Source organism: Streptomyces aurantiaciflavus (genome assembly GCF_049808595.1).
GTDB lineage: Bacteria > Actinomycetota > Actinomycetes > Streptomycetales > Streptomycetaceae > Streptomyces.
On sequence record NZ_JBNCAQ010000019.1, the window covers coordinates 1 to 115,343 of the forward strand.

Here is a 115,343-nt window from a genome sequence, read left to right on the forward strand (position 1 = left end):
CCGGCGCCTGCCCTATGCGGTTGTCCTGGCCCGAGCCGTCTCCCCGAGTGGACGGCGCCGGGCGGCTCTGTGTGAGTCTCGCCCTAGCTTTCCGCCAGGATGTGCGAGAGCTCCTGATCGAGGTCGAAGTGACGGTGCTCCGTGCCGGGGGGCACGGCCGCGTCCGTCCGCTTCAGGAAGGATTCCAGGGCCCGCGCCGGGGCCTCGAGCAGAGCCTCACCCTCAGGGGAGCTCAGGGCGATGCACACGACGCCCTGACCGTGGCTGCGCGACGGCCAGACGCGGACGTCGCCGGTACCCGTGGGCCGGTGGAGGCCCTCCGCGAGGAGGTCGCGGGCGAACACCCACTCGACGGTCTCCTCGGCTCCGGTGTGGAAGGTGGCGTGCACGGCGTAGGGGTCGGCCGTGTCGTACCGCAGGCCTGCGGGGACAGGCAGGGAGGACTCGCTCGACACAACGAGGCGCAGGTGCAGCTCGCAGCTGACCGTGGTGTTCATAAGCGCCAGGGCCTTTCGCTCAGTGTGCGCTCGGGGATTCGCACGTCGGCGAAATCGACATGCCACCTACGGTGCCGTTGTAAACCCCTCTGCGTGTTTTGTGTGTGTTTACGTAACTCTTCCGGCCGAGAGAGCGTTCGTGAAGTACCACCATTACGGTGACTGGAATCTCTCGGGTAGGGTTTGGCCGTATGAATACGGGGAGTGACGAGCCGGGCGAGGTGGCCATGGCGGCGGACGACGCGGGGGCCGAAGGGGCCGCGCGGGCGGAGGAACAGGGGCTCGGCTCCCGGGCGCCGGAGTTCATCAAGGCGCGCCGCATCCTGCATCTGAGCTGGCAGGTCGGAATCTTCGTCGTCGGCCTCGCGGTCGTGGTCGCCGGCATCATCATGCTGCCGCTGCCCGGGCCCGGCTGGGTCGTGATCTTCGGTGGCATGGCGATCTGGGCGACCGAGTTCGTCTGGGCCCAGCTGGTCCTGCGCTGGACCAAGCGCAAGGTCACCGAGACGGCCGCGCGCGCCCTCGACCCCAAGGTGCGGCGCCGCAACATCATCCTCACCTCGGTCGGCCTTGTGATCATCGGGGTGATCGTGGGCATCTACCTGTGGAAGTTCGGCTTCGAGATGCCGTGGAACATCAAGGACCAGTGATCACCGGTGATCCCCGGCGGGGGCGCGGGGACCGGTCAGCCTGGTCACAGGCACCCCCTGACTTGGGGTAATGTTCTTCCTGCGCCCGGGCGATTAGCTCAGTGGGAGAGCGCTTCGTTCACACCGAAGAGGTCACTGGTTCGAACCCAGTATCGCCCACCCGGAACGGCGGCCCGTCTGCGACAGAGCAGACGGGCCGCCGTCGTATGCGCCGAACGGTTCGCGGTGGCGCACGACGGGACACCGGCCCTACACCCAGGCCGCCCGACGCTCACACCGGCCCGCTGCAACCGGTGCCCCGACGGTGGCGGATCCCCCGATCGCGGTGAAAACCGCCGATGGCGATGGCGGAAGCCGATGATGGCGGCCTACGGTGGCGGAGCCCCCGACGGCAGTGAAACCCCGAGGGCGCGGTGGAGCCGCGACGGCGGTGGAACCCCCGGAGGACGGTGGAACCCTCGACGGCGGTGTATCCGCTGGTGTCGGCGGAACCCGGTGGCCGGCATCTGGCCAGCCCCTTCATCCTCGGTGTGCGCGGCATGGCCGCCGCCGCCCGGCTCGGCATCCCGACCGTGGCCGTCCACCAGGCGGACCTGGCCGGATACGCCCGCACCTATGTGCACACGGGTGAGACGGCCGCCTGGCGCCGCAACGAGCCGTCCACACCGCCGATGACCTCACCCTCGCGCACACTGTCGAGCGTCTCCTGATGGCGCCGGATCCCGAGGGCCTGGCCCGGTGCTGGCACCCCGACGGCGGCGGATCCCCGACGACAGGGGGAAGCCCCCCGGCGCGGACCACCGCCCGGCCACGGCCCGGCAGTCACTGCCGACAGCTGCCCGGCCGCGGCCCGGCAGTCACTGCCGACAGCCGCCCGGCCGCGGCCCGGCAGTCACTGCCGACAGCCGCCCGGCCGCGGCCCGGCAGCCACCGCCGACAGCCGCCCCGGCCACAGCTCGGCAGGATCCGCTGACAGTCGGCTTCGCTGGCACACCCCACCAGCACCACGAGCACCCCCAGCCACAGACAACGCCCTTGGACGGCACCCTCCCAGACACCCCGTCACCCGCCAACCCGCCATCGCGCAGGCGGATTTCAGCCGCCCGCCATGGCCGTACGCACCCCACGCACGGTCCGGGAAATCGAACAACCGCTGCCCACCTGCGCCTTCGTCCCGCCGGAGGCGCTCCTTCCGCCTTGCGTCCCCGCATCCGCGTCCAAGTGCCCAACAAGAAATTCCTGTCCGAATCATTGACGCCCCCTCAGCCCCCTCGTACCTTGTGCCAGCAAGCGCTTTCTTGAAACGATTCATGCAAGCGGCAGCGACGCTGCGGGGAGGCCGACGGTGGGAACCAGCAGGAATGTTGAGAGGCGAACGATCCTGAAGGCGGCGGGGGCTACGGCGGCCACGCTCGGCCTGGCCGCGACCACGGCCTGCGGGGGGAACAGCGGCACCTCCTCCGACGGGACGGTGACCCTGCGTTACGCGTGGTGGGGCGGCGAGCCGCGCACCATCGCCATCAAGAAGACGATCGCGCTCTTCGAGAAGAAGTATCCGAAGATCAAGATCAAGCCCGAATTCACCGACTACGAGGCGTTCTGGGAGAAGTTCCAGACCCAGGCCTCCGGCGGGAATCCGCCGGACGTTTTCCAGAATGCGGTCGGTTTCCTGCGCAAGTACGACAAGCGCGGTGTTCTGATGGATCTCAAGACGCAGGCGGACGCCGGGAATCTGAGCCTGGACAACTTCCGCAACGGCGTTCTGGCGAACGGTCAGGTCGACGGCAAGCAGATCGGCATACCCGTCGGCGCCAACACCATGGCGCTCGTCATCGACCTCAAGGCCTTCAAGAAGGCAGGCGTCGAGGCGAAGATGGGCTGGACCTGGGACGAGTACTTCGACGCTCTCCAGACGATCCAGGACAAGGTGAAGATCGCCGGTGACACCGGCTACTGCAGCATCATGTACCTCTACGACCTGTACCTGCGCCAGAACGGCAAGGCCTTCTTCACCGACTCCGACCTCGGCTTCACCGAGGACGATCTGACGCAGTGGTGGGAGGACGGCTACAAGCGCGTCAAGTCCGGGCTCGTCGCCGATCCCAAGAAGGTCGAACAGGTCAAGCCCAAGTCCGCGCTTTCGGCGGGGCTCGCCGCGTCCGAGTTCACCTGGGACAACTTCTCCATCCGTTACGAGGGCGAGGGCGAGTCGGACTACGGGCTGGCGCCGATCCCCACCACGGACGGCAAGAACACCGGCCAGTACCTCGGTTCGCTGATGCTCAGCGCCTTCGCCGGGACCAAGCACCCCAAGGAAGCCGCGCAGTTCATCGACTTCATGGTCCACGACCCCGAGGTCGGCAAGATCATGGGCTACGACCGCGGCATCCTCGCCACGACCGAGCAGTACGACGCGTTCACGCCCACCGACGAGAACAACAAGGGCGTCAAGGCGTACGAGGAGGAGGTCGCCAAGGCCGGCGTCCTCGGGAAGATCACCCCGCACCCGTCCGGAGCCGACGTCATCGAGGCGGCCTTCCTGCGCATCGGCGGCGAGGTCACCCAGGGCAAGACCAAGCCGGCCGACGCCGCCAAGGCGCTGTTCAGCGAGGCCAAGGCCGCGTTCGCGGGCTGAGGGGACGTACCACCATGACGCTCGTCAAGGAAGCGCCCGCGCGCCCGGCCGGCAAGCGGTCCGCCGCTCCCGCCGCCGGGCGGCGCGGGCGGCGCCGCGAGAACCTCGCCGGCTATCTGTTCATGTCGCCGTGGATCGCGGGGTTCCTGCTGCTCACGGCGGGGCCGATGATCGCGTCGTTGTACTACGCGTTCACCAGCTACAACCTGTTCACGCCGCCCCAGTGGGTGGGGCTCGACAACTTCACGACGATGTTCCAGGACCCGCGCTGGCAGAAGTCGGTGCAGGTCACCCTGAAGTACGTCGTCGTGGCCACACCGCTGAAGCTGCTGCTCGCGCTCGGCGTCGCGCTGCTGCTCGCACAGAAGCGGCGCGGACAGGGCCTGTACCGGGCCGCGTTCTACATGCCCTCACTCATCGGCGCCAGCGTCTCCGTGGGTTTCGTGTGGCGGGCGCTGTTCTCGGACGACGCGGTCGTGGACCGGACGCAGAAGGTCTTCGGTCTCGACGTGGGGGGCTGGATCGGCAACCCGGACTACGTCCTCTACGCCCTGGTGGCTCTGAGCATCTGGCAGTTCGGAGCGCCGATGGTCATCTTCCTGGCCGGCCTCAAGCAGGTCCCGCAGGAGCTGTACGAGGCCGCCGAGGTGGACGGGGCCGGCCCGCTTCGGCGGTTCTGGAACATCACGCTGCCGATGATCTCCCCGGTGCTGTTCTTCAACGTGCTGCTGGAGTCCATCCACGCGTTCCAGGTGTTCGGCTCCGCGTACGTCGTCTCCGACACCCGGTGCGGTCCCGCCGACGCCACGCTCGTCTACACCTGTTACCTCTACCAGAAGGGCTTCAAGGAGGCCCAGATGGGCTTCGCCTCCGCGATGGCCTGGACGCTGGTGGTCGCGGTGGCGCTCGTCACGGCGGTCCTGTTCTGGTCGCAGAAGAAGTGGGTGCACTACGAGGAGGCCGCCAAGTGACCACCGCCACCACCAGCCCTGTCGTGCGCAGCGCGAACGAGCGGCGGCGCGCCGGATCGATCGCCTGGCACGTGGGCGCGCTCGTCATCCTCGCCGTCGTCCTGTATCCCGTGATCTGGGTGGTCGGCGCCGCGTTCAAGCCGAGCAAGGACATCATCGCCAGCCTCGACCTGCTGCCCACCAAGCCGGTCTGGGCGAACTTCTCCGGGCTCGCCGACGGTATCTCCGGGATCTCCATCAGCAGCTTCTTCGTGAACTCGCTGATGTACGCGGTCCTCGCCGTGGTCGGTGTCGTGCTGTCCAGCTCGCTGACCGCGTACGCCTTCGCCAAGATCCGGTTCGCCGGCCGGAACCTGCTGTTCACGCTGATGATCGGCACGCTGCTGCTGCCGTACCACGTCCTGCTCATCCCGCAGTACGTGATGTTCCGCAACCTCGAACTCATCGACACGCTGGTGCCGCTGGTCGCGGGCAAGTTCCTGGCCACGGAGGCGTTCTTCGTCTTCCTGATGGTGCAGTTCATGCGGGGGCTGCCCCGCGAGCTGGACGAGGCCGCCAAGCTCGACGGCTGCGGGCACCTGAGGACCTACTGGTCCATCGTGCTGCCGCTGAGCCGCCCCGCCCTCATCACCAGCGCCATCTTCACCTTCATCAACGCGTGGAACGACTTCATGGGGCCGTTGATCTACCTCAACACCCCCGAGAAGTACACCGTTTCACTCGGCCTGATGATGTTCCGCGACCAGGAGGGCATCTCCAACTACGGCAGCATGATCGCGATGTCGCTGGTGGCGCTGGTCCCGGTCATCGCCTTCTTCATGGCCTTCCAGCGCTACCTCATCGACGGTATGGCGACCTCCGGACTGAAGGGCTGAGGCGGTCACCATGGCCCAAGCGCGCGTGAAGGCCCGTTCCCCACGCAGGGCGTCCCTCCTCGGCGGTGAGAAGTTCGCCGTCTTCGCGGAATGTCTGCTCACCGGCGTGTGGATCGCGGTGGCCTGTCTCGGGGTCGTCACCTACCCCGCGGCCTTCGCCGCCGGCGCACGGCATCTGCGGCGTCGTACGGCCCACGAGGGCGGTGGCTGGCGGGAGTTCGTCGCGGACTTCCGGGCGGCCGTGCGCGGGGGGTGGGCCGTCGGGGTCGCCGGATGGGCGGCGGCCGCCGCGGTCTGGGTGGACGTCCTGGCCGCGCGGGCCGGGATCCCCGGCGGGCCGCTCGTCGGGGCCGTCGGCATCTTCGCCCTGATCGGACTGGTCGTGGCCCTGCTGCGGGCGGCGGCTGTCTGGGCGCCGGGCACGTCCTGGCGGGCGCTGCTCGGGGACGCCGCACGCCGGACCGTGCTCGATCCCGCCGGTTCCTTCCTGATCGTCGGCGGGCTGGGTGTCGTAGGCCTGTCCGCCCTGTTCATCGCGCCGCTGGCGGTTCCCGTCCTGGGGGCCGTCGCGGCGGCGGCCGTCGCCGTCGAGGAGCGTTACCGGCACCGCTGACGGGCGGTGCCCTCTCCAGGCCGGCGCCCCGGGCGCCGCGCCTCCCCCTGTCATGCCCCTGACCACCCCCTGCATCCCGCACGGAAGGAAAGGCTGCATCCCATGTCTCCCATCCCCCGCAGGTCCCTCCTCAAGGCGGCGGCCGTCGCCGGAGCCGCCGCCCAGTTCAGCTGGGCGCTAGGGGCCAAGGACGCCGAGGCCGCCCCCAGAGCCGAGGCGGCGGACGCGGATCCCGTGACCCTTGACTGGCTGGAGGACGGCGGCCTCGGCGCCGCCCCCGGTTCCACCCTCGGCGTGCCCTGGCCGATGGGCGCCTACCAGGAGGACCAGACCTTCGCGCTGACGGACGCCGACGGCAAGGCCGTCCCCGTGCAGTCCTGGCCGATCGCCTACTGGCCGGACGGCTCGCTCAAGTGGACCGCCCACGCCGTGAGCTCCGGCAACGGCAAGCTCACCCTGAGCGCCGGTACGCCCGCCGCCCCCGCCAGGAAGGTCACCGTCGACAAGCGCGGCGGCACCATCGACGTCTCCACCGGCGTCATCACCGCGAAGATCGGCAAGTCCGGCGCCACGATCGTCAAGTCGGTCACCCGCGGATCCACCGAGATCGCCAAGAACGGGCGTCTGGTCCTGATCCGGCAGCCCGAGATCGAGGACGAGGACCAGGGCACGGTCAAGACCGAGCGCTTCGAGGGAGCCATCGACGGCGTCACCGTCGAACAGGAGGGACCGGTCCGCGCCGTCGTCCGCATCGACGGCAAGCACCGCAAGGGAAGCCGCAGCTGGCTGCCGTTCTCCATCCGCCTGTACTTCTACGCGGGCGCCGACTCCTTCCGCATGGTCCACACCATCACCTACGACGGGAAGCAGGAGCCCGGCAAGGCCGGCGGCGACTTCATCCGCGGCCTCGGCGTCCGCTTCACCGTCCCCATGCGCGACGAGTCCTACGACCGCCACATCCGCATCGGCGGCGAGGGCACCGGTCTGCTCCGCGAGGCCGTCAAGGGCATCACCGGCCTGCGCCGGGACCCGGGAGCGGCCGTCCAGGCGGCCCAGTACGAGGGCAGAAAGCTGCCCGACCCGGCCACCTGGGACCAGCGGGTCACGACCCGGCTCCAGTACATCCCCGAGTGGGGCGACTACACCCTCTCCCAGCTCTCCGCCGACGGCTTCACCCTGCGCAAGCGCACCAAGAAGGGCTACGGCTGGATCGGCGCCGGCGGCGGCAAGCGGGCCTCCGGGTTCGGGTACGTCGGAGGCGTGAGCGGCGGATTCTCCTTCGGCCTCAGGGACTTCTGGGAGAAGTTCCCCGCCCAGCTCGACATCCGCGACGCCCACACCGACGAGGCCGAGGTCACCCTCTGGCTCTGGTCGCCCGAGGCGCAGCCCATGGACCTGCGCTTCTACCACGACGGCATGGGCCAGGACACCTATCCCGAGCAGCTCGAGGGCCTCAACATCACCTACGAGGACTACGAGCCCGGCTTCGGCACCCCCTACGGGATCGCCCGTACCTCCGAACTCCTCTTCTGGGCCAACGAGTCCACCCCGAGCCCCGAGAAACTCGCCGAACAGGTCGAGGCCGTCCGCGTGCTGCCCCAGCTCGCCGCCCCGCCCAAGCAACTGATCAAGGCCAAGGTCTTCGGCCCCGGCCTCTACTCCGAGCCCGACCGCTCCACCCCCGCCAAGGCCAAGATCGAGGACCACCTCGACTTCCTCTTCACCTACTACAAGGACCAGGTGGAGATGCGCCGTTGGTACGGCTTCTGGGACTACGGCGACATCATGCACACCTACGACACCGTCCGGCACCAGTGGCGCTACGACATCGGCGGCTACGCCTGGGACAACTCCGAGCTGTCGCCGGACCTCTGGCTCTGGTTCGCGTACCTGCGCAGCGGCCGCGCCGACATCTTCCGCTTCGCGGAGGCGATGACCCGGCACACCGGCGAGGTCGACGTCTACCACATCGGCCAGTGGGCGGGCCTGGGCACCCGGCACGGCGTCCAGCACTACGCCGACAGCGCCAAGCAGCAGCGCATCGCCAACACGACGTACCGCCGCTACTACTACTTCCTCACCGCGGACGAACGCGTCGGCGACCTCATGCACGCCAACGTCGACTCCGACGAGACCTTCCTCGTCCTCGACCCCATCCGCAAGATCCGCACCGAGCCGTACACGCCCGACCGGCACGCCCTGTCGATCGGCTTCGGCACGGACTGGAGCGGCCTGGTGTCGGCGTGGCTCACGGAGTGGGAGCGCAAGGGCCCCAAGTGGGAGAAGGCCAAGGCGCGCGTCCTGTCGACCATGGAGACGATCGCCGCCCAGCCCAACGGCTTCGTGCAGGGCAGCGGCCTGTACGACCTCGACACGGGCAGGTTCGCCATCGCGGACAAGCCGGTCGTCGGCGTCTCCCACCTCTCCGCGGTCTTCGGCCTCAACGAGCTGTGCGCCGAGCTCATCCACCTCGTCGACATGCCGAAGTTCAACGAGGCCTACTTCGACTACTGCCGTTACTTCAACGCCACCAAGGCCGAACAGGCGGCCCGCTACGGCTCCAACTTCGGCAGCCTGCTGCTGTTCCAGGGCCACTCGCGCCTCGACGCGTACGCGGCCGTGCAGACCGGGGACGAGAAGCTGGCCAAGCGCGCCTGGGACAAGTTCTACAACTCCGACGGCTACAAGGAGTCCGCACCCTGGAAGACGGAGGCACTGAGCGGCCCCGCCACCCTGGTGCCGGGCAGCGAGGCCACCTGGGTGTCCACCAACGACACCGCGCTCTACGGCCTCGCCGCCATCGAGAACCTGGCGCTCCTCGGCGACAGGATGCCGTAGCCAGGAGTCAGTGCATCTTCCCCAGGGCCTCCCGCACCCGCCGGACCTCCCGGATCCGCCGCTCGTACGTCGCCCCGACGGCGAGCAGCAGGAGTCCGGCGAGCGCGGGAGGCACCCAGCGGGGGAGCGCGTCGGCCGCCTGGGCCAGGTAGGGGGCCAGCTCGTGCAGCGCGTCGAGGACCAGCGCCGTGCCGCCGAGGACCAGCGGGGCCTGGAGGCGGTGCCGGGCGCCCAGCAGGGTGACCAGCAGGGCCGCCGCGCCCAGCAGCAACGGGCGCGTCCACTGCGGGTCGCCCCAGGCCGCGGCGAGGCTCGGCAGCAGTGTGGCGGCGAGTCCGGGACCGTACGCCGTCCAGGACGAGGTCAGTGGCTCGCGGTGCCGGCGCCAGGCACCGACCAGCAGCGCCGGGACGGTCACCGGGAGCGTGTACGCCTCCGGCGTGGTGACGTCCCAGGCGGCGAGCCTCACCCAGCCGGCCAGGAGGAACAGGGCGGCGGCCGCGTATCCGACGGGGCGGCGGTCGGGGCGCGCCGCCGTGCCCGCGGCGATCACCGCGGACAGGGACAGCACCAGGGCCAGCATCGGGGGGTCGGCGAGCGCGAGGCCCACGGCGAGCACTCCGGCGACCGCGCCCGTCACCTCCACCGGCACGGTCGCCGGTGACTTGCCGAGCCGGGCGGCGAGCAGGGCCGCGCCCAGGGGGACCGCGAGGACCAGCACCGCCGTGTGCGCGGGCCGCCAGTCCGCCGCCGCGCCCGTCGCGCAGGCCAGCGCGGTGGCGTGGAGCAGCGCGGCCGGGGCCATGACCGGGGTGAGGCGAGGCCGCCCCGACACGGTCACGAACAGCGCGGTCAGGGCCGACACCACGGTCAAGGTCGCGCTCTGCGAGGCGAGGGAGAGGAAGAAGAGGTTGAGCGAGGTGGCCAGTCCGAGCGTGGTGGCGGTCCACGGCGTGGGCAGGAAGACCGCCGCCGCCGTCACGGCACCCAGGAGCAGCAGCGTGAGCACGTAGGGGAGTTCGAACACGGCGGGAACGGCGATGCAGGCCGCCCAGGCCAGGCCCAGCGCGCCGGCCCGGGCCCGCGGGCGCCGGACCTCGTTCCGGACGGTCAGGACGAGCACGGCGGCGACCGCCACCAGGACGAGGAGCGCCTGTCCCGGGTACGGGGGCCAGGGAGTGTGGACGGTCACGGCGGCGCGGGCGTCCGAGGGCATGCCCGACCAGGGCCGCTCGATCCAGCCGAGCGGGCCCAGCAGCGTGACGAGGACCAGCGGCAGGGCCCACAGCACCGCCAGCGCCTGCACCGCGGCGGAAGCCTGGGTGAGGCCCCCTCGCACCGGCTCGGGGAGCCGGCCTCGTACCGCCGACAGCAGCACGATGCCGCAGGCCAGGTGGGCGGGGACCGTCCAGCCGTCGGGCAGCGCGACCCGCAGCAGACCCCCGCCCGCCGCCACCAGCAGCAGACCGCCTGCCGTCGCCGTGCCCCTCGCGACGGCCGGCTGCGGCAGCCGCCGGGCGGCGCCGAGCGCGATGGCCGCCGCGAGGGTGAGGAGCGCCGCCGCACGGGCGGCGGCGCTCGGACCGGAGGCCGTCCAGGACAGCCACCCGGCCGCCGTCACGCCCCAGCCGCCCAGGCCGTACGCGCCGACGGCGGCGGCGTTGCGCACGGAACGGGCGGTGACCCGGAGCGCGAGCACCGAGTCGAGGCCGGACGTCACCAGCAGCGCCGCCGCGACGGTGTACGGGTCCGCGCCGGCGGCGAACGCCCAGAGCGGCAAGGGGAGTTGAGCGGCGACCAGCGCGGCGGGCCGGGGCAGGCGCAGTGCGTCGAGCCCACGCCCGTACGCAGCCCAGAGTCCCGCCAGCACCGCCGCGGCGACCGCCGCGTAGCCCGTGCCGTCGGTGCCGGTGAGGGCCGCCTCGTGCAGTGCGTAGGAGTCCAGCACCGTCAGCGCCAGTCCCAGGCCGGCCACCGACTCCGCCGTCGAGCGCAGCCCACGCCTGAGCAGGGGCACCGGCGCGGCCAGCACGGCCAGGGTGACCGTGCCGAGCACCAGGGCTCGACCGGCGATTCCCAGGTGGCCCCAGCTGACCAGGGTGAACGCGATCGCCGCGATGGTGAGCAGGACACCGCCGAGCAGCAGCAGGACGTTCTGGACGCGCGGGGCGGTCGCCTCCGGGCGGGGCTCGGCGTGGGGCGCCGGCGCCGGCTGCCGCGTCCGCTGCAGCGAGGCGACCAGCCAGGCACGGCGCGTCAGCAACTGTGCCCGGCGGGCGTCCAGTTGCCACAGCTCGGCGTCGATGAGCCGCAGCTCCTCGGCCGGGGACGGAATGTGCGTCATGCATCGGAGTGTGGTCCGCGTCACCTCGTACGGCATGGGCGCGGCTACTCAGTACGTACTCGGATTCCGGCCCGGGTACCGGCACACTCGGCGCATGGACTGGACGCACTACCGCTTCCGCAGCCTGTGGCCGCTGCCCGCGCCGTCCGGGGCCGTGTACGCGGTTCTGGAGCGGCCCGAGGACTACCCCCGCTGGTGGCCCCAGGTCCGTGAGGTCACCCGGCTCGGCGACACCATCGGCGTCATCACGATCCGCTCGCTCCTGCCGTACGCCATGACCTTCACCGCGCGCGAGACACGGCGCGATCCGGCGGCCGGAGTCCTGGAGATCGCCGTGTCCGGGGACATCACGGGCTGGGCACGCTGGACGGTCACCGCGGGCGGCCCCGGCAGCCTCGCCCGCTACGACCAGGCCGTCGACGTGAACAAGCCGCTGCTCAGGCGGTTCGCCGTGCCGGGGCGGCCGTTCTTCCGCGTCAACCACCGGCTGATGATGCGGGCCGGGCGGCGCGGGCTGGCGGCGTACCTGCGAACGGTTTGAAGGAAACCCGCGGGGACCTGTATTGTTCAGTGCGTTCCCGGGCGATTAGCTCAGTGGGAGAGCGCTTCGTTCACACCGAAGAGGTCACTGGTTCGAACCCAGTATCGCCCACCGGGAAAGGCCGGTCCGCAGTACGCGGACCGGCCTTCTTCATGCCGCCGCGGGCAGCGCCGGGCGCAGGGGCCACGACTCGTCCACCGTCTCCGGCGAGCCGCTGCGCGCGAACCACGCCTGCAGTCCGCGCGCCTGCGCCGCGTGCCAGGACGTCTGCAGCGAGTGCAGCTCCGCGGGGGACAGCCGCTCCAGCCGGGCCGCGAACCGCCGGCCCAGCGCCCGGACGACCTCCAGCGCGGCCACCGCGTCCGCCGCGGCGTCGTGCGCGTCGGCCAGTTGGACGTCGTAGTGCGCGCACAGGTCGGTGAGTGTGCGCCGGCCCTTGCGGTAGCGGTCCAGGTGCTTGTCCAGCACCCGGGGATCCAGCACCCGCAGCGGCGCCGGCTCAAGCCAGTGGCCCAGCGACGAGGCGCGGTGCCTGCGCAGCTCGCGGTCGAGCAGCGTCAGGTCGAACGGCGCGTTCATCACCACCAACGGCCGTCCCGCCGCCGCCTGTTCAGCGAGCAGCTCGGCTATCTCGTACATCACCGGCGCCGGCCAGCGGCCGTTGCGGTGCAGGTGATCCTCCGTCAGCCCGTGCACCGCCGTCGCCGCCTCGGGCACCGGTACGCCCGGGTTCACCAGCCAGCGGCTCACCCGCGGCCGGGTGCCCGGCGCGTCCTGGACGACGAGCGCGGCCGACACGATCCGGTCGGTCTCGACGTCCACTCCTGTCGTCTCCGTGTCGAACGCCGCCAAAGGGCCCTCGTACCAGCACGCCATACCTACACAACCCCTCGTTCACCCACGGCAGCTGACGCACCGTCTTCTGCCCGTTTGGTGATACCCGGGCTGTTTGCGCCGTACGCCGGAAGGACACAACAGGAGTACGGGTCTTTGCAGTTCAGGGGCTCGACGCGGAATGCACACGGCCCCCGGCGCGGGGCTCCTCTTTGCCTGAAAGGCTGTCGGTCATGGCGATAGCGCAGCCCGAGCGGGGCGGGCTGCTGCCCGAGCATGCGGCCCCCCATCGCGGCACACTCGCCACCACCGCCTGCATGGAGACACTGCAGGTGGGTTACCTCCACGCGGTCGCGGCGGCCGCGGGCTGCTCGCTGTCCCAGCCCTTTCCCGACAACGGCATCGACTGGCACGTCAGCCACAGCGCGCCCGGGCACACCGTCGACGACGAGGTGACCATCAAGGTGCAGCTGAAGGCCACGTACCAGATCCCGCCGAACCCCCCGAACCGGTTCTTCTCCTTCACGCTCGACAACGACCACCTGAGAAAGCTCGCCCGCACCCCGGTCTCGGTGCACAAGATCCTCGTCGTGATGATCGTCCCCCGGTCCCAGGACCAGTGGCTGCGCGCCGGCCACGACCGGCTCGACCTGCGGCACTGCTGCTACTGGGTCAACCTCGCCGGCCACCCGATCACCGGCCGGACCCGGACCACCGTGCGGATACCGACCTCACGCATCTTCGACGACCGGGCGCTGTGCGAGATCATGACGCGGGTCGGGTCGGGAGGCAGACCATGACGCACCGCCCGCTCGACGAACCCCTGCGGCCGGTACGACCGCACCCCGTCGAGGCCGCCTGGAACCGTCCCCCCGAGCCCGCCGAGGTCGACCCGGCCGTCCTCGGCGCCCTCCTGCGCCGGCACGGCTGGCAGCGACGCGGCGGCGCCGCCGGACGCTACGGCCGCTGGACCCCGCCCGGCCCCGGCGGCAGCGGAACCAGCCTGCTGGTGCCCGAGACCCGCGCCTTCCCCGACAGCGACGACCTGCTCGGCGAGGCGCTTCAGGCCCTGGCCCGCAGCCAGACACCCGCCGCCCGCGAGGTGCTCGTGGGACTCGCCGTCCCCAGCGACGAGATCCGCTGGTGGCGGGACACCCCGGCCGGGCCTGCCGACACCGCCTCCTGGGCCGCCGAGGAACAGCTGCGCGGCGCCGCCCGGCAAATGCTCCTCGCCGGCGCCCTCGCCACACGCGCGCGTGCCGGTTACCACGGCGCCCGGCACCGCCGTACGGCCGGCGCGATGCTGGAGAGCGTCCTCGTCGGCGCCGCGGCCGGGGGGCGTCGGCTGACCGCCTTCGTGCCGGTCGAGGCGGGACGCCCGCTCGCCGTACGCCTCCACCAGGCCCTCTACGCCGTCCGCGAGGCCATCGACTACCGGCGGGCCACCGGAGGCATGGACGCCTTCGACGGAGCGGTCGAGGCCGGCGCCAGCCGCGAGCTGACCGACGCGCTCATCGCCCTCGTCCGCGGTACGGAAGGGGCGCGCATCGCCGTCGAGTGGGCGCCCGCGGCGGGGGTCCCCGAGGACTGCGCGGCCACCGCCGAGCCCGTGGAGTTCTCGCCCGGCGACCTGGCCGCGCTGCGCGAGGCCGGCGCCCGCTATCTGCGCGAGGAGCCCTCCGTGCCCGTGCGGATCACCGGCACGGTGGTGCGGATGCGCAGATCCGGGCCGCGCGGCGAGGGCAGCGTACGGCTGCGGGTGATCGCCGGGGCGGAGATCCCGCACGTTCGGCTCACCCTCGACGAGGAGGACTACCGCATCGCCGGGCAGGCCCACCTGGTCGGGCTGCCGGTGCGGGTGCAGGGGCGGCTGGAGAGCCGGGGCGGCTTCCGTCGGCTGACCGGTGCCTGCGGGGTCGTACCCGTGCAGGTGGACGAGGCCGAGCGGGACCGGCTGATGAAGTCGCTCCAGGAGCATCTGGACTTCTTCGAGGAGGCCTGCGGCGGAGAGGACTGAGCCGGGCAGCCGGGGCGTGGACCATCCGTTTCGCGGTCGGGGTGCCGGGGTCGGTACGATCCGGTATTGCGCGCGCTCCCGGTATGGCGCCGCACCCCACCTTCAGTCAGGAGAGACCGGTGTCAGACGTCCGTGTGATCATCCAACGCGATTCCGAGCGGGAAGAGCGCACGGTGACGACGGGCACCACGGCCGCCGACCTCTTCGCCGGCGAGCGCTCGATCATCGCCGCGCGCGTGGGCGGCGAGTTGAAGGACCTCACCTACGAGCTCCAGGACGGCGAGACCGTCGAGGGCGTCGAGATCTCCTCCGAGGACGGCCTCAACATCCTGCGCCACTCCACCGCCCACGTCATGGCCCAGGCCGTGCAGGAGCTCTTCCCCGAGGCCAAGCTGGGCATCGGCCCGCCGGTCAAGGACGGCTTCTACTACGACTTCGACGTCGAGAAGCCCTTCACGCCCGAGGATCTCAAGGCCATCGAGAAGAAGATGCAGGAGATCCAGAAGCGGGGGCAGAGGTTCGCCCGCCGTGTGGTCACCGACGAGGCCGCCCGTGAGGAACTCGCGAACGAGCCCTACAAGCTGGAACTGATCGGCCTCAAGGGCTCCGCGTCCTCCGACGACGGCGCGGACGTCGAGGTCGGCGCGGGCGAGCTGACGATCTACGACAACCTGGACGCCAGGACCGGCGAGCTGTGCTGGAAGGACCTCTGCCGCGGTCCCCACCTGCCCACCACCCGGAACATCCCGGCGTTCAAACTGATGCGCAACGCGGCCGCCTACTGGCGCGGCAGCGAGAAGAACCCGATGCTCCAGCGCATCTACGGCACCGCCTGGCCGTCCAAGGACGAGCTCAAGGCGCACCTCGACTTCCTCGCCGAGGCCGAGAAGCGCGACCACCGCAAGCTGGGCAGCGAGCTCGACCTGTTCTCCATCCCGGAGCAGATCGGCTCCGGCCTCGCCGTCTTCCACCCCAAGGGCGGCATCGTCCGCCGGGTCATGGAGGACTACTCGCGGCGCCGCCACGAGGAGGCGGGCTACGAGTTCGTCTACACCCCGCACGCCACGAAGGGGAAGCTCTTCGAGACGTCGGGCCACCTCGACTGGTACGCCGAGGGCATGTACCCGCCCATGCAGCTCGACGAGGGCGTGGACTACTACCTCAAGCCCATGAACTGCCCGATGCACAACCTGATCTTCGACGCGCGCGGCCGCTCGTACCGCGAACTGCCGCTGCGCCTCTTCGAGTTCGGGACCGTGTACCGGTACGAGAAGTCGGGCGTCGTGCACGGCCTCACGCGCGCGCGTGGCTTCACCCAGGACGACGCGCACATCTACTGCACCCGCGAGCAGATGTCCGACGAGCTGGACAAGCTGCTCACCTTCGTCCTCGACCTGCTGCGCGACTACGGTCTGACCGACTTCTACCTGGAGCTCTCCACCAAGGACCCGGAGAAGTTCGTCGGCTCCGACGAGGTCTGGGAGGAGGCGACCGAGACGCTGCGCCAGGTCGCCGAGAAGCAGGGCCTGCCCCTGGTTCCCGACCCGGGCGGCGCCGCCTTCTACGGGCCGAAGATCTCCGTGCAGGCCAAGGACGCCATCGGCCGGACCTGGCAGATGTCGACCATCCAGCTCGACTTCAACCTGCCGGAGCGCTTCGACCTGGAGTACACCTCCGCCGACGGCTCCAAGCAGCGCCCCGTCATGATCCACCGCGCGCTGTTCGGCTCCATCGAGCGGTTCTTCGCGGTGCTCCTGGAGCACTACGCGGGCGCCTTCCCGGCGTGGCTGGCGCCGGTGCAGGCGATCGGCATCCCGATCGGCGACGCGCACGTGGAGTACCTGGAGAAGTTCGCCGCGGCCGCCAAGAAGCAGGGGCTGCGGGTCGAGGTCGACTCCTCCTCCGACCGGATGCAGAAGAAGATCCGCAACGCCCAGAAGCAGAAGGTTCCCTTCATGGTGATCGCAGGCGACGAGGACATGTCGGGCGGTTCGGTGTCCTTCCGCTACCGCGACGGCTCGCAGGAGAACGGCATCCCCTTCGACGAGGCCATCGCGAAGATCGCGAAGGTGGTCGAGGAGCGGACGCAGGTCTGAGGCCGCCGGCGACGGGCCTTCGGGGAGTCACGTCCCCGGGGGCCCGTCCCCGTTCCGGGAGGTGTCCTCCCGCGAGAACACCTGGATCAGCCACGACGAGAACGACCCGGTGACCGCGCCCAGCAGGGCCAGCCCGCACGCCATCATGCCCACCGCGATGGTCCGGCCGAGCGGGGTGACCGGGACGACATCGCCGTAGCCGACGGTGGAGAGGGTCGCGCAGGCCCACCAGACCGCGTCCCCGAAGGTGCGCATCTCGGTGCCCGGCGCTCCGCGTTCGAGGTCGTAGACGGCGAGCGCGCCCGCGAAGCCGAGCAGCAGCGTCGACACCCCCGCGTACACGATCACGCGCGCGTACAGCGACAGACGGGGCTCCCCGCGCCGGCGCAGCACGGCATCGTAGAGCCGCACGATCCGCAGCGGGCGCAACAGGGGCAGCAGCACGAACAGGGTGTCCAGCAAGTGCCTCCGCACGAATCCCAGGCGCTGTCCGCTGAGCCGCCAGCGCACCCCGTAGTCCACGGCGAACAGCGCCCACGCGGCCAGCGTCACCGCGAGGGACACGTCCCGCCACCCGCCCGGGAGGCCCGGGGCGAGGACGTGGACGGCGTACCCGGCGAGGAAGGCCAGCGAGGCCACGGCGAGGGGCACCTCGGTGCGCTGCTCCCAGCGAAGCAGGCGGCTGTCTTCGGTCATCGGCTCAGCTTGGCCCGAGGCGCTTGTCCCACAACCCCGCCGACACGCCGCGAACGGACGAAGCCATATGCTGCCTAGCATGACGAGTGAGCCGGAGCAGCAGATCGGAGTGGGGACGCAGGACGCGTTCCAGCGCCTGTGGACGCCCCACCGGATGGCCTACATCCAGGGCGAGAACAAGCCGACCGGCCCGGGGGCCGACGACGGCTGCCCCTTCTGCTCGATCCCGGCCAAGTCCGACGAGGACGGGCTGATCGTCCGGCGCGGTGAGCACGTGTACGCCGTGCTGAACCTGTACCCGTACAACGGCGGCCACCTGATGACCGTGCCCTACCGGCACGTCGCCGACTACACCGACCTGACCGGGCCGGAGACGGCGGAGCTCGGCGAGCTGACCAAGCAGGCGATGACGGCCCTGCGCACCGCGTCCGGCGCGCAGGGCTTCAACATCGGTATGAACCAGGGTTCCGTGGCGGGCGCGGGGATCGCCGCGCACCTGCACCAGCACATCGTCCCGCGGTGGGGCGGGGACACGAACTTCATGCCGGTGGTCGGCCACACGCGCGTGCTGCCGCAACTGCTGGCGGACACACGGAAGATGCTGGCGGAGGCCTGGCCGACAGTCTGATTCTGCCGGGGCGCCTCGCAGCTGAGGCCAGGCGCATCCGGCCCGTCTCGGGGCACCCCCTCCGGGGCAGTTCGAGGACGGGGCCCGTTCACGGCCGATGCGGGGGCCTGGGGCCGCGGCCCCAGGGACGGCACCCCTACCACCAGCGCGGGAAAGCCGCCCCACCGCCGCAGGCTCACGCGTCGTACGTGTCGGCCTTCCGTGGGGACACGTCCTGGACCGTCCCGCTCAGCACCGACGACCGTGTGCTGAACTTCTCGACGTCCACGTCGTGCTCCTTGAGGACCCGCAGCGCGGCCGTGTGCACCACCCGCAGCACCGGTGCGGCGGCGCGCAGCGCGTCGTCGGCCATGAAGCGGTGCCGCCACGGCTGGTCGGCCCAGGCGTGCCGCAGGCCGAACGGCTCGGGCAGGCCGATGGAACCGCCGAGCCACTTCAGCAGCGGCGGGTACCAGCTGATCGTGGCGCGCGCGGCGAGCCGTACCACCTCGTCGGTGGTGACCAGCGGAAGCTTGATCGTCCGGGTCTCCCAGAAACGGACGGTCTTGGCGACCTCCTTGCTGGGGGCCTCGGGCTTGGTGGTGAACAGGCCGTTCACGGGACCGAGCGCGTGTCCGGTGACCTCGATGCGCAGCGTCTCGTGCAGCACGGTCACGGTGATCAGCATGGTGATGATCAACTGGCCGTCCCAGAGCGGCCACTGCACCCCGAGGTAGTGCCGGTCGCCGCCGCCGAACTGCTGCTGGTCGCAGATCTGCTCGATGGCCTTCGGCTTGACCTGGTACGCCTCCACGTCCGTGCCCTCGGGCCGGGCGACCGCCGTGGCGTTCTCGCCGACGGGCGTGACGATCCAGTGCCGTACGGTCGGGGGCGGAAAGCCACCGGTCTTCAGGCTCTGCCGGTTGAGCACGGTCAGCTGGTCGTGGATCGCCCGTATCACCGTCCAACTGCGGAACTCGTGGACGCCCTTGTTGGGGTCGGTCGGGACCAGTTCCTCCGCGAGGTGCCAGGCGCCCCAGCGGGTGCCCATGCCGAGGATGCCCTTGGGCCCGGCGTAGAAGACGGAGTTGGACTGCTGCTCGGCGCTGAGCCGGGCCAGGGACTGGCGCAGTTGCTCGGCGGCCGTCTGGTTGGGGCTGGTCGGCACCGCCTCGGGGACCTTGGCGCCGACGCTGCTGCCGGAGAGCAGGCTGTCCCAGCGCTCACGCAGATCCGTCGCCGTGTTCTCGCAGATCCGCTTGGCGAGGAACCAGCCGACCACGGGCGCGATCACCGCACCGCGCGCGTACCACCCCCAGAAGCCGCCGAAGGGCATACGGAGGACGAAGAGCACGGCGAGGGCGCCGACCGCGACGAGCAGGCCGGTGGCGAGCCCGGAGGCCCGCCTGTCGGTCAGCTTCCCCATGGTGGCCCGCAGCTGGAAGACCAGCAGCCAGACCAGGAGCCCGGGCAGGAAGAGCAGGCCGCACAGGACCATGACGCCGGTGAGCTTCTTGTCGCGCTCGCGGCGGATGCGGTTCGCCGCGAGGCAGTGCTCGACGACCACCTGCGGCTCGGTGCCGAACGACTGGATGAGCGGCTTGCGGCCGACGCCCAGCATGCGGTCGATCACCGCCTGGGAGAACGCCTCGCCCAGGTTGGGCCGGAAGATCTTCGCCCAGCTTCGGCCGGCGTTGACCGCCGACTGGTGCCACTCGTTGTCGGCCTTCTTGATGTCCTCCACGGGGTTGTCCCGGTAGGCCGCCGAGGCCAGCGCGAAGGTCGCCGTCTGCCCTCCGTCGCCCGTCTGCGGCACCTGTGGCCCGAAGATGTCCGCGTAACCGCTGTCAACGGTCATTCCCGCCCCCGATCGCAGCCGCTCTCGCTTCTGCGGCCTTCCCGACTTCCGTGCTCCGCACACCTGTTGATCAGGTCATCAGCGTATCCGCAGGCACCGACATCCGTCGGCGGACGGCCGAAGCCGCCCGCCGAATCGGAGGAACACGTTCCACACAGGCCACTTGAGAGCGGCCCTGTCCCAACCCCTACCCGTCCTGCGCCTGTTGACGGACCCGCTCGGCCACCTGAGGCGGCATCGGCTCGTGCCGGGCGTAGACGCGGTGGAAACGGGCCGTGCCGTGCGAGAGGGAACGCAGGTCGACCGCGTACCGGCCGATCTCGATCTCGGGCACCTCGGCCCGCACCAGGGTGCGCCCGCCGCCCGTCTGCTCGGTGCCGAGCACCCGGCCGCGCCGGCCCGACAGGTCGCTCATCACGGCGCCCACGTACTCGTCGCCGACCAGTACGCTCACCTCGACCACCGGCTCCAGCAGATGGATCTTCACGTCGGCCGCGGCCTCCCGCAGCGCCAGCGCGCCGGCCGTCTGGAACGCGGCGTCCGAGGAGTCCACCGAGTGCGCCTTGCCGTCGAGGAGCGTGATCCGCACGTCGACCAGCGGATACCCGGCCGCGACGCCCTTGGCCGCCTGCGCCCGTACGCCCTTCTCGACGGACGGGATGAACTGGCGCGGCACCGCGCCGCCGACGACCTTGTCCACGAACTCGATGCCCGATCCGCCCGGCAGCGGCTCCACCTCGATCTCGCAGATGGCGTACTGGCCGTGCCCGCCGGACTGCTTGACGTGCCGTCCGCGCCCCGAGGACCTGGTGGCGAACGTCTCCCGAAGGGAGACCTTGTGCGGGACGACGTCGACCTGCACGCCGTAGCGGCTGCGCAGCCGCTCCAGGGCGACGTCCGCGTGGGCCTCGCCCAGGCACCACAGGACCACCTGGTGGGTCTGCTGGTTCTGTTCCAGCCGCATCGTCGGGTCCTCGGCGACCAGCCGGGACAGGCCCTGCGAGAGCTTGTCCTCGTCGGCCTTGCTGTGCGCCTGGATGGCCAGCGGCAGCAGCGGGTCGGGCATCTGCCAGGGTTCCATCAGGAGCGGATCGTCCTTGGCGGACAGGGTGTCGCCGGTCTCCGCACGGTTCAGCTTGGCCACGCACGCGAGGTCGCCCGCGATGCAGTGCGTCAGCACGCGCTGCTGTTTGCCGAAGGGCGCGGAGAGGGCGCCGACGCGTTCGTCGACGTCGTGGTCCTCGTGGCCGCGGTCCGCCAGGCCGTGCCCGGAGACGTGGACGGTCTCGTCGGGGCGCAGGGTGCCGGAGAAGACGCGGACGAGCGAGACGCGGCCGACGTAGGGGTCGGAGGACGTCTTCACGACCTCCGCGACCAGCGGCCCGTTCGGATCGCACGACTTCAGCCCGCGCGGCTTGCCGTCGACGGTGGTGACGCCGGGCGCCTCCCGCTCCAGGGGGGTCGGGAAGCCCCGGGTGACCAGTTCGAGCAACTCGACGGTGCCGATGCCCTGCCGGGCGCCGTCGGCCGCGGGCGCGGCGGCCAGGACGGGGAAGAAGGTGCCGCGCGCCACGGCCCGTTCCAGGTCCTCCACCAGCGTCTTGAAGTCGATCTGCTCGCCGCCCAGATAGCGGTCCATGAGGGTCTCGTCCTCGCTCTCGGCGATGATCCCCTCGATCAGCCGGTTGCGGGCCTCCTCGATCAGCGGCAGCTGGTCCTCGCCCGGCTCGGACTCCTTGCGCTCGCCGGTGGAGTAGTCGAACAGCTTCTGCGACAGCAGCCCGATCAGCCCGGTCACGGGCGCGTGCCCGTCCGGCGCCTGCGGGCCGTGCAGCGGCAGGTACAGCGGGAGCACGGCGTCGGGGTCGTCACCGCCGAAGACCTCCGCGCAGACCCGGGTCATCTCCTCGAAGTCCGCGCGCGCGGACTCCAGGTGCGTGACGACGATCGCGCGCGGCATGCCGACGGCCGCGCACTCCTCCCACACCATGCGCGTCGAGCCGTCCACGCCGTCCGAGGCCGAGACGACGAAGAGGGCCGCGTCCGCGGCGCGCAGACCGGCCCTGAGCTCCCCGACGAAGTCGGCGTACCCGGGGGTGTCGAGGAGGTTGATCTTGATGCCGTCCCAGTCGACCGGCACCAGGGAGAGCTGCACCGAGCGCTGCTGGCGGTGCTCGATCTCGTCGTAGTCGGAGACGGTGCCGCCGTCCTCCACACGGCCCGCCCGGTTCACCGCTCCCGCGGTCAGCGCGAGAGCCTCCACCAGAGTCGTCTTGCCCGATCCGCTGTGGCCGACCAGCACCACATTCCGTACGGACGCGGGGTGGTCGGCCGCCGTAGCCCTGCCGGCGGCTCCGGGGTGTGCGTTCGCCTTGTCGCCCATTTCTTGCCTCCCGTGCACGGTGAGGTCATCGGGGGCGCGGACACGACGGCTCCGCGTGCGGTGGCGGCTCCGGCGACGCCCGCGGTTCTTCGAGCTTTCCACTCCCGTCACGGTGCGTCCATACGAAGGACGCGACGACGCCACGCGGTCGTGCCCGGGAGGGGCGCGAGCGGTCCGTGATCCGGGCGCCGTCGGGCCGTGACACGGGGGCCGGGTGCCCGGCAGTCGCACACGCGCGCGCGTGGCTACGATGGGCCAGCCGGTGGCCACCAGGGCCGCGCGGCCACACCGACCGTCGGGAAGGCCATGCTGAACAAGTACGCGCGTGCATTCTTCACGCGTGTCCTCACACCGTTCGCCGCGTTTCTCATCCGCCGGGGCGTGAGCCCCGACATGGTCACGCTGATCGGCACCGCCGGCGTGGTCGCGGGCGCGTTGGTCTTCTACCCCAGGGGCGAGTTCTTCTGGGGCACGGTCGTGATCACCCTCTTCGTCTTCTCCGACCTCGTCGACGGCAACATGGCCCGCCAGCTCGGCCGCTCCAGCCGCTGGGGCGCCTTCCTGGACTCCACGCTCGACCGGGTCGCCGACGGCGCGATCTTCGGCGGCTTCGCCCTCTGGTACGCGGGCCACGGCGACGACAACGTCCTGTGCGCCGTCTCGATCTTCTGCCTGGCCAGCGGGCAGGTGGTGTCGTACACCAAGGCGCGCGGTGAGTCGATCGGGCTGCCGGTAGCCGTCAACGGGCTCGTCGAACGGGCCGAGCGGCTGGTGGTCTCGCTGGTCGCGGCCGGTTTCGCGGGCCTGCACAAGTTCGGGGTGCCCGGCATCCAGTACCTGCTGCCGGTCGCCCTGTGGATCGTCGCCGTCGGCAGCCTGGTCACGCTGATCCAGCGGGTCGTCACCGTCCGGCGCGAGTCGGCGGAGGCCGAGGAGGCGGCCGCGCAGGAGACCGAGGGGCGCGAGGCGGCCAAGTGAACGCGCGGGACCAGTTGACCGACGCCCTGTACGGCCTCGGCTGGAGTACCGTCAAGAAGCTCCCCGAGCCCGTGGCGGTACGCCTCGGCCGGACCATCGCCGACCTCGCCTGGAAGCAGCGCGGCAAGGGCGTGCGGCGCCTCGAGAGCAACTACGCGCGCGTGGTGCCCGACGCGAGCCCCGAGCGCCTGGCCGAGCTCTCGCGCGCGGGGATGCGCTCCTACCTGCGCTACTGGATGGAGTCCTTCCGGCTGCCGGCCTGGAGCCCCGAGCGCGTCAAGAGCGGCTTCGACCCCAAGGACGTGCACCACCTCACCGACGGGCTCGCCGCCGGCAAGGGCGTCGTCCTCGCGCTGCCGCACCTGGCCAACTGGGACCTGGCCGGCGCCTGGGTCACCACCGAGCTGCGGACCCCGTTCACCACGGTCGCCGAGCGCCTCAGGCCGGAGAGCCTCTACGACCGTTTCGTCGCCTACCGCGAGGGTCTCGGCATGGAGGTCCTGCCGCACAGCGGCGGCTCCGCCTTCGGCACCCTGGCGCGGCGACTGCGCGACGGCGGCCTGGTCTGCCTGGTCGCCGACCGCGACCTGTCCGCGTCCGGCGTCGAGGTCGAGTTCTTCGGCGACACCGCCCGGATGCCCGCGGGTCCGGCCCTGCTCGCGCAGCAGACCGGCGCGCTGCTGCTGCCCGTCACGCTCTGGTACGACGACTCGCCCGTCATGCGGGGCCGCGTCCATCCCCCGATCGAGGTACCCGAGTCAGGTACCCGGGCCGAGAAGACGTCTGTCATGACACAGGCGCTGGCGAACGCCTTCGCCACAGGCATCGCCGATCACCCGGAGGACTGGCACATGCTGCAGCGGCTTTGGCTCGCGGACCTGGAACCCCGCCCGGCGGACGGGGACCGGGCGTGAGAATCGGCATCGTCTGCCCGTACTCCTGGGACGTGCCGGGCGGCGTCCAGTTCCACATCCGCGACCTCGCCGAGTACTTCATCCGGCTCGGCCACGAGGTGTCCGTCCTCGCCCCCGCCGACGACGACACGCCGCTGCCGCCGTACGTCGTCTCGGCCGGCCGCGCCGTCCCGGTGCCGTACAACGGCTCGGTGGCCCGGCTGAACTTCGGCTTCCTGAGCGCCGCGCGCGTGCGCCGCTGGCTGCACGAGGGCAAGTTCGACGTGATCCACATCCACGAACCGACCTCACCGTCGCTGGGCCTGCTGACCTGCTGGGCCGCGCAGGGCCCGATCGTGGCGACCTTCCACACCTCCAACCCGCGCTCGCGCGCGATGATCGCCGCGTACTCGATCCTCCAGGCCGCCCTGGAGAAGATCAGCGCGCGGATCGCGGTCAGTGAGTACGCCCGCCGGACGCTGGTGGAGCACCTCGGTGGGGACGCGGTGGTCATCCCCAACGGTGTCGACGTCGACTTCTTCGCCCAGGCCGAGCCCAGGCCCGAGTGGCAGGGCGAGACGATCGGCTTCGTCGGCCGCATCGACGAGCCCCGCAAGGGCCTGCCGGTCCTGATGCGAGCACTGCCGAAAATCTTCGCCGAGCGGCCGAACGCGCGCCTGCTGGTCGCCGGCCGCGGTGACGAGGAGGAGGCCGTCGAGAACCTGCCGAAGGAGCTGCGCCCGCGCGTGGAGTTCCTCGGCATGGTCAGCGACGAGGACAAGGCCCGCTTCCTGCGCAGCGTCGACCTGTACGTCGCCCCCAACACCGGCGGCGAGAGCTTCGGCATCATCCTGGTCGAGGCGATGTCCGCCGGAGCACCGGTCCTCGCCTCCGACCTGGACGCCTTCGCCCAGGTCCTCGACCAGGGAGCGGCGGGCGAGCTCTTCGCCAACGAGGACGCGGACGCCCTGGCGCAGGCGGCGGTGCGCCTCCTCGGGGACCCCGCACGCCGGGCCGAGCTGCGGGAACGCGGCAGCGCCCATGTGCGCCGCTTCGACTGGTCGACCGTAGGCGCGGACATCCTGTCGGTGTACGAGACGGTGACGGCGGGCGCGGCGGCGGTGGCGGCGGACGACAAGGCATCGCCGGGGCTGATGGCGCGGTTCGGCTTGGCGAGGGACTGAAGGTGCGTCCAGCGCCCCCACCTCAGGGGCGCGGGGAACTGCGCGACCAGCCACAGACCGCCCGCACCCGGCGACGAACAGCACCCCTGCGGAGTTCCCCGCCCCCCCAGCGGAGCGCGTAGCCTTGCCGCCCGTGACCGCAACCCTCATCTGGATCCTCGTCGTCCTCGTCGCCATCGGCCTGTACCTGAGCTGGACGGCGGGGCGGCTGGACCGGCTGCACGCCCGCATCGACGCCGCCCGCGCCGCGCTGGACGCGCAACTGCTGCGCAGGGCGTCCGTGGCCCAGGAACTGGCCACCTCGGGGGTGCTGGATCCGGCCGCGTCGATCGTGTTGTACGAGGCCGCGCACGCCGCCCGGCAGGCCGAGGAGGAACAGCGGGAGGTCGCCGAGAGCGAGCTCAGCCAGGCGCTGCGCGCGGTCTTCGCGGACGCGCGGCAGGTCGAGGTCGTCCGCGAGGTGCCCGGGGGAGAGGCCGCGGCCCACGAGCTGACGGAGGCGGTCCGCCGGGTCCCCATGGCGCGCCGCTTCCACAACGACGCCGTGGGCGCCGCCCGCAGGCTGCGCGAGCACCGCAAGGTGCGCTGGTTCCGGCTGGCCGGACACGCCCCCTTCCCGATGGCCTTCGAGATGGACGACGAGCCGCCGGCCGCGCTCGCCGACCGCGCGGGATAGCGCGACGGCCCGCCGCGGCGCGTCGTCCTCGGCGCGCCGACCGTCGAGGAAACGCCGGCCAGCCGCACCGGGCCGCACCGTGAGCCGAAAAGGATCCACCGGCTTCCCATTGGCCCTTGCTGTGGACTGGTCCACTCGCGTTTCCTCGGTGCTTGCAGAAAACCCTCTTTCCCTTCAGTGAGGTCAACCCGTGTCCATCACCGAGAACCAGGCTCCCGAGACCGGCACCGCGCGCGTGAAGCGTGGCATGGCCGAGCAGCTCAAGGGTGGCGTGATCATGGACGTCGTCACGCCGGAGCAGGCGAAGATCGCCGAGGACGCGGGCGCCGTGGCCGTCATGGCCCTGGAGCGGGTACCGGCCGACATCCGCAAGGACGGCGGCGTGGCCCGCATGTCCGACCCGGACATGATCGAGGGCATCATCGACGCCGTCTCGATCCCGGTCATGGCCAAGTCCCGCATCGGCCACTTCGTCGAGGCCCAGGTCCTGCAGTCCCTCGGCGTCGACTACATCGACGAGTCGGAGGTCCTCACCCCGGCCGACGAGGTCAACCACTCCGACAAGTGGGCGTTCACCACCCCGTTCGTCTGCGGCGCCACCAACCTGGGCGAGGCCCTGCGCCGTATCGCCGAGGGCGCCGCGATGATCCGCTCCAAGGGCGAGGCCGGCACCGGCAACGTCGTCGAGGCCGTCCGCCACCTGCGCCAGATCAAGAACGAGATCGCGAAGCTGCGCGGCTTCGACAACCACGAGCTGTACGCCGCCGCCAAGGAGCTGCGCGCCCCGTACGAGCTGGTCAAGGAGGTCGCCGAGCTGGGCAAGCTCCCGGTCGTGCTGTTCTCCGCCGGTGGCGTGGCCACTCCGGCCGACGCCGCGCTCATGCGCCAGCTCGGCGCCGAGGGCGTCTTCGTCGGCTCCGGCATCTTCAAGTCCGGTGACCCCGCCAAGCGCGCCGCCGCCATCGTCAAGGCGACCACCTTCTACGACGACCCCAAGATCATCGCGGACGCGTCCCGCAACCTGGGCGAGGCCATGGTCGGCATCAACTGCGACACCCTCCCGGAGACCGAGCGCTACGCCAACCGCGGCTGGTGAGGACTGCTGGTAGTCACCCCATGAACACTCCTGTCACAGGCGTCCTGGCCCTCCAGGGCGACGTACGGGAGCACCTCATCGCCCTGGCCGCGGCCGACGCCGTGGCCAGGCCGGTGCGGCGCCCCGAGGAACTCGCCGAGGTCGACGGCCTGGTCATCCCCGGCGGCGAGTCCACGACCATCTCCAAGCTGGCCATCCTGTTCGGCGTGATGGAGCCGCTCCGCGCGCGCGTGCGGGCCGGTATGCCCGTCTACGGCACCTGCGCGGGCATGATCATGCTCGCCGACAAGATCCTCGACCCGCGCTCGGGCCAGGAGACCGTCGGCGGCATCGACATGATCGTGCGCCGCAACGCCTTCGGACGGCAGAACGAGTCCTTCGAGGCGGCGGTCCACGTGCAGGGCGTCGAGGGCGATCCCGTGGAGGGCGTCTTCATCCGTGCCCCCTGGGTGGAGTCCGTCGGCGCCGGGGCCGAGGTGCTCGCCGAGCACGACGGTCACATCGTCGCGGTACGCCAGGGCAACGCGCTCGCCACGTCGTTCCACCCGGAGCTGACCGGCGACCACCGCGTGCACTCCCTGTTCGTCGACATGGTGCGCGCCAACGCCGTCGCCGAGTCCTTGTAGGATCTCTGGCGTTCGTTATGTGGATGGTTACGCGAAGGAGACAGGCAGATGTCCGGCCACTCTAAATGGGCTACGACGAAGCACAAGAAGGCCGTGATCGACGCCAAGCGCGGCAAGCTCTTCGCGAAGCTGATCAAGAACATCGAGGTCGCCGCGCGGATGGGCGGCGTCGACCTGGACGGCAACCCGACGCTCTACGACGCCGTTCAGAAGGCCAAGAAGCAGTCGGTGCCGAACAAGAACATCGACTCCGCGATCAAGCGCGGCGGCGGTCTCGAGGCCGGCGGCGCCGACTACGAGACGATCATGTACGAGGGTTACGGCCCGAACGGTGTCGCGGTGCTCATCGAGTGCCTCACCGACAACCGCAACCGCGCCGCCTCCGACGTCCGCGTCGCCATGACCCGCAACGGCGGCTCCATGGCCGACCCGGGCTCGGTGTCGTACCTCTTCAACCGCAAGGGCGTCGTCATCGTCCCCAAGGGCGAGCTCAGCGAGGACGACGTCCTCGCCGCCGTCCTGGACGCGGGCGCCGAGGAAGTCAACGACCTCGGCGAGAACTTCGAGGTGCTCAGCGAGGCCACCGACCTGGTCGCGGTCCGCACGGCCCTTCAGGACGCCGGCATCGACTACGACTCCGCGGAGGCCAACTTCGTCCCGACCATGCAGGTCGAGCTGGACGAGGAGGGCGCCAAGAAGATCTTCAAGCTGATCGACGCGCTCGAGGACAGCGACGACGTGCAGAACGTCTTCGCCAACTTCGACGTCAGCGACGAAGTCATGGAGAAGGTCGACGCCTGAGCCGCGCTCACGCTCGAACGGGCCGACGGGACACCCCCGTCGGCCCGTCGCTTTGTCAGTGGCACCCGATAGCCTGCACGAACTGGGGGTACGCCCAGCGGAGCCGGGGAGATCGAAGGGAGGGCGCGTGCGCGTACTGGGGGTGGACCCGGGACTGACACGGTGCGGTGTCGGCGTCGTCGAAGGGGTCGCGGGGCGCCCGCTCACCATGCTCGGCGTCGGTGTCGTCCGTACGCCCGCCGACGCCGAGTTGGGCCACCGCCTCGTCGCGATCGAGCAGGGCATCGAGCAGTGGCTGGACGAGCACCGGCCCGAATACGTCGCCGTGGAGCGGGTGTTCAGCCAGCACAACGTCCGTACGGTCATGGGCACCGCCCAGGCCAGCGCCGTCGCCATGCTCTGCGCCGCCCGCCGCGGCATCCCCGTCGCCCTCCACACACCCAGCGAGGTCAAGGCCGCCGTCACCGGCAGCGGCCGCGCCGACAAGGCCCAGGTCGGCGCCATGGTGACACGCCTGCTGCGGCTCAGCGCGCCCCCCAAACCCGCCGACGCCGCCGACGCGCTCGCCCTCGCCATCTGCCACATCTGGCGCGCCCCCGCGCAGAACCGACTCCAGCAGGCCGTCGCCCTGCACGCAACGAAAGGCCGTACGGCATGATCGCCTTCGTGAGCGGCACGGTCGCCGCACTCGCCCCCGACGCCGCGGTCGTCGAGGTCGGCGGTGTCGGCATGGCCGTGCAGTGCACGCCGAACACCCTGTCCACGCTCCGCATCGGCCGGCCCGCCAAGCTCGCCACGTCCCTCGTCGTCCGCGAGGACTCCCTGACCCTGTACGGCTTCGCCGACGACGACGAGCGGCAGGTCTTCGAACTGCTCCAGACGGCCAGCGGCGTCGGCCCGCGCCTGGCTCAGGCCATGCTGGCCGTGCACACCCCGGACGCCCTGCGCAGAGCCGTCGCCACCGGCGACGAGAAGGCGCTCATCGCCGTCCCCGGCATCGGCAAGAAGGGCGCCCAGAAGCTGCTGCTGGAGCTGAAGGACCGCCTGGGCGAGCCGACCGGCGCCCCCGCGATCGGCTCGCCGGTCACCCAGGGCTGGCGCGACCAGCTGCACGCGGCGCTGATCGGCCTCGGGTACGCGACCCGGGAGGCGGACGAGGCCGTCGCCGCGGTCGCCCCCCAGGCCGAGGCCGCCGAGACCACGCCCCAGGTGGGGCAGCTGCTGAGGGCCGCCCTGCAGACCCTGAACAGAGCCCGCTGAGCCGCTCACGCTCACGACCGCCCTCGCCGAACGACCCCGAGACCCCGAGGCACACTCCTTGCTGTGCCGTCCCGGAGGGCGACCCCCGGCCGATCGGCACCCGGCATCACCCAGCTAGGAGAACGTCAGTGAACTGGGACGACCCGACCGACGCCGCCCCCGAGGGGCTCGCCGGCCCCGCCGCGGAGCGGCTGGTGGGCTCTGTCGCCGACCGCGAGGACCAGGCCGTCGAGGCCGCCCTGCGCCCCAAGGACCTGGGCGAGTTCATCGGCCAGGAGAAGGTCCGCGAACAGCTCGACCTCGTCCTGCGCGCCGCACGCGCGCGGGGCGCCACCGCCGACCACGTCCTGCTCTCCGGCGCCCCCGGCCTCGGCAAGACCACCCTGTCGATGATCATCGCCGCCGAGATGGGCGCCCCGATCCGCATCACGTCCGGCCCCGCCATCCAGCACGCCGGTGACCTCGCCGCGATCCTCTCCTCCCTCCAGGAGGGCGAGGTTCTCTTCCTCGACGAGATCCACCGCATGTCGCGGCCCGCCGAGGAGATGCTCTACATGGCGATGGAGGACTTCCGTGTCGACGTCATCGTCGGCAAGGGCCCCGGCGCCACCGCCATCCCGCTCGAACTGCCCCCGTTCACCCTGGTCGGCGCCACCACGCGCGCGGGCCTGCTGCCGCCCCCGCTGCGCGACCGCTTCGGCTTCACCGCCCACATGGAGTTCTACGAGCCGGCCGAACTGCAGCGCGTCATCCACCGCTCGGCGAACCTCCTCGACGTCGAGATCGACACCGACGGCGCCGCCGAGATCGCCGGCCGCTCCCGTGGCACGCCCCGGATCGCCAACCGCCTGCTGCGCCGCGTCCGCGACTACGCGCAGGTCAAGGCCGACGGCGTCATCACGCGCGAGATCGCCTCCGCGGCCCTCGCCGTCTACGAGGTCGACGCCCGCGGCCTGGACCGCCTCGACCGCGCGGTCCTGGAGGCCCTGCTGAAGCTGTTCGGGGGCGGGCCGGTCGGCCTGTCCACGCTCGCCGTCGCGGTGGGGGAGGAGCGCGAGACCGTCGAGGAGGTCGCCGAGCCCTTCCTGGTCCGCGAGGGCCTCCTGGCCCGCACCCCGCGCGGCCGGGTCGCCACCCCCGCCGCCTGGACCCACCTCGGTCTCACCCCGCCCCGCCCCACCGGCGCGGGGAGCGGACAGCAGGACCTGTTCGGTGCTTGACGGCACGGGATGTCCCCCACGTGTCACCGGCGTCGGCCGGACAACGGCGAGGGCATTCGCGGGGTCAGGAACCCAGGTGCCATGCTGAACGTTGTTCCCTGCGCGCGGACTCGCTTAGACTCCGCCGATGCCGCCCTTGTCGGCAGCACACATACCCCCAACCATCAGGCCGCTCACCATCGCGGTCGCGTGAAGGAAGTACCGACCCGTGAGTCTCGTGACCCTCCTCCCGTTCATCGTGCTCATCGGGGCCATGTTCCTGATGACCCGGTCGGCGAAGAAGAAGCAGCAGCAGGCCGTGGACATGCGCAACCAGATGCAGCCCGGTAGCGGTGTCCGCACCATCGGGGGCATGTACGCGACGGTCAAGGAGGTCAACGAGGACACGGTCCTCGTCGACGCCGGCCCGGGGGTGGAGCTGCTCTTCGCGAAGAACGCGATCGGCGCCGTCCTGTCCGACGACGAGTACAACCGCATCGTCCACGGCATCGAGCACGACCTGAAGTCCGACTCCGACGTCGTCCCGGACGACGCCTCCTCCCTCACCGAGGCCGACGAGCCCGCCGACGCTGCCGCCGCCTCCGACGACAAGCCCGTCGACTTCGGCAAGAAGGACGAGGCCGAGGAGCAGACCGCCGAGGCCGACGAACAGCCGAAGAAGACCGACGGCGACTCCGACGCGAAGAAGTAGTCACGTCCCCGGGGCACGCGGGTGCGACCCGCGTGCCCCGGGGCGCGCGCAATCTCGCACATAGGGGATCCCGACACCATGTCATGGCCGTCGCCGCGCTGACCCGGCGCGGGGCGGCCCGAGAGGGAGTACGAGAAGGTGGCAGCACCTAAAAAGGGCCGGAACGCGAGCGCCCAGAGCAAGCCGGGGCGCTCGCTGGCCCTGATCCTGATCGCCATCGTGGCGCTCACCGGAGGCATGTTCCTCTCCGGGAACACCACTCCGCGTCTCGGCATCGACCTTGCCGGCGGTACGAGCATCACGCTCCGTGCGGTCCCCGAGGCCGGCCAGGAATCCGCGATCAACAAGACCAACATGGACACCGCGGTCGACATCATGAACCGTCGTGTCAATGGCCTTGGTGTCACGGAGGCCGAAGTTCAGACCCAGGGCGACGCGAACATCATCGTCAACATCCCCAAGGGCACGAACGCCAAGGAAGCCCGGGCACAGGTCGGCACCACCGCCAAGCTGTACTTCCGTCCGGTCCTGGCCAGCGAGCCCTCCGGCTCCGCCGCGAGCGCCTCGCCGAGCCCCTCCGCCAGCGGCTCCGCCACCGCCTCGCCGAGCCCCTCCGCGAGCGCCTCCGGCCAGAAGGCCACCTCCTCCACGCCGTCGGCCTCCGCCACCTCCCAGGGCCGCGCCGTCACCGACGGACTGAAGGCCGACTCGACCCCGTCGGCGTCGGCGAGCGCCACCGCCTCCGCCAGCCCGTCGGCCTCCGCCGGCGGCGGCGCGACCAGCGAGGCCGCGCTCCAGGCCCAGTACGCGAACCTGGACTGCTCCAAGGAGTCGGTCCGCACCAAGGCCGGCGAGGGCGCCAAGCCCACCGACTCGACCGTGGGCTGCGGCGAGGTCCAGGGGGCCTGGTACAAGTACCTGCTCGGCCCGGCCGCCGTCGACGGCACCGAGGTCGACAAGGCCCAGGCGGTCTTCGACACGCAGACCGCCGCCGGCTGGCAGGTCACGATGAAGTTCAGCTCCAAGGGCGCGAAGAAGTTCGCGGACATCACCGGCAAGCTCGCCCAGAACAGCCCCCCGCAGAACGAGTTCGGCATCGTCCTCGACGGCGAGGTCGTCTCCAGCCCGTACGTCAACTCCGCCATCACCGGCGGCCAGGCGCAGATCTCCGGCAGCTTCACGCAGGAGGAGGCGCAGAGCCTCGCCAACATGCTGTCGTACGGCGCCCTGCCGCTGACCTTCAAGGAGGACAGCGTCACCACGGTGACCGCCGCCCTCGGTGGTGAGCAGCTGCACGCCGGTCTGATCGCCGGCGCGATCGGCCTCGCCCTGGTCGTGCTCTACCTGGTCGTCTACTACCGCGGCCTGTCGCTCATCGCCATCGCCTCGCTGCTCGTCTCCGCGGCCCTGACCTACGTGATCATGTCGCTGCTCGGCCCGGCCATCGGCTTCGCGCTGAACCTGCCGGCCGTCTGCGGCGCCATCGTCGCGATCGGTATCACGGCGGACTCGTTCATCGTGTACTTCGAACGCGTCCGGGACGAGATCCGTGAGGGCCGCTCGCTGCGCCCCGCCGTCGAGCGGGCCTGGCCGCGCGCCCGGCGCACCATCCTGGTCTCCGACTTCGTGTCGTTCCTCGCCGCCGCGGTGCTGTTCGTCGTCACCGTCGGCAAGGTCCAGGGCTTCGCGTTCACGCTCGGCCTGACCACCCTGCTCGACGTGGTCGTCGTGTTCCTGTTCACCAAGCCGCTGCTGACGATCCTGGCGCGGCGGAAGTTCTTCGCGAACGGCCACAGCTGGTCCGGTCTCGACCCCAAGCGCCTCGGCGCCAAGCCCCCGCTGCGCCGGACCCGCCGCCCCGCCCCCGCTGGCCCTGTCGACCCGAAGGAGGCCTGAGATGTCGAAACTCGGCAACCTCGGCGCCCGACTGCACCGTGGCGAGGTCGGCTACGACTTCGTCGGCAACCGCAAGATCTGGTACGGCATCTCGATCCTGATCACCATCACGGCCATCGTCGGCCTGGCGGTGCGCGGCCTGAACATGGGCATCGAGTTCCAGGGCGGAGCGGTCTTCACGACCCCGAAGACCAGCGTCTCGGTCGCGCAGGCCGAGGAGTACGCGGAATCGGCGTCCGGCCACGACGCGATCGTCCAGAAGCTCGGCAACGGAAGCCTGCGCATCCAGGTCGCGGGCATCGACACCGGCGCGGCCGACAAGGTCTCGGCGGAGCTGGCCCGCGACATGCACCTCGCGGAGAAGGACGTCACCGGTGAGCTGGTCGGCCCCAGCTGGGGCGAGCAGATCGCCAACAAGGCCTGGCAGGGCCTCGCCATCTTCCTGGTCCTCGTCGTGATCTATCTGGCCATCGCCTTCGAGTGGCGGATGGCGCTCGCCGCGTTCGTCGCGCTGATCCACGACATCACCATCACGGTCGGCATCTACGCCCTGGTGGGCTTCGAGGTCACCCCCGGCACGGTGATCGGTCTGCTGACGATCCTCGGTTACTCGCTCTACGACACGGTCGTCGTCTTCGACAGCCTCAAGGAGCAGACGAAGGACATCACCAAGCAGACCCGCTGGACCTACAGCGACGTCGCCAACCGGTCGATCAACAGCACGCTGGTCCGGTCCATCAACACCACGGTGGTCGCGCTGCTGCCGGTGGCGGGTCTGCTGTTCATCGGTGGCGGTGTGCTCGGCGCCGGCATGCTCAACGACATCTCGCTGTCGCTGTTCGTCGGCCTCGCGGCCGGTGCGTACTCCTCGATCTTCATCGCCACGCCGCTCGTCGCCGACCTCAAGGAACGCGAGCCGGCGATGAAGGCCCTCAAGAAGCGCGTCCTGGCCAAGCGTGCCCAGGCCGCGACCGACGAGGAGATCACGGAGTCCCACGACACCGACGCCTACGACGACGAGCCGGAGGGCGCCGCCGCGGTCGTCGGCCCGCGCTCCCAGCCCGCCTCCCGCAGCCGGGGCCGCGGTCGACCCTCGGGGAAGCGCCGATGACGGACATCAAGGAGCTGCTGCTCAGCCGCATCCGTGACGTGGCCGACTACCCGCAGCCGGGGGTGATGTTCAAGGACATCACTCCGCTGCTCGCGGACCCGGCGGCGTTCACCGCGCTCACCGACACGTTCGCCGAGATCGCCGAGCGCGCCGGCGCCACCAAGGTCGTCGGCCTGGAGGCCCGGGGCTTCATCCTCGGCGCTCCGGTCGCCGTCCGCGCCGGCCTCGGCTTCGTCCCCGTCCGCAAGGCGGGCAAGCTCCCCGGAGCCACCCTCGCCCAGGCCTACGACCTGGAGTACGGCTCGGCCGAGATCGAGATCCACGCCGAGGACCTCACCGTCGACGACCGCATCCTGATCGTCGACGACGTCCTCGCCACCGGTGGTACCGCCGAGGCGTCGATCCAGCTCATCCATCGCGCGGGCGCCGAGGTCGCGGGCGTCGCCGTGCTGATGGAACTCGGCTTCCTGGACGGTCGCGCCCGCCTCGAGCCGGCGCTGGCCGGCGCCCCGCTGGAGGCGCTGCTCACCATCTGAGCCAGGCGGTGTCGAGAGGGCGGGCCCCGAGGATCGGGGCCCGCCCTCTCGCATGCCGGCGCGGGCGAAGGCGGCGGCGACGGAGGAGACGGCCGGGACGACTGCGTGGCCGTGGGGCCGGAATTTACTCATGTGTCGCCGCGCGCTTCTGCGTCGGCTCCATCGGCACGGCCTGAGCACCGGTCTTCCCACGGGGAGAACGACCACCGGCAACAGGTGAAGAGGCGTGGGGCGGGCCCGGAGGAATCCGGCGCCCGCCCCTTGCGTTTCTCCGGTAGACCGTCCTCACATCCGCCTGGAGGCGATCCTGTGGCCCAGGATCGCTACGATGGGTGCTCCGGAGCCTGACCGGGGGACCCGGATCGCGCACGAGGAGCCCTCTTGCCAGACGAGGCCCAGCACCTGACCGCCGCCAAGCCCGAGTCCGCCTCGGCGCCCGCGGCCACGCCCGCGTCGCAAGCGCAGAACGCCGCTCGCGGGCCGGTCGAGCACGACCGTTCCGCGCCCGTCGACAAGCCGGCAGAGCAGCCCCGCCCCAAACCGGCCCCGCCCGAGCGCCCCTCGGCCACGCCCGCCACCCGCCCGGCAGCCGCGCAGCCGCCCGCCCGCTCCGGTTCCTCCAACCGCGTCCGCGCCCGCCTCGCCCGCCTCGGCGTCCAGCGCGCGAACCCCTACAACCCGGTGCTGGAGCCGCTGCTGCGGATAGTGCGCAGCAACGACCCGAAGATCGAGACGTCGACGCTGCGGCAGATCGAGCGCGCCTACCAGGTCGCCGAGCGCTGGCACCGCGGCCAGAAGCGCAAGAGCGGCGACCCGTACATCACGCACCCCCTCGCCGTGACCACGATCCTCGCCGAGCTCGGCATGGATCCGGCCACCCTGATGGCGGGCCTGCTCCACGACACCGTCGAGGACACCGAGTACGGCCTGGACGACCTGCGCCGCGACTTCGGCGATGTGGTCGCCCTCCTCGTCGACGGCGTCACCAAGCTGGACAAGGTCAAGTTCGGCGAGGCCGCACAGGCCGAGACCGTGCGCAAGATGGTCGTCGCCATGGCCAAGGACCCGCGCGTCCTGGTCATCAAGCTCGCCGACCGCCTGCACAACATGCGCACCATGCGCTACCTCAAGCGCGAGAAGCAGGAGAAGAAAGCGCGCGAGACCCTCGAGATCTACGCGCCGCTTGCTCACCGCCTCGGCATGAACACCATCAAGTGGGAACTGGAGGACCTCGCCTTCGCGATCCTCTACCCCAAGATGTACGACGAAATCGTACGGCTGGTGGCCGAGAGAGCACCGAAGCGTGACGAGTACCTGGCCATAGTGACCGACGAGGTCCAGGCCGACCTGCGCGCCGCCCGTATCAAGGCGACCGTCACCGGCCGCCCGAAGCACTACTACAGCGTCTACCAGAAGATGATCGTCCGCGGCCGTGACTTCGCGGAGATCTACGACCTGGTGGGCATCCGCGTCCTCGTGGACACCGTCCGCGACTGCTACGCCGCCCTCGGCACCGTCCACGCGCGATGGAACCCGGTCCCCGGCCGGTTCAAGGACTACATCGCGATGCCCAAGTTCAACATGTACCAGTCGCTGCACACGACGGTCATCGGTCCCAACGGCAAACCGGTCGAACTCCAGATCCGCACGTTCGACATGCACCGCCGCGCCGAGTACGGCATCGCCGCGCACTGGAAGTACAAGCAGGAGGCCGTTGCCGGCGCCTCCAAGGTCCGCACGGACGCGCCCAAGTCGTCGGCCAAGGACAAGGACGCCATCAACGACATGGCGTGGCTGCGGCAGCTCCTCGACTGGCAGAAGGAGACCGAGGACCCCAGCGAGTTCCTGGAGTCGCTGCGCTTCGACCTCTCCCGCAACGAGGTCTTCGTCTTCACCCCGAAGGGTGATGTCATCGCGCTCCCCGCCGGCGCGACGCCGGTGGACTTCGCGTACGCGGTCCACACGGAGGTCGGCCACCGCACCATAGGGGCCCGGGTCAACGGCAGGCTCGTACCGCTCGAGTCGACCCTGGACAACGGCGACCTGGTCGAGGTCTTCACCTCCAAGGCGCCCGGCGCGGGCCCCTCCCGCGACTGGCTGGGATTCGTCAAGTCGCCGCGGGCCCGCAACAAGATCCGTGCCTGGTTCTCCAAGGAACGGCGCGACGAGGCGATCGAGCAGGGCAAGGACGCCATCGCACGCGCGATGCGCAAGCAGAACCTGCCGATCCAGCGCATCCTCACCGGCGACTCGCTGGTCACCCTGGCGCACGAGATGCGCTACCCGGACATCTCCTCGCTGTACGCGGCGATCGGCGAGGGCCATGTGGCCGCGCAGAACGTCGTACAGAAGCTGGTGCAGGCCCTCGGCGGCGAGGAGGCGGCCACCGAGGAGATCGACGAGGCGGTCCCGCCGTCCCGCACCCGCGGCCGCAAGCGGCGCAGCAACCAGGACCCCGGTGTCGTGGTCAAGGGCGTCGAGGACGTCTGGGTCAAGCTGGCCCGCTGCTGTACGCCCGTGCCCGGCGACCCGATCATCGGCTTCGTCACGCGAGGTAGTGGTGTATCGGTTCACCGCAGTGACTGCGTCAACGTGGAGTCACTGTCCCGGGAGCCCGAGCGCATCCTCGACGTCGAGTGGGCGCCGACGCAGTCCTCGGTGTTCCTGGTCGCGATCCAGGTCGAGGCCCTGGACCGCTCCCGGCTCCTGTCGGACGTCACCCGCGTCCTGTCCGACCAGCACGTCAACATCCTCTCGGCGGCCGTCCAGACCTCCCGCGACCGCGTCGCCACCTCCCGCTTCACCTTCGAGATGGGCGACCCCAAACACCTGGGCCACGTCCTGAAGGCCGTCCGCGGAGTCGAGGGCGTCTACGACGTCTACCGGGTGACGTCGGCGCGGCGGCCCTGATCGTCTGAGGTCCGACAGAGGAAAAACGGGGGGATCGATGGCCGTGGGAGCCCTATCTGTCGGCACGGAGATCGACGGGCGGTACCGCGCCGTCCGTCCGATCGGCCGTGGCGGCATGGGCGAGGTGTGGGAAGCCCGGGACGAACGTCTCGACCGGCGGGTCGCCGTCAAACTCATTCGCGCCGATCTCGCGCACGAGAGTGTCGCGGCAAGGTTCCGGCGGGAGGCGAAGGTGCTGGCCCGCATCCAGCACCCGAACATCGTCGCCGTCCACGACATCGGGATCCGGGACACCCAGCCGTACATCGTGATGGAACTGCTCGAAGGGCTCGACCTGGACAGCGTGCTCGATGAGGGCCCCCTCGACCCGGCGCTCGTCCGCGCTGTCGCCGCCGGCATGTGCGAGGGCCTGCAGGCCGCCCACGAGGCCGGTGTCCTGCACCGTGACATCAAGCCGAGCAATGTCCATCTGACCCGGCAGGGCCGGGTCGTGCTGCAGGACTTCGGCATCGCCGCCCTGCTGGTCGGCGACATCGCGGACACCGCCCTGACGGTGACCGGACAGATCGTCGGCACACCCCAGTACATGCCGCCCGAGTTGGTGCAGAGCCACGCAGTGGGCCCGCCGGCCGACCTCTATTCGGTGGGCGCGTGCATGTACGCCATGCTCACGGGCAGGGCGCCGTTGCCTGCGGACTCGGCGTTCGCGGTTCTGTACAAGGTCGTCAACGAGGGGCTGCCCGACCTGTCCGGTGAGGTTCCCGGCGTTCCCGAGGACCTGGCCCGGCTGGTCACGGACCTCGTCCGGATCGTGCCGGACCAGCGGCCGACGATCCAGGAGGTCGTCGGGAGGCTCCAGGCACCTGCCGACGCAGAGGCCCTGATCGCCGCCGCTGTCACGGGCGGCGTGCGCGACCGTGCGATACGCCGGTTCCATGAGGCCGTGACCTCCGTGGCCGACGAGGACGAGGCCTCCCGGATCGAACGGCCGGAGCCGGACACGCCGTATCCGGCCGTCGGCGACGGGCCGTCGCTCGAGCTGGGCCTCAGCCGGGTCACGCGGCAGCACATCCTGAGCGCCATGACCCCTCAGACCGCCGAAGTCCGGCTGCGTGAAGCGGTGGGGCTGGTCCTGCGCGGTGAACTCGCGGACGCGGGCGAACTGCTGGCCGCCGTGCAGGTGGTGTGCGACCGGGTGCTCGGGGCCGAGCATCCCACCACGCTGACCGCGCGCTACTGGTACGCGGTGTGCCTGGCCCGGCTGGGCGCGGCGGGAGAGGCGCTCACGGCCTTCTCGAACGTCATGGACAGAACGGTCCGCGCAGGCCTGGGCCACGCCGCACCACGGTCGCTCGAAGGGACCGGAGCAAGCGGTGCCGGAAGACGAGGCACGGAAGAATGAGCGGGGGAACGTTGACGACCATCCAGGTCACGTTAGGGACCGAGGGCGACAACGAGGAGGACCTGCGGTCGCTGTTGCGGTGGCTGACCGCGGACGAGGTAACCGGTCGGCACCTGCGCGGCGCACTCGTGGACGCGCAGCCGGCCCACCCCGAGCACATGGGCGGTCAGCTGGACGTGCTCAGCCTGGCCGTCAGCAGCCTGCTGGGCGCCGCGCAACTGGCCATGGCCGTGGTGCAGTGGCGTGCCGCCCGCCGTAGCAGCCCCACGGTGACGGTGCACCGGAACGGCACTCGCCTGGACATCCACGCGGCAGACCCGGAAACCGTGCGCCGTCTGGCCCTTCTGCTCGCCGACGACGGGGACGGCGATGCCGGGGCTGCCTGATCCTTCCGCCTCGGCCGCGGTGCTGATCGGCACGTCCGCCTACCGCAATCTCCCGCAACTGCCGGCGGTCGAGAACAACACCTCCGACCTGGCGGCCGTACTCAGAGACGCCACGGTGTGGGGGCTCCCCGAGGCGCGTTGCAGGGTGATCCGTGACCCGTCGACGCCACAGGCGTTGCTCGATCCCGTCTACGAACTCGGGGCGGAGACCACGGACACGCTGCTCGTGTACTACTGCGGCCACGGGCTCCGCGACAGCGACACGGCGGACCTCTATCTGGCACTGACGGACTCCCGCGACGGTGCCGGTCACACGGCGACCGCATATCGTTACGTCCGCTCCGCACTGCGCAGTTCGGTCGCGCGACGCAAGATCGTGATCCTGGACTGCTGCTTCAGCGGCCGGGCGACCGGCATGCTTGCCGACACCGAGGAACTGGCGGCACAAGCAGTCATCGACGGTGCCTACGTCCTGACGGCGTCACCGCGTGACCACTTCGCACTGGCCCCCGAAGGCGAACCGCACACCGCCTTCACCGGCGAACTGCTGCACGTCCTGCGCAACGGCATCCAGGACGCCCCGGAAACGCTGGACCTCGAGACGCTGTACCGCGAACTCGCCTCGAGGCTGTTGTCGAAGAACCGCCCGCGCCCGCAACGGAGCCAGGAGAACGACGTCGGACGGTTGCCCCTGGTCCGCAACCGAGCCCGGGCGACGACCACCACAGCAGCCGGACCGGTCATCGACATCGAGGTGCAGACCGCGATGATGGCGACCGGCCTCCATCTTGCCCGGTTGCTGCGTTCCGTCGGCCGCAACCGCGACGCCCTGCCGATTCTCCGGATGATCCTGCAGGCGAGGGTGCCCGAAGCCGAGGGCGACAGCGTGGCCGTGCATCTGGAGCTGGCGGAGCTGCTGACGGAGTCGGGTCAGGACAAGGAAGCCATCGAGACGCTGGAGGCGGCGTTCCGTCAGACGCACAAACGGTTCGGCCCGGAGGCTCTCGCCGTCTGCCGTCGGCTCGCCGAACTTCTCCAGGCCGCGGGAAACCACCGTCAGGCCTGCGACGTGCTCAGACACGCCCTGGACAGCCTCGACGTCAGCACGGCACGGGACGCGGAGCTCAGCCCTTGACGCACGGACGGGCCCGTGTACACCTCGGGGGTGCACACGGGCCCGTCGTCGCCGTTCCGGCGCTCGGCCGGAGAAACTCAGCCGCCGAACTCCTGCAGACCCTTCAGCGCCTGGTCCAGCAGCGCCTGACGGCCCTCGAGCTCCCGCTCCAGCTTGTCGGCCTTGGCGGTGTTGCCCTGGGCGCGCGCCTGCTCGATCTGGCCCTTCAGCTTGTCCACGGCCGCCTGGAGCTGACCGGTCAGACCCTCGGCACGCGCGCGAGCCTCCGGGTTGGTCCGGCGCCACTCGGCCTCCTCGGCCTCCTGGATCGCCCGCTCCACGGCGTGCATCCGGCCCTCGACCTTCGGCCGGGCGTCCCGCGGCACATGGCCGATGGCCTCCCAGCGCTCGTTGATCGAGCGGAACGCGGCACGCGCCGCCTTCAGGTCCTCGATCGGCAGGAGCTTCTCGGCCTCCTCGGCCAGCCCCTCCTTCAGCTTCAGGTTCTCTCCCTGCTCGGCGTCCCGCTCGGCGAAGACCGAGCTGCGGGCGGCGAAGAAGACGTCCTGGGCGCCGCGGAAGCGGTTCCACAGGTCGTCCTCGTGCTCCCGCTGGGCCCGGCCCGCGGCCTTCCACTCCGCCATCAGTTCGCGGTAGCGCGCGGCCGTCGGACCCCAGTCCGTCGACCCCGACAGCGCCTCGGCCTCGGCGACCAGCCGCTCCTTCGTCCTGCGGGCCTCCTCGCGCTGCGCGTCCAGCTGCGCGAAGTGCGCCTTGCGACGCTTGGAGAACGCCGAGCGCGCGTGCGAGAACCGGTGCCACAGCTCGTCGTCCGACTTGCGGTCGAGGCGCGGCAGGCCCTTCCAGGTGTCCACCAGGGCGCGCAGCCGCTCACCGGCCGCCCGCCACTGGTCGGACTGCGCCAGCTGCTCCGCCTCCGTGACCAGGTCCTCCTTGGCCTTACGGGCCTCGTCGGACTGTTTGGCGCGCTGCTGCTTGCGCTCCTCACGGCGCGCCTCGACGGTCGCCACCAGCTTGTCCAGCCGGGCCCGCAGCGCGTCCAGGTCGCCGACCGCGTGGTGCGCGTCCACCTGCTCGCGCAGGTGGTCGATGGCGACCTGGGCGTCCTTCGACGACAGGTCGGTGGTCTGGACTCGCTTCTCGAGGAGGCCGATCTCGACAACCAGGCCCTCGTACTTGCGCTCGAAGTAGGCCAATGCCTCCTCGGGGGAGCCGGCCTGCCAGGAACCGACGACCTGCTCGCCATCGGCCGTACGCACGTACACGGTCCCCGTCTCGTCGACGCGGCCCCACGGGTCGCTGCTCACAGCGCCTCCTCCACATGATGCCTGCGTGGGGCTTCGGCGCCCCCGGGCATCGTCCACAGTTTCGTCACGGCCAACATAGGCGACCGGCGGGGCGCCTGTCCGCATCCAGCGCGACCGAAATTGCGCTGTTGGCCGCCCTGTCGTCAGGACTTGGTGACCGTCGCCTTGTTGATCACAACCGTCGCGTTCGGAGCGCCGTCACCGGCGCCCGTGCTCTCACCCGCGGCGGCGATCTTCTTCAGCACGGTCATGCCCTCGGCCGACACCGTACCGAACGGTGTGTAGCTGGGCGGGAGCGAGCTGTCCTGGTAGACGAGGAAGAACTGGCTGCCGCCGGTGTGCGCCTGACCGGTGTTGGCCATCGCGACCGTGCCCGCCGGGTAGACGTTGGCCTTGAGGCTCTTGTCCTTCAGGTTCTCGTCCGGGATCGTGTAGCCCGGTCCGCCGCTGCCGCTGCCCGTCGGGTCGCCGCACTGCAGCACGTAGATGCCGTTCGTGGTGAGCCGGTGGCACTTGGTGTGGTCGAAGTAGCCCTTGCTCGCGAGGAAGCTGAACGAGTTCACCGTGTGCGGCGCCGCCGACGCCTTCAGCGCGACGTCTATGTCACCGCAGGTGGTCGCCAGCTTCATGGTGTACTTCGCCGACTTGTCGATCGTCATCGCCGGCTCCTTCTTCCAGCTCTGCGACTTGACCGAGCCCGCGGCGGGCTTCGCGCAGGGGTCCTTGACCGCGCTGGGGGTGGGAGCCGGGGTCGCTTCGGCGCTCGCGTTCGACTTGTCGTCGTCCTTCAGGACGCCCGTGGTGTAGAGGGTCAGGCTGCCCACCAGAATCACGCCGAGCACCGACGCGATCACCGAGTTGCGCACGCGCGCCTTGCGCCGCGCGGCCGTGCGGCGCTGCTGCTGCCGCAAGAACTTCTCCCGGGCGAGCTGACGCTTGCGCTGTTCCTGGGTGACCACCGGGTTCTCTCCTCATGCGTCTCGTCTGTCCACCGGTACGCGTGCGTCCTGTGAGCCGACCGCCTGCGTGTGCCCCGTACCGTATATGGGTTCGCTGAGGAAACGGCAGCGCCGGTAGGCTCTGACGACGGGCGTAGCCGCTCGCAAGCCCTCCCGTACCGATACAAACGAAGGACGATCGTGCTCATTGCCGGGTTCCCCGCCGGGGCCTGGGGGACGAACTGTTATCTCGTCGCCCCCGCCGCCGGTGAGGAGTGCGTGATCATCGACCCGGGCCACCAGGCGGCCCCCGGAGTCGAGGAAGCGATCAGGAAGCATCGGCTCAAGCCCGTCGCCGTCGTCCTCACCCACGGCCACATCGACCACGTGGCCTCGGTCGTCCCGGTGTGCGGCGCGCACGACGTGCCCGCCTGGATCCACCCCGAGGACCGGTACATGATGAGCGACCCCGAGAAGGCGCTCGGCCGGTCCATCGGAATGCCGCTCATGGGCGAGCTGACGGTGGGGGAGCCGGACGACGTCCGGGAGCTGACCGACGGCGTGAAACTGGATCTGGCCGGTCTGGAGTTCTCCGTCGCGCACGCGCCGGGCCATACGAAGGGGTCGGTGACCTTCCGGATGCCCGAGGCGGCGGACGTCCCGTCCGTCTTCTTCTCGGGCGATCTGCTCTTCGCCGGCTCCATCGGACGCACCGACCTGCCCGGCGGTGACATGGCCGAGATGCTCGACTCGCTGGCCCGCGTGTGCCTGCCGCTCGACGACTCGACCGTGGTGCTGTCCGGCCACGGCCCCCAGACGACCATCGGCCAGGAGCGCGCCACCAACCCGTACCTGCGGCAGGTGGCCGCCGGCCAGGGAGCCGCAGAGGCTCCCCGACGAGGAATGTGACGAGAGACTTCCCGTGAGCACCTTTCAGGCCCCCAAGGGCACGTACGACCTTCTTCCGCCCGACTCCGCCAAGTACCTCGCCGTCCGCGAGGCGATCGCCGCGCCGCTGCGCAACTCCGGCTACGGCTACATCGAGACGCCCGGCTTCGAGAGCGTCGAACTGTTCGCGCGCGGTGTGGGGGAGTCCACCGACATCGTGACGAAGGAGATGTACGCCTTCGAGACCAAGGGCGGCACCAAGCTGGCGCTGCGCCCCGAAGGCACCGCCTCCGTGCTGCGTGCGGCCCTGGAGGCCAACCTGCACAAGTCGGGCAACCTCCCGGTCAAGCTCTGGTACTCGGGCTCGTACTACCGCTACGAGCGCCCCCAGAAGGGCCGTTACCGTCACTTCTCCCAGGTCGGCGCCGAGGCGATCGGCGCCGAGGACCCGGCGCTGGACGCCGAGCTGATCATCCTGGCCGACCAGGCGTACCGCTCCCTGGGCCTGAGCAACTTCCGGATCCTGCTCAACAGCCTGGGCGACAAGGAGTGCCGTCCGGTCTACCGGGCCGCGCTGCAGGACTTCCTGCGGGGCCTGGACATCGACGAGGACACGCGCCGCCGCGCCGAGATCAACCCGCTGCGCGTGCTGGACGACAAGCGCGAGTCGGTCCAGAAGCAGCTCGGGGACGCCCCGCTGCTGCGCGACTACCTCTGTGACGCCTGCAAGGCGTACCACGAGGAGGTCCGCGAGCTGATCACGGCGGCGGGCGTGGCCTTCGAGGACGACCCCAAGCTGGTGCGCGGCCTGGACTACTACACGCGGACGACCTTCGAGTTCGTCCACGACGGTCTGGGCTCCCAGTCCGCGGTGGGCGGCGGCGGCCGCTACGACGGACTGTCGGAGATGATCGGCGGCCCCGCGCTGCCGTCCGTCGGCTGGGCCCTCGGTGTCGACCGCACCGTCCTGGCCCTGGAGGCGGAGGGCGTGGAGCTCGAACTCCCGGCGTCCACCAGCGTGTTCGCGGTCCCGCTCGGCGAAGAGGCCCGCCGCATCCTGTTCGCCAAGGTCACCGAACTGCGCAAGGTCGGCATCGCGGCGGACTTCTCCTACGGCGGCAAGGGCCTGAAGGCGGCGATGAAGGCGGCCAACCGCTCGGGCGCCCGCTTCGCCCTGGTGCTGGGCGAGCGCGACATCGCTGAGGGCGTCGTCCAGCTCAAGGACATGGAGTCCGGTGAGCAGAGGGCGGTCGGCGTCAACGAGGTCGTGGCGGAACTGGAGTCGCGGCTCGGCTAGCACCGGTCGGCAGCACGCGCGCGTGGGCGCCGGATACCCGCCAGAGGGGTCCGGCGTCCTCGTCGTGTCCGGCCGTTGTCCGAAACCGAACACACGCCCGCTGCCTCAGTCCGTCCTTATGTGGAGCGAACGGTGCGCGCACGCGCGCGTGCGGCACAATGTCCCCTGCCCGAAGATGGTCCCAAGCCTCAAGTGACGGAATCGGCGTGATGAGCAAGACGACAGTCAAAGACGTCTCCACCGACCCCGAGCCCGAGCGCGCCGCATCGGCCGTACCGGGGACGGTGGGCGGCAGCCGGGCGTTCGCCCTGCTCCTGGTGATCACCGGCGCGGCCGGTCTGCTCGCCGCGTGGGTCATCACGATCGACAAGTTCAAGCTGCTCGAGGCCAAGGTCGAGGGCAAGACCTTCACCCCCGGGTGCAGCCTGAACCCCGTCGTCTCCTGCGGCAGCGTCATGGAGAGCGACCAGGCCTCGGCCTTCGGCTTCCCCAACCCGATGCTCGGCCTCGTCGCCTACGGCATCGTCATCTGCGTCGGCATGAGCCTGCTCGCCCGCGCCCGCTTCCCGCGCTGGTACTGGCTCACCTTCAACGCGGGCACGCTCTTCGGCGTCTCGTTCTGCGCCTGGCTGATGTTCCAGTCCCTGTACCGGATCAACGCGCTGTGCCTGTGGTGCTGCCTGGCCTGGGTCACGACGATCATCATGTTCTGGTACGTGACCTCGTTCAACGTGCGCAACGGCCTCCTGCCCGCGCCGAGCTGGCTCAAGAGCTTCTTCGGCGAGTTCACCTGGGTCATGCCGGTGCTGCACATCGGCATCATCGGCATGCTGATCCTGACCCGCTGGTGGGAGTTCTGGACCAGCTGACCTTCGCACCCCGGGCCGCCGACGGCCCGGGCCGCACTGTCAGTCCCGTCCTTTAGGGTTTCAGCGTGGAGCCCGACCTGTTCACCGCCGCAGCAGAAGAACGCCAGGAGAAGGACCCCGCCGGCAGCCCGCTGGCGGTCCGGATGCGCCCGCGCACCCTCGACGAGGTCGTGGGCCAGCAGCACCTGCTCAAGCCGGGCTCACCCCTGCGTCGCCTCGTCGGTGAGGGCGCCAAGGGCCCGGCCGGTCCCTCCTCGGTGATCCTCTGGGGCCCGCCCGGCACCGGCAAGACGACCCTGGCCTACGTCGTCTCCAAGGCCACCAACAAGCGCTTCGTCGAGCTGTCCGCGATCACCGCCGGTGTGAAGGAGGTCCGCGCGGTCATCGACGGCGCCCGCCGCGCCACCGGCGGCTTCGGCCAGGAGACCGTCCTCTTCCTCGACGAGATCCACCGGTTCAGCAAGGCCCAGCAGGACTCCCTCCTCCCGGCCGTCGAGAACCGCTGGGTGACACTGATCGCGGCGACGACCGAGAACCCCTACTTCTCGGTGATCTCCCCGCTGCTGTCCCGCTCGCTGCTGCTGACCCTCGAACCCCTCACGGACGACGACCTGCGCGGCCTCGTCCGCCGCGCCCTCGCCGACGAGCGCGGACTCAAGGGCGCCGTCACCCTCCCCGAGGACACCGAGGCCCACCTGCTGCGCATCGCCGGCGGCGACGCCCGCCGCGCCCTGACCGCACTGGAGGCCGCCGCCGGCGCCGCGCTCGACAAGGGCGAGACGGAGATCGCCCTGTCGACGCTGGAGGAGACGGTCGACCGGGCCGCCGTGAAGTACGACCGCGACGGCGACCAGCACTACGACGTCGCCAGCGCCCTCATCAAATCCATCCGCGGCTCCGACGTCGACGCCGCCCTGCACTACCTGGCCCGCATGATCGAGGCCGGCGAGGACCCCCGTTTCATCGCCCGCCGCCTGATGATCTCCGCCAGCGAGGACATCGGCCTCGCCGACCCCCAGGCCCTGCCCATAGCGGTCGCCGCCGCCCAGGCCGTCGCCATGATCGGCTTCCCCGAGGCCGCCCTCACCCTCAGCCACGCCACCATCGCCCTCGCGCTGGCACCGAAGTCGAACTCCGCGACGACCGCCATCGGCGCCGCCCTGGACGACGTACGCAAGGGACTGGCCGGGCCCGTGCCGCCGCATCTGCGGGACGGGCACTACAAGGGCGCGGCCAAACTCGGGCACGCGCAGGGGTACGTGTATCCGCACGACCTGCCCGAGGGGATCGCCGCGCAGCAGTACGCGCCGGACGCCATCAAGGAGCGCGAGTACTACACGCCCTCCCGGCACGGCGCCGAGTCCCGGTACGCGGACGCCGTGGAGTGGACCCGCAAACACCTCGGTCGCAAGCGGTCCTGAGCACCCTGTAGACTCGATCGAAGTGCTGAGTCCCGTGTCCGGCCCCTCCGCGAGGAGAACCGGCACCACCAGAGCGGGGCATCCAGCCGGAGGCCTGGTTCGCCAGGATCTCCAGGAGCGTCGCGCACCGTCGAACGGTGTCGCGGGCAGCCCACCACCACCCGCAGTTCCGGGACCGGTCGGTGGGCCACTCGCGTGCTGCACGTATGTGCCCAGACCAGGGGAGCGGCTGCCCACCAGGTTCCCTGCGGACCCGGCGGGATTCCCCGGCTGCGGATGCGACCTCCCCTAACCCTGGTGAAGCCGTATTCGCATCAGAAACACGAGGTGTTCGGTTCCATGGCGAACCAGTCCCGCCCCAAGGTCAAGAAGTCGCGTGCGCTCGGTATCGCGCTGACCCCGAAGGCCGTCAAGTACTTCGAGGCCCGCCCCTACCCGCCGGGTGAGCACGGCCGTGGCCGCAAGCAGAACTCGGACTACAAGGTCCGTCTGCTGGAGAAGCAGCGTCTGCGCGCGCAGTACGACGTGTCCGAGCGCCAGCTCGTCCGCGCCTACGAGCGTGCCTCCAAGGTTCAGGGCAAGACCGGTGAGGCCCTGATCATCGAGCTCGAGCGTCGTCTCGACGCCCTGGTCCTGCGTTCGGGCATCGCCCGCACCATCTACCAGGCCCGTCAGATGGTCGTCCACGGCCACATCGAGGTCAACGGCCAGAAGGTCGACAAGCCGTCGTTCCGTGTCCGTCCCGACGACGTCGTGATGGTCCGCGAGCGCAGCCGCGAGAAGACCCTCTTCTCGATCGCCCGCGAGGGCGGCTTCGCCCCCGACGGTGAGACCCCGCGCTACCTCCAGGTGAACCTCAAGGCCCTGGCGTTCCGCCTGGACCGCGAGCCGAACCGCAAGGAGATCCCGGTGATCTGCGACGAGCAGCTCGTCGTCGAGTACTACGCCCGCTGATCCCTCGGCGGTCGTAGGACCTCTGCGCCCGAACCCGTCGTCCCCTCGCCCTTTGGGCGGGCGGGGCGGCGGGTTCACGCATGTCCGGGGGCGCGGCGGCAGCCCGGCTGCCCGCACCGGCAAATCCGGTTCGGAGCGCCGCCCCCGGCGCGATAGGCTCGGTGCACGACTTTTTCGACGTAGACCGATACAGAGGCACGTTTCAGGGAGCGGGTGCGCAGTGTCCGGTGGAGAGGTGGCCGGCATCCTGGTGGCCGTGTTCTGGGCGATCCTGGTCTCCTTCCTCGCCGTGGCGCTGGCGAGGCTGGCCCAGACGCTCAGGGCGACCACCAAGTTGGTCGCGGAGGTGACCGACCAGGCCGTCCCGCTGCTGGCCGACGCCGCCACGGCGGTGCGCTCGGCGCAGACCCAGATCGACCGGGTCGACGCGATCGCCTCCGACGTCCAGGAGGTCACGTCGAACGCCTCCGCGTTGTCCACCACGGTCGCCTCCACCTTCGGCGGCCCCCTGGTGAAGGTCGCGGCCTTCGGCTACGGCGTCCGCCGGGCCCTCGGCGGCCGCAAGGACGACGTGCCCGCCAAGGCACGGCGTACCGTCATCGTGGGCCGGACCGTCCCGGCCTCGCGGTGGGGCAAGCGGAATCCCCGTGGAAAGAGGGACTGAGACCTAGCGATGTTCCGCCGTACGTTCTGGTTCACCACGGGCGTCGCCGCCGGTGTCTGGGCCACCACCAAGGTCAACCGCAAGCTGAAGCAGCTGACCCCCGAGAGCCTCGCGGCGACCGCCGCCAACAAGGCGCTCGAGACGGGAGCACGTCTCAAGGACCGCGCGGTGGGCTTCGCGCTCGACGTCCGCGACAACATGGCCCAGCGGGAGGCCGAGCTGGGGGAGGCACTGGGGATCCACGCGGACCCCGAACTCCCCACACCCCGGCGGTACGCCGCCATCGAGAACCGCACCAACCCGAAGTACATCGAGACGACGTACTCGAACAACCGGAATGAGGACCACTGATGGAGTCGGCTGAGATCCGCCGCCGCTGGCTGAGCTTCTTCGAGGAGCGCGGGCACACCGTCGTCCCTTCGGCGTCGCTCATCGCGGACGACCCGACTCTGCTCCTGGTCCCCGCCGGCATGGTGCCCTTCAAGCCCTACTTCCTGGGTGAGGTCAAGCCGCCCTTCGCCCGCGCCACCAGCGTGCAGAAGTGCGTGCGCACGCCCGACATCGAAGAGGTCGGCAAGACCACCCGCCACGGCACGTTCTTCCAGATGTGCGGCAACTTCTCCTTCGGCGACTACTTCAAGGAAGGCGCCATCAAGTACGCCTGGGAGCTGCTCACCAGCCCCCAGGACAAGGGCGGTTACGGCCTGGAGCCGGAGAAGCTCTGGATCACCGTCTACAAGGACGACGACGAGGCCGAGCGCATCTGGCACGAGGTCGTCGGCGTGCCCAAGGAGCGCATCCAGCGCCTCGGCATGAAGGACAACTACTGGTCCATGGGCGTCCCCGGCCCCTGCGGCCCCTGTTCCGAGATCAACTACGACCGCGGCCCCGAGTTCGGCGTCGAGGGCGGCCCCGCCGTCAACGACGAGCGGTACGTGGAGATCTGGAACCTCGTCTTCATGCAGTACGAGCGCGGCGAGGGCATCGGCAAGGACAACTTCGAGATCCTCGGCGAGCTGCCGAGCAAGAACATCGACACGGGCCTCGGCCTGGAGCGCCTCGCCATGATTCTGCAGGGCGTGCAGAACATGTACGAGATCGACACCTCCATGGCCGTCATCAAGAAGGCCACCGAGCTGACCGGCGTGGCCTACGGCGACGCCCACGACTCGGACGTCTCCCTGCGCGTGGTCACCGACCACATGCGTACGTCCGTCATGCTCATCGGCGACGGCGTCACCCCCGGCAACGAGGGCCGCGGCTACGTCCTGCGCCGCATCATGCGCCGCGCCATCCGCAACATGCGTCTCCTCGGCGCCACCGGTCCGGTCGTCAAGGACCTCATCGACACCGTCATCGAGATGATGGGCCAGCAGTACCCCGAGCTGGTCACCGACCGCGAGCGCATCGAGAACGTCGCCCTCGCCGAGGAGGCCCGCTTCCTCAAGACCCTCAACGCCGGCACGAACGTCCTGGACGGCGCCGTCAGCGAGACCAAGGCCGCCGGCTCCACCGTGCTGCCCGGAGACAAGGCCTTCCTGCTCCACGACACCTGGGGCTTCCCGATCGACCTCACCCTCGAGATGGCCGCCGAGCAGGGCCTGAGCGTGGACGAGGAGGGCTTCCGCCGCCTGATGAAGGAGCAGCGGGAGCGCGCCAAGGCCGATGCCCAGGCCAAGAAGACCGGCCACGTCGGCGCCGGCGCCTACCGCGAGATCGCCGACAAGGCCGGCGAGACCGACTTCATCGGCTACACGGACACCGAGGGCGAGTCCACGATCGTCGGCATCCTCGTCGACGGCGTGTCCTCGCCGGCCGCCACCGAGGGCGACGAGGTCGAGATCGTCCTCGACCGCACCCCGTTCTACGCCGAGGGCGGCGGTCAGATCGGCGACACCGGCCGGATCAAGGTCGCCTCCGGCGCCGTCGTCGAGGTCCGCGACTGCCAGAAGCCGGTCCCGGGCGTCTACGTCCACAAGGGCGTCGTCCAGGTCGGCGAGGTGACCGTCGGCGACCTCGTCCACGCTTCGATCGACGACCGCCGCCGCAAGGCCATCGCCCGCGCCCACTCGGCCACGCACCTCACGCACCAGGCCCTGCGCGACGCCCTCGGCCCCACGGCCGCCCAGGCCGGTTCCGAGAACCAGCCCGGCCGCTTCCGCTTCGACTTCGGCTCCCCGTCCGCCGTGCCGACGGCCGTGATGACCGACGTCGAGCAGAAGATCAACGAGGTGCTCGCCCGTGACCTCGACGTCCGCGCCGACGTCATGGGCATCGACGAGGCCAAGAAGCAGGGCGCCATCGCCGAGTTCGGCGAGAAGTACGGTGAGCGCGTCCGCGTCGTGACCATCGGCGACTTCTCCAAGGAGCTGTGCGGCGGCACGCACGTCCACAACACCGCCCAGCTGGGTCTGGTGAAGCTGCTCGGCGAGTCGTCGATCGGTTCGGGTGTGCGCCGTATCGAGGCTCTGGTCGGCGTCGACGCCTACAACTTCCTGGCCCGTGAGCACACGGTCGTCGCCCAGCTCCAGGAGCTGATCAAGGGCCGCCCGGAGGAGCTCCCGGAGAAGGTCTCGGCCATGCTCGGCAAGCTGAAGGACGCCGAGAAGGAGATCGAGAAGTTCCGCGCCGAGAAGGTCCTGCAGGCCGCCGCCGGTCTCGCCGAGTCCGCCAAGGACGTCCGCGGCGTTGCTCTTGTGACCGGTCAGGTCCCGGACGGCACGACCGCCGACGACCTGCGCAAGCTCGTCCTCGACGTGCGCGGTCGTATCCAGGGCGGCAGGGCCGCCGTGGTCGCCCTGTTTGCTGTCGCGAACGGCAAGCCGCTGACGGTCATCGCCACCAACGAGGCCGCCCGCGAGCGCGGCCTCAAGGCCGGCGAGCTCGTTCGTACGGCCGCCAAGACCCTCGGCGGCGGCGGTGGCGGCAAGCCCGACGTCGCCCAGGGCGGTGGCCAGAACCCGGCTGCCGTCGGCGAGGCCGTCGACGCCGTCGAGCGTCTCGTGGCGGAAACGGCCAAGTGATGCGCCGCGGTCGTCGCCTCGCGATCGACGTCGGGGACGCCCGCATCGGGGTCGCCTCGTGCGACCCCGACGGGATCCTCGCCACTCCCGTGGAGACGGTCCCCGGCCGGGACGTTCCCGCAGCTCACCGACGGTTGAAGCAACTGGTCGAGGAGTACGAGCCGATCGAGGTCGTGGTCGGTCTCCCTCGCTCCCTCAAGGGGGGCGAGGGCCCGGCCGCGGCCAAGGTCCGCGGGTTCGCCCAGGAGCTGGCCAAGGGCATCGCGCCCGTCCCGGTCCGGCTCGTCGACGAGCGGATGACGACCGTGACGGCCAGTCAGGGACTGCGTGCCTCGGGCGTGAAGTCCAAAAAAGGACGGTCGGTCATCGACCAGGCAGCCGCTGTGATCATCCTCCAGCAGGCCCTGGAATCCGAACGGGTGTCAGGTACAGCACCGGGAGAGGGCGTCGAAGTGGTCATCTGATCGCGATACGGTAACGTTCCGCGCGATGCGGCGGTGTTCGAACAGCTGCCGCACAAAGAGAGGCGGAACGGGAGCCGGGCCCACAAGCCGCGCGACCGCCGCCTCGCGGCTCTAGGGGATCGATGACTGAGTATGGCCGGGGCCCAGGCTCCGAACCGTGGCATCCGGAGGACCCGTTGTACGGGGACGGCGGATGGGAAGGGCAGCAGGCCCAGGGCCATCAGCCTGCCTACGGCGGCCAGCCGCAGCACCACTACCCGCAGCAGCCGCAGCAGCCGGGATACGGCGACTGGGGCAACGGACAGGCGCAGCAGTACGACCCACAGCAGTACCAGCAGCCCTACGACCAGCAGCAGTACCAGCAGCCCTACGACCAGCAGCAGTACGAGCAGTACGCCCACCAGGGCCAGCAGCAGGCGTACCACGAGGGCGGCTGGGACGGCACCGGCACCCATGCGCACGTCCCGTACGCCGCCGACCCCGGCGACCCGTACGGCCAGCAGCCGGCTGCCTACGGTGCCGAGCAGCCCGACTTCTACGGCACCCCGGACGCCTATCCGCCGCCGGAGCCGCCCGCCCGGCGGCGCCCGGACCCGGAACCGCAGCCGGAGGCGGAGCAGCAGCAGCCCGACTGGGACCCGGGCCCCGACCAGGGCGAGCAGGCCTTCTTCGCGGGCGGCGGAGGCGACGACGAGGACGACGACGAGCCGGAGGGCCGCGGCGACCGGCGTGGCCGGGGCGGCAAGGGAAGCAAGGGCGACAAGAGCAAGAAGCGCCGCAACGGATGCGCCTGCCTGGTCGTCGTCCTCGTCTTCGGCGGCGGTATCGGCGGCGTCGGCTACTACGGCTACCAGTTCTACCAGAATCGTTACGGCCCGGCCCCGGACTACGCGGGCGACGGCACCAGCGAGACCGTGAGCATCGAAGTGCCCAAGGGCGCGGGCGGCGTCGACATCGGTCGCCGGCTGAAGGCGGCCGGCGTCGTCAAGAGCGTCGACGCCTTCGTGTCCGCGTTCACGAACAATCCCGAAGGGGACAGGATCCAGGCGGGCGCGTACATCCTGAAGAAGGAGATGTCCGCGGCGAGCGCCGTCGAGATGATGCTGGATCCGAAGAGCCAGGCCAATGTGATGGTCAAGCCCGGCCAGCGCAACATTCAGGTCTACAAGGCGATCGATGCGAAACTCGGCCTTTCCGGGGGCACCACCAGGACTTTCGCAGAAAAGAACTTCAAGAGCCTCGGACTGCCCGGCTGGGCGAACAGCGACAGCGACATCAAGGACCCGCTGGAAGGCTTCCTCTACCCGGGCACCTATGCCGCGGCCAAGGGCATGAAGCCCGCGGCGGTGCTCAAGGAGATGGTGCAGCGGGCCAACGAGGCCTATGGCAAGTACGACCTCGAGGCCAAGGCCAAGGCGCTCGACCTCGAGAGTCCGCTGCAGGTCATCACGGTCGCCAGCCTCGTCCAGGCGGAGGGCAAGACGGACGACGACTTCCGCAAGATGGCGGAGGTCGTCTACAACCGCCTGAAGCCGACGAACACCGAGACCAACCAGTTGCTGCAGTTCGACTCGACGTTCAACTACCTGAAGAACGAGAGCAAGATCAATATCAGCGAGTCCGAGATCAACAGCAACAAGGACCCGTACAACACCTACACGCGGAAGGGTCTTCCGCCGGGACCGATCGGAAACCCGGGTGCCGACGCACTCGCTGCGGCGCTGGACCCCACGAGCGACGGCTGGATCTATTTCGTCGCGACCGACGGTGAGAAAACGACGGAATTCGCAAAGACCTACGAGGAGTTCCAGAAACTCCGGGACAAGTTCAACGAGAGCACCGGTAACTGAGGAAATGAGCGACACAGTCAGCACGGAGCACGTCCACCGTCACCGGGCGGCGGTCCTGGGCAGCCCCATCGCCCACTCCCTGTCCCCGGTGCTGCACCGCGCCGCGTACCAGGCGCTGGAGCTCACGGACTGGACGTACGAGCGCTTCGACGTCGACGAGGCGGCGCTGCCGGGGTTCGTCGAGGGGCTCGGCGCCGAGTGGGCGGGGCTCTCGCTGACCATGCCGCTCAAGCGCGCCGTCATCCCGCTGCTCGACGAGATCAGTGAGACGGCGGCCTCCGTCGAGGCGGTCAACACCCTGGTGTTCACCGAGGACGGCCGCCGCGTCGGCGACAACACCGACATCCCCGGCATGGTGGCCGCCCTGCGCGAGCACGGCGTCGAGGAGGTCGACTCGGCCGCGATCCTCGGCGCCGGCGCCACCGCCTCCTCCGCGCTGGCCGCCCTGGCCCGGGTCTGCGCCGGCGAGGTCGTCGTCTACGTACGCAGCCAGGCTCGCGCGGACGAGATGCGCGGATGGGGCGAGCGCCTCGACCTCGAGGTCCGTACGGCGGACTGGGCGGACGCGGCCGAGGCGCTGCGCCACCCGCTGGTCGTCGCGACCACCCCCGCCGGGGCGACGGACGCCCTCGCCGCCTCGGTGCCGGAGCGGCCCGCCACCCTCTTCGACGTGCTGTACGAGCCCTGGCCGACCGAGCTGGCCGCTCGCTGGTCCATGTTCGGCGGCGCCGTCGTCAGCGGGCTCGACCTGCTGGTGCACCAGGCGGTGCTCCAGGTGGAGCAGATGACCGGCCGTGCCCCGGCTCCCGTGGACGCCATGCGAAAAGCGGGCGAACACGCGCTCGCCTCCCGCTAGGATCCGCTGAGATCCGCAGGGGGCGGAGCACAGTGTGGGGGGAGTCAGGTACATGTCCAACGCGTCCGTCGAGGTGCCGCTGGCGTCCGGCAAGAGCGAGATCTTCGAGGTCGTCCTGCGGTTCATGCCCGACTGGGTGCAGATCGCGGTGCTCTCGCTGATCGTGCTCGCCGTCGTCACCTCGTGGATCCTGAAGCTCAAGCGCAAGATCGAACACCGGCGGGCCGTGCGGGCCGGCGCACCCGTGCACGCGGCGGCGCAGTACGGGCAGGGGCGCGGCGCGGACTACCTGGGCGCCTACGCGCCGCAGCGGAACCAGCAGGCTCAGCAGACGGCCGCGGCGACCCAGCCCAGCGGCGCCGACTTCCTGGGCGCGTACGCCCCGCAGAACCAGCAGCCTCAGACGCAGCAGACGGCCGCGGCGACCCAGCCCAGCGGCGCCGACTTCCTGGGCGCCTACGCCCCGCAGCAGAGGCGGGACGACACGCGGTGAGCCCGGCGCCGGTCCTGCTGCCGTCCGCCTGATGGACCGGCGGCCGGTTCCGGCCCCCGGACGTGGGAGGATCGTAGGTGGCGGACCTGGGTCGCGCACCCGGTCACGTCGTTGCCGTACGCGAGGACGCGCGTACGCAGGGCAGTACCAGGCGCGAGCACTGAGGAGCACCGTTGAGCAGGTTGCGCTGGCTGACCGCGGGGGAGTCCCACGGTCCCGCACTCGTGGCGACGCTGGAGGGCCTTCCCGCCGGCGTGCCGATCACCACGGAGATGGTGGCGGACCATCTGGCGAGGCGCCGGCTCGGCTATGGGCGCGGTGCGCGGATGAAGTTCGAGCGGGACGAGGTCACCTTCATCGGCGGCGTCCGGCACGGTCTCACCCTGGGTTCCCCGGTCGCGATCATGGTGGGCAACACCGAGTGGCCGAAGTGGGAGCAGGTCATGGCGGCCGACCCGGTCGACCCCGAGATCCTGGCGGGCCTCGCGCGCAACGCGCCGCTGACCCGCCCGCGTCCCGGCCACGCCGACCTCGCCGGCATGCAGAAGTACGGCTTCGACGAGGCCCGTCCGATTCTGGAGCGCGCCTCGGCCCGCGAGACCGCGGCCCGTGTCGCGCTCGGCGCGGTGGCCCGGTCGTACCTGAAGGAGACGGCCGGCGTCGAGATCGTCTCGCACGTGGTCGAGCTGTGCTCCGTGAAGGCGCCGCAGGGCGTGTACCCGACGCCGGCCGACGTCGAGAAGCTGGACGCCGACCCGCTGCGCTGCCTGGACGCGGACGCCTCCAAGGCGATGGTCGCGGAGGTCGACCAGGCCCACAAGGACGGCGACACCCTCGGAGGCGTGGTCGAGATCCTGGCCTACGGCGTCCCCGTCGGCCTGGGCTCGCACGTGCACTGGGACCGCAAGCTGGACGCCCGCCTCGCGGGTGCCCTCATGGGCATCCAGGCGATCAAGGGCGTCGAGCTCGGCGACGGGTTCGAGTTGGCGCGGGTGCCCGGGTCCAAGGCGCACGACGAGATCGTGAAGACCGACGAGGGCATCCGGCGTACCTCCGGCCGCTCGGGCGGTACCGAGGGCGGTCTGTCCACCGGTGAGCTGCTGCGGGTGCGGGCGGCGATGAAGCCGATCGCGACCGTGCCGCGGGCGCTGCAGACCGTGGACGTGACCACCGGCGAGGCGACCCAGGCCCACCACCAGCGCTCCGACGTGTCCGCGGTGCCGGCGGCCGGCATCGTCGCCGAGGCCATGGTGGCCCTCGTCCTGGCGGACGCGGTGGCGGAGAAGTTCGGCGGCGACTCGGTGACGGAAACGCGCCGCAACGTTCAGTCGTACCTCGACAACCTGGCGATCCGATGAGCCCGGTGCCCGTGGTCGTCCTGGTCGGCCCGATGGGTGTGGGCAAGTCCACCGTCGGGCAGCTGCTGGCCGAGCGGCTCGGGGTGGGGTACCGGGACACCGACGACGACATCGTCGCCGAGCAGGGCCGTACCATCGCCGACATCTTCGTCGAGGAGGGCGAGCCCGCCTTCCGCGCGATCGAGAAGCGGACCGTGCACACCGCGCTCGCCGAGCACGACGGCGTCCTGGCGCTGGGCGGCGGCTCGATCCTGGACGCGGACACACGGGCGCTGCTCGCCGGGCAGCGGGTCGTCTACCTCTCGATGGACGTGGAGGAGGCGGTCAAGCGCACCGGCCTGAACGCGGCCCGTCCGCTGCTCGCCATCAACCCGCGCAAGCAGTGGCGCGAGCTGATGGAAGCCAGGCGGCACCTGTACGAGGAGGTGGCCACGGCCGTCGTGCCGACCGACGGCCGTACGCCCGAAGAGGTCACCCAAGCCGCCCTGGACGCCTTGGAGTTGAAGACTGCATTCCCCGGGGGCCCATCCCCGGACCCCCGGCCGGAGGACGGTATGGCCAGCCAGGTGACAAGGATTCAGGTCGGTGGCAGCGCGGGCTCGGAGCCGTACGAGGTGCTGGTCGGCCGTCAGCTCCTCGGCGAGCTCGGCGGGCTGATCGGCGATCGCGCCAAGCGAGTCGCCGTCGTCCACCCCGAAGCACTCGCCGAGACCGGTGAGGCGCTGCGCGCCGACCTGGCCGATCAGGGCTACGAGGCCATCGCCATCCAGGTGCCGAACGCGGAGGAGGCCAAGACCGCGGAGGTCGCCGCCTACTGCTGGAAGGCGCTGGGCCAGTCCGGGTTCACGCGCACGGACGTCGTGGTGGGCGTGGGCGGCGGCGCCACCACGGACCTGGCCGGGTTCGTGGCCGCGACCTGGCTGCGCGGGGTGCGCTGGATCGCCGTTCCGACCACCGTCCTGGCGATGGTGGACGCGGCGGTCGGCGGGAAGACGGGCATCAACACCGCCGAGGGCAAGAACCTCGTCGGTGCCTTCCACCCGCCGGCCGGTGTGCTGTGCGACCTGGCCGCGCTGGACTCCCTCCCGGTCAACGACTACGTCTCCGGGCTGGCGGAGATCATCAAGGCCGGCTTCATCGCCGATCCGGTGATCCTCGACCTCATCGAGGCCGATCCCGAGGCCGCCCGTACACCGGCCGGCCCGCACACCGCCGAGTTGATCGAGCGTTCCATCCGGGTCAAGGCGGACGTGGTCTCCTCGGACCTGAAGGAGTCGGGCCTGCGGGAGATCCTCAACTACGGTCACACTCTGGCCCACGCGATCGAGAAGAACGAGCGCTACAAGTGGCGTCACGGCGCGGCGGTCTCGGTCGGCATGCACTTCGCCGCCGAACTCGGTCGCCTGGCGGGCCGGTTGGACGATGCCACTGCCGACCGGCACCGCACGATCCTGGAGGCGGTGGGTCTGCCGTTGCACTACCGCCACGACCAGTGGCCCAGGCTGCTGGAGACGATGAAGGTCGACAAGAAGTCCCGCGGCGACCTCCTGCGCTTCATCGTCCTGGACGGCCTGGCCAAGCCCACCGTCCTGGAGGGCCCCGACCCGGCGGTCCTGCTCGCCGCGTACGGCGAAGTGGGCGAGTAGGTCCGCAGGGTTCCCTTCCGCCCGATTCGCTTTCCACACCGGGCACTTCGGACCGCCCCCGGTCGTTCACCAAACGACAGCCGGGGGCGGTACCGTTCAGTAGCGGGCGAGAGCCCGCAGGCCTGAAAGGCTGAGCACGGTCGGGCTCTCGACACCACCACGCGGTGGCAGCCGCACATGAGGCAGCGCGGCGCCCCGGAGGTGAACCGAACCCACAAACGAGACGGAGTGGCACCGGATGCAGCACGCAGTGGGATCTCCGCTGCCGCCGCCCCACCAGCCGGGGCACGGACCGGCCGCCGGCTGGTCACCGGCCGCACAACACCCCGGTCCGCACCAGCCGGGCGGCAACCCCCCGCAGACCGCCCCCGTGCCCGCCCCGCACCCGGCACCGGGCTTCACCGGTGCGCCACCCACGGGCCCGGTCCCGCCCGTGCCGCACCCCCAGCCTCCGCGGCACGCGCCCGTCCCGCCCGCCCCCGACGCCACCGGACACGTCCAGCTGCCGCCCGGCGGACCCGTCCCCATGCCCACCGCGCCCCCCGCCGCGGCCGCCCCCGACCCGACGACCACGACCCTCGCGGTGCTGCTCATCGGCCCCGCGGGCGCCGGCAAGACCAGCGTCGCCAAGTTCTGGGCCGACCACCGTCGGGTCCCCACGGCCCACATCAGCCTCGACGACGTGCGTGAATGGGTCCGCTCCGGCTTCGCCGACCCCCAGTCCGGCTGGAACGACAACTCCGAGGCCCAATACCGCCTGGCCCGCCGCACCTGCGGCTTCGCCGCACGCAACTTCCTGGCCAACGGCATCTCCTGCATCCTCGACGACGCGATCTTCCCCGACCGCCCGGTCGTCGGCCTGGGCGGCTGGAAACGCCATGTGGGTCCCGGCCTCCTGCCGGTGGTCCTCCTCCCCGGCCTCGAAGTCGTCCTGGAGCGCAACGCCGAACGCTCCGGCAACCGCCGCCTCACCGACGAGGAGGTCGCCCGCATCCACGGCCGCATGGCCGGCTGGTACGGCTCCGGCCTCCCGATCATCGACAACTCCCAGCTGGACGTCCCGACGACGGCCAGGGTGCTGGACGACGTCCTGGCCAGGGCGATCGCGAGTCCGCCGAGCTGGTAGCCGCGGGAAGCGGCGTCACTCGGGGGCGCGGGGCGGCGCAGGTGCGCGGCTGCGCCGGGTGGCCGCGCCCGGCATCCCACCGGCCCGCGGCCCGGCAGACCCCCGCCCCTCCCCACTCGGCGGCTCCCAACCGGCACAATCCGGCCACCGCTCCTACGCTCGACTCATGTCAGAGGTGTACGCAACCCGCCGCACACGGCTGAGGGACCGCTGCAACGCGTCCGGCAACGCGGCAGCGCTCATCTCTCGCCCCGCCAATGTCAGGTACCTCGCGGGTGCCGCCCCGCGCGGCGCCGTCCTGCTGCTGGGCAGGCACGAGGACCTCCTCGTCTGCCCCGGCCCCCTCGACGACCGCCCCACCGAGGGCCGGCCCGACGAGAAGCTCACACTGCACACCCTGCCCCGCCCGGGAGGCGACCCCGCCGTGGCCGCCGCAGGCATCCTCGCGGGCCAGGGCACCGACTCCCTCGCGGTCGAGGAACACCACCTCACGGTGGCCCGGCACCGCGCCCTCCGCTCGGTCGCCCCGCGACTGCGCCTGGCCGACCTCGGCGGCGCCGTCGAACAGCTCCGGGTGGTCAAGGACGAGGAGGAGATCTCCTGCCTGCGCATCGGAGCCGAGATCGCCGACCAGGCACTGGGCGAGCTGCTGGAGTCCATCCTCGTCGGCCGCACCGAACGCCACCTCGCCCTCGAACTGGACCGCCGCCTCGTCGACCACGGCGCCGACGGCCCCGCCTTCCCCACCTCCGTCGGCACCGGCCCGAACTCCGGCCGGCGCTGCCACCGGCCCACCGACCGGCGGGTCGAGGAGGGCGACTTCCTCTCCGTCTGCCTGGGCGCGAACTACAGCGGCTACCGCTGCGAGATCGGCCGCACCTTCGTCATCGGCACGTCCCCGGCGGACTGGCAGATCGAGCTGTACGACGTCGTCTTCGCCGCCCAGCGCGCCGGACGCGAGAGCCTGGCACCCGGCGCCGCCTACCGTGACGTGGACCGCACCGCACGCCAGGTACTGGACTCCGCCGGCTACGGAGAGAGCCTGCCGCCCCTCACCGGGCACGGTGTCGGACTCGAAATCGACGAGGACCCTCAGTTGGCCCCCGCGGCCATGGGTAAACTGGACGCTTGCGTGCCGGTCACCGTCGAACCGGGGGTCCACCTCCCGGGCCGGGGCGGTGTCCGGATCGATGACACGCTCGTCGTACGCCCCGAGGCGGACGGCGGACCCGAGCTACTCACCATCACGACCAAGGAGCTGCTCGCGCTGTAGGAGTGCGTGCCCCCGGGGTCGTCCACGTCAGTCCAGGAGATTCCGCAACCGTGGCTTCCACGAACGACCTCAAGAACGGCATGGTGCTCAAGCTCGAAGGCGGCCAGCTCTGGTCCGTCGTCGAGTTCCAGCACGTCAAGCCCGGCAAGGGCCCGGCCTTCGTGCGCACCAAGCTCAAGAACGTGCTCTCCGGCAAGGTCGTCGACAAGACCTTCAACGCCGGCGTCAAGGTCGAGACGGCCACTGTCGACAAGCGCGACATGCAGTTCTCGTACATGGACGGCGAGTACTTCGTCTTCATGGACATGGAGACCTACGACCAGCTGCACATCGACCGGAAGGCCGTCGGCGACGCCGCCAACTTCCTCGTCGAGGGCTTCACCGCCACCGTCGCGCAGCACGAGGGCGAGGTGCTCTTCGTCGAGCTTCCGGCCGCCGTCGAGCTGACCATCGCCGAGACCGAGCCGGGCGTCCAGGGCGACCGCTCCACCGGTGGCACCAAGCCCGCCACCCTGGAGACCGGTCACCAGATCCAGGTCCCGCTCTTCATCACCACCGGCGAGAAGATCAAGGTCGACACCCGCACGAGCGACTACCTCGGCCGGGTGAACAGCTAACCGTGGCCGCCCGCAACACGGCCCGCAAGCGCGCCTTCCAGATCCTCTTCGAGGGCGACCAGCGCGGCACCGACGTCCTGACGGTCCTCGCGGACTGGATCCGGCTCTCCCGGGCCGACACCCGGCAGCCGCCGGTGAGCGAGTACACGATGCAGCTGGTCGAGGGGTACGCGCAGCACGCCAAGCGCATCGACGAGCTGATCGCGCAGTACTCGGTCGGCTGGACGCTGGACCGGATGCCGGTCGTCGACCGCAACATCCTGCGGCTCGGCGCCCACGAGCTGATCTGGGTCGACGAGACGCCGGACGCGGTCGTCCTCGACGAGATGGTGCAGCTGGCGAAGGAGTTCTCCACGGACGAGTCCCCCTCGTTCGTCAACGGCCTCCTCGGCCGGCTCAAGGAGCTCAAGCCCTCGCTGCGCCGGGACGAGGCGTAAACGGTACGAGCCGAACGCCGGAGGGCCCGCAGCATCCCCGCTGCGGGCCCTCCGGCATTCCCCCGTCCCTCGTGCACCACAGGCCCGTGGAACGCCGTCGGGGGGGGGGGGGGCGCGCCGCATGGCGCCCCCCCGCCGCCCCGGGAGGAGGGGGGTGGCCGGAACCGTCAAGTTCCGGCCACCCCGGCGGCACGTTTCTTCTGAGACGCTACGGTCTTCTGAGACGCTGCGGTGCTCAGTTCTCCTCGTGGGAGACGGCACGACGCGCGTCCGCGTCCAGGACACCCCAGCTGATCAGCTGCTCGGTGAGGACCGAGGGCGACTGGTCGTAGATGACGGCGAGCGTGCGCAGGTCGTCCTGGCGGATCGAGAGCACCTTGCCGTTGTAGTCACCGCGCTGCGACTGGATGGTCGCCGCGTACCGCTGCAGGGGACCGGCCTTCTCGACCGGCACGTGAGCCAGCCGCTCCAGGTCCAGCACCAGCTTCGGCGGGGGCTCGGCGGCGCCGCCCGGGGTGGTGCCCGGCAGGAGCTCCTGCACCGGAACGCCGTAGAAATCGGCCAGCTCCGCGAGGCGCTGCACGGTCACGGCACGGTCGCCGCGCTCGTACGAACCGACCACGACCGCCTTCCAGCGTCCCTGGGACTTCTCCTCGACACCGTGGAGGGAAAGGCCCTGCTGGGTGCGGATCGCCCGGAGCTTGGCCCCGAGCTGTTTGGCGTATTCGCTGGACATATAGCTCCCCGGCACTGGGTCGACGCGACTGGCTCTGGTCCATGCCGCGCGGTTGGTAACTCACTGTGAGGTTACGCAGCGTGATTCTTCTGCGTCAAGCCGAATGGTCCACACCGACTCTTCCGTGGTATCGATGGCCGATTACGCCAAGGGGGTGATCAGGGGTGTCGCTCCGGGCTGCTACCGTGGATGGCGCAATTCCGACGTCCTTTAAGGTCCGTCCCGTGAGGCGGAGAAGGAGGTCCGTTTCGTATGGACACGCAAGCGTCAGACGCGAGGCCCGTCCTCGAAGGCCCTGACATCGCGCGGGTGCTCACCCGCATCGCCCACGAGATCGTCGAACGCGCCAAGGGCGCCGACGACGTGGTGCTCCTCGGCATTCCGACCCGCGGCGTCTTCCTCGGCCGGCGGCTCGCCGCCAAGCTCGAGCAGATCACCGACCGCAAGATCCCGGTCGGCTCCCTCGACATCACCATGTACCGCGACGACCTGCGCATGCAGCCGCCGCGTGCGCTGGCCCGCACCGAGATCCCCGGTGACGGCATCGACGGCAAGCTGGTCGTCCTCGTCGACGACGTGCTCTTCTCCGGCCGCACCATCCGCGCCGCCCTCGACGCCCTGAACGACATCGGGCGTCCCCGCGCGGTGCAGCTCGCGGTCCTCGTCGACCGGGGCCACCGCGAACTGCCCATCCGCGCCGACTACGTCGGCAAGAACCTCCCCACGTCGCTGCGGGAGACGGTCAAGGTCCAGCTCGCCGAGGAGGACGGTCGCGACACCGTGCTGCTCGGTGCGAAGCAGACCACACCGGGCGCGCAGCACTAGCGATCCGGCGTACGCCCACGCAGGTGCGCCCCCTTGCGCCCGCATGCCCGAAAACTCCCAAATGCCTTACGGAGCCTGACAGATGCAGCGTCATCTCATCTCGGCCGCCGACCTCACCCGCGACGACGCCGTCCACATCCTCGACACCGCCGAGGAGATGGCCCGGGTCGCCGACCGGCCCATCAAGAAACTGCCGACCCTGCGCGGCCGCACGATCGTCAACCTCTTCTTCGAGGACTCCACGCGCACCCGGATCTCCTTCGAGGCCGCCGAGAAGCGCCTGTCCGCGGACGTCATCAACTTCTCCGCCAAGGGTTCCAGCGTCTCCAAGGGCGAGTCCCTGAAGGACACCGCCCAGACGCTGGAGGCCATGGGCGTCGACGCCGTGGTCATCCGGCACGGCGCCTCCGGAGCGCCGTACCGGCTCGCCAACTCGGGCTGGATCGACGCCGCCGTCATCAACGCCGGTGACGGCACCCACCAGCACCCCACCCAGGCCCTGCTGGACGCCTTCACCATGCGCCGCCGGCTCGTCGGCCGGGACGCGGGGATCGGCCAGGACCTGTCCGGCAGGCGCATCACCGTCGTCGGCGACGTCCTGCACAGCCGGGTCGCGCGCTCCAACGTCGACCTGCTGCACACGCTCGGCGCCGAGGTCACCCTCGTCGCCCCGCCCACCCTGGTGCCCGTCGGCATCGAGACCTGGCCCTGCGAGGTCTCGTACGACCTCGACAGCACGCTTCCGAAATCCGACGCGGTGATGATGCTGCGCGTGCAGCGCGAGCGGATGAACGCCGCGTTCTTCCCCACCGAGCGCGAGTACTCGCGCCGCTACGGCCTCGACGGCGACCGGATGGCGCGGATGCCCGAGCACGCCATCGTGATGCACCCCGGGCCGATGGTCCGCGGGATGGAGATCACCGCCGAGGTCGCCGACTCCGACCGCTGCACCGTCGTCGAGCAGGTCGCCAACGGGGTCTCCATCCGTATGGCCGTCCTGTACCTGCTGCTCGGCGGCAACGAACCCGCTGTCGCCCACGCCCGCACCACCGAGGAGAAGTAAGACAGATGAGCAAGATCCTGATCCGTGGTGCGAAGGTGCTCGGCGGCGAGCCGCAGGACGTGCTGATCGACGGGGAGGTCGTCGAGGCGGTCGGCCGTGACCTCTCCGCCGAGGGCGCCGAGGTCGTCGAGGCCGCCGGCAAGGTGCTCCTCCCGGGCCTCGTCGACCTGCACACCCACCTGCGCGAGCCCGGCCGCGAGGACTCCGAGACGGTCCTCACCGGTACGCGCGCGGCGGCGAGCGGCGGCTACACGGCCGTGTTCGCCATGGCCAACACCTTCCCCGTCGCCGACACCGCCGGTGTCGTCGAGCAGGTCTACCGGCTCGGCCGGGAGCACGGCTACTGCGACGTGCAGCCGATCGGCGCCGTCACCGTGGGCCTGGAGGGCCGCAAGCTCGCCGAACTGGGCGCCATGCACGAGTCGGCGGCCGGTGTCACCGTCTTCTCCGACGACGGCAAGTGCGTGGACGACGCCGTGATCATGCGGCGGGCGCTGGAGTACGTGAAGGCCTTCGGCGGGGTCGTCGCCCAGCACGCGCAGGAGCCGCGGCTGACCGAGGGCGCCCAGATGAACGAGGGGGTCGTCTCCGCCGAGCTGGGGCTGGGCGGCTGGCCCGCGGTGGCCGAGGAGTCGATCATCGCCCGGGACGTCCTGCTCGCCGAGCACGTCGGTTCCCGCGTCCACATCTGCCACCTGTCCACCGCCGGCTCCGTGGAGATCGTGCGCTGGGCCAAGTCGCGGGGCATCGACGTCACCGCCGAGGTCACCCCGCACCACCTCCTCCTCACCGACGAGCTGGTGCGCAGCTACAACCCGGTCTACAAGGTCAACCCGCCGCTGCGCACCGAGCGTGACGTGCTGGCGCTGCGCGAGGCGCTCGCCGACGGCACGATCGACATCGTCGCCACCGACCACGCCCCGCACCCGCACGAGGACAAGGACTGCGAGTGGGCCGCCGCCGCCATGGGGATGGTCGGCCTGGAGACCGCGTTGTCGGTGGTCCAGGAGACGATGGTGGAGACCGGGCTCCTCGACTGGGCCGGGGTCGCCGACCGCATGTCCTTCAAGCCGGCCAGGATCGGCCGGGCCAAGGGCCACGGGCGTCCCGTCTCGGCTGGTGAGCCCGCCAACCTCACGCTCGTCGACACGGCATACCGTGGGGCGGTGGACCCCGCGGGCTTCGCCTCGCGCAGCCGGAACACCCCGTACGAGGGGCGCGAGCTGCCGGGCCGTGTCACGCACACGTGGCTCCGGGGCAAGGCCACGCTCGTCGACGGGAAGCTCACGTGACACCTGTAATCCTGCTCGCGGCCGAGAAGGAATCGGCCGAAGTGACCGACTGGGCCGCCCGCATCGGCTGGGTCGTCGGCCTCGCCCTGTTCGTCGCGCTCGTCTACTGGCTGATGCGCGAGGGCTGGAAGTGGCGCGGCACGCTGCAGAGCGATCTGCCGGAACTCCTCACCGTGCCGGAGGACCCCGGCCCGGTGAAACTGAGCATGACCGGCCGCTACCACGGCTCCACCACCGCCGGGCAGTGGTTCGACCGCATCGTGGCCCACGGCCTGGGCACCCGCAGCCGGGTCGAGCTCACCCTGACGGACGCGGGACTGGACGTCGTACGCCCCGGCGCGGCCGACTTCTTCGTCCCCGCCGCCGCGCTGCGCGAGGCCCGACTCGACAAGGGCATCGCCGGCAAGGTCCTCACCGAGGGCGGACTGCTCGTGGTGACCTGGGCGCACGGCGACAAGCTGATCGACTCCGGTTTCCGCTCGGACCACGCGGCCGAGCACGACGAGTGGGTCGACGTCATTAACTCCATGATCGAAACAACCACCAGGGAAGGCGCCGAACGATGACGACCTCCATCCAGGGGACCGCCTCGCAGAGGCACAAGGCGGCTCCCGCCGTACTCGTCCTGGAGGACGGCCGGACCTTCCGCGGCCGTGCCTACGGGGCCGTGGGGGAGACCTTCGGCGAAGCGGTGTTCTCCACCGGCATGACCGGCTACCAGGAGACCCTGACCGACCCCTCCTACGACCGCCAGATCGTCGTCGCGACCGCCCCCCAGATCGGCAACACCGGGTGGAACGACGAGGACGACGAGTCGAAGCGCATCTGGGTCTCCGGCTACGTCGTGCGCGACCCCGCGCGCGTGCCCTCCAACTGGCGCGCCAAGCGCTCCCTCGACGACGAGCTGGTCGCCCAGGGCGTCGTCGGCATCTCCGGCATCGACACCCGCGCCCTCACCCGCCATCTGCGCGAGCGCGGCTCGATGCGCGCCGGCATCTTCTCCGGCGAGGCCATCGGCTCCGAGACCGAGCTCCTCGCGCGCGTGCAGGCCCAGCCGCACATGAAGGGCGCGAGCCTCTACGAGGAGGTCGCCACCCAGGAGGCCTACGTCGTCCCGGCGGTCGGCGAGAAGCGGTTCACCGTCGCCGCGATCGACCTCGGCATCAAGGGCATGACCCCGCACCGCATGGCCGAGCGCGGCATCGAGGTGCACGTCCTGCCGGCGACGGCCACGGCGGAGGACGTGTACGCCGTGAACCCCGACGGCGTGTTCTTCTCCAACGGCCCCGGCGACCCGGCCACCGCCGACGGCCCGGTCGCGCTGATGACCGAGGTGCTTCAGCGCAGGACGCCCCTGTTCGGCATCTGCTTCGGCAACCAGATCCTCGGCCGCGCCCTCGGCTTCGGCACCTACAAGCTCAAGTACGGCCACCGGGGCATCAACCAGCCCGTGCAGGACCGTACGACCGGCAAGGTCGAGGTCACCGCACACAACCACGGCTTCGCCGTGGACGCGCCGCTCGACAAGGTCAGCGAGACCAGGTTCGGGCGGGCCGAGGTGTCCCACGTCTGCCTCAACGACGACGTCGTGGAGGGGCTGCAGCTGCTCGACCAGCCGGCCTTCTCCGTCCAGTACCACCCCGAAGCGGCAGCCGGCCCGCACGACGCCGCCTACCTGTTCGACCGCTTCGTATCCCTGATGGAGGGCCAGCGTGCCTAAGCGCACCGATATCCAGTCCGTCCTGGTCATCGGCTCCGGCCCGATCGTCATCGGCCAGGCCGCCGAGTTCGACTACTCCGGCACCCAGGCGTGCCGCGTCCTGCGAGCCGAGGGGCTGCGGGTCGTCCTCGTCAACTCCAACCCGGCGACGATCATGACCGACCCGGAGATCGCCGACGCGACCTATGTCGAACCGATCACCCCGGAGTTCGTCGAGAAGATCATCGCCAAGGAGCGCCCCGACGCCCTCCTGCCCACCCTGGGCGGCCAGACGGCCCTCAACACGGCCATCTCGCTGCACGAGAACGGCGTCCTGGAGAAGTACGGCGTCGAGCTGATCGGCGCCAACGTGGCCGCCATCCACAAGGGCGAGGACCGCGACCAGTTCAAGGAGGTCGTGGAGGAGGTCCGCCGCAAGATCGGGCACGGCGAGTCCGCCCGCTCGGTCATCTGCCACACCATGGACGAGGTGCTCGCCGGCGTCGACGAGCTCGGCGGCTACCCGGTCGTCGTCCGCCCCTCCTTCACCATGGGCGGCGCCGGCTCCGGCTTCGCCCACGACGAGGAGGAGCTGCGCCGCATCGCCGGCCAGGGCCTCACGCTCTCCCCGACCACCGAGGTGCTCCTGGAGGAGTCCATCCTCGGCTGGAAGGAGTACGAGCTGGAGCTGATGCGCGACAAGCACGACAACGTCGTGGTCGTCTGCTCCATCGAGAACTTCGACCCGATGGGCGTGCACACCGGCGACTCGATCACCGTCGCGCCCGCGATGACGCTGACCGACCGCGAGTACCAGATCCTGCGCGACATCGGCATCGCCGTGATCCGCGAGGTCGGCGTCGACACCGGCGGCTGCAACATCCAGTTCGCGGTGAACCCCGAGGACGGCCGCGTCATCGTCATCGAGATGAACCCGCGCGTGTCGCGTTCGTCGGCCCTCGCCTCCAAGGCGACCGGCTTCCCGATCGCCAAGATCGCCGCCAAGCTCGCCGTCGGCTACACCCTCGACGAGATCCCGAACGACATCACGCAGGAGACCCCGGCCTCCTTCGAGCCGACCCTCGACTACGTGGTCGTGAAGGCCCCCCGGTTCGCCTTCGAGAAGTTCCCCAGCGCCGACTCCACCCTCACCACCACCATGAAGTCGGTCGGCGAGGCCATGGCCATCGGCCGCAACTTCACCGAGGCCTTCCAGAAGGCACTGCGCTCGCTGGAGAAGAAGGGCAGCCAGTTCACCTTCGTCGGCGAGCCCGGCGACAAGAACACCCTGCTGCGCGAGGCCGTCCGGCCCACCGACGGCCGGATCAACACCGTCATGCAGGCCGTCCGCGCGGGCGCCACGCCCGAGGAGGTCTTCGAGTACACGAAGATCGACCCGTGGTTCGTCGACCAGCTCTTCCTGATCAAGGAGATCGCCGACGAGCTGGCCGCCGCGGCCGAGCTGACGCCCGAACTGCTCGCCGACGCCAAGCGGCACGGCTTCTCCGACCAGCAGATCGCCGAGATCCGCGGGCTGCGCGAGGACGTCGTCCGCGAGGTGCGGCACGCGCTGGGCGTCCGCCCGGTCTACAAGACGGTCGACACCTGCGCCGCCGAGTTCGCCGCGAAGACGCCGTACTTCTACTCCTCCTACGACGAGGAGAGCGAGGTCGCGCCCCGCGAGAAGCCCGCGGTCATCATCCTGGGCTCCGGCCCCAACCGCATCGGCCAGGGCATCGAGTTCGACTACTCCTGCGTCCACGCCTCCTTCGCGCTGAGCGACGCGGGCTACGAGACCGTGATGGTCAACTGCAACCCCGAGACCGTCTCCACCGACTACGACACCTCCGACCGCCTGTACTTCGAGCCGCTGACGCTCGAGGACGTGCTGGAGATCGTCCACGCGGAGGCGCAGGCGGGCCCGATCGCCGGTGTCGTCGTCCAGCTCGGCGGCCAGACGCCGCTGGGCCTGGCGCAGGCGCTGAAGGACAACGGCGTGCCGATCGTCGGCACGTCCCCCGAGGCGATCCACGCGGCCGAGGACCGGGGCGCGTTCGGGCGCGTCCTCGCCGAGGCGGGCCTGCCGGCGCCCAAGCACGGCACGGCCACCACCTTCGAGGAGGCCAAGGCCATCGCCGACGAGATCGGCTACCCGGTCCTCGTCCGGCCCTCCTACGTCCTCGGCGGACGCGGCATGGAGATCGTCTACGACGAGGCCCGGCTGTCCTCCTACATCGCCGAGTCGACCGAGATCAGCCCCACCCGGCCGGTCCTCGTCGACCGCTTCCTCGACGACGCCATCGAGATCGACGTCGACGCGCTCTACGACGGCGAGGAGCTGTACCTCGGCGGCGTCATGGAGCACATCGAGGAGGCCGGCATCCACTCCGGCGACTCGGCGTGCGCCCTGCCCCCGATCACGCTCGGCGGCTTCGACATCAAGCGCCTGCGCGCCTCCACGGAGGCCATCGCCAAGGGCGTCGGCGTCCGCGGCCTGATCAACATCCAGTTCGCGATGGCCGGCGACATCCTCTACGTCCTGGAGGCCAACCCGCGCGCGTCCCGCACCGTCCCCTTCACCTCGAAGGCGACCGCGGTGCCGCTGGCGAAGGCCGCCGCCCGGATCTCCCTGGGCGCGACCATCGCCGAGCTGCGCGCCGAGGGACTGCTCCCGGCGACCGGCGACGGCGGCGAACTGCCGCTGGACGCGCCGATCTCCGTCAAGGAGGCCGTGATGCCGTGGTCCCGCTTCCGCGACACCTCCGGCCGCGGTGTGGACACCGTCCTCGGCCCGGAGATGCGCTCCACCGGCGAGGTCATGGGCATCGACTCGGTCTTCGGCACGGCGTACGCCAAGTCACAGGCCGGCGCCTACGGTCCGCTGCCCACCAAGGGCCGCGCCTTCATCTCGGTCGCCAACCGCGACAAGCGCTCGATGATCTTCCCGGCGCGCGAGCTGGTCGCCCACGGCTTCGAGCTCCTCGCCACGTCCGGCACCGCCGAGGTCCTCAAGCGCAACGGCATCAACGCCACGGTCGTGCGCAAGCAGTCCGAGGGCACCGGCCCGAACGGCGAGAAGACCATCGTCCAGCTCATCCACGACGGCGAGGTCGACCTCATCGTCAACACCCCGTACGGCACCGGCGGCCGCCTCGACGGCTACGACATCCGTACGGCGGCCGTGGCGCGGTCCGTGCCGTGCCTGACGACGGTGCAGGCGCTCGCCGCCGCCGTCCAGGGCATCGACGCCCTCAACCACGGTGACGTGGGCGTCCGTTCGCTCCAGGAACACGCGGAACACCTGACCGCGGCCCGCGACTAGCAGCCGACGAGGGGGACACCGGAAACGGTGTCCCCCTCTGTATGAGGACACGACTGAGATGTACAAGCTTTTCTTCCGCCTGGTGTTCAAGCGAATGGACCCGGAGCAGGCCCACCACCTCGCCTTCCGCTGGATCCGCCTCGCCGTCCGCATCCCTGTGCTGCGCACCTTCGTCGCCGCCGCCCTCGCCCCCCGCTACAAGGAGCTGCGCACGGAGGCCTTCGGGCTGCGCATGCACGGCCCGTTCGGGCTCGCCGCCGGCTTCGACAAGAACGCGATCGCCATCGACGGGATGTCGATGCTGGGCTTCGACCACGTCGAGATCGGCACGGTCACCGGGGAAGCGCAGCCCGGCAACCCCAAGAAGCGGCTGTTCCGGCTGGTGCCGGACCGGGCGCTGATCAACCGCATGGGCTTCAACAACGAGGGCTCGCTGGCCGTCGCCGCGCGCCTCGCCTCCCGCGAGCCCGTCTTCAAGACGGTCGTGGGCGTCAACATCGGCAAGACCAAGGTCGTCCCGGAGGCCGAGGCCGTCCTCGACTACGTGAAGTCGACCGAGCGGCTCGCGCCGTTCGCCGACTACCTGGTCGTGAACGTCTCGTCCCCGAACACCCCAGGTCTGCGCAACCTGCAGGCCACCGAGGCACTGCGTCCGCTGCTGCGCGCCGTCCGCGAGGCCGCCGACCGCATGGTGACGAACCGCCGCGTCCCGCTGCTGGTGAAGATCGCGCCGGATCTGGCCGACGAGGACGTGGACGCGGTCGCCGACCTCGCCGTGGAGCTCGGTCTCGACGGGATCATCGCCACGAACACCACCATCGCGCGCGAGGGCCTCGGTCTGACATCCGGTCCCTCGCTGGTCAAGGAGGCCGGCGGACTGTCCGGCGCACCGCTGAAGGCGCGCTCCCTGGAGGTGCTGCGCCGTCTCTACGCGCGCGTGGGCGACCGCATCACCCTCGTGGGCGTCGGCGGCGTCGAGAACGCCGAGGACGCCTGGCAGCGCATCCTGGCCGGCGCCACCCTCGTCCAGGGCTACAGCGCCTTCGTCTACGAGGGCCCCTTCTGGGCCCGCGCGATCCACAAGGGGCTCGTCGCACGGCTGCGCACGAGCCCGTACACCACGCTGGCCGAGGCGGTCGGCGCCGACGTGAGGGAGACGGCATGACCCTGGAGCCCTTCGGCGCGCGCCTGCGCCGGGCGATGGACGAGCGCGGTCCGCTCTGCGTCGGGATCGACCCGCACGCGTCCCTGCTCGCCGAGTGGGGCCTGGACGACGACATCGCCGGTCTGGAGCGGTTCAGCCGGACGGTCGTCGAGGCGATGGCCGACCGGATCGCCGTCCTGAAGCCGCAGAGCGCCTTCTTCGAGCGTTTCGGCTCGCGCGGGGTCGCCGTCCTGGAGAAGTCGGTCGAGGAGGCGCGGGCGGCCGGCGCCCTCGTCGTGATGGACGCCAAGCGCGGCGACATCGGCTCGACCATGGCGGCGTACGCCGAGTCCTTCCTCCGGGAGGGCGCCCCGCTGTTCTCGGACGCCCTCACCGTCTCGCCGTACCTCGGCTACGGCTCCCTGAGCCCGGCCGTCGCGCTGGCGCGCGAGAGCGGCGCCGGCCTGTTCGTGCTGGCGCTGACCTCCAACCCGGAGGGCGGCGAGGTCCAGCACGCGGTGCGCGCGGACGGGCGGAACGTGGGCGCGACGATGCTGGCGCACCTGGCCGCGGAGAACGCGGGGGAGGAGCCGCTGGGCTCCTTCGGCGCGGTCGTCGGCGCCACCCTGGGCGACCTGTCGACGTACGACCTCGACGTCAACGGGCCGCTCCTCGCGCCCGGCATCGGCGCCCAGGGGGCGACCGCGGCGGATCTGCCCCGGGTGTTCGGGTCCGCGGTGCGCAACGTCGTGCCGAACGTCAGCCGGGGAGTGTTGCGCCACGGTCCCGACGTGGTCGCTCTGCGTGACGCCGCGGAACGTTTCGCGGACGAGGTCAGGACCGCGGTGGACGGCGTCTGAGGGCTTCCGGCCGTCCGACCGGGGGCTCCGGCGGGCGGCCCGGGGCCGACTTGAGCCTGGATACATCCTCAAATCCGGGGGATTATGTCCTAAAAGTCCGGCCTAGCGGAGGCTGACCAGGACTTTTCCTCTGTTCTCGCTGACTCTGGCGGAGTTGCCCGCTAGTCTCCGACGGAGAGTGAACGGGCAAGCGTGTTGCTCGTGGCTCCCCAGGTGTGGGGCGACTAGGTTCCTCACCGGTCCGTATCCGACAGTTCGACATCCGAGGTGACGTAGGCGTGGCTCTTCCGCCCCTTACCCCCGAACAGCGCGCAGCCGCGCTCGAAAAGGCCGCCGCGGCTCGCCGGGAGCGGGCCGAGGTCAAGAATCGACTCAAGCACTCCGGCGCCTCCCTTCACGAGGTCATCAAGCAGGGTCAGGAAAACGACGTCATCGGCAAGATGAAGGTCTCCGCCCTGCTCGAGTCGCTGCCGGGCGTGGGCAAGGTCCGCGCCAAGCAGATCATGGAGCGACTCGGTATCTCCGAGAGCCGCCGTGTGCGCGGTCTCGGTTCCAACCAGATCGCCTCTCTGGAACGTGAGTTCGGCGACACCGCCAAGTGAGTCCGAGGTGCTCCGGGCGGATCGTCCCGGGCACTGCGGGACAGCTGGAATAATCGCTGCATGGCTGTAACACTCCGGGGGACGACCCCCGAACCCCCGGACGCACGTCCGCGGCTGACCGTGCTCTCCGGCCCCTCCGGGGTCGGCAAGAGCACGGTCGTCGCCCATATGCGCAAGGAACACCCCGAGGTCTGGCTCTCGGTGTCGGCGACGACCCGCAAGCCCCGTCCCGGCGAGCAGCACGGAGTCCACTACTTCTTCGTCACCGACGACGAGATGGACAAGCTGATCGCCAATGGTGAGCTGCTGGAGTGGGCCGAGTTCGCCGGCAACCGCTACGGCACTCCGCGGGGCGCCGTGCTGGAGCGCCTCGAGGCGGGCGAGCCCGTCCTCCTGGAGATCGACCTCCAGGGCGCGCGGCAGGTCCGGGAGTCCATGCCCGAGGCCCAGCTCGTGTTCCTGGCTCCGCCCTCCTGGGAGGAGCTGGTGCGCAGACTCACCGGGCGGGGCACCGAACCGCCCGAGGTGATCGAGCGTCGCCTGGAGGCGGCGAAGATCGAGCTCGCGGCCGAGCCGGAGTTCGACGAGACCCTGGTCAACACCTCCGTCGAGGATGTGGCGCGCGAGCTGCTAGCCTTGATGGATGTCGTGTGATCACGGGTGATGTGATCACCGTCCGTCTTTTCCCATCCATCGGAAGGTAGAGCGTGTCCTCTTCCATCTCCGCGCCCGAGGGCATCATCAACCCGCCGATCGACGAGCTCCTCGAGGCCACCGACTCGAAGTACAGCCTCGTGATCTACGCGGCCAAGCGGGCCCGCCAGATCAACGCGTACTACTCGCAGCTCGGCGAGGGCCTCCTCGAGTACGTCGGTCCGCTCGTGGACACCCACGTCCACGAGAAGCCGCTCTCGATCGCCCTTCGCGAGATCAACGCGGGGCTGCTGACCTCCGAGGCCATCGAGGGCCCGGCCCAGTAGTATTTTCAGCTCGCAGTTGGTTTTTCCACAGGCCCGGCAGCACGACTGCCGGGCCTGTGGTCTGCTCGGGGGTGCGGGGGGTCGTCTCCCGCGATGATGCAGCATGGAGTCGTGCGCCGGGAGCCGCGGCGTACGTTTTCCGAGGTCCGGGGAGAGACGGTGGACAAGCCGAAGGTCGTTCTGGGGGTCAGTGGTGGCATCGCCGCCTACAAGGCCTGTGAACTGCTGCGCAGACTGACGGAATCCGGCCACGACGTACGGGTCGTCCCCACCGCGTCCGCCCTGCACTTCGTCGGCGCCGCGACCTGGTCCGCCCTGTCCGGCAACCCGGTCTCGACCGAGGTCTGGGACGACGTCCACGAGGTGCCGCACGTCCGCATCGGCCAGCAGGCCGACCTGGTCGTCGTCGCCCCCGCCACCGCGGACACACTCGCGAAGGCCGCGCACGGCCTGGCCGACGACCTGCTGACGAACACCCTGCTCACCGCCCGCTGTCCGGTGGTCTTCGCCCCCGCCATGCACACCGAGATGTGGGAGCACCCCGCCACCCAGGAGAACGTGGCGACGCTGCGCCGCCGCGGCGCCGTCGTCGTCGAACCGGCCGTCGGACGTCTCACCGGCGTCGACACCGGCAAGGGCCGGTTGCCCGACCCGGCCGAGATCTTCGAGATCTGCCGCCGCGTTCTGGCCAGGGGAGTGCGCGAACCCGACCTCGCCGGCCGGCACGTCGTGGTCAGCGCCGGCGGCACCCGTGAGCCCCTCGACCCCGTCCGCTTCCTCGGCAACCGCTCCTCCGGCAAGCAGGGCTACGCCCTCGCCCGCACCGCAGCCGCCCGCGGCGCCCGGGTCACACTGGTCGCGGCCAACACCGGGCTGCCCGACCCCGCCGGGGTCGACGTCGTCCAGGTCGGCACGGCGGTGCAGCTGCGCGAGGCGGTCCTGAAGGCGGCCGCGGACGCCGACGCGGTCGTCATGGCGGCCGCCGTCGCCGACTTCCGCCCGGCGGCGTACGCGGCCGGCAAGATCAAGAAGAAGGACGACCGGGAACCGGACCCCATCGTCCTTGTGCGAAATCCGGACATCCTCGCGGAGATCTCCGCCGACCGGGCGCGCCCCGGTCAGGTGGTCGTCGGCTTCGCCGCCGAAACGGACGACGTCCTGGCCAACGGCCGGGCAAAGCTGCGGCGCAAGGGCTGCGACCTGCTCGTGGTGAACGAGGTGGGGGAGAGCAGGACCTTCGGCTCCGAGGAGAACGAAGCGGTCGTCCTGGGCGCCGACGGAAGCGAGACCCCCATACCGCACGGCCCGAAGGAAGCACTGGCCGAAACCGTGTGGGACCTGGTGACGCGACGCCTGCGTTGACGGTTCGATGCGCTTCGCCGATCTCTCCGGCCTCGCTCGATTACGGCGTGGCGCCCCTGGCCAACCACACTCGGTATTCGGCAGAATGCCCTGTGCCGCAGGTCACAGCGCTCCCGAGAGGCGAGACGGGTGGGCCGGTGGTGAAGCGCGACCGATAAACTGTTCTCGGACGACGCCGGGCGCAGCCCCCGTCACGTCCGCCAATGATCAGCCAGCAGCCGCTGCAACCCCAGGGAGCGTTGTGTCCCGTCGCCTGTTCACTTCGGAGTCCGTGACCGAGGGTCACCCCGACAAGATCGCTGACCAGATCAGCGACACCATCCTCGACGCGTTGCTGCGTGAGGACCCGACGTCCCGGGTCGCCGTCGAGACCCTGATCACGACCGGTCTGGTGCACGTGGCCGGTGAGGTCACCACCAAGGCGTACGCGCCGATCCCGCAGCTCGTCCGGGACAAGATCCTGGAGATCGGCTACGACTCCTCCAAGAAGGGCTTCGACGGCGCCTCCTGTGGTGTCTCCGTGTCGATCGGCGCGCAGTCCCCGGACATCGCCCAGGGTGTCGACACGGCGTACGAGTCGCGGGTCGAGGGCGACGACGACGAACTGGACCGCCAGGGCGCCGGTGACCAGGGCCTGATGTTCGGCTACGCCTCCGACGAGACGCCGACGCTGATGCCGCTGCCGATCTTCCTGGCGCACCGCCTGTCCAAGCGCCTGTCGGACGTCCGCAAGAACGGCACCATCCCGTACCTGCGCCCCGACGGCAAGACGCAGGTCACCATCGAGTACGACGGCGACAAGGCGGTCCGTCTGGACACGGTCGTCGTCTCCTCGCAGCACGCGTCCGACATCGACCTGGACTCGCTCCTCGCTCCCGACATCCGCGAGTTCGTCGTGGAGCCGGAGCTGAAGGCCCTCCTCGACGACGGCATCAAGCTCGACACCGAGAACTACCGTCTCCTGGTGAACCCCACCGGCCGCTTCGAGATCGGCGGCCCGATGGGCGACGCCGGCCTGACCGGCCGCAAGATCATCATCGACACCTACGGCGGCTTCGCCCGCCACGGCGGCGGCGCCTTCTCCGGCAAGGACCCGTCCAAGGTCGACCGCTCCGCCGCGTACGCGATGCGCTGGGTAGCGAAGAACGTGGTCGCCGCCGGCCTGGCCGCGCGCTGCGAGGTCCAGGTCGCCTACGCGATCGGCAAGGCCGAGCCGGTGGGTCTGTTCGTCGAGACCTTCGGCACCCACAAGGTCGACCCCGAGAAGATCGAGAAGGCCATCGACGAGGTCTTCGACCTCCGCCCGGCCGCGATCATCCGCGACCTCGACCTGCTCCGCCCGATCTACGCCCAGACCGCCGCGTACGGCCACTTCGGCCGTGAGCTGCCCGACTTCACGTGGGAGCGCACGGACCGCGTGGAGGCGCTGAAGGAGGCGGCGGGGCTGTAAGTCCCCCGCCGTGACAGGCAGTGCGTGAGGCCCGGTGCCCCTCTCAGGGGCGCCGGGCCTCGGCGTCGTGCGGGTCTCAGGCCCGCGGATATCCGGCCCGCGCGAGGTCCTTCGCCAGGTCGTCCACGGTGAGGTCGGGGTTCAGCGCACGCACCACCGCGTCGGTCAGCGGACGCGAGGCGAGGACGTGGCGCACGGCCTCCACGTCCACCGGAACCTCGTAGTAGTCCTCCGCCCACTGCTGGAACGCCTCGGCCGAGCGGTCCGTCAGCAAGGCGAACAAGGACTCCGCGCCGTCGGGGTCGCCCGCCGGGCGCTCGGGGAAGTCGATGGTGCCCGTGGACCAGCCGTCGTCCGCCGCCCGGCGCCACAGGCACGCGGTGACGACGGGCATGCCGTCCTCGTCCGTGAACGCGGGCTCCTCGACGCAGGCCCTGAAGACATCCGGCACGTCGTCCAGCACGCCGGGCCAGGGGCCGTCCTGCGCGTAGGGGCTCATCGGGGATTCGTGGGCGAAGCCGCGGATCCAGGCGCCCGCCGGAGAGAAGACGATCGCCCACTCGTCGCCCGACCCGTCGCGCATCGAGGCCATCGCCTCCGTCCGCGACCAGCCGGCGTCGAAGGAGTGGTGGCGGTCGGCCCAGTCCGGGCTGAGGATCGCCTCCAGCACGGCCAGCGAACGGCAGTGGTCCCGGAGCGTGTCGATGGCCGGCAGCTTCAGGGCGGTGTCTTGAACGGTCACCTGCCCATCCAAGCGTCCGAGGGCCGAGGGAGTCGCGGCGGGGCCGTTGTCAGTGGCGTTTGGAAGAATGCAAGCGTGAGCAGCGAGAACGGGCAGGGGGGCGGTGGCGGGGCCGGGGAAGGGGCGCCGCCCGAGCAGCTCGCGCTGATTCGGGAGAGCGTGCGTCAGGCCAAGGCGCCGCGGGCGAAGCCGCGGACGTGGCGGGGGGCCGCGTTGGCGGAGGCGCTGCCGGTGGCGCGGGTGCTGGTCGACAAGGGGGTGCTGCATCTCGACCGGTACTTCGACTACGCGGTACCGGCCGAGCTGGATGCCGACGCCCAGCCGGGCGTGCGGGTGCGGGTGCGGTTCGGGGCCGGGCGGGGACGGGTGCGCGACGGGCGGCGTGAGGGTGGGGGGCTGATCGACGGATATCTCGTCGAGCGGCTCGCCGAGTCGGACTACTCGGGGCCGCTCGCCGCCCTCGCTCAGGTGGTGTCGCCCGAGCCCGTGCTGAGCCCGGAGCTGCTGGGGCTGGCGCGGGCCGTCGCCGACCGGTACGCGGGGAGCGTGGCGGATGTGCTGCAGCTGGCCGTGCCGCCGCGCAGCGCGCGGGCCGAGCAGCGGCCGTCTCCCGCGCCGCTTCCGCCGCCGGAGGCGCCGGCGGCGGGCTCCTGGGCGCGGTACGAGCGTGGGGGTGCGTTCCTCGAGGCACTGGCTTCGGGGGCGTCTCCGCGGGCCGTGTGGAGCGCGTTGCCCGGGCCCGAGTGGAGTGAGGAGCTGGCGCGGGCCGTCGCGGCCACGCTGGCCTCCGGGCGCGGGGCCCTCGTCGTCGTACCGGACGGGCGGGCCGCCGCGCGGGTCGATGCCGCGCTGACCGGTGTGCTGGGGGAGGGGCGGCATGCGCTGCTCACCGCCGACGCCGGGCCCGAGAAGCGGTACCGGGAGTGGCTCGCCGTGCGGCGGGGGGCCGTGCGGGCGGTCGTCGGGACGCGGGCCGCCATGTTCGCCCCGGTGCGTGACCTCGGGCTGGTGGCCGTCTGGGACGACGGGGACGACAGCCACAGCGAGCAGCACGCTCCGCAGCCGCATGCGCGGGATGTGTTGTTGTTGCGGGCGGCGCAGGACAAGTGCGGCTTTCTGATGGGGGGTTGGAGCTGCACGGTCGAGGGGGCGCAGCTGGTCGAGAGCGGGTGGGCGCGGCCGTTGGTCGCCTCGCGGGAGCAGGTGCGGCGGTCGGCTCCGCTCGTGCGGACGGTGGGCGACCAGGATCTCGCCCGGGACGAGGCCGCGCGTGCCGCCCGGTTGCCCACGCTCGCCTGGCAGGCGGTGCGGGAGGGGCTGCGGCACGGGCCGGTGCTCGTGCAGGTGCCGCGCCGCGGGTACGTGCCGCGGATGGCGTGCGCCAACTGCCGGGCGCCCGCCCGGTGCCGGCACTGTTCCGGGCCGTTGGAGGCGCCGGACGGCGGCGCGCTGGCCTGCGGATGGTGCGGGCGCGAGGAGGGCGCCTGGCACTGCCCGGAGTGCGGGGGCTTCCGGCTGCGGGCGCAGGTCGTGGGGGCGCGACGGACCGCCGAGGAGCTGGGGCGGGCGTTTCCCGCCGTTCCGGTGCGGACGTCGGGGCGCGAGCATGTGCTCGACACCGTCCCGGGGACGCCCGCGCTCGTCGTCACTACGCCCGGTGCCGAACCCGTCGCCGAAGGCGGCTACGCGGCCGCCCTGCTCCTGGACGGGTGGGCCATGCTCGCCCGGCCCGACCTGCGGGCCGGGGAGGACGCGCTGCGACGCTGGATCGCGGCCGCCGCGCTGGTACGGCCACAGGGTGAGGGCGGCACCGTGGTCGTCGTCGCCGAGCCGACCCTGCGGCCCGTTCAGGCGCTGGTGCGCTGGGACCCCGTCGGGCATGCCGTGCGCGAGCTGGCCGAGCGGGCCGAGCTGGGGTTTCCACCGGTGTCGCGGATGGCGGCGGTGGCGGGGACGGCGGAGGCGGTGGCCGCGTTCCTGGGCACCGTGGAACTGCCCCGGGAGGCCGAGGTGCTGGGGCCGGTGCCGTTGCCGGTCACCCCTGCGGGACGGCCCCGGCGGCCGGGGGCGCCGCCTCCCGGAGAGCACTGGGAACGGGCGTTGATCCGGGTGCCGCCGGGCAGGGGGGCCGCGCTGGCCTCCGCGCTCAAGTCCGCACAGGCCGCACGGATGGCTCGGGGCGGGGGCGGGGGCGGGGGTGCGGCGTCGTCGGCGGTGTGGGTGCGGATCGATCCGCCTGACATCGGGTGAGCGTGGAGGTATCGGTGAGCGTCGAGGTGCCGGTGAGCTTCCGAGCATCGGGCCCGGCGTCGCGGCATTCGCCCGAGCTCCGGCCCATCGGATGAGGGTCGAGGCGCGGCTTGGACTTCGAAAAGGGGGGCAGCGTCGAGGCGCGGCTGAGCTTCGACATGGGGTGGGCCTGGGCGCCGAGCGAGTCGCCGAGTACGCGTCTGCCCTCTCGGGTGTGTGCCGAGAGGGCAGAGGGGGCGCGCGGTCGGTCAGCCGTTGCGTGGGCCGGGGAAGGCCGACGGCCTCACCTCGTCCCGCAGGGACGGGCTGCCCGCCGTCGGCTGGGTCGGCATCGAGCGGGCGGCGGGGACCGTCGGGACCGCGGGGATCCCGGTCCCCACGGTGACCGTGCGGGTGCCCGCGGCCTCCCCCGTGCGGTCTGGCTCCGCGGCGGCCTGGGCGGCGGCGCGGCGGGAGCCGTAGCGGCGGTGGACCGCCTGCTTGGTGACGCCGAGCGCGGAGCCCACCGCGTCCCACGAGAAGCCGAGCGAGCGGTCGAAGTCCACCGCCGCGGTGACCAGGGTCTCGACACTGTCCCGCAACTCCTGGGCGAGGCGGACCGTGGGGGCGGGAGCGCGTCCGTACACGACGAAGCCCGTGGACGGGCCGGAGCGGCGCGGGCGGTAGACATTTCCCAGCTGGGCGGTCAGGGTGCGCAGTGCGTCCACCTGGCGGCGGACCCGCTCGATGTCCCGCACCAGCAAGTGCAGGCTGGCCCGGGCCTGGGCGTCGTGGGTTGCGTGGTCGGCCATGAACAAGCCTCTCGAACCGGCGTTGAAGAAAGTGGTCAACTCTTTCTTGACCAACGCGGGTTCGCTCCGCGGGTCACGGGGTGGGGGCGTATGGGCATATGCGTACGCCCCCTGCCTGGGGGTGGGGCGGCCCGGCCTTCGGCCATCGCCGCCTTTGTCTCCCACCCGGGCACCACCTGTGCCACTCGGATGAGAGGTGGATGTCTCCCGTCGTGGTGGAATGCCGCTCCCGTGGTGGTGCAGTGCCGTCGGCGGCTTTCCCCTTGTGGGCCAATAAACTTGTGCGTTGCCCGTCGTCCGACCCTCCGAGAGGCCCGTCCCACCCATGAAGCTCGTCTTCGCCGGTACCCCCGAGGTCGCCGTTCCCGCCCTGGACGCCCTGATCGCCTCCCGGCGGCATGAGGTCGCCGCTGTCGTCACGCGGCCCGACGCTCCGGCGGGGCGGGGGCGGAGGCTGGTCGCGTCTCCTGTGGCCCAGCGGGCGGAGGAGGCCGGGATCGAGGTGCTCAAGCCCGCCAGGCCGCGGGAGCCGGAGTTCCTGGAGCGGCTCCAGGAGATCGCGCCGGACTGCTGTCCCGTCGTCGCGTACGGGGCCCTGCTGCCCCGGGTCGCCCTCGACATCCCCGCCCACGGCTGGGTCAACCTGCACTTCTCGCTGCTGCCCGCCTGGCGGGGGGCCGCGCCCGTGCAGCACGCCGTCATGGCGGGCGACGAGATCACGGGGGCTTCCACCTTCCTCATCGAAGAGGGGCTCGACTCCGGGCCCGTCTACGGCACCGTCACCGAGGAGATCCGGCCCACCGACACCAGCGGGGACCTGCTGACGCGGCTCGCCTTCGCGGGCGCCGGGCTGCTCGCCGCCACCATGGACGGGATCGAGGACGGCTCGCTGAAGGCCGTACCGCAGCCCCACGACGGCGTCACCCTCGCCCCGAAGATCACCGTCGAGGACGCCCAGGTCGACTGGGCCGCGCCCGCGCTGCGCGTCGACCGGGTCGTGCGGGGGTGCACACCCGCGCCCGGTGCCTGGACCACCTTCCGTGGTGAGCGGCTCAAGCTCATCCAGGTCCAGCCGGTTCCGGGGCGCGACGACCTCGCTCCGGGCGTGCTGGCCGTCGGCAAGAACAGCGTCCACGTGGGCACCGGGTCGTACGCGGTCGAGCTGCTGTGGGTGCAGGCGCAGGGCAAGAAGCCGATGCGGGCGGCCGACTGGGCCCGCGGGGTGCGCATCGGCGACGGGGAGCGCGTCGGGGCGTAGCGCCTGTCCTTCGGATGAGGCCGGCTCCTGTCGCGGCGGCGCCCTGCCGCCCGGCCGTGCGTGGGGAGCCGGCGACCGACGGCAACGCGGCGGGCTGCCCAGTCGGTCCCGCACGGGGCGGTGGTCGCTCGACGTACGCTGGGGGCGTCTTCCATCCTGCAATCCGGAGCACCTTTTTCGTGAGCGATCAGTCCCGCCGTCCCCGCAAGCCCGGCAAGCCCTACCGTCGGCCCCAGAAGGATCCCGTCCGCGTCCTCGCCTTCGAGGCGCTGCGAGCCGTGGACGAGCGGGACGCGTACGCCAACCTCGTGCTGCCGCCGCTGCTGCGCAAGGCGCGGGAGAGCGGTGACTTCGACGGGCGGGACGCCGCCCTGGCCACCGAGCTGGTGTACGGCACGCTGCGGCGGCAGGGAACGTACGACGCCGTCATCGCCGCGTGCGTCGACCGGCCGTTGCGGGAGGTCGACCCGCCCGTGCTGGACGTGCTCAGTCTGGGTGCGCACCAGTTGCTGGGGACGCGGATTCCCACGCATGCGGCTGTGTCGGCCTCCGTCGAGCTGGCGCGGGTCGTGCTCGGCGACGGGCGGGCCAAGTTCGTCAACGCCGTGCTGCGCAAGGTCGCGCAGCACGATCTGGACGCGTGGCTGGAGAAGGTCGCACCGCCCTACGACGAGGATCCCGAGGACCATCTCGCCGTCGTGCACTCGCATCCGCGCTGGGTCGTCTCCGCGCTGTGGGACTCCCTCGGCGGCGGCCGGGCCGGTATCGAGGACCTGCTGGAGGCCGACAACGAGCGGCCCGAGGTGACGCTGGTCGCCCGGCCCGGGCGGGCCACGGTCGACGAGCTGCTGCGTGAGGAGGCCGCTGTCCGCGGGCGCTGGTCGCCGTACGCCGTGCGGCTCACCGAGGGCGGCGAACCGGGCGCGGTCGACGCCGTACGGGAAGGGCGTGCGGGGGTGCAGGACGAGGGGAGCCAGCTCGTGGCGCTCGCGCTGGCCAACGCGCCGGTCGAGGGCCCGGACGAGAAGTGGCTCGACGGGTGTGCCGGGCCCGGTGGCAAGGCCGCGCTGCTCGCCGCCCTCGCCGCCGAGCGCGGGGCCACCCTCGTCGCCTCCGAGAAGCAGCCGCACCGGGCGGGGCTGGTGGCCAAGGCCCTGCACGGCAATCCCGGGCCCTACCAGGTCCTGGCCGCCGACGGGACGCGGCCGCCGTGGCGGCCCGGTTCCTTCGACCGTGTGCTGATGGACGTGCCCTGCACCGGGCTCGGCGCCCTGCGGCGGCGGCCGGAGGCGCGGTGGCGGCGCCGGCCGGAGGACCTGGAGGGGTTCGCGCCGTTGCAGCGCGAGCTGTTGCGGACCGCGCTGGAGTCCGTGCGCGTCGGCGGTGTCGTCGGCTACGCCACCTGCTCGCCGCACCTCGCGGAGACCCGGGCCGTCGTCGCCGACGTGCTCAAGCAGTTCCCGGAGGCCGAGCTGATCGACGCCCGGCCCCTGCTGCCGGGCGTACCGGCGCTGGGCGACGGGCCCGACATCCAGCTGTGGCCGCATCTGCACGGGACGGACGCCATGTATCTGGCGCTCATCCGCCGGACCGGGTGACCGGCTCCGGGCGTTCGCACGACAGCGGGCTCCCTGGCCGGCGGCTCTGGGGAGCGTGGCGTGGTACGCGGTCCGACCGCTTCAGCGCCCGGGTGCCGTCGCGGCCTGGGACGAAGTCCCGGCCGAGCACGTTCCGAAGCGACAGCAGGGCCACCCGGCACGGCGTGCCAGGGCGCGTCCCACAAGGGGTGCGGGGCCGTGACGGCTGCGGCTCCGCCGTGCGGGGGTGACCGGCCCCGGGCCGCCCGTGGCGTTCATACGACCGTTTCCCCCCGGGACCGATGCCCCTCACCCCCGGACGGCATGGCAGGCTTGGGTCATGGCCGCGCAGATCAACCCCAGCATCCTGTCCGCCGACTTCGCCCGCCTCGCGGACGAGGCCCAGGCGGTCGCGGGAGCCGACTGGCTCCATGTCGACGTCATGGACAACCATTTCGTCCCGAACCTCACGCTCGGTGTGCCGGTCGTGGAGTCGTTGGCCCGTGCGACGGACACTCCGCTGGACTGCCACCTGATGATCGAGGACCCCGATCGGTGGGCACCGCAGTACGTCGAGGCGGGTGCCTCGTCCGTCACCTTCCACGTCGAGGCGGCCGCCGCGCCCGTGCGTCTCGCCCGTGAGATCCGGGCGAAGGGCGCCCGGGCCTCCATGGCGCTCAAGCCCGCGACGCCGATCGAGCCGTTCGAGGATCTGCTGCCCGAGCTCGACATGCTGCTGATCATGACCGTCGAGCCGGGCTTCGGAGGCCAGGCCTTCCTCGACATCATGCTTCCGAAGATCCGCCGCACCCGTGAGTTGATCGGCAAGCACGGCCTTGAACTGTGGCTCCAGGTCGACGGCGGGGTCTCGGCCTCGACGATCGAGCGGTGCGCCGACGCCGGCGCGGACGTCTTCGTGGCCGGATCGGCGGTGTACGGGGCCGAGGACCCGGCCGAGGCGGTCCGTGCGCTGCGCGCACAGGCGGAGTCGGCCACCGCCAAGGCCTCGTGGGCATGCGACCACTGAGCCACAGCTACGTGAACGGCTCTCATCAGGGCTGATCAAGTGCGCCGGATCTGCAAGGATGAACGGCGAATCCAGAGTGTGAACAGCAGTGAGGAGATCGCCGTGTCGGGTATGTCGGCGGGCCGGTCAGCCATGCGGATGGGACCCGCTGAGCTGGTGCAGGCGGCGGCCATGGCCCGCCGCTTCTACCTCGAGGGCAAGTCCAAGATCCAGATCGCGGAGGAGTTCGGCGTCAGCCGCTTCAAGGTGGCCCGGGTCCTGGAAACCGCTCTCGAACGGGATCTCGTACGTATCGAGATCCGCGTGCCGGCCGAGCTGGACGCCGAGCGCTCCGACGCGCTCCGCGCCCGCTACGGCCTCAGGCACGCCGTCGTGGTCGAGTCCCCGGCCGATGTCGAGGAGTCGCCCGATCCCGAGAACCTGGGGGAAGTGGCCGCCGACCTGCTCGGCGAGCTCGTCAACGAGGGGGACGTCCTGGGCCTGGCCTGGGGCCGGTCCACGATCCACATGGCGGCGGCGCTGGACCGGCTGCCGCCGTGCACGGTGGTGCAGCTGACGGGCGTGTACGACGCCGGGACCGCCGAGCGCGGCTCGGTCGAGGCCGTCCGCCGCGCCGCCCAGGTGTCCGGCGGCGACGCGCACCCCATCTACGCGCCGATGCTGCTGCCGGACGCGGCCACCGCGGCCGCGCTGCGCCACCAGACCGGGATCGCCCGGGCCTTCGAGTACTTCGACAAGGTCACGGTCGCCTGCGTCTCCATCGGCTCCTGGGAGCCGGGCATCTCGACGGTGCACGACATGCTCAGCGACGAGGAGCGGGGACACTACGCCTCGCTCGGTGTCGCCGCCGAGATGTCCGCGCACCTCTTCGACGCCGAGGGCCGCCGCGTCGGGCGGGACCTGGGGGAGCGGTGCATCACGGTCAAGGCCGACCAGCTCCGCCGTATCCCCGAGGTCGTCGCGATCGCGGGCGGGCAGCGCAAGGCGGCCGCGATCGACGCGGTGCTGCGGTCCGGGCTCGTCACCAGCCTGGTGACGGACACCTCGGCCGCGGACTATCTGATGACGGCGGGGCCGACGCCGAGGCCGGCGCTCAACCGGGCGGACCCCGACGGGGTCTGACGGTACGTCAGGAGGGGGCGGCCGCACCGGCCGTCCCCGGATGCCGGAAACCACGACTCCTTCAGGGCGGTGCCGAGATGACGGACCAGGTACTCACGCTGGATCTCGACGGGGTCATGGACAAGGCGGCCCTGATGGACCGCTGCGTCCGGGACCTGGAGTTGCCCGACTGGTTCGGCCGCAACTGGGACGCCCTCGCCGACAGCCTCACCGACCTCCCGGCCCGGCCCGGGGTCGAGGGGCTGCTCGTCGTCGTACGGAACTGGCGGTCGTACGCGAAGGCGCGGCCGGAGGAGTGGGAGATCGCACAGGAGGTGTTCTCCTCGGCGGTGGACCACGCGCCGGCGCTCTCCGTGCTGCTCGCGCTCGGAGGATCCTCCTAACCCCCCTCCGACCAGCCTGGACGATCCGACCGGGCACCGCGTTCCGGACGGCATGGGAGAATGAAGTACGTGCTTCTCCCCCTGGCTGTCCTGTCCGGGGGCCACCTCTGATCGACTGGGATGTGCAGCACGTGCGTTTCCTCAACGACATCCAGCCCGCCTACGACCTGACGTACGACGACGTCTTCATGGTGCCGAGCCGCAGCGCGGTCGGATCGCGGCAGGGCGTGGACCTGGCCTCCCCGGACGGTACGGGCACCACGATCCCGCTGGTCGTCGCCAACATGACCGCCGTCGCCGGCCGCCGGATGGCCGAGACCGTGGCCCGGCGCGGTGGGCTCGTCGTGATACCGCAGGACATCCCGATCGACGTCGTCACCGACGTCATCTCCTGGGTCAAGAGCCGCCATCTCGTGCTGGACACCCCGATCGTGCTGGCCCCGCACCAGACCGTCGCCGACGCGCTGGCCCTGCTGCCCAAGCGGGCGCACAACGCCGGTGTCGTCGTCGACGAGAACCACAAGCCGGTCGGTGTCGTCACCGACCGGGACCTGTCCGGTGTCGACCGCTTCACCCAGCTCGAGGTCGTCATGTCCAAGGACCTGCTCCTCCTGGACGCCGACATCGACCCCCGCGAGGCCTTCACCACCCTCGACCACCACAACCGGCGCTACGCCCCCGCCGTCGACGCGGAGGGCAGGCTCGCCGGCATCCTCACCCGCAAGGGCGCCCTGCGCGCCACGCTGTACACGCCGGCCACCGACGCGCACGGCCGACTGCGCGTCGCCGCCGCCGTCGGCATCAACGGCGACTTCGCGGAGAAGGCGAAGCTGCTGCTGGACGCGGGCGTGGACACGCTGGTCATCGACACGGCGCACGGCCACCAGGAGTCGATGATCAACGCGATCAGGCTCGTCCGTGACCTCGACCCGCAGATCCCGATCGCCGCGGGCAACGTCGTCTCCGCCGCGGGCGTCAAGGACCTCGTCGACGCGGGCGCGGACATCGTCAAGGTGGGCGTCGGCCCCGGCGCCATGTGCACCACCCGCATGATGACCGGCGTGGGCCGCCCGCAGTTCTCGGCCGTCCTGGAGTGCGCCGCCGAGGCGAGGAAGTACGGCAAGCACGTGTGGGCCGACGGCGGTGTCCGCCACCCGCGCGACGTCGCCATGGCCCTGGCGGCCGGCGCCTCCAACGTGATGATCGGCTCCTGGTTCGCCGGCACCTACGAGTCCCCGGGCGACCTCCAGCAGGACGCGAGCGGCCGCCTCTACAAGGAGTCGTTCGGCATGGCGTCCGCACGCGCCGTACGCAACCGCACGGCCGAGGAGTCGGCGTACGACCGCGCCCGCAAGGCGCTGTTCGAGGAGGGCATCTCCACCTCCCGCATGTTCCTCGACCCGGCCCGCCCCGGCGTCGAGGACCTGATCGACTCGATCATCGCGGGCGTCCGCTCCTCCTGCACCTACGCCGGCGCCGCCTCCCTGGAGGAGTTCGCCGAGAAGGCCATCGTCGGCGTGCAGAGCGCGGCCGGCTACGCGGAGGGCAAGCCGCTGCACGCCAGCTGGAGCTGAGCCGACCCCGTCGCCCGCGGCCCCCGTCGAGAACCGGGGGCCGTTCGCGTGCCAGGCATCCATGGCCTGCGCAGGGACGTCGACGTCAGCCGTGCCGAGGACACCGCCGTACTGAAGCACCTCAGGCCGTGGTGCCCACGTAACGTTCGAAAGCCCTTGCGCAACGAACGGACGTCCATCCCCGATGAACGCAACGATCTTGCGGAGGCGCGCAAGGTTGCTGCATTACTACGGCAACGCCCTGCCTCGTAGGGTTCTGCGCTGTACGTGGCGTGGCGGGAACCCCGCTCGGCGGGTCCCCCAGCCTCGGGGCGCCTTGCCGGTTTCCGTCGCCCGCACCAGCAGCGACAAAGGAGTCAGCGCGTGCTCGACCAAGGCGCACCCCCGCAGGACCGCACCCAAGCAGCGTCCCCGTCCCCGGGGCTCGGCGCGCGCCTCATGCGACGCAAGCCCGTGGAACACCTGGTCGCGGAGGGTGGCCAGGGTGAGGGAGGCTCCCTCAGGCGCTCCCTCGGGCTGTGGCAGCTCACCATGATCAGCATCGGCGCGACGCTCGGCACGGGCATCTTCGTGGTCCTCGGCGAGGCGGTCCCCAAAGCCGGTCCGGCCGTCACCCTGTCGTTCGTCATCGCCGGTCTGACCGCTCTCTTCTCCGCCCTCTCCTACGCCGAACTGGCGGGCACCATCCCCGTCTCCGGCTCCTCCTACTCGTATGCGTACGCAACGATGGGCGAGCTGATCGCCTGGATCTGCGGCTGGTGTCTGGTCCTGGAGTACGGCGTGTCGGTGGCCGCCGTGGCGGTCGGCTGGGGCGAGTACCTCAACGAGCTGCTGGACGGGACCATCGGCGTCACCATCCCGGCCGCGCTGTCCGCGCCGCCCGGCGACGGAGGCGTCTTCAACCTGCCGGCCCTCGTCGTCGTCCTCCTCGCGATGGCGTTCCTGCTCGGCGGTGCCCGGGAGTCCGCCCGCGCCAACACGGTCATGGTCGTCGTGAAGATCGCCGCGCTGGTGCTGTTCTGCGCGATCGGCGTCCAGGGCTTCCGCTCCGGCAACTACGACAACTTCATGCCGCTCGGCATGGCCGGCGTCAGCGCCGCCGGGGCGACGCTCTTCTTCTCGTACATCGGCTTCGACGCCGCCTCCACCGCCGGTGAGGAGGCGAGGAACGCGCAGCGCGACCTGCCCCGCGCGATCATGCTGTCGCTCGTCATCGTGACGGCGCTGTACGTCCTCGTCGCCGCCGTCGCGGTCGGCGCCAAGCCCTGGAAGGGCTTCACGGACTCCGAGGCCGCGCTCGCCCAGATCATGCGCGAGGTCACCGGCCAGACCTTCTGGGGCACACTGCTGGCCTTCTGCGCCGTCGTCGCCATCGCGAGCGTCGTCCTGACCGTGCTCTACGGCCAGACCCGCATCCTCTTCGCGATGTCCCGGGACGGGCTCGTGCCCAAGGTGTTCGCCCGCGTCCACCCGAGGACCGGCACACCCCGTGCCAACACGCTGATCGTGTCCCTGTTCTGCGGTGTCCTCGCCGCCGCGATCCCGCTCGGCCAGCTCGCCGACGCCACCAGCATCGGCACCCTCTTCGCCTTCGCACTGGTCAACGTGGCCGTCGTGGTGCTGCGCCGGACCCGTCCCGAGATGCCCCGCACCTTCCGCGTCCCGCTGTCGCCGGTGCTGCCCGCGCTGGGCTTCGCCTTCTGCGTCTGGATGATGGGCAGCCTCTCCACCGTCACCTGGGTGGTCTTCGGAGTCTGGATGGCCGTCGGGCTCGTGTTCTACTTCGTGTACGGCCACCGCCGCTCCCGACTCGCCTCCTCAGCAGCATCAGAAGTGAAGTGAACCCACCGCAGTGCTGAACGATCTCGACGAACGCATCGTGCACGCCCTCGCCGAGGACGCCCGCCGCTCCTACGCGGACATCGGGCAGCTCGTCGGCCTCTCCGCGCCCGCCGTGAAACGGCGCGTGGACCGGCTGCGCGCCACCGGAGCCATCACCGGCTTCACCGTGCGCGTCGACCCGGCGGCCCTCGGCTGGGAGACCGAGGGGTTCGTCGAGATCTACTGCCGGTGCAACACCTCGCCGGACACCATCCAGCGGGGCCTGGAGCGCTACCAGGAGGTCGTCGCCGCCTCCACCGTCACCGGGGAGGCCGACGCGATCGCCCAGGTCTTCGCCGCCGACATGCGTCACTTCGAGCGCGTGCTGGAGCGGATCGCGGGGGAGCCGTTCGTGGAGCGGACCAAGTCCGTGCTGGTGCTGTCGCCGCTGCTGCGCCGGTTCTCCTCCGGGTCGCCCACCTGATTCCGGCCCTTCGCGCAAAGCGCTGGTGAGCCGGCCGGACGCGGGTCTAGTCTCGCTCCCATGACCTGGCGACATTGATCCACCAGCCGTGCCTCCCGAGGACCGCCTCGGACGCCGTACCCCCGGTGTCCGAACAGTCCCTGCGGGAAGGCCTCATGACTCTCTCACCTGCGCGTGTGCGCACGACCGACGTCCGTCGGCTGACGACCACGCTGTACGGCTACGCGTTCCTCGACGAATGCGTCCTGCTCTACCCGGTGTACGCGCTGCTGTTCAGCGACGCCGGTCTGTCCCTGTGGCAGATCTCCTCCCTGTTCGCCCTCTGGTCGATCACCGGCGTGCTGCTGGAGGTGCCCTCCGGTGCCTGGGCCGACGCCGTCTCACGTCGGCTGCTGCTGTGGCTCGGCCCGCTGCTCAAAGCCGTCGGATTCGCCCTGTGGGTGACCGTCCCGTCGTACGGGGCCTTCGCGGTCGGCTTCGTCCTGTACGGCGTCGCCGGCGCCCTCGGCTCCGGCGCGCTGGAGGCGCTGGTCTACGACGAACTGGACCGGCTCGGCGCCGCCGACCGGTACGCGCGCGTCACGGGACGGGCCCGGGCGGCCGGGCTGGTCGCCGTGATGGCCGCGATGGGCCTCGCCGGTCCGGTGTTCGCCCGGGGCGGCTACCCGGCCGTGGGCGCGGCGAGCGTGCTGGCCTGTCTGCTGGCCGCGGCGGTGGCGACCCGGTTCCCGGAGCACCGGGTGCGGTCGACGGCCGAGGGCGAGGGGTGGGCGGCGACCCTGCGGTCGGGACTGGCCGAAGCCCGCAAGGACAGGTCCGTACGCGGCGCGCTGCTGCTGGTGCCGGCCGTCGCCGCGGTGTGGGGCGCGCTCGACGAGTACACACCGCTCCTGATCCGCGACACGGGTGTGGCGGACCAGACAGTGCCGTACCTGCTCCTGCTGGTCTGGGCCCTGGTCACGGCGGGCAGTCTGCTGGCGGGCACCGCCGAACGCCTGGGCACGACCGGGCTGGCGGGACTGCTCGCCGCCGGCGCGCTCGCCCTGGCCGTGGGCGCGGCGGCACGGACCCCGGCCGGCATCGCCCTCGTGGGCCTCGCCTTCGGCTGCTTCCAGCTGGCGGAAGTACTCACCGCCGTCCGCCTCCAGCACCGTATCGACGACACCCGCCGGGCCACCCTGACGTCCGTCGCGAGCCTGGGCACCGAACTGGTCACGGTCGCGGTGTACGGCGTGTACGCGACGCTCGGCGGATCGGCGGCGCACGGCACGGTGTTCGCGGTGCTGGCCCTGCCCTACCTGCTGACGGCGCTGGTGCTGCTCCGGCGCAGGTGAGGCGCACGCAACGAATCGCCGCCGCCGACCCGTCGGACGCAACGAACCGCTCACCGGCGCGCAACGGCTCCTTCTTGTCCGCCCAGGTGAGCCGCCCGTACCGTCTACGTGGCCCCCCGACTCCCGCTTCCCGCCCGGTGAGGAACACGCATGCGCACCGCCCTGCTCCAGAGCTCCGGCCGCCCCGGCTCGGTCGCCGAGAACCTCAAGGTCCTCGACGAGGCCGCGGGCCGGGCCGCCGCCGCGGGTGCCGGACTGCTCGTCGCGCCGGAGTTGTTCCTCACCGGGTACGCGATCGGCGACGACATCGCCCGTCTCGCCGAGCCCGCCGACGGCGACTCGGCGGACGCGGTCGCCGAGACCGCCTCCCGGCACGGGCTGGCGATCGCGTACGGCTACCCCGAGCGCTGGGCGGACGCGGTCTTCAACTCCGCCCAGCTGATCTCCGCCGACGGCACCCGGCTCGCCAACCACCGCAAGACCCACCTCTTCGGCTGCTTCGAACGCGACCACTTCACCCCGGGCGACCAGCCGGTCGTCCAGGCCGAGCTGAACGGCCTGACCGTCGGTCTGCTGATCTGCTACGACGTCGAGTTCCCGGAGAACGTCCGCGCCCACGCCCTGGCCGGCACGGACCTCCTGGTGGTGCCGACGGCGCAGATGCACCCCTTCCAGTTCGTCGCCGAGTCGATGATCCCGGTGCGCGCCTTCGAGAACCAGATGTACGTCGCGTACGTCAACCGGGTCGGCGCGGAAGGGGAGTTCGAGTTCGTCGGACTGTCCACGCTGGCCGGCCCCGACGGTGTGGCCCGCAGCCGCGCCGGACGCGGCGAGGAACTGGTGTTCGCCGACGCCGACCCCGCCTTCCTGGCCGCCTCCCGCGAGGCGAACCCGTATCTGAGGGACCGTCGCCCCGGCCTCTACGGGTCCCTGGTCTGAAACGGGTCCGGCCCACCACCCCTGAGCTTCCCCCGAGTACTTTTCGCGCAAGGAGTCCGTACCCCATGACGTCCACGGTGCCCAACGCCGTAGAGCACGCCGACGAGCAGCAGCCGCCGATCACCATGTTCGGCCCGGACTTCCCGTACGCGTACGACGACTTCCTCGCCCACCCGGCGGGCCTCGGCCAGATACCGGCGACCGAGCACGGCGCCGAGGTCGCGGTCATCGGCGGCGGCCTGTCCGGGATCGTCGCCGCGTACGAGCTGATGAAGATGGGCCTCAAGCCGGTCGTGTACGAGGCCGACCGGATCGGCGGCCGGCTGCGGACCGTCGGCTTCGAGGGCTGCGACCCGTCGCTGACCGCCGAGATGGGCGCGATGCGCTTCCCGCCGTCCTCCACGGCGCTCCAGCACTACATCGACCTGGTGGGTCTCGAGACCCGGCCCTTCCCCAACCCCCTGGCGGAGGCGACGCCCTCGACCGTCGTCGACCTCAAGGGCGAGTCCCACTACGCCGAGACGATCGAGGACCTGCCGCAGGTCTACCGGGACGTCGCCGACGCCTGGAACACGTGCCTCGAAGAGGGCGCCGACTTCTCCGACATGAACCGGGCGATGCGCGAGCGGGACGTGCCGCGCATCCGGGAGATCTGGGCGAGGCTCGTCGAGAAGCTCGACAACCAGACCTTCTACGGATTCCTCTGCGACTCCGAGGCCTTCCGGTCCTTCCGGCACCGCGAGATCTTCGGCCAGGTCGGCTTCGGCACGGGCGGCTGGGACACGGACTTCCCGAACTCCATCCTGGAGATCCTCCGTGTCGTCTACACCGAGGCCGACGACCACCACCGCGGCATCGTCGGCGGCTCCCAGCAGCTGCCGCTCAGGCTCTGGGAGCGCGAACCGCAGAAGATCGTCCACTGGGCCCACGGGACGTCCCTGAAGTCCCTGCACGAGGGCGGCGAGCCCCGCCCGGCCGTGACCCGGCTGCACCGCACGGCCGGCAACCGGATCACGGTGACCGACGCGAACGGTGACATCCGCACCTACCGGGCGGCCGTCTTCACCGCCCAGTCCTGGATGCTGCTGTCGAAGATCGACTGTGACGACTCGCTCTTCCCGATCGACCACTGGACGGCGATCGAGCGGACCCACTACATGGAGTCCTCCAAGCTCTTCGTGCCCGTCGACCGGCCGTTCTGGCTGGACAAGGACGAGGAGACCGGCCGTGACGTCATGTCGATGACCCTGACGGACCGTATGACCCGCGGGACCTACCTGCTGGACGACGGCCCCGACAAGCCCGCCGTCATCTGCCTCTCCTACACCTGGTGCGACGACAGCCTGAAGTGGCTGCCGCTGTCCGCGAACGAGCGGATGGAGGTCATGCTGAAGTCGCTCGGCGAGATCTATCCGAAGGTCGACATCCGCAAGCACGTCATCGGCAACCCGGTGACGGTCTCCTGGGAGAACGAGCCCTACTTCATGGGCGCGTTCAAGGCCAACCTGCCCGGCCACTACCGCTACCAGCGGCGCCTGTTCACCCACTTCATGCAGGACCGGCTGCCCGAGGACAAGCGGGGCGTCTTCCTCGCCGGCGACGACATCTCCTGGACGGCCGGCTGGGCCGAGGGCGCCGTCCAGACCGCGCTGAACGCGGTCTGGGGCGTCATGCACCACTTCGGCGGGTCGACGGACGCGTCCAACCCGGGGCCCGGCGACGTGTACGACGAGATCGCGCCGGTGGAGCTGCCCGAGGACTGACGGATCAGTCCGGCAGCGGCGTCAGCAGCATGCGTCCGGCGAAGCCGACCGCCGCGTCCAGGCGGTCGGTGAACTCCTCGGCCACGTCCGGCAGCCGACGCAGGGCCCACAGGGCGCGGGCCGCGGACCAGGTGGCGTCGCGGGCGCGCTCCAGACTCCAGGAGCCGAGGAGGTGGGTGAGCGGATCGGCGATCTGCAGGAGGTCGGGGCCCGGCATCAGCTCCTCGCGGATGCGTTCCTCCAGCGCGACGAGGAGATCACCCACGCGGTCGAACTCGTCCTCCAGGTCGGCCGGTTCGCAGCCGAGACTGCGACAGGCGTCCACGACGGCGAGCGCCAGGTCGTGACCGATGTGCGCGTTGATGCCCGCCAGCGCGAACTGCAGCGGTCGTACCCCGGGATGGCGGCGGAACTGGAACAGGGGGCGCCAGCAGGCGGGTGGGCGGCGGTCGGACATGGCCGCGTCGACAGCCGCGAGGTAGCGCTCCGCGAACCGTACGTCCAGCGTGATCGCGGCCCGGGCGTCCGCGAAGCGGCCCGTGTCGATGTGCCGGTCGACCTCCTCCGTGACGGAGAGGTAGACGCGGTTGAAGACCGCGACCCCGTCCCGGGGCGGCAGGGCCGCGTCGAGGGCGCGCATACGGGCGAGAACCCCGTCGACAGTGGTGCCCGGGGTGTCGGACGTGGCATGAGTGTCGCGGGGCGGGGCGAACTGTTCCCAATGCGGCATGGGTGCAGGGTCCCAGTCCTAGGCTGATCCGGGGGTCGCCCGGCCCGGTGCTTCCCCGGAACGGGGGAACGCCCCCGGCACGCGGGAAGGAGAACAGCACGGTGCGAGGCTTGCGTGAGCGGCGGGCCGTCCGGCCGGGTGCGAGGGTGGCCGTCGCCTCGGTCGTGGTCGCCCTGGCCCTCGCGGCCGGGCTGGTCGCGGTGCTCGGCGGAGGAGGCGGCGAAGGGCGGGACACCGGCCGGACCCGGCCCGAGGCGGGCCGTACGCCGGCCCCGCGGGCACCTGCCTCGTCCTCGCCGTCCGGCGTACCTTCGGCCGCGCGGACGGCGCCCTCACCCACCTGGCGGCAACAGCAGGCCGCCCGCCCCTACCTCCACCCCGACTCCCAGGTCCTCGACTGGGTGCGGGCCAACCCCGGCGACTCGCGCCGCGCCGTCATCGAGTCCCGTATCGCCGGCCGGCCGGCGGCCGTGTGGTTCGCCGAGTACACGCCGGAGACGATCACCTCCCGGGTCCGCGCGGTCACCTCGGCCGCTGCCGCCGAGGGCCGGGTGCCGGTCCTCGTGCCCTACACGATCCCGGACCGTGACTGCGGCGGGGCCTCCCAGGGCGGGGCGCCCGACCCCGACGCCTACGCCGGCTGGATCGACCGGTTCGCCGCCGGGCTCGGCCACGGCGAGGTCGTCGTCGTCCTGGAGCCCGACTCGATCGCCCAGACCGACTGCCTCTCGGAGGACCGACGGGCCGACCGCCTCGCCCTGCTGGCCCACGCCGGCCGCGTCCTGAAGGCGGCGAACCCCATGACGCGGATCTACTACGACGCCGGCCACTCCGGCTGGCACGCCCCGGCGCGGCAGGCGGCCCTGCTGAGACAGGCCGGCGCCGCCTCCGCCGCCTCCGCGGGCATCTTCAGCAACGTCTCCAACTTCCGGCTGACCGCCGACGAGATCGCCTACGACCGGCAGGTCCTCGACGCCCTGGACGGCCCTTCGGACCTCGGTGCCGTCATCGACACGAGCCGCAACGGCAACGGCCCGCCGGCCGACGGCCAGTGGTGCGACCCGGACGGGCGCAGGATCGGCCGGGCCCCGACCTTCGACACCGAAGAGGCCCGCATCGACGCCTATCTGTGGGTGAAGCTCCCCGGCGAGTCCGACGGCTGCAAGGGGGCGCCGGGCGCCTTCAGCCCGTCGTACGCCTACGAACTCGCCCGCTGATCCGGCCGCTGTTCCTCCGTGTCGTACGACGAGGTGCCCTCGTCCAGCAGGGGTTCCTGTGTCTTGAGATGGGCGGGGGCGAAGGCGCGCAGGGCGTGGTAGCCGGTGATGACGACCACGGTGCCGAGGGCGATGCCGCTGAGGGAGAAGGTGTCGGTGAACTCCATGGTGACGTTGCCGACGCCGATGATGATGCCCGCGGCGGCCGGGACCAGGTTCAGCGGGTTGCGCAGGTCGACCTTGGCGTTGATCCAGATCTGGGCGCCGAGCAGGCCGATCATGCCGTACAGGATGACGGTGATGCCGCCGAGGACGCCGCCAGGGATCGCGGCGACCACCGCGCCGAACTTGGGGCACAGGCCGAAGAGCAGCGCGAAGCCCGCGGCGGCCCAGTAGGCGGCTGTGGAGTAGACGCGGGTGGCGGCCATCACGCCGATGTTCTCGGAGTAGGTGGTGTTCGGCGGGCCGCCGACCGCGGTGGACAGCACCGAGCCGAGGCCGTCGGCGGAGATCGCCGTGCCGAGCTTGTCGTCGAGCCGGTCACCGGTCATCTCGCCGACCGCCTTGACGTGCCCGGCGTTCTCCGCGACGAGGGCGATGACGACGGGGAGCGCGACCAGGATCGCCGACCACTCGAAGGACGGGCCGTGGAAGTCGGGCAGGCCGATCCAGTCGGCCCGGCCGACGGCGGAGAGGTCCAGCCGCCAGTGGTCGGTGACCTTGCCGCTCGCGTCCGCCGAGTGGATCCGGCCGAAGATCCGGTCGAAGGCCCAGGAGACGCCGTACCCGAAGAGCAGGCCCAGGAAGATCGCGATGCGGGACCAGAAGCCGCGCAGGCAGACGACCGCCAGCCCCGTGAACAGCATGACCAGCAGGGCCGTCCACTGGTCCTGCGGCCAGTAGGTGGAGGCGGTGACCGGGGCGAGGTTGAAGCCGATCAGCATCACGACCGCGCCCGTCACGATCGGCGGCATCGTGGCGTGGATGATCCGGGCGCCGAAGCGCCGTACGGCCAGCCCCACCAGGAACAGCGCCACACCGACGACGAGGACGGCGCCGGTGACCGTGGCGCTGGTGCCCCCTTGGGCGCGGATGACCGCGGCGACGCCCACGAAGGAGAGGGAGCAGCCGAGGTAGCTGGGCACCCGGCCGCGGGTCGCGAGCAGGAAGATCACGGTGGCGACGCCCGACATCATGATCGCCAGATTGGGGTCGAGACCCATCAGGACGGGCGCCACAAAACTCGCCCCGAACATGGCCACCACGTGCTGCGCGCCGAGCCCGACCGTGCGGGGCCAGGAGAGCCGCTCGTCGGGGCGGACCACCGCGCCGGGCGCCGGGGTGCGTCCGTCGCCGTGCAGTTTCCAGCGGACGCCAAGATCCATGGTGGGGTTTCGCTTTCGTTCGTGCGGTGCGGATGTCCGTCCCATTCTCACGCGAGAACAGAGGGTGAGCGGCCGCTTAGGATAGGGACGGTTGCCTGATACACCTGCCCGCCCACGCCGTCCCCGCACCCCAGGAGTCCCACCCGTGACCGCCGAAGCCCCGAGCGCCCCCGCCCTGTCGTACGGCCGGCTGATCCCCGTCACCGTCCACTTCGACGACCTGGACGCGCTCGGACTGCTGCACAACGCCCGCTACCCGCTGATGGTCGAGCGCGCCTGGACGGAGCTCTGGCAGGGGCACGGGGTGCGCTTCGAGGGCGACTGGGCGGCGGCCGGCGACGCCTGCAACGCCGTCAAGGAACTGCGCATCACCTACGAGGCCCCGGTCACCAGGCCGGGCGCCTACGCCGTCCACCTGTGGCTGGAGCGGCTCGGCACCACCGGTCTGACGTACGGCTTCCGCTTCTGCTCGACCGACGGTGCCGTCACCTACGCGCGGGGCACCCGGGTGCTCGTCCGGCTGGACCCCGCGACGATGCGCCCCGCGCCGTGGAGCGAGACGCTCAGGAGCGCGGGCCGGGAACTGCTGCGGCCGGCTCACTGACCTTCGCGGAGGTGCGCTCGCCGCCGCGCAGCACCCCCGCGAACACCGCGAGCCCGCACGCCAGCACCGTCACCACGCCGAACGACACCACCAGGCTGGTCGCCTGCGCCACCCCGCCGATCAGACTCGGCGCGATCAGCCCGGAGGTGTACGTGATCGTCGCGACGCCCGCGATGGCCTGGCTGGGATTCGGCCCGGCGTGCCCGGCCGCCGCGAAGCACAGCGGGACGACGACGGCGATGCCGAGGCCCATCAGCCCGAACCCGGCCATCGCCACCGCCGGGTGACCCGTCACGACGATCAGCAGCCCGCCCAGCGCCGCGAGGACGCCGCCCACCCGGACGGTGCGCACCGCGCCGAACCGGTTGACCACCGCGTCGCCCACGATCCGGGCCACCGCCATGGTGAGCATGAAACCGGTCGTGCAGGCCGCCGCGACCCCGGCCGAGCTGTCGAGCTGGTCCCGCAGGTACACCGCCGACCAGTCCAGGCTCGCGCCCTCCGCGAACACCGCGCAGAACCCGACCGCGCCGATCAGCAGCGCCGAGCGCGGCGGCAGCGCGAACCGCGGGGGCGGCTCCTCGTCCTCGTCCGGCCGCAGGTCCAGCACCCAGCTGGAGGCCAGCACGCCGAGGACGGTGAGGACGGCCGCCGCGAGCAGATGGTGCACGCGCGCGTCCGCGCCCAGGTGCGCGGCGAGCGTCCCGCCCGCCGAACCGATCAGCGCGCCCGCGCTCCACATGCCGTGCAGCCCGGACATGATCGACTTGTCGAGCCGGTTCTCCACCTCCACGCCCAGCGCGTTCATCGCCACGTCGGCCATGCCCGCGGTGGCGCCGTAGACGAACATCGCCAGACAGAGCGTGAGCAGGTTCGGGGAGAGCGAGGGCAGGACCAGCGCCAGCGTCCACAGCGCGATCAGGCCGCGCATGGCCGTCCGGCTGCCGAAGCGGTGCGTGATCCAGCCGGCCGCCGGCATCGCGCAGGAGGCGCCGAACGCCGTGAAGGCCAGCGCGAAGCCGAGCTGCCCGGCGCCGACCGATGCGTGGTCCTGGATCCACGGCACCCGGGTGGCGAAGGAGCCGGTGACCGCGCCGTGCACGGCGAAGACGGCGGCCACGGCGTACCGGGCCCGCCGTACCTCCGACGGTGCGTGGATCACTTCGCTCATTCTCCCCGTCCCCCTTCTGTCCATCTGGCGCGGTGCCGCGCGGTGCGACGCGAGTGCCGTCGTAAACTATCAGGAACCCTGCCTGATAAAAAGACCGCCGTCGGGAGCCGTCTTCCGACGCCCCGTGGGAGGATTCCCCGCATGCCCGCATCCCCGAGCACGGCCCGAGCCCTCAACGACCGGCTCGCCCTGCGGCTGCTGCAGGACGAAGGTCCGCTGACGGCCGGGCAGTTGAAGCAGCTCACCGGCCTGTCCCGCCCCACGGTCGCCGACCTCGTCGAACGCCTCACCGCCTCCGGCCTGATCGAGGTCGTCGGCGAGACGGGCGCCCGGCGACGCGGCCCGAACGCCAAGCTGTACGGCATCGTCGCCGGCCGCGCCCAGCTGGCGGCCCTGGACGTGCGCACGGAGGGCGTCGCCGTGCTCGTGTCCGACCTGGTCGGCCGGGTGCTCGCCGAGGCGTCCGTGCCGATCGGGGACGACACCGGGACCGGGCCCGCCGTCGAGCAGGCGGTGACGCTGGTAGAGCGGGTCGTGAAGGAGGCCGGCGCCGACCGGCTGCACACCGTCGGCATCGGAGCGCCCGGCCTGATCGACCCCGCCAGCGGCGAACTGCGCAACTCCACCGGCCTGCCCGCCTGGCACCGCCGCCTGGTCGCCGCCCTCCAGGAACGGCTGCCCGAGGCCCGCGTCAGCGTCGAGAACGAGACCAACCTCGCCGCCCTGGCCGAACAGCGCGAGGGCGCCGCCCGGGACCGCGACACCTTCGTGCTGCTCTGGCTGGGCCACGGCACGGGCGCGGCCGTCGTCCTCGACGGCACCCTCCGCCGGGGCGCCTCCGGCGGCACCGGCGAAATCGGCTTCCTTCCGGTCCCCGGCACCAGCGGACTCCCCTCGGCGACGGACTGCGAGGGCGGCTTCCACTCCCTCGCCGGCTCGGCAGCGGTGGTCGCACTGGCAGCGGAGCACGGCCTGCCGGCACCGCCCCCGTCCGACGAGCCGGGAGCAGCGGCGGTCGTACGGACGGCGGTGACGGCGGTGCTCGCGGGGGAGTACGGGGGTGGGGGCGCTGCGGGGCTCCCGGATGGGCGCGGGGGCGGGGGCGCAATGGGGGTCCAGGAGGGGGATCGTGCCGGGGCCGCGACCGGGGAGCGTTTGGGGGCGGGTGGTGGCGGCTTGGCCGAGTCGGCCGGTGAAGGGGTGGCTGGATCTCCTGGTGGGGGCGGGGCTGGGTTGGCCGGCGGGGGTTCGGCTGGGTTGACCGGTGACGGTGTGGCCGGGCTGGTCGGTGAGGGGGTGGCCGGATCTCCAGGTGAGGGTTCGGCTGGTTGGGCAGGCGGGGGTTTGCCTGGGGTCGTCGGTGGTGGCGCCGGTGAAGGCTCGGCCGGCGCGACCGGTCGAGGTGCGGCTGGATCTCCTGGCGGGGGCGCGGCTGGCCCAGCCGACGGAGGCGTGGCCGGATCTCCCGGCGGGAGTCCGGCCGGACCCCCCGCCGGGAGCCCGGCCGGACTCGTCGGCGCAGGCGCGTCCGAGGGCGCGGCCGGGCGGTTCCTCGACGCCCTCGCCGATCGCCTCGCCATCGGGGCCGCCTCGGTCGTCGCCGTCCTCGACCCCGGGTGTGTGGTCCTCGGGGGCGAGGTCGGGCTGGCCGGTGGGGAGGTGCTCGCGGCGCGGGTGGAGGAACGGCTGCGGCGGATGGCCCCCCTGCCGACGGAGGTGCGGCCGAGCGTCCTGGGCGGTGGCGCGGTGCTGCGGGGGGCGCTGCTGACAGCGCGGGAGTCCGCCCAGGAGGAGCTGTTCGGGACGCCCTGACGGTCACCGGCGTGCGTGGGACAGCCGTACCCCCGCGGCCGTGCGACGCTCCGCCCGGCACCACGCCGTGGGGGCGCGGCGCTCCGCCCCGCAACATGCCGCAGCGGCGTGCAGCGCCCAGCCCCGCACCACGCCGTGGGGGCGCGGCGCTCCGCCCCGTAACATGCCGCAGCGGCGTGCAGCGCCCTGCCCCGCACCACGCCGTGGGGGCACGCGGCGCTCCGCCCCCGCATCACGCCGCAGCGGCGTGCAGCGCCAGCCCCCCATCGTGCCCAGGAGGCAGTGGCGCTCCGGCCTCCCGCCGCGGGTGTCCCTCAGCGGCGGGGCCGCGCGGCCAGGTACTCCTCGAACGTCCCCTTCCCCACCGCCCGTTGCGGCGTGAGGTGACCCCCCGTCCGGAACGCCCGGTAGGCCGCGCCCCACAGCGGCACGTTCACCACCGCACGCCGCCTGCCGCTCGCGCGCAGGTATGCGCGGGCCAGCGACTCGAGCGTACGGACCTCGGGGCCGCCCAGGTCCTCGACGCGGCCCGCGGGCGCACCGGCCGCCAGCTCCGCGAGCCGGTCCGCCACCTCGGCCACCTCCACCGGCTGGTCGCTCACCCCGGCGGGCAGGACCATCACCGGCACCTTGGACAGCGCCTGGAACAGTTGGACGAGCAGATCGTGGAACTGGGTCGCACGCAGCACCGTCCAGCCGAGCCCCGACTCCTCCACCAGCCCCTCGACGGCGAGCTTGGACCTGTAGTAGCCGAACGGCACCCGGTCCACCCCCACGATCGAGATGTACACCAGGTGCCCGACCCCCGCCTTCCGCGCAGCCTCGATCAGATGCGCGGCAGCCTGCTCGTCACCCCCACGCGACGAGGTCGCGCAGTGCACGATCGTGTCGACGCCCGCGACGGCCGTGTCCAGCTCCGGCCCGCCCGCACGCAGATCGACGGCGTACGGCTGGCTGTGCCGGCTCAGGACCCGCACCTCGTGCCCGTCCGCGCGCAGCCGCTCTGTGACATGCCGGCCGAGGGTTCCGGTACCGCCGGTCACCAGGATCGTCGTCATGCTGTTCAGCCCCTTCGGACACGGGCGCCCCCGGCTGGAGCACCCTTCCTCAGCTGAGACCGGCCCACCCCCGAGGAATGTGACATCCCTCCGGGTGGCCAGGCCCGGCTGACGCCGTACGAGGTCCAGCTTGTCCGGGTTGAGAAAGGCCCGCATGTCCGTGACCTGGCCGTCGTGGAGTTGAGGTGTGGAAAGGCAGCCCGTCCACAACGGACGACAGAGGGCGAAGGAGAAGACGCGAGGGAGGAGACGCGAAGGGAAGGGCGCGAAGAAAAAGACGAAGGCAAGGAGTCACCCACTCCTTGCCACTCTCAACGTATAGCGCACAGGGGGCCTTGCGGCAAGCCCCCGGTCGTGCCGCAGAATCTTCCGCCTGAAGCCAAAAAGCATGCGAAAAACGGGGTTTGCCTTGATTGATGTGATCGTTGCCGGCGGCGGACCGACCGGCATGATGCTGGCCGCCGAGTTGCGGCTGCAGGGCGTGCACGTGGTCGTGCTGGAGAAGGAAGCGGAGCCCACCAAGGTGGTCCGCGCGCTCGGACTGCACGTGCGGAGCATCGAGGTGATGGACCAGCGCGGTCTGCTGGAGAGGTTCCTCGCTCTCGGCAAGCAGTACAGGGTCGGCGGTTTCGTCGCCGGCATCGACAAGCCCTGGCCCGAGCGGCTGGACACCGCGCATTCGTACGTCCTCGGCATCCCGCAGACCGTCACCGACGGCCTGCTGGGCGAGCACGCCACCGAGCTCGGTGTCGAGATCCGGCGCGGCTGTGCAGTCGTCGGCCTGAACCAGGACGAGCAGGGGGTGACCGTCGACCTGGCCGACGGAACGCAGCTGCGCTCGCGCTACCTCGTCGGTTGCGACGGCGGCCGCAGCACCGTGCGCAAGCTGCTCGGCGTCGGCTTCCCCGGCGAACCCAGCACGGTCGAGACGCTGCTGGGCGAGATGGAGGTGGACGTTCCACCGGAGACACTGGCCGCCGTGGTGGCCGAGGTCCGCAAGACTCAGAAGCGGTTCGGGGCCGCGCCCCTCGGGGACAAGGTGTACCGGGTCGTGGTGCCCGCCGCAGGGGTGGCCGAGGACCGCACCGTCCCGCCGACCCTCGAGGACTTCAAGCAGCAGCTGCGGCAGTTCGCCGGCACCGACTTCGGCGTGCACTCACCGCGCTGGCTCTCCCGCTTCGGCGACGCCACCCGGCAGGCCGAGCGCTACCGCGTCGGCCGGGTGCTGCTGGCCGGCGACGCGGCGCACATCCACCCGCCGACCGGCGGACAGGGCCTCAACCTCGGCATCCAGGACGCCTTCAACCTCGGCTGGAAGCTGGCCGCCGAGGTGCGCGGCTGGGCGCCGGAAGGGCTGCTGGACAGTTACCACACCGAACGGCACCCGGTCGCCGCCGCCGTGCTGGACCACACCCGGGCGCAGATGCAGCTGATGTCCACCGAGCCGGGCCCCCAGGCGGTGCGTCGGCTGGTGGCGAGGCTGATGGACTTCGAGGAGGTGAACCGGTACCTGATCGAGAAGATCTCCGCGATCGACATCCGCTACGACTTCGGCGAGGGCCATGAACTGCTCGGCCGCCGGTTGCGGGATGTGCAGTTGAAGCGGGGGCGCCTGTACCGGCTGATGCACGGCGGCCGCGGGCTGCTGCTCGACCAGACCGGCCGGCTCTCGGCGGCGGGCTGGGCGGACCGGGTCGACCACGTCGTCGACGTCAGCGAGGAACTGGACGTGCCCGCGGTGCTGCTGCGGCCGGACGGCCACGTGGCGTGGGTCGGTGAGGACCAGCAGGATCTGCTCGGCCGGCTGCCGAAGTGGTTCGGTGCCGCCGCCGGCTGAGCACGCGGTGGCGGCCCGGGAGGGTGGGGTTCTGATCGAGACGCCGCCGTGGCTGCTCGCGGACGTCCCCCCGTATCAGCCGCACACAGACCGGAGTTGAGGGTGCCCGGCGGCGGGCAAGGGCCGTCGTCACCGCCGCCGGGACCGCAGCTGCCGACCCTAGAGAGGACTAGACCAATGCGTCAATAGGTGCGGACCCGGCTCAAGGGGGTTGTGCCGTCCGAGAGTTGATGCCGGCTCGCCCGACAAGTCCATCGACACATGCTGTGAGCGAACCCACACCGTTCGCACGTATGGATGTCGATCGGCCGTGGCACACTGGCCCTGTACCTAAAGCAGCGCACTCCGGGGTCGGTGAAAGTCCGAACCGGCGGTTACAGTCCGCGACCCGGTCGCTTCCAGCGGCCGGTTGACCAGGTGAAATTCCTGGACCGACGGTTAAAGTCCGGATGGGAGGCAGTGCGCGGCGGGCGGGCATGCGTGCGCGCCGCCGTATACGTACTCGTCCGTGGACGAGTCTGTCCGGCGTCGCCCCCGGTGTTCTCGCCCGTACCTTCTGTCGTCATCGACAGGCCCCGGAGTCCGTGCCCGAACGAGGCAGGAGGACCCGGGAAGTGTTCACCGGAATCGTCGAAGAGCTGGGTGAGGTCACCGCCGTCGAGAATCTCGGCGACGCCTCCCGCTTCCGGCTGCGCGGCCCCGTCGTCACCGACGGCGCGAAGCACGGCGACTCCATCGCCGTGAACGGGGTCTGTCTCACCGTCGTCGAGCACGAGGGCGACGAGTTCACCGCCGACGTCATGGCGGAGACCCTCAACCGCTCCAGCCTCGGTGCCCTCGCCGTCGGCTCCCGGGTCAATCTGGAGCGCCCCACCGCCGTCGGCGCCCGCCTCGGCGGCCACATCGTGCAGGGCCACGTCGACGGCACCGGGCAGGTGCTCGAACGCAAGCCGTCCGAGCACTGGGAGATCGTCAAGATCTCACTCCCGGCCGACCTCGCCCGCTATGTCGTCGAGAAGGGCTCCATCACCGTCGACGGCATCAGCCTCACCGTCGTCGACGCCGGCCCCGACTTCTTCACCGTCAGCCTCATCCCCACCACGCTCGACCTGACCACGCTCGGCCTCAAGCAGCCCGGCGACCCGGTCAACCTCGAGGTGGACATCGTCGCCAAGTACGTCGAGCGCCTGCTGGCGAACACTCAGGGAGCGGCCAAGTGAACTGGCTGAACTCAGAGGCCTTCGTCATGTTCGACCAGCACATCATCTGGTCGGACATGATCGGCAACGTCCTCGGCCTCATCACGCTCGCCCTCGGCTGGCGGCGCTCGCTGCTGACCTGGCCGGTGCAGTTCCTCTCCGGCCTCGTCCTCTTCGTCGCCTTCTACGGCCACCTGGCCGGCAGCGCCGGCAAGCAGGTCGTCGTCATGGCCGTCGCCCTGTACGGGTGGTGGCAGTGGAACCGCAACAAGGGACAGTCCGCGGACGGCCACATCGTCCCGAGGTTCGCCACCTGGCGCGAGCGCGCGGCCATGGTCGCGGCGGCCGCCGCCGGCACGGTCGCGGTCGCCCTGCTCTTCAAGGCCTACCCCTCCCTGTCCTGGGACCCCTGGCCCGACGCCTACATCTTCGTCGGCACCGTCGTCGCCATGTACGCCCAGGCCCGCGGCATGGTCGAGTTCTGGTTCGCCTGGCTCCTCGTCGACCTCGTCGGCGTCCCCCTGAACTTCGCCAACGGCTACGCCTTCTCCGGCTTCGTCTACGTCATCTACGGCGCGCTCGTCCTGTGGGGCATGCGCGACTGGTGGCTGCGCTCCCGCAGGGGCCCGCAGCCCGCTCTGGAAGGAGCGCCCGCATGAGTACGGCACCGGTTCTCTACAGCACCGACGGCATCGAGGACTTCGCGCTCGACCCCGTCGAGCAGGCCATCGCCGACATCGCGGCAGGCCGCCCCATCGTGGTCGTCGACGACGAGGACCGCGAGAACGAGGGCGACCTCGTCATCGCCGCCGAGAAGGTCACCCCCGAGATCGTCGCCTTCATGATGAGCGAGTGCCGCGGCCTGATCTGCGCCCCCATGGAGGGCGACGAGCTGGACCGGCTGAAGCTCCCGCAGATGGTCGACGACAACAGCGAGTCGATGAAGACCGCCTTCACGGTCTCCGTCGACGCCTCCGCCGCCCACGGCGTGACCACCGGCATCTCCGCCGCCGACCGCGCCACCACCCTCCGGCTGCTGGCGAGTGGTGACGCGGAGCCGACGGACTTCGTCCGCCCGGGCCACATCTTCCCGCTGCGGGCCAGGTCGGGCGGGGTCCTGACCCGCAACGGCCACACCGAGGCGGCCGTCGACCTCGCCCGCCTCGCGGGGCTGCGTCCGGCCGGCGCGATCGTCGAGATCGCCGGCGAGGACGGCAGCATGCTGCGCCTGCCCGAGCTGATCCCCTTCGCCCGCAAGCACGGCCTGACGATCATCTCCATCGAGGACCTGATCGCCTACCGCCGCAGCGCCGAGCCCACCGTCCGGCGCGAGGCCGAGACCCGCCTGCCCACCGTCCACGGCACCTTCACCGCGTACGGCTACCGCTCCACCGTCGACGGCGTCGAGCACGTCGCCCTCGTCCACGGCGAGATCGGCGACGGCGAGGACGTCCTGGTCCGTGTCCACTCCGAGTGCCTCACCGGCGACGTCTTCGGCTCCGCACGCTGCGACTGCGGCCCCCAGCTCGACGCCTCCCTGGAGCGCATCCAGAGCGAGGGCCGGGGCGTGGTGGTCTACCTGCGCGGGCACGAGGGCCGAGGCATCGGCCTGCTGTCCAAGCTGCGGGCGTACGAGCTCCAGGAGCAGGGCCACGACACCCTCGACGCCAACCTGGAGCTGGGCCTGCCCGCCGACGCCCGCGACTACGGGGCCGGCGCGCAGATCCTCGAGGACCTGGGGGTCCGGAGCGTCCGCCTGATGACCAACAACCCCGAGAAGACCGACGCGCTCGTCCGGCACGGCATCGAGGTCTCGGCCCGCGAGCCGATGCCCGTACAGGCGGGCGAGCACAACATCCGCTACCTGCGCACCAAGCGGGACCGGATGGGACACGACCTGCCCTGGCTGGACACGGCCCCCGTGTCCCCCTGCGGCAACCAGTAAGCACGACCACCAAGCACTGCACGAAGGCACCAAGGCACAAAGGAGAGACGTGAGCGGCAAGGGCGCACCGGAACTGTCCGTACGCAATGTGGGGGACCTGCGGGTCGCCGTCATCGCGGCACAGTGGCACGAGAAGGTGATGGACGGTCTGGTCGACGGCGCCCTGCGCGCCCTGCACGACCTGGGCATCGACGAGCCGACCCTGCTGCGGGTCCCCGGCAGCTGGGAGCTCCCGGTCGTCGCCAAGGTCCTCGCGGGCCGCGGCTACGACGCGATCGTCGCCCTCGGCGTCGTCATCCGCGGCGGCACCCCCCACTTCGACTATGTGTGCCAGGGCGTCACCCAGGGCCTGACCCAGGTCTCCGTCGAGACCGGCGTCCCCGTCGGCTTCGGCGTGCTCACCTGCGACACCGAGGAACAGGCCCTGGACCGGGCGGGCATCGAGGGCTCCAGCGAGGACAAGGGACACGAGGCGGTGACGGCGGCGGTGGCGACCGCGGCCACCCTCCGCTCAGTATCTGAACCCTGGCGGTAGGCCCACCTGCGTTACGGCTAGGGTGGGCAGCACCATGTCCAAGAAGACGTTCGAGGAGCTCTTCGCCGAGCTCCAGCAGAAGGCCGCCACCGGCGACCCCGCCACTTCCCGCACCGCCGAACTGGTCGAGAAGGGCGTCCACGCCATCGGCAAGAAGGTCGTCGAAGAGGCCGCCGAGGTCTGGATGGCCGCCGAGTACGAGGGCAAGGACGCGGCCGCCGAGGAGATCTCACAGCTGCTGTACCACGTCCAGGTGATGATGGTCGCCCGCGGCATCTCCCTGGACGACGTCTACGCCCACCTCTGAGCCGCACCCGAACCCCGTTCCGTCCGAACACGAAGGAAGCCCGCCTCATGCTGCGCATCGCCGTCCCCAACAAGGGTTCACTGTCCGGCCCTGCGGCGGAGATGCTGCATGAGGCCGGCTACCAGCAGCGCCGCGAGTCCAAGGAGCTGCGGATCGTCGACCCGGAGAACGAGGTCGAGTTCTTCTACCTCCGCCCCCGCGACATCGCGATCTACGTCTCCTCCGGCCGCCTCGACATCGGCATCACCGGCCGCGACCTGCTCATCGACTCGGGTGCCAACGCCGAGGAGATCCTCCCGCTCGGCTTCGCCCGCTCCACCTTCCGCTACGCCACCAAGCCCGGCACGGCGAACGGCGTGCAGGACCTCAACGGCATGACGGTCGCCACCTCCTACGAGGGCATCGTCGCCAAGCACCTCGCCGACAACGGCGTCGACGCCTCCGTCGTCCACCTCGACGGTGCCGTGGAGACCGCCATCGAGCTGGGCGTCGCCGAGATCATCGCGGACGTCGTCGAGACCGGCACCTCCCTGCGCAACGCGGGTCTGGAGGTCATCGGCGAGCCGATCATGAAGTCCGAGGCCATCGTCGTCCGGCGCACCGGCGCCGACGCCGACGAGCCCAAGGTGCAGCAGTTCCTGCGCCGCCTCCAGGGCGTCCTGGTCGCCCGGACCTACGTGATGATGGACTACGACTGCCGCGTCGAGCAGCTGGAGAAGGCCGTCGCCCTCACGCCCGGCCTGGAGTCGCCGACCGTCTCCCCGCTGCACAACGAGGGCTGGGTCGCCGTCCGTGCCATGGTCCCCGCCAAGGAGGCACAGCGGATCATGGACGACCTGTACGACATCGGCGCCCGTGCCATCCTGACCACGGCGATCCACGCCTGCCGTCTCTGAAATCACCGGGAAGATGTCCGACCTGCCCAGCCTCCCCGTCACCTTCCGGCCAGGCCGCACCCGCGCGGTGCTGCTCACGGCCGGGGTGGTGATCTTCCTCGTCATCTCCGCCATCGCGCTGCTGCTGGAGCAGCTCGGACCGGGGGAGCGGCTCAGTTTCATCGTCACCGGGGGCCTCATCCTCTGGGTGCTGGCCCAGCTCGCCCGGGTCAGGGTCGTCGCCGACGACGCCGGTGTCACCGTGGTGAACATCGTCAGCAAGCGGCGCCTGGACTGGGCGGAGATCCTTCAGGTGAACCTCCGCCCGGGTGATCCCTGGGTCTTCCTGAACCTCAGCGACGGCACCAGCCTGCCCGCGCTCGGCATCCAGCCGGGCATCGCCAAGGAGCGTGCCATCGCCGACGCGCGCACGCTCCGGAGCCTCGTCGAGGCCCGCTCCGTCCACCGCCCCGAGGAAGATCGGGGCTGACTCGGGGTCGTCCACCCTGCCGCAGGAGCCCCTGTCTTGATTAATCTGGTGGCGGAGACGTTCCCCCTGCGTCCCCACCCCTGGCGTGCCGAGCCCGGTGCACAGGGGTTCCTGCTACCCGAGGAGTGATCACCTCCGGCGATGGACGGATCGTCCTGTAGTACCTGCGCCGCCCCCTGCCGACATAGCGCGGACTGCGACCTCTCAGTCCGCGGCTCTGCGGAGGCGGCGGCATCATGAGCACCCCCCTGCTGCTCCTGGCAGCCGCGTTCCTGCTCATTCTCGCCAACGGTTTCTTCGTGGCCGCCGAGTTCGGCCTCGTCACCGTGGAGCGCCCGGACGCCGAGAAGGCCGCCGCCGAAGGCGACAGACGAGCCCGTACGGTCGTCGAGTCGCTCAAGGAGCTGTCCTTCCAGCTCTCCGGCACCCAGCTCGGCATCACCATCACCTCCCTCGTCGTCGGCATGCTCGCCGAACCCGCGCTCGCGGAGCTGCTGCACGGCCCGATCACCGCGATCGGCATCCCCGAGGGAGCCGTCTCCGGTGTCGCCGTCGCCGTCGGCATGCTGCTGGCATCCGCGGTGCAGATGGTGATCGGTGAACTCGTGCCGAAGAACTGGGCCGTGTCCAAGCCGATGCAGGTCGCGCGCTTCGTCGCCGGCCCGCAGTACGCCTTCGCACGCCTGTTCAGGCCGGTCATCGCCGGCCTCAACGCCGTCGCCAACCGCCTGGTGCGCGCCCTGGGCGTCGAGCCCACCGAGGAGCTGGCCTCCGCCCGCACCCCCGGGGAACTCGTCTCCCTGGCCCGGCACTCCGCCCAGGCCGGCGCCCTCGAACAGGACACGGCCGACCTCTTCGTACGGACCCTGTCGCTGGCCGAGCTGACCGCGCAGCACGTCATGACCCCGCGGGTGAAGGTCAGCGCCCTGCAGGCGTCGGCCACCGCCGAGGACGTGGTCAACCTGACCCGCGCCACCGGCCTGTCCCGCTTCCCCGTCTACCGCGACAAGATCGACGAGATCGTCGGCATGGTCCACCTCAAGGACGCCCTGGCCGTCCCGGTCCAGGACCGGCTGCGCACTCCGCTCGGCCGCATCGCCCGCCCGGCACTGCTCGTGCCCGAGACCCTGCCCGTCCAGCCCCTGCTGGCCCGGCTGCGCAGTGAGCAGCCCATCGCCGTCGTCGTCGACGAGTACGGCGGCACGGCCGGCGTGGTGACCCTGGAGGACATCGTCGAGGAGATCGTCGGCGAGGTCCGCGACGAGCACGACGGGCTGGACACCCCCGAACTCGCCGCCGCCCCGCCCGAGGACGGCCGGCCCGCCTGGGACGTCGACGGCAGCTGCCGTGTCGACACGCTCCAGCGCATAGGCCTCGACGTGCCCGGGGGACCGTACGAGACGGTCGCCGGGCTCGTCGCCGACCTGCTGGGCCGGATCCCGGCCGTCGGCGACCGGGCCGAGCTGCCCGGCTGGCGGCTGGCGGTGCGCCGCGTCGGCCACTACCGGGCCGAACGGGTCCGGATCGTCCGCACCGGCGCGGTCGTGGAGGTCGCCCGATGACCGTCCTCCAACTCGCCTTCGCCGCCCTCCTCGTGCTGGCGAACGGTTTCTTCGTCGGCGCCGAGTTCGCCCTCGTCTCCGTCCGCCGCAGTCAGATCGAACCCCTCGGCACGGCGCGGGCCCGCCAGGTCCTCTACGGTCTGGAGCGCCTGCCCCAGATGATGGCCGCCGCCCAGTTCGGCATCACCGTCTGCTCCCTCACCCTGGGCGCGGTCGCCGAACCGACGGTCGCCCATCTGCTGGAGCCGGTCTTCGAGTGGATCCATCTGCCGCACGGCATGATCCACCCGCTGGGCTATGTCATCGCCCTCGCCGCCGTGGTCTTCTTCCACCTCGTCATCGGCGAGATGGTCCCGAAGAACCTCGCCATGGCGGCCCCCGAGAAGGCCGCGCTGTGGCTCAGCCCGGGCCTGGTCTACTTCGCCCGGTTCTGCCGGCCCATCACCGTCGCCCTCGGCGCCTGCGCGCAGGGCATCCTGCGCCTCTTCCGCGTCGAGCCCAAGGACGAGGTCGAGGCCGTGTTCACCAGCGAGCAGCTCAACCGGCTGGTGGAGGACTCCGGCCAGGCGGGTCTGCTCGACCCCGAGGAACAGGAGCGGCTGGAGGACGCCCTGGAGCTGGGCTCCCGCCCGGTCACGGACGTGCTGCTGAAGCGCGAGTCCCTGGTGACGGTCCCCCCGTCGGTCACCCCGGGGCAGATCGTCGAGCTCACCGCCCGCACCGGCTACTCCCGCTTCCCGGTCGCCGCGGACAACGGCGCCTTCATGGGCTACCTCCATGTGAAGGACGTCCTCGACCTGGAGGACTCCCAGCGGGCGGTCCCCCAACAGGTGTGGCGCCCGATGACGACCCTCCGCCCGGAGCTGCCGCTGGACGACGCGCTGACGGTGATGCGGCGGGCGGCGACTCATCTGGCGCAGGTCGCCGACGCGTCCGGGAAGGTACTGGGACTGGTCGCGCTGGAGGACGTGCTCGAACTGCTGGTCGGCGAGGTGACGGATCCCGCGCACCGGGCAGCGCCGAGGGCCGTGGTCGAGGTCAGAGTGACGGGCCCGCAGGTGAGCGGGGAGCCGGAGGAGGCGCTTGCCACCTAGGCCGTGTCGTCGTGCCGCTGGGCGGCGGGGCCCGGGTAGGGGCTCCGCCGCTGGCGCGCGGTCGAGAGCGAGGGGGTGAGCGGAAGCCGGGAGCGGCGCCCCGTGAGCGCGGAAGGGCGAAATCCCACCCGGCCCCGGCTTCGGCGCCGACTGCCACGCCTCGACGTGGCTCACATCGCCGACGGATCCTGCGGTCCCCTCCCCGACAGCACCTCTCCGTACGCCTGCATCAGGTCAGGCAGGCGCAATGTCGACAAGTCGTCGCGTGACAAGGCCCCGGGATACGTCGACAACCGCAGATCGCGGTAGGCACAGCTCTTCTCGTACAACGTCCGCAGGAACCGCCCGTTCCCCAGCTCGTCGATCCAGCCCTGCTCCACCACGTGCCCGGCGATCGACCGCAGCTCGTCCAACGCCTCCTCGTCCCACACGTCCCCGTTCTCCGCGGCGAGGACCTCACCGATCGAGGTGAGTTCGAGCGGCCGGTACGACGGGAAGTCGACGCGTGTCGTGAAGCGGGACGACAGTCCGGGGTTCGCGGCGAGCAGCCGGTCCATGCCCTCCGGATAGCCGGCCAGGATCACCACCAGGTGGTCCCGGTTGTCCTCGGCCCGCTTCAACAGCACCTGCAGGGCCTCGTCGCCGTACGCGTCGCCCTTGCCGTAACCGGAGTTGGACAGCGAGTACGCCTCGTCGACGAAGAGGACGCCGCCCAGTGCGGAGTCGATCAGTTCGTTGGCCTTCACGGCCGTCTGGCCGAGGTACTCGCCGACCAGGTCGGCCCGCTGGGCCTCCACGAGGTGGTCGCCGCCGAGCAGACCCAGGGCGTAGAAGACACGGCCGAGGATGCGGGCCACCGTCGTCTTGCCGGTGCCGGACGGGCCGGAGAAGACGAAGTGCCGCTTGGGCGGCTGGACCGGGAGGCCCTGCCCGGCCCGCAGCCGCGCCATGTTGAGCTGCGCCGACAGGGCCTTGACCTGGCGTTTCACCGGTTCCAGGCCCACCATGCGCTCCAGTTCGGCGAGCGCCTCCTCCAGGAGGACGGGGTCGGTGGGCCCGGCGGGCAGTACCGAGGGCACCAGTGTCTTCTCGCGCACCGCCGGGTCGGTCACCGACGGCAGGGGGCCGACGGGCGGCAGATCGGAGGGGTCGGTGAGCTTCAGGTCCCGCCCCTCGGTGCCGAACAGCGGGTCGAGGGCGTCCGGCCCGTCCCCGGTGTCCTGGCCGGCCCCGCTCAGGGTGATGGGGGCGAGGTCGGCGGAGTCGTCGTAGCCGTCGCCCTCGGCGATCGCGGCGAGCCGGGCCGAGGTGTCCATGAAGGCGGGGTCGACGCGGTGGACCGCCCGGTAGAGGGGGAGGGCGGCCGCGGAACGGCCCGTGCCCTCGTGGGCCCGCGCCAGCCAGTACCGCAGCTCCTTGCGCTGGGGCTGCTCGCTGCGGCAGCGCATCAGGGCCGTCGACAGCAGCGGCTCGGCCTGACCGTACATTTCCAGCCGGACCCGGGCCATGCCGCCGAACAGACCGGCCTCGATGCCGAGCAGCGGGTCGTTCAGGAGCGGGTCGGTGTGCCGGACCAGCTGCTCCCAGTCCTTGACCAGGTAGGCCCGGCAGGCGTGCAGGAAGCGGACCTGGTGGTCGGCGTCGACGGGCGGGAGCCCGGCGAGCGCCCGGTCCAGCTCGGGGACATGCCGGCCGTCCAGCCAGTGCGAGGCGTGTGCGAGGAGCAGGTCGCGGGGGCTCTCCAGTACCGGTTGCACCCACCAGCCCAGCCAGTACCAGGAGTTGAGGGTGCGACGGTGCCGGGTGCGCTGTTCGCCGAAGCGGTCGCGGTGCCGGAACATCCTGAGCAGCGCGGTCGTCGTGTCGACGCGCAGCGCGTGCAGTCCGAGCCAGCCGTCGGCCATCCCGGGATCGATCCGCACCGCGGTGCGGAACTCCTCCTCCGCCTGCGGATAGGCACCCATGGTGTAGGCGTCCACGCCTCGCAGCCAGGCGAGGTCGGCCGGGGCCTCGGGGCCCTGCGTGCCGAAGTCCATCACGTCCCCCACAAACCGTGCCCCCGTCGGTATGCCGCCGGGCCGTCGCCCGCCGGCTGCCTTGGTCGAACCGCTGTGCCGCGGACCGGAGTTGCAAGGTGCGCGCAGCAGCCGTCCCCAGGTCGCACCGAGGGCATCGTACCCGCGGGGGAGGCGCCCGCCGAAGGGTGCCGCACAGGCCGTTCGGCGAGGTGGGAGCAGAAGGGGCGCACCGCGCATGGTGACCCAGGGTGAGCGGAGCACGCCGCGTCGCGTTCGATTCGGGCGCGGAAGGCGGGGGTGCGGACAGAACGAAGCCCCCGATCACGGGGGAACAACCGGGGGCTTCGCGTCCTGAGGCGGCTTCGAT

101 protein-coding genes, 2 tRNA genes, 1 pseudogene and 1 riboswitch are annotated in these 115,343 nt (G+C 71.2%); of the genes and pseudogenes, 88 read left to right on the forward strand and 16 right to left on the reverse strand.

Annotated elements, in window-relative coordinates; all coding sequences use genetic code 11:
• Positions 1-83 precede the first annotated feature (83 nt).
• Positions 84-497 (reverse strand): SsgA family sporulation/cell division regulator, encoded by a 414-nt coding sequence (locus ACPT94_RS22820; RefSeq protein ID WP_004002642.1) that lies wholly within the window; start codon positions 495-497, stop codon positions 84-86.
• Positions 498-688: 191 nt separating this feature from the next.
• Here ACPT94_RS22820 and ACPT94_RS22825 point away from each other — a divergent pair, with 191 nt between their 5' ends.
• The 8 genes and pseudogenes from ACPT94_RS22825 (at position 689) to ACPT94_RS22860 (ending at position 9,079) form a co-directional block, all read left to right on the forward strand.
• Positions 689-1,147, forward strand: coding sequence for a TIGR02611 family protein (locus ACPT94_RS22825; protein ID WP_425246714.1), 459 nt, complete (start codon positions 689-691; stop codon positions 1,145-1,147).
• Positions 1,148-1,234: 87 nt separating this feature from the next.
• Positions 1,235-1,306, forward strand: a tRNA-Val gene (locus ACPT94_RS22830).
• Between the two features lie 344 nt (positions 1,307-1,650).
• Positions 1,651-1,835, forward strand: a pseudogene (locus ACPT94_RS22835) (glycosyltransferase family 1 protein); the annotation flags it as partial.
• Between the two features lie 657 nt (positions 1,836-2,492).
• Positions 2,493-3,782, forward strand: coding sequence for an ABC transporter substrate-binding protein (locus tag ACPT94_RS22840; RefSeq protein ID WP_360345119.1), 1,290 nt, complete (start codon positions 2,493-2,495; stop codon positions 3,780-3,782).
• Positions 3,783-3,796: 14 nt separating this feature from the next.
• Positions 3,797-4,753, forward strand: coding sequence for a carbohydrate ABC transporter permease (locus tag ACPT94_RS22845; protein WP_360345117.1), 957 nt, complete (start codon positions 3,797-3,799; stop codon positions 4,751-4,753).
• The gene (locus ACPT94_RS22850) at positions 4,750-5,628 is read left to right on the forward strand and encodes a carbohydrate ABC transporter permease (protein ID WP_360345115.1); all 879 of its coding nucleotides are present in this window, start codon (positions 4,750-4,752) and stop codon (positions 5,626-5,628) included. The genes ACPT94_RS22845 and ACPT94_RS22850 overlap by 4 nt, the downstream gene beginning before the upstream one ends.
• Before the next feature lie 10 nt (positions 5,629-5,638).
• Positions 5,639-6,241 carry a hypothetical protein gene (locus ACPT94_RS22855; protein WP_425246715.1) on the forward strand — a complete coding sequence of 201 codons (603 nt, stop codon included), beginning with the start codon at positions 5,639-5,641 and terminating at the stop codon, positions 6,239-6,241.
• Between the two features lie 102 nt (positions 6,242-6,343).
• Positions 6,344-9,079, forward strand: a complete 2,736-nt coding sequence (locus ACPT94_RS22860; protein ID WP_425246716.1) for an exo-rhamnogalacturonan lyase family protein — start codon at positions 6,344-6,346, stop codon at positions 9,077-9,079.
• 7 nt (positions 9,080-9,086) lie between these two features.
• Here ACPT94_RS22860 and ACPT94_RS22865 read toward each other — a convergent pair whose 3' ends face one another.
• On the reverse strand, positions 9,087-11,459 hold the full coding sequence (locus ACPT94_RS22865; protein ID WP_425246717.1) for an SCO7613 C-terminal domain-containing membrane protein: 2,373 nt from the start codon (positions 11,457-11,459) through the stop codon (positions 9,087-9,089).
• Between the two features lie 58 nt (positions 11,460-11,517).
• Between ACPT94_RS22865 and ACPT94_RS22870 the strand changes: the two genes are divergently transcribed.
• Together ACPT94_RS22870 and ACPT94_RS22875 are read left to right on the forward strand one after the other, a co-directional pair.
• Positions 11,518-11,964, forward strand: a complete 447-nt coding sequence (locus ACPT94_RS22870; RefSeq protein WP_360345107.1) for an SRPBCC family protein — start codon at positions 11,518-11,520, stop codon at positions 11,962-11,964.
• 39 nt (positions 11,965-12,003) lie between these two features.
• Positions 12,004-12,075, forward strand: a tRNA-Val gene (locus tag ACPT94_RS22875).
• Positions 12,076-12,114: 39 nt separating this feature from the next.
• Here ACPT94_RS22875 and ACPT94_RS22880 read toward each other — a convergent pair.
• A complete protein-coding gene (locus ACPT94_RS22880) occupies positions 12,115-12,840 on the reverse strand; it encodes a 3'-5' exonuclease (protein WP_360345105.1) in 726 nt (241 codons plus the stop codon).
• A 191-nt stretch (positions 12,841-13,031) separates the two neighbouring features.
• Here ACPT94_RS22880 and ACPT94_RS22885 point away from each other — a divergent pair, with 191 nt between their 5' ends.
• From ACPT94_RS22885 to thrS, 3 genes are all read left to right on the forward strand, one after another.
• Positions 13,032-13,598 (forward strand): DUF4365 domain-containing protein, encoded by a 567-nt coding sequence (locus ACPT94_RS22885; protein WP_360345103.1) that lies wholly within the window; start codon positions 13,032-13,034, stop codon positions 13,596-13,598.
• Complete coding sequence (locus ACPT94_RS22890) at positions 13,595-14,815, forward strand: hypothetical protein (protein ID WP_425246719.1); 1,221 nt, start codon at positions 13,595-13,597, stop codon at positions 14,813-14,815. Before ACPT94_RS22885 ends, ACPT94_RS22890 begins: the two co-directional genes overlap by 4 nt.
• A 119-nt stretch (positions 14,816-14,934) precedes the next feature.
• Positions 14,935-16,911 (forward strand): threonine--tRNA ligase, encoded by a 1,977-nt coding sequence (thrS, locus tag ACPT94_RS22895; RefSeq protein ID WP_360345099.1) that lies wholly within the window; start codon positions 14,935-14,937, stop codon positions 16,909-16,911.
• 27 nt (positions 16,912-16,938) lie between these two features.
• Here thrS and ACPT94_RS22900 read toward each other — a convergent pair whose 3' ends face one another.
• Positions 16,939-17,607 (reverse strand): potassium channel family protein, encoded by a 669-nt coding sequence (locus tag ACPT94_RS22900; protein ID WP_360345097.1) that lies wholly within the window; start codon positions 17,605-17,607, stop codon positions 16,939-16,941.
• 67 nt (positions 17,608-17,674) lie between these two features.
• Here ACPT94_RS22900 and ACPT94_RS22905 point away from each other — a divergent pair, with 67 nt between their 5' ends.
• Complete coding sequence (locus ACPT94_RS22905) at positions 17,675-18,235, forward strand: HIT family protein (RefSeq protein ID WP_360345095.1); 561 nt, start codon at positions 17,675-17,677, stop codon at positions 18,233-18,235.
• Positions 18,236-18,410: 175 nt separating this feature from the next.
• Here ACPT94_RS22905 and ACPT94_RS22910 read toward each other — a convergent pair whose 3' ends face one another.
• The gene (locus tag ACPT94_RS22910; RefSeq protein ID WP_360345093.1) at positions 18,411-20,072 is read right to left on the reverse strand and encodes a hypothetical protein; all 1,662 of its coding nucleotides are present in this window, start codon (positions 20,070-20,072) and stop codon (positions 18,411-18,413) included.
• A gap of 187 nt (positions 20,073-20,259) precedes the next feature.
• Entirely contained in the window at positions 20,260-22,455 is a 2,196-nt protein-coding gene (locus ACPT94_RS22915) for an elongation factor G-like protein EF-G2 (protein ID WP_425246720.1), read from the reverse strand.
• A 306-nt stretch (positions 22,456-22,761) separates the two neighbouring features.
• Here ACPT94_RS22915 and pgsA point away from each other — a divergent pair, with 306 nt between their 5' ends.
• The 18 genes from pgsA (at position 22,762) to ACPT94_RS23005 (ending at position 41,256) form a co-directional block, all read left to right on the forward strand.
• Entirely contained in the window at positions 22,762-23,433 is a 672-nt protein-coding gene (gene pgsA / locus ACPT94_RS22920; protein WP_360345089.1) for a phosphatidylinositol phosphate synthase, read from the forward strand.
• Positions 23,430-24,347: a phosphatidylinositol mannoside acyltransferase gene (locus ACPT94_RS22925; protein WP_360345087.1), complete on the forward strand. Its 918-nt coding sequence runs from the start codon at positions 23,430-23,432 to the stop codon at positions 24,345-24,347. Before pgsA ends, ACPT94_RS22925 begins: the two co-directional genes overlap by 4 nt.
• Positions 24,344-25,510, forward strand: coding sequence for a glycosyltransferase family 4 protein (locus ACPT94_RS22930; protein WP_360345085.1), 1,167 nt, complete (start codon positions 24,344-24,346; stop codon positions 25,508-25,510). Before ACPT94_RS22925 ends, ACPT94_RS22930 begins: the two co-directional genes overlap by 4 nt.
• 124 nt (positions 25,511-25,634) lie before the next feature.
• Positions 25,635-26,186 carry a LemA family protein gene (locus tag ACPT94_RS22935; protein ID WP_360345083.1) on the forward strand — a complete coding sequence of 184 codons (552 nt, stop codon included), beginning with the start codon at positions 25,635-25,637 and terminating at the stop codon, positions 26,184-26,186.
• A 247-nt stretch (positions 26,187-26,433) separates the two neighbouring features.
• Positions 26,434-27,282, forward strand: a complete 849-nt coding sequence (gene pdxS, locus ACPT94_RS22940) for a pyridoxal 5'-phosphate synthase lyase subunit PdxS (protein WP_229816044.1) — start codon at positions 26,434-26,436, stop codon at positions 27,280-27,282.
• A gap of 20 nt (positions 27,283-27,302) precedes the next feature.
• A complete protein-coding gene (gene pdxT, locus ACPT94_RS22945) occupies positions 27,303-27,908 on the forward strand; it encodes a pyridoxal 5'-phosphate synthase glutaminase subunit PdxT (protein WP_360345079.1) in 606 nt (201 codons plus the stop codon).
• Between the two features lie 48 nt (positions 27,909-27,956).
• Positions 27,957-28,709: a YebC/PmpR family DNA-binding transcriptional regulator gene (locus ACPT94_RS22950; protein WP_360345077.1), complete on the forward strand. Its 753-nt coding sequence runs from the start codon at positions 27,957-27,959 to the stop codon at positions 28,707-28,709.
• Positions 28,710-28,836: 127 nt separating this feature from the next.
• Positions 28,837-29,367, forward strand: coding sequence for a crossover junction endodeoxyribonuclease RuvC (gene ruvC / locus ACPT94_RS22955; RefSeq protein WP_189936571.1), 531 nt, complete (start codon positions 28,837-28,839; stop codon positions 29,365-29,367).
• A complete protein-coding gene (gene ruvA / locus ACPT94_RS22960) occupies positions 29,364-29,969 on the forward strand; it encodes a Holliday junction branch migration protein RuvA (protein WP_360345075.1) in 606 nt (201 codons plus the stop codon). The genes ruvC and ruvA overlap by 4 nt, the downstream gene beginning before the upstream one ends.
• Positions 29,970-30,097: 128 nt before the next feature.
• A complete protein-coding gene (gene ruvB / locus ACPT94_RS22965) occupies positions 30,098-31,189 on the forward strand; it encodes a Holliday junction branch migration DNA helicase RuvB (RefSeq protein WP_360345073.1) in 1,092 nt (363 codons plus the stop codon).
• Between the two features lie 208 nt (positions 31,190-31,397).
• Positions 31,398-31,880, forward strand: coding sequence for a preprotein translocase subunit YajC (gene yajC / locus ACPT94_RS22970; RefSeq protein WP_425246721.1), 483 nt, complete (start codon positions 31,398-31,400; stop codon positions 31,878-31,880).
• Positions 31,881-32,018: 138 nt separating this feature from the next.
• Positions 32,019-33,776: a protein translocase subunit SecD gene (secD, locus tag ACPT94_RS22975; RefSeq protein WP_360345069.1), complete on the forward strand. Its 1,758-nt coding sequence runs from the start codon at positions 32,019-32,021 to the stop codon at positions 33,774-33,776.
• Position 33,777: 1 nt separating this feature from the next.
• Positions 33,778-34,887, forward strand: a complete 1,110-nt coding sequence (gene secF / locus ACPT94_RS22980; RefSeq protein ID WP_360345067.1) for a protein translocase subunit SecF — start codon at positions 33,778-33,780, stop codon at positions 34,885-34,887.
• Positions 34,884-35,423 (forward strand): adenine phosphoribosyltransferase, encoded by a 540-nt coding sequence (locus ACPT94_RS22985; RefSeq protein WP_360345065.1) that lies wholly within the window; start codon positions 34,884-34,886, stop codon positions 35,421-35,423. Before secF ends, ACPT94_RS22985 begins: the two co-directional genes overlap by 4 nt.
• A 381-nt stretch (positions 35,424-35,804) precedes the next feature.
• Positions 35,805-38,333: a RelA/SpoT family protein gene (locus ACPT94_RS22990; RefSeq protein WP_360345063.1), complete on the forward strand. Its 2,529-nt coding sequence runs from the start codon at positions 35,805-35,807 to the stop codon at positions 38,331-38,333.
• A 43-nt stretch (positions 38,334-38,376) separates the two neighbouring features.
• On the forward strand, positions 38,377-39,735 hold the full coding sequence (locus tag ACPT94_RS22995; protein WP_360345061.1) for a serine/threonine-protein kinase: 1,359 nt from the start codon (positions 38,377-38,379) through the stop codon (positions 39,733-39,735).
• Positions 39,736-39,746: 11 nt separating this feature from the next.
• Positions 39,747-40,121 carry an effector-associated constant component EACC1 gene (locus ACPT94_RS23000; RefSeq protein ID WP_360345059.1) on the forward strand — a complete coding sequence of 125 codons (375 nt, stop codon included), beginning with the start codon at positions 39,747-39,749 and terminating at the stop codon, positions 40,119-40,121.
• Entirely contained in the window at positions 40,105-41,256 is a 1,152-nt protein-coding gene (locus ACPT94_RS23005) for a caspase, EACC1-associated type (protein WP_425246722.1), read from the forward strand. The genes ACPT94_RS23000 and ACPT94_RS23005 overlap by 17 nt, the downstream gene beginning before the upstream one ends.
• Before the next feature lie 77 nt (positions 41,257-41,333).
• Here ACPT94_RS23005 and ACPT94_RS23010 read toward each other — a convergent pair whose 3' ends face one another.
• Both ACPT94_RS23010 and ACPT94_RS23015 read right to left on the reverse strand, forming a co-directional pair.
• Entirely contained in the window at positions 41,334-42,563 is a 1,230-nt protein-coding gene (locus ACPT94_RS23010; protein WP_360345055.1) for a DUF349 domain-containing protein, read from the reverse strand.
• Positions 42,564-42,706: 143 nt separating this feature from the next.
• The gene (locus ACPT94_RS23015) at positions 42,707-43,522 is read right to left on the reverse strand and encodes a peptidylprolyl isomerase (protein WP_360345053.1); all 816 of its coding nucleotides are present in this window, start codon (positions 43,520-43,522) and stop codon (positions 42,707-42,709) included.
• Between the two features lie 180 nt (positions 43,523-43,702).
• On the opposite strand from ACPT94_RS23015, the gene ACPT94_RS23020 reads away from it, so the two are divergent.
• The 18 genes from ACPT94_RS23020 (at position 43,703) to nusB (ending at position 62,737) form a co-directional block, all read left to right on the forward strand.
• Entirely contained in the window at positions 43,703-44,410 is a 708-nt protein-coding gene (locus ACPT94_RS23020) for an MBL fold metallo-hydrolase (protein ID WP_360345051.1), read from the forward strand.
• Between the two features lie 13 nt (positions 44,411-44,423).
• Entirely contained in the window at positions 44,424-45,686 is a 1,263-nt protein-coding gene (gene hisS, locus ACPT94_RS23025) for a histidine--tRNA ligase (protein ID WP_360345049.1), read from the forward strand.
• A gap of 209 nt (positions 45,687-45,895) precedes the next feature.
• Positions 45,896-46,555 carry a vitamin K epoxide reductase family protein gene (locus ACPT94_RS23030; protein ID WP_425246723.1) on the forward strand — a complete coding sequence of 220 codons (660 nt, stop codon included), beginning with the start codon at positions 45,896-45,898 and terminating at the stop codon, positions 46,553-46,555.
• Positions 46,556-46,620: 65 nt separating this feature from the next.
• Positions 46,621-47,976, forward strand: a complete 1,356-nt coding sequence (locus tag ACPT94_RS23035; protein WP_360345045.1) for a replication-associated recombination protein A — start codon at positions 46,621-46,623, stop codon at positions 47,974-47,976.
• Positions 47,977-48,315: 339 nt separating this feature from the next.
• On the forward strand, positions 48,316-48,930 hold the full coding sequence (gene rpsD, locus ACPT94_RS23040; protein ID WP_129796831.1) for a 30S ribosomal protein S4: 615 nt from the start codon (positions 48,316-48,318) through the stop codon (positions 48,928-48,930).
• A 220-nt stretch (positions 48,931-49,150) separates the two neighbouring features.
• Entirely contained in the window at positions 49,151-49,594 is a 444-nt protein-coding gene (locus tag ACPT94_RS23045; protein WP_360345042.1) for a DUF948 domain-containing protein, read from the forward strand.
• A 9-nt stretch (positions 49,595-49,603) separates the two neighbouring features.
• Positions 49,604-49,945 (forward strand): hypothetical protein, encoded by a 342-nt coding sequence (locus ACPT94_RS23050; RefSeq protein ID WP_360345040.1) that lies wholly within the window; start codon positions 49,604-49,606, stop codon positions 49,943-49,945.
• A complete protein-coding gene (gene alaS / locus ACPT94_RS23055; protein WP_360345038.1) occupies positions 49,945-52,617 on the forward strand; it encodes an alanine--tRNA ligase in 2,673 nt (890 codons plus the stop codon). Before ACPT94_RS23050 ends, alaS begins: the two co-directional genes overlap by 1 nt.
• Entirely contained in the window at positions 52,617-53,081 is a 465-nt protein-coding gene (ruvX, locus tag ACPT94_RS23060) for a Holliday junction resolvase RuvX (protein ID WP_360345036.1), read from the forward strand. Before alaS ends, ruvX begins: the two co-directional genes overlap by 1 nt.
• A 122-nt stretch (positions 53,082-53,203) precedes the next feature.
• Entirely contained in the window at positions 53,204-54,931 is a 1,728-nt protein-coding gene (mltG, locus tag ACPT94_RS23065; RefSeq protein ID WP_360345034.1) for an endolytic transglycosylase MltG, read from the forward strand.
• 4 nt (positions 54,932-54,935) lie between these two features.
• A complete protein-coding gene (locus tag ACPT94_RS23070; RefSeq protein ID WP_360345032.1) occupies positions 54,936-55,787 on the forward strand; it encodes a shikimate dehydrogenase in 852 nt (283 codons plus the stop codon).
• A 52-nt stretch (positions 55,788-55,839) separates the two neighbouring features.
• The gene (locus ACPT94_RS23075; RefSeq protein WP_425246724.1) at positions 55,840-56,280 is read left to right on the forward strand and encodes a hypothetical protein; all 441 of its coding nucleotides are present in this window, start codon (positions 55,840-55,842) and stop codon (positions 56,278-56,280) included.
• A 173-nt stretch (positions 56,281-56,453) separates the two neighbouring features.
• The gene (aroC, locus tag ACPT94_RS23080) at positions 56,454-57,638 is read left to right on the forward strand and encodes a chorismate synthase (protein WP_360345028.1); all 1,185 of its coding nucleotides are present in this window, start codon (positions 56,454-56,456) and stop codon (positions 57,636-57,638) included.
• Positions 57,635-59,284, forward strand: coding sequence for a 3-dehydroquinate synthase (aroB, locus tag ACPT94_RS23085; protein WP_360345026.1), 1,650 nt, complete (start codon positions 57,635-57,637; stop codon positions 59,282-59,284). The genes aroC and aroB overlap by 4 nt, the downstream gene beginning before the upstream one ends.
• A 238-nt stretch (positions 59,285-59,522) precedes the next feature.
• Positions 59,523-60,410 carry a Pro-rich N-terminal domain-containing protein gene (locus ACPT94_RS23090; RefSeq protein ID WP_360345024.1) on the forward strand — a complete coding sequence of 296 codons (888 nt, stop codon included), beginning with the start codon at positions 59,523-59,525 and terminating at the stop codon, positions 60,408-60,410.
• Between the two features lie 166 nt (positions 60,411-60,576).
• Entirely contained in the window at positions 60,577-61,683 is a 1,107-nt protein-coding gene (locus ACPT94_RS23095) for an aminopeptidase P family protein (protein ID WP_360345022.1), read from the forward strand.
• Positions 61,684-61,733: 50 nt separating this feature from the next.
• On the forward strand, positions 61,734-62,300 hold the full coding sequence (efp, locus tag ACPT94_RS23100) for an elongation factor P (RefSeq protein ID WP_014671526.1): 567 nt from the start codon (positions 61,734-61,736) through the stop codon (positions 62,298-62,300).
• A 2-nt stretch (positions 62,301-62,302) separates the two neighbouring features.
• Positions 62,303-62,737 carry a transcription antitermination factor NusB gene (gene nusB / locus ACPT94_RS23105; protein ID WP_360345019.1) on the forward strand — a complete coding sequence of 145 codons (435 nt, stop codon included), beginning with the start codon at positions 62,303-62,305 and terminating at the stop codon, positions 62,735-62,737.
• Positions 62,738-62,972: 235 nt separating this feature from the next.
• Here nusB and bldD read toward each other — a convergent pair whose 3' ends face one another.
• Positions 62,973-63,473 (reverse strand): transcriptional regulator BldD, encoded by a 501-nt coding sequence (gene bldD / locus ACPT94_RS23110; protein WP_030785871.1) that lies wholly within the window; start codon positions 63,471-63,473, stop codon positions 62,973-62,975.
• A gap of 252 nt (positions 63,474-63,725) precedes the next feature.
• Here bldD and pyrR point away from each other — a divergent pair, with 252 nt between their 5' ends.
• The 13 genes from pyrR to metK all read left to right on the forward strand — a co-directional run bounded on the left by pyrR (position 63,726) and on the right by metK (position 78,072).
• Positions 63,726-64,298 (forward strand): bifunctional pyr operon transcriptional regulator/uracil phosphoribosyltransferase PyrR, encoded by a 573-nt coding sequence (pyrR, locus tag ACPT94_RS23115; protein WP_360345017.1) that lies wholly within the window; start codon positions 63,726-63,728, stop codon positions 64,296-64,298.
• Positions 64,299-64,380: 82 nt separating this feature from the next.
• Entirely contained in the window at positions 64,381-65,361 is a 981-nt protein-coding gene (locus ACPT94_RS23120; protein ID WP_360345015.1) for an aspartate carbamoyltransferase catalytic subunit, read from the forward strand.
• 5 nt (positions 65,362-65,366) lie between these two features.
• Positions 65,367-66,653, forward strand: a complete 1,287-nt coding sequence (locus tag ACPT94_RS23125; RefSeq protein WP_425246725.1) for a dihydroorotase — start codon at positions 65,367-65,369, stop codon at positions 66,651-66,653.
• Positions 66,650-67,219 (forward strand): PH-like domain-containing protein, encoded by a 570-nt coding sequence (locus ACPT94_RS23130; RefSeq protein WP_425246726.1) that lies wholly within the window; start codon positions 66,650-66,652, stop codon positions 67,217-67,219. Before ACPT94_RS23125 ends, ACPT94_RS23130 begins: the two co-directional genes overlap by 4 nt.
• Positions 67,216-68,373 (forward strand): glutamine-hydrolyzing carbamoyl-phosphate synthase small subunit, encoded by a 1,158-nt coding sequence (gene carA / locus ACPT94_RS23135; RefSeq protein ID WP_360345009.1) that lies wholly within the window; start codon positions 67,216-67,218, stop codon positions 68,371-68,373. Before ACPT94_RS23130 ends, carA begins: the two co-directional genes overlap by 4 nt.
• Positions 68,366-71,674, forward strand: a complete 3,309-nt coding sequence (gene carB / locus ACPT94_RS23140; RefSeq protein ID WP_425246727.1) for a carbamoyl-phosphate synthase large subunit — start codon at positions 68,366-68,368, stop codon at positions 71,672-71,674. The genes carA and carB overlap by 8 nt, the downstream gene beginning before the upstream one ends.
• A gap of 58 nt (positions 71,675-71,732) precedes the next feature.
• Entirely contained in the window at positions 71,733-72,839 is a 1,107-nt protein-coding gene (locus ACPT94_RS23145; protein ID WP_360345005.1) for a quinone-dependent dihydroorotate dehydrogenase, read from the forward strand.
• A complete protein-coding gene (gene pyrF, locus ACPT94_RS23150) occupies positions 72,836-73,678 on the forward strand; it encodes an orotidine-5'-phosphate decarboxylase (protein WP_360345003.1) in 843 nt (280 codons plus the stop codon). The genes ACPT94_RS23145 and pyrF overlap by 4 nt, the downstream gene beginning before the upstream one ends.
• A 278-nt stretch (positions 73,679-73,956) precedes the next feature.
• On the forward strand, positions 73,957-74,280 hold the full coding sequence (locus ACPT94_RS23155) for an integration host factor (RefSeq protein ID WP_189936491.1): 324 nt from the start codon (positions 73,957-73,959) through the stop codon (positions 74,278-74,280).
• Between the two features lie 60 nt (positions 74,281-74,340).
• Positions 74,341-74,934, forward strand: a complete 594-nt coding sequence (gene gmk / locus ACPT94_RS23160) for a guanylate kinase (RefSeq protein WP_360345000.1) — start codon at positions 74,341-74,343, stop codon at positions 74,932-74,934.
• 53 nt (positions 74,935-74,987) lie between these two features.
• Complete coding sequence (rpoZ, locus tag ACPT94_RS23165) at positions 74,988-75,260, forward strand: DNA-directed RNA polymerase subunit omega (protein ID WP_003977348.1); 273 nt, start codon at positions 74,988-74,990, stop codon at positions 75,258-75,260.
• A 159-nt stretch (positions 75,261-75,419) separates the two neighbouring features.
• Positions 75,420-76,622, forward strand: a complete 1,203-nt coding sequence (coaBC, locus tag ACPT94_RS23170) for a bifunctional phosphopantothenoylcysteine decarboxylase/phosphopantothenate--cysteine ligase CoaBC (protein WP_360344998.1) — start codon at positions 75,420-75,422, stop codon at positions 76,620-76,622.
• Positions 76,623-76,863: 241 nt separating this feature from the next.
• Positions 76,864-78,072: a methionine adenosyltransferase gene (metK, locus tag ACPT94_RS23175; protein ID WP_360344996.1), complete on the forward strand. Its 1,209-nt coding sequence runs from the start codon at positions 76,864-76,866 to the stop codon at positions 78,070-78,072.
• 76 nt (positions 78,073-78,148) lie between these two features.
• Here metK and ACPT94_RS23180 read toward each other — a convergent pair whose 3' ends face one another.
• Positions 78,149-78,814, reverse strand: coding sequence for a hypothetical protein (locus tag ACPT94_RS23180; protein ID WP_360344994.1), 666 nt, complete (start codon positions 78,812-78,814; stop codon positions 78,149-78,151).
• Positions 78,815-78,889: 75 nt separating this feature from the next.
• On the opposite strand from ACPT94_RS23180, the gene ACPT94_RS23185 reads away from it, so the two are divergent.
• Positions 78,890-81,064, forward strand: coding sequence for a primosomal protein N' (locus tag ACPT94_RS23185; protein WP_425246728.1), 2,175 nt, complete (start codon positions 78,890-78,892; stop codon positions 81,062-81,064).
• A 248-nt stretch (positions 81,065-81,312) separates the two neighbouring features.
• Here ACPT94_RS23185 and ACPT94_RS23190 read toward each other — a convergent pair whose 3' ends face one another.
• Positions 81,313-81,855, reverse strand: a complete 543-nt coding sequence (locus ACPT94_RS23190; protein ID WP_425246729.1) for a hypothetical protein — start codon at positions 81,853-81,855, stop codon at positions 81,313-81,315.
• 325 nt (positions 81,856-82,180) lie between these two features.
• Here ACPT94_RS23190 and fmt point away from each other — a divergent pair, with 325 nt between their 5' ends.
• The 11 genes from fmt (at position 82,181) to ACPT94_RS23245 (ending at position 95,137) form a co-directional block, all read left to right on the forward strand.
• Positions 82,181-83,113 carry a methionyl-tRNA formyltransferase gene (fmt, locus tag ACPT94_RS23195; protein ID WP_360344988.1) on the forward strand — a complete coding sequence of 311 codons (933 nt, stop codon included), beginning with the start codon at positions 82,181-82,183 and terminating at the stop codon, positions 83,111-83,113.
• Positions 83,114-83,292: 179 nt separating this feature from the next.
• On the forward strand, positions 83,293-84,711 hold the full coding sequence (locus tag ACPT94_RS23200) for an RsmB/NOP family class I SAM-dependent RNA methyltransferase (RefSeq protein WP_360344986.1): 1,419 nt from the start codon (positions 83,293-83,295) through the stop codon (positions 84,709-84,711).
• Positions 84,712-85,030: 319 nt separating this feature from the next.
• Complete coding sequence (gene rpe, locus ACPT94_RS23205; protein WP_425246731.1) at positions 85,031-85,717, forward strand: ribulose-phosphate 3-epimerase; 687 nt, start codon at positions 85,031-85,033, stop codon at positions 85,715-85,717.
• Between the two features lie 78 nt (positions 85,718-85,795).
• Positions 85,796-86,839, forward strand: a complete 1,044-nt coding sequence (locus ACPT94_RS23210; protein WP_360344982.1) for a sugar-binding transcriptional regulator — start codon at positions 85,796-85,798, stop codon at positions 86,837-86,839.
• Positions 86,840-86,916: 77 nt separating this feature from the next.
• Positions 86,917-87,222: a barstar family protein gene (locus ACPT94_RS23215; RefSeq protein ID WP_360344980.1), complete on the forward strand. Its 306-nt coding sequence runs from the start codon at positions 86,917-86,919 to the stop codon at positions 87,220-87,222.
• 131 nt (positions 87,223-87,353) lie between these two features.
• On the forward strand, positions 87,354-88,796 hold the full coding sequence (locus tag ACPT94_RS23220) for a GuaB1 family IMP dehydrogenase-related protein (RefSeq protein WP_360345123.1): 1,443 nt from the start codon (positions 87,354-87,356) through the stop codon (positions 88,794-88,796).
• A 363-nt stretch (positions 88,797-89,159) separates the two neighbouring features.
• A complete protein-coding gene (locus tag ACPT94_RS23225; RefSeq protein ID WP_360344978.1) occupies positions 89,160-90,638 on the forward strand; it encodes an amino acid permease in 1,479 nt (492 codons plus the stop codon).
• Positions 90,639-90,648: 10 nt separating this feature from the next.
• Complete coding sequence (locus tag ACPT94_RS23230; protein WP_425246732.1) at positions 90,649-91,101, forward strand: Lrp/AsnC family transcriptional regulator; 453 nt, start codon at positions 90,649-90,651, stop codon at positions 91,099-91,101.
• Between the two features lie 155 nt (positions 91,102-91,256).
• Positions 91,257-92,435 (forward strand): MFS transporter, encoded by a 1,179-nt coding sequence (locus tag ACPT94_RS23235; RefSeq protein WP_360344974.1) that lies wholly within the window; start codon positions 91,257-91,259, stop codon positions 92,433-92,435.
• Between the two features lie 150 nt (positions 92,436-92,585).
• The gene (locus tag ACPT94_RS23240; protein WP_360344972.1) at positions 92,586-93,374 is read left to right on the forward strand and encodes a carbon-nitrogen hydrolase family protein; all 789 of its coding nucleotides are present in this window, start codon (positions 92,586-92,588) and stop codon (positions 93,372-93,374) included.
• 65 nt (positions 93,375-93,439) lie between these two features.
• Positions 93,440-95,137, forward strand: coding sequence for a flavin monoamine oxidase family protein (locus ACPT94_RS23245; protein WP_360344970.1), 1,698 nt, complete (start codon positions 93,440-93,442; stop codon positions 95,135-95,137).
• Between the two features lie 4 nt (positions 95,138-95,141).
• On the opposite strand, the gene ACPT94_RS23250 is transcribed toward ACPT94_RS23245, so the two are convergent.
• Positions 95,142-95,777, reverse strand: a complete 636-nt coding sequence (locus tag ACPT94_RS23250) for a DUF5995 family protein (protein WP_425246755.1) — start codon at positions 95,775-95,777, stop codon at positions 95,142-95,144.
• 191 nt (positions 95,778-95,968) lie between these two features.
• Between ACPT94_RS23250 and ACPT94_RS23255 the strand changes: the two genes are divergently transcribed.
• The gene (locus ACPT94_RS23255; protein WP_425246733.1) at positions 95,969-97,084 is read left to right on the forward strand and encodes a glycoside hydrolase family 6 protein; all 1,116 of its coding nucleotides are present in this window, start codon (positions 95,969-95,971) and stop codon (positions 97,082-97,084) included.
• On the opposite strand, the gene ACPT94_RS23260 is transcribed toward ACPT94_RS23255, so the two are convergent.
• Complete coding sequence (locus tag ACPT94_RS23260) at positions 97,066-98,469, reverse strand: uracil-xanthine permease family protein (RefSeq protein WP_360344964.1); 1,404 nt, start codon at positions 98,467-98,469, stop codon at positions 97,066-97,068. The two genes, ACPT94_RS23255 and ACPT94_RS23260, sit on opposite strands and share 19 nt — an antisense overlap.
• Before the next feature lie 145 nt (positions 98,470-98,614).
• Between ACPT94_RS23260 and ACPT94_RS23265 the strand changes: the two genes are divergently transcribed.
• On the forward strand, positions 98,615-99,073 hold the full coding sequence (locus ACPT94_RS23265; RefSeq protein ID WP_360344962.1) for an acyl-CoA thioesterase: 459 nt from the start codon (positions 98,615-98,617) through the stop codon (positions 99,071-99,073).
• Here ACPT94_RS23265 and ACPT94_RS23270 read toward each other — a convergent pair.
• A complete protein-coding gene (locus tag ACPT94_RS23270; RefSeq protein ID WP_360344960.1) occupies positions 99,033-100,244 on the reverse strand; it encodes an MFS transporter in 1,212 nt (403 codons plus the stop codon). The two genes, ACPT94_RS23265 and ACPT94_RS23270, sit on opposite strands and share 41 nt — an antisense overlap.
• A gap of 141 nt (positions 100,245-100,385) precedes the next feature.
• On the opposite strand from ACPT94_RS23270, the gene ACPT94_RS23275 reads away from it, so the two are divergent.
• A complete protein-coding gene (locus ACPT94_RS23275; protein ID WP_425246734.1) occupies positions 100,386-102,056 on the forward strand; it encodes an ROK family protein in 1,671 nt (556 codons plus the stop codon).
• A 314-nt stretch (positions 102,057-102,370) separates the two neighbouring features.
• Here ACPT94_RS23275 and ACPT94_RS23280 read toward each other — a convergent pair whose 3' ends face one another.
• Positions 102,371-103,114, reverse strand: a complete 744-nt coding sequence (locus ACPT94_RS23280; RefSeq protein ID WP_425246735.1) for an SDR family oxidoreductase — start codon at positions 103,112-103,114, stop codon at positions 102,371-102,373.
• A 409-nt stretch (positions 103,115-103,523) separates the two neighbouring features.
• On the opposite strand from ACPT94_RS23280, the gene rox reads away from it, so the two are divergent.
• From rox to ACPT94_RS23330, 10 genes are all read left to right on the forward strand, one after another.
• On the forward strand, positions 103,524-104,951 hold the full coding sequence (gene rox, locus ACPT94_RS23285) for a rifampin monooxygenase (protein ID WP_425246736.1): 1,428 nt from the start codon (positions 103,524-103,526) through the stop codon (positions 104,949-104,951).
• A gap of 336 nt (positions 104,952-105,287) precedes the next feature.
• A riboswitch (FMN riboswitch) is annotated at positions 105,288-105,418 on the forward strand.
• Between the two features lie 147 nt (positions 105,419-105,565).
• A complete protein-coding gene (locus ACPT94_RS23290; RefSeq protein ID WP_360346915.1) occupies positions 105,566-106,171 on the forward strand; it encodes a riboflavin synthase in 606 nt (201 codons plus the stop codon).
• Complete coding sequence (locus ACPT94_RS23295) at positions 106,168-106,809, forward strand: nicotinamide mononucleotide transporter family protein (protein ID WP_360346917.1); 642 nt, start codon at positions 106,168-106,170, stop codon at positions 106,807-106,809. Before ACPT94_RS23290 ends, ACPT94_RS23295 begins: the two co-directional genes overlap by 4 nt.
• Positions 106,806-108,095, forward strand: coding sequence for a bifunctional 3,4-dihydroxy-2-butanone-4-phosphate synthase/GTP cyclohydrolase II (locus tag ACPT94_RS23300; RefSeq protein WP_360346919.1), 1,290 nt, complete (start codon positions 106,806-106,808; stop codon positions 108,093-108,095). The genes ACPT94_RS23295 and ACPT94_RS23300 overlap by 4 nt, the downstream gene beginning before the upstream one ends.
• Positions 108,096-108,144: 49 nt before the next feature.
• The gene (gene ribH, locus ACPT94_RS23305; protein ID WP_360346921.1) at positions 108,145-108,630 is read left to right on the forward strand and encodes a 6,7-dimethyl-8-ribityllumazine synthase; all 486 of its coding nucleotides are present in this window, start codon (positions 108,145-108,147) and stop codon (positions 108,628-108,630) included.
• A gap of 34 nt (positions 108,631-108,664) precedes the next feature.
• Positions 108,665-108,937 (forward strand): phosphoribosyl-ATP diphosphatase, encoded by a 273-nt coding sequence (locus tag ACPT94_RS23310; RefSeq protein WP_189936437.1) that lies wholly within the window; start codon positions 108,665-108,667, stop codon positions 108,935-108,937.
• A gap of 47 nt (positions 108,938-108,984) precedes the next feature.
• The gene (gene hisG, locus ACPT94_RS23315) at positions 108,985-109,833 is read left to right on the forward strand and encodes an ATP phosphoribosyltransferase (protein ID WP_360346924.1); all 849 of its coding nucleotides are present in this window, start codon (positions 108,985-108,987) and stop codon (positions 109,831-109,833) included.
• Positions 109,834-109,846: 13 nt separating this feature from the next.
• Positions 109,847-110,302, forward strand: coding sequence for a PH domain-containing protein (locus tag ACPT94_RS23320; RefSeq protein ID WP_360346926.1), 456 nt, complete (start codon positions 109,847-109,849; stop codon positions 110,300-110,302).
• 236 nt (positions 110,303-110,538) lie between these two features.
• A complete protein-coding gene (locus ACPT94_RS23325; RefSeq protein ID WP_360346928.1) occupies positions 110,539-111,864 on the forward strand; it encodes a hemolysin family protein in 1,326 nt (441 codons plus the stop codon).
• Positions 111,861-112,958: a hemolysin family protein gene (locus tag ACPT94_RS23330; RefSeq protein WP_360346930.1), complete on the forward strand. Its 1,098-nt coding sequence runs from the start codon at positions 111,861-111,863 to the stop codon at positions 112,956-112,958. Before ACPT94_RS23325 ends, ACPT94_RS23330 begins: the two co-directional genes overlap by 4 nt.
• Before the next feature lie 170 nt (positions 112,959-113,128).
• Here ACPT94_RS23330 and ACPT94_RS23335 read toward each other — a convergent pair whose 3' ends face one another.
• Positions 113,129-114,994, reverse strand: a complete 1,866-nt coding sequence (locus ACPT94_RS23335) for an AAA family ATPase (RefSeq protein ID WP_360346932.1) — start codon at positions 114,992-114,994, stop codon at positions 113,129-113,131.
• Positions 114,995-115,343: the final 349 nt, after the last annotated feature.

Bases quoted from the DNA above. Each gene is read 5' to 3' on its own strand.
- ACPT94_RS23325 (WP_360346928.1), top strand. From the start codon at position 110,539: ATGAGCACCCCCCTGCTGCTCCTGGCAGCCGCGTTCCTGCTCATTCTC.
- ACPT94_RS23075 (WP_425246724.1), top strand. From the start codon at position 55,840: ATGTCCAACGCGTCCGTCGAGGTGCCGCTGGCGTCCGGCAAGAGCGAG.
- hisG (WP_360346924.1), top strand. From the start codon at position 108,985: ATGCTGCGCATCGCCGTCCCCAACAAGGGTTCACTGTCCGGCCCTGCG.
- pyrR (WP_360345017.1), top strand. From the start codon at position 63,726: ATGGACACGCAAGCGTCAGACGCGAGGCCCGTCCTCGAAGGCCCTGAC.
- ruvX (WP_360345036.1), top strand. From the start codon at position 52,617: ATGCGCCGCGGTCGTCGCCTCGCGATCGACGTCGGGGACGCCCGCATC.
- ACPT94_RS22825 (WP_425246714.1), top strand. From the start codon at position 689: ATGAATACGGGGAGTGACGAGCCGGGCGAGGTGGCCATGGCGGCGGAC.
- carA (WP_360345009.1), top strand. From the start codon at position 67,216: ATGACGACCTCCATCCAGGGGACCGCCTCGCAGAGGCACAAGGCGGCT.
- ACPT94_RS23310 (WP_189936437.1), top strand. From the start codon at position 108,665: ATGTCCAAGAAGACGTTCGAGGAGCTCTTCGCCGAGCTCCAGCAGAAG.
- rpe (WP_425246731.1), top strand. From the start codon at position 85,031: ATGGCCGCGCAGATCAACCCCAGCATCCTGTCCGCCGACTTCGCCCGC.
- ACPT94_RS23300 (WP_360346919.1), top strand. From the start codon at position 106,806: ATGAGTACGGCACCGGTTCTCTACAGCACCGACGGCATCGAGGACTTC.
- ACPT94_RS22865 (WP_425246717.1), bottom strand. From the start codon at position 11,459: ATGCCGTACGAGGTGACGCGGACCACACTCCGATGCATGACGCACATT.
- ACPT94_RS23120 (WP_360345015.1), top strand. From the start codon at position 64,381: ATGCAGCGTCATCTCATCTCGGCCGCCGACCTCACCCGCGACGACGCC.
- ACPT94_RS22985 (WP_360345065.1), top strand. From the start codon at position 34,884: ATGACGGACATCAAGGAGCTGCTGCTCAGCCGCATCCGTGACGTGGCC.
- mltG (WP_360345034.1), top strand. From the start codon at position 53,204: ATGACTGAGTATGGCCGGGGCCCAGGCTCCGAACCGTGGCATCCGGAG.
- ACPT94_RS23260 (WP_360344964.1), bottom strand. From the start codon at position 98,469: ATGGATCTTGGCGTCCGCTGGAAACTGCACGGCGACGGACGCACCCCG.
- ACPT94_RS23245 (WP_360344970.1), top strand. From the start codon at position 93,440: ATGACGTCCACGGTGCCCAACGCCGTAGAGCACGCCGACGAGCAGCAG.
- ACPT94_RS23335 (WP_360346932.1), bottom strand. From the start codon at position 114,994: ATGGACTTCGGCACGCAGGGCCCCGAGGCCCCGGCCGACCTCGCCTGG.
- alaS (WP_360345038.1), top strand. From the start codon at position 49,945: ATGGAGTCGGCTGAGATCCGCCGCCGCTGGCTGAGCTTCTTCGAGGAG.
- pdxS (WP_229816044.1), top strand. From the start codon at position 26,434: ATGGCCGAGCAGCTCAAGGGTGGCGTGATCATGGACGTCGTCACGCCG.
- ACPT94_RS23125 (WP_425246725.1), top strand. From the start codon at position 65,367: ATGAGCAAGATCCTGATCCGTGGTGCGAAGGTGCTCGGCGGCGAGCCG.
- ACPT94_RS22880 (WP_360345105.1), bottom strand. From the start codon at position 12,840: ATGGCGTGCTGGTACGAGGGCCCTTTGGCGGCGTTCGACACGGAGACG.
- ACPT94_RS23005 (WP_425246722.1), top strand. From the start codon at position 40,105: ATGCCGGGGCTGCCTGATCCTTCCGCCTCGGCCGCGGTGCTGATCGGC.
- ACPT94_RS22910 (WP_360345093.1), bottom strand. From the start codon at position 20,072: ATGACCGTTGACAGCGGTTACGCGGACATCTTCGGGCCACAGGTGCCG.
- ACPT94_RS22950 (WP_360345077.1), top strand. From the start codon at position 27,957: ATGTCCGGCCACTCTAAATGGGCTACGACGAAGCACAAGAAGGCCGTG.
- ACPT94_RS23250 (WP_425246755.1), bottom strand. From the start codon at position 95,777: ATGCGCGCCCTCGACGCGGCCCTGCCGCCCCGGGACGGGGTCGCGGTC.
- ACPT94_RS22915 (WP_425246720.1), bottom strand. From the start codon at position 22,455: ATGGGCGACAAGGCGAACGCACACCCCGGAGCCGCCGGCAGGGCTACG.
- ACPT94_RS23095 (WP_360345022.1), top strand. From the start codon at position 60,577: ATGTCAGAGGTGTACGCAACCCGCCGCACACGGCTGAGGGACCGCTGC.
- ACPT94_RS23320 (WP_360346926.1), top strand. From the start codon at position 109,847: ATGTCCGACCTGCCCAGCCTCCCCGTCACCTTCCGGCCAGGCCGCACC.
- aroB (WP_360345026.1), top strand. From the start codon at position 57,635: ATGAGCCCGGTGCCCGTGGTCGTCCTGGTCGGCCCGATGGGTGTGGGC.
- ACPT94_RS23235 (WP_360344974.1), top strand. From the start codon at position 91,257: ATGACTCTCTCACCTGCGCGTGTGCGCACGACCGACGTCCGTCGGCTG.
- pyrF (WP_360345003.1), top strand. From the start codon at position 72,836: ATGACCCTGGAGCCCTTCGGCGCGCGCCTGCGCCGGGCGATGGACGAG.
- pdxT (WP_360345079.1), top strand. From the start codon at position 27,303: ATGAACACTCCTGTCACAGGCGTCCTGGCCCTCCAGGGCGACGTACGG.
- bldD (WP_030785871.1), bottom strand. From the start codon at position 63,473: ATGTCCAGCGAATACGCCAAACAGCTCGGGGCCAAGCTCCGGGCGATC.
- ACPT94_RS23050 (WP_360345040.1), top strand. From the start codon at position 49,604: ATGTTCCGCCGTACGTTCTGGTTCACCACGGGCGTCGCCGCCGGTGTC.
- ACPT94_RS23145 (WP_360345005.1), top strand. From the start codon at position 71,733: ATGTACAAGCTTTTCTTCCGCCTGGTGTTCAAGCGAATGGACCCGGAG.
- rpsD (WP_129796831.1), top strand. From the start codon at position 48,316: ATGGCGAACCAGTCCCGCCCCAAGGTCAAGAAGTCGCGTGCGCTCGGT.
- pgsA (WP_360345089.1), top strand. From the start codon at position 22,762: ATGCTGAACAAGTACGCGCGTGCATTCTTCACGCGTGTCCTCACACCG.
- ACPT94_RS22900 (WP_360345097.1), bottom strand. From the start codon at position 17,607: ATGACCGAAGACAGCCGCCTGCTTCGCTGGGAGCAGCGCACCGAGGTG.
- ACPT94_RS23275 (WP_425246734.1), top strand. From the start codon at position 100,386: ATGCCCGCATCCCCGAGCACGGCCCGAGCCCTCAACGACCGGCTCGCC.
- ACPT94_RS23030 (WP_425246723.1), top strand. From the start codon at position 45,896: ATGAGCAAGACGACAGTCAAAGACGTCTCCACCGACCCCGAGCCCGAG.
- ACPT94_RS23280 (WP_425246735.1), bottom strand. From the start codon at position 103,114: ATGACGACGATCCTGGTGACCGGCGGTACCGGAACCCTCGGCCGGCAT.
- ACPT94_RS22890 (WP_425246719.1), top strand. From the start codon at position 13,595: ATGACGCACCGCCCGCTCGACGAACCCCTGCGGCCGGTACGACCGCAC.
- ACPT94_RS22820 (WP_004002642.1), bottom strand. From the start codon at position 497: ATGAACACCACGGTCAGCTGCGAGCTGCACCTGCGCCTCGTTGTGTCG.
- ACPT94_RS22870 (WP_360345107.1), top strand. From the start codon at position 11,518: ATGGACTGGACGCACTACCGCTTCCGCAGCCTGTGGCCGCTGCCCGCG.
- fmt (WP_360344988.1), top strand. From the start codon at position 82,181: ATGAAGCTCGTCTTCGCCGGTACCCCCGAGGTCGCCGTTCCCGCCCTG.
- ACPT94_RS22845 (WP_360345117.1), top strand. From the start codon at position 3,797: ATGACGCTCGTCAAGGAAGCGCCCGCGCGCCCGGCCGGCAAGCGGTCC.
- ACPT94_RS23270 (WP_360344960.1), bottom strand. From the start codon at position 100,244: ATGAGCGAAGTGATCCACGCACCGTCGGAGGTACGGCGGGCCCGGTAC.
- secF (WP_360345067.1), top strand. From the start codon at position 33,778: ATGTCGAAACTCGGCAACCTCGGCGCCCGACTGCACCGTGGCGAGGTC.
- ACPT94_RS23240 (WP_360344972.1), top strand. From the start codon at position 92,586: ATGCGCACCGCCCTGCTCCAGAGCTCCGGCCGCCCCGGCTCGGTCGCC.
- ACPT94_RS22905 (WP_360345095.1), top strand. From the start codon at position 17,675: ATGCTGCCTAGCATGACGAGTGAGCCGGAGCAGCAGATCGGAGTGGGG.
- ACPT94_RS23190 (WP_425246729.1), bottom strand. From the start codon at position 81,855: ATGGCCGACCACGCAACCCACGACGCCCAGGCCCGGGCCAGCCTGCAC.
- ACPT94_RS22855 (WP_425246715.1), top strand. From the start codon at position 5,639: ATGGCCCAAGCGCGCGTGAAGGCCCGTTCCCCACGCAGGGCGTCCCTC.
- gmk (WP_360345000.1), top strand. From the start codon at position 74,341: ATGGCTGTAACACTCCGGGGGACGACCCCCGAACCCCCGGACGCACGT.
- ACPT94_RS23090 (WP_360345024.1), top strand. From the start codon at position 59,523: ATGCAGCACGCAGTGGGATCTCCGCTGCCGCCGCCCCACCAGCCGGGG.
- ACPT94_RS23070 (WP_360345032.1), top strand. From the start codon at position 54,936: ATGAGCGACACAGTCAGCACGGAGCACGTCCACCGTCACCGGGCGGCG.
- ACPT94_RS23330 (WP_360346930.1), top strand. From the start codon at position 111,861: ATGACCGTCCTCCAACTCGCCTTCGCCGCCCTCCTCGTGCTGGCGAAC.
- ACPT94_RS22860 (WP_425246716.1), top strand. From the start codon at position 6,344: ATGTCTCCCATCCCCCGCAGGTCCCTCCTCAAGGCGGCGGCCGTCGCC.
- ACPT94_RS23215 (WP_360344980.1), top strand. From the start codon at position 86,917: ATGACGGACCAGGTACTCACGCTGGATCTCGACGGGGTCATGGACAAG.
- ACPT94_RS22885 (WP_360345103.1), top strand. From the start codon at position 13,032: ATGGCGATAGCGCAGCCCGAGCGGGGCGGGCTGCTGCCCGAGCATGCG.
- ruvA (WP_360345075.1), top strand. From the start codon at position 29,364: ATGATCGCCTTCGTGAGCGGCACGGTCGCCGCACTCGCCCCCGACGCC.